The organism is Maribacter halichondriae (assembly GCF_027474825.1).
Classification (GTDB): domain Bacteria; phylum Bacteroidota; class Bacteroidia; order Flavobacteriales; family Flavobacteriaceae; genus Meishania; species Meishania halichondriae.
On record NZ_CP107030.1, the window covers coordinates 1 to 115,343 of the forward strand.

Here is a 115,343-nt window from a genome sequence, read left to right on the forward strand (position 1 = left end):
ATGAGTGTGACTGCTAATTCCGTATGGAACAATTGCTTGGCTTTTATCAAAGATAATATCCAGCCGCAGGCATTCAAAACGTGGTTTGAGCCCATCAAGCCTGTTAAGCTTTCCGAAAACGCCTTAAGCATACAAGTACCGAGCAAATTCTTTTACGAATGGCTCGAAGAACATTATGTGAAAATCTTAAAAGTCGCCCTGACACGCGAACTCGGTGAAACGGCCAAATTGGTCTATATCATTCGTATGGAGAACACCTATGGTAATCGAGAGCCCTTTACCGAAAAAATACCCAGTTCAAATCGAAGTGGTATGACCCCACAAGAAATGGACGTCCCTATTAAATCAAAAAATCCTGAGCTTAGGAACCCTTTTGTAATCCCTGGAATCCGAAATATTAAAATCGAATCGCAGCTCAATCCGAATTATAATTTTGAAAACTTTTTAGAAGGCGATTCGAACCGTTTGGCTCGTTCTGCCGGTATGGCCGTAGCGAACAAACCGGGTGGTACATCGTTCAATCCTTTATTGGTATTCGGGGGCGTAGGATTGGGAAAAACCCATTTGGCCCATGCCATTGGGGTTGAGATAAAGGATAAATATCCTGAAAGAACGGTACTTTATATTTCTGCGGAAAAATTTACGCAACAGTACATCGAATCGGTCAAAAAAAATACCCGAAATGATTTTATACATTTTTATCAATTGATCGATGTGTTGATTATTGATGACGTACAGTTTCTTTCCGGAAAGTCGGGAACGCAAGACGTCTTCTTCCATATTTTCAATCATCTACATCAAAATGGAAAGCAGGTTATATTGACATCAGATAAAGCACCTGTCGATATGCAAGATATCGAGCAAAGACTTCTTTCCCGCTTTAAATGGGGACTTTCGGCAGAATTGCAAAATCCGGATTATGAAACCCGTATTTCCATCCTAAAAAATAAATTGTACCGAGACGGCGTGGAGATGCCCGATGATATTATCGAATATGTCGCCAAACATATAAAAACCAATATTCGAGAACTTGAAGGTGCCATCATATCACTCATCGCACAATCTTCATTCAACAAAAAAGAGGTGACCTTGGAACTCGCCCAGCATGTGGTAGAAAAATTTGTAAAGAATACCAAGCGCGAAGTTTCCATAGATTACATTCAAAAAGTGGTCTCGGACTATTTCGAAATGGATGTTGCCACATTACAGTCAAAAACAAGAAAGAGACATATCGTTCAAGCAAGGCAGCTGGCAATGTTCTTTGCCAAAAAGTTTACGAAAGCTTCTTTGGCAAGTATCGGTTCTCAAATCGGAAAACGCGATCATGCCACCGTACTTCATGCTTGTAAAACGGTTGATAACCTCGCTGAAACCGATAAGCAGTTTCGCAAGTATATTGACGACTTGACCAAAAAATTCTCTTAAATCTTAATGCCTGTCAAAATTTTGATGGTTTGTCTCGGTAACATCTGTAGGTCGCCATTGGCCGAGGGTATTCTTCAAAGCAAGGTAGACACTAGTGCAGTATACGTCGATTCGGCTGGCACAGGAGGATATCATATAGGCAATCCGCCCGATAAAAGAAGTATTGCCGTCGCATCTAAATACGGACTCGATATTTCGCACCAGCGGTGTCGTCAAGTCACTAGGGAAGATTTCGAGAACTTCGATATTATCTACGCCATGGACAGGAATAATTATTTAAGCCTGATCCACATGGCCGAAAACGAAGGCCAAATTTCGAAAGTACGACTGCTTTTGGAGGAAGTCTCGATTGGAACCAGCGAAGTGCCCGATCCCTACTATGGTGGCAAAGATGGTTTTGAAAAGATATTTACGATGATAAATGATGCCTGTGATGCCGTTGCCCTGCGGTTGAAAACCAGGAATATAAACTGACCATGACCAAAAACGACAAAAAAACATTGGGCAAACTCTACCTGATCCCTTCTACTTTAGGTGATAATGAACCCTTGGAGGTATTGCCGATTTCTATCAAAAGAGTAATTGAAAGTGTCGATTATTACATCGTCGAAAATGAAAAAACGGCACGTAGGTTCATCAAAAAAATAAGCCCGAGAAAATCACAACCAAGTCTTCATTTAGAGGTATTGAACAAATATACCGAACCAGAAAGCATTCCATCGTACCTGACGCCTTGTTACGAGGGTTTCAATATTGGGGTGCTATCTGAAGCAGGTTGCCCCGGAATCGCCGACCCCGGAGCTGAAGTCGTCAAGGTTGCCCACGAAAAAGGAATTCAGGTCGTTCCGTTGGTCGGGCCATCTTCTATCTTTATGGCACTTATGGCAAGTGGCCTTAATGGTCAAAGTTTTGCCTTCAATGGATATCTGCCGATTGATATTTCGGAACGTAAAAAAGCAATCAAGAAGCTTGAAAAAATATCCATAGATCAACAGCAATCGCAAATATTCATTGAAACACCCTATAGAAATGATAAGTTGCTTGCCGATTTATTGAAAAACCTCGCTCAAAGCACTAAACTATGTATTGCCTGTGATATTACCTTGTCCACCGAATACATTCTGACTTTACCTATCTCGGCATGGAAAAAAATAACGTTGGATCTGCACAAAAGACCCGCTATTTTTATCATTCAAGGATAAAATAAACCCCGATGTTTCCATCAGGGTCTATCCATTTTCATATGTATATAATTATCTTAGACTTTCGGATTCCGCTTGGGAGAGACATGTGACACGTCATATCCCGAAAACTTTTTGAGGTATTTAGCGATGGTCGTACCATAGGCATCGGCCACATCAATCTGTCCGTAAGACCTCAAGTATTTTTTCACATTACCGGCACCGGCCAAATGAGCAGCAGCCAACATACCAGACTCCGTGATTTTGGTGCCGCCTATATACTTTCCGACGAAGCGGTCAATGTCACGTCGAAGTATCCATTTATTGCGGGCGATATTGGTATGAAATACCTTTTCTTGTAATTCAGGATTATTCAAAAAATAGGTAGAATTATAAACCCCCATTAATTGAAGGGTTCCAATTCCGAATTGATATTTTCCCAAATACCCTAAGGTATTGATGGAAAAATAATCACCTCGAGACTCCTTAAAGGCCAAAGCCTCTTTAAAGCCAATGTACGAACTTCCCAAAAAGGGAGGCGCAACGATTGTAGTAGCAATAGGAGTCTCATATTTGGGGTACGAGAACTCAGTAGGTTCAGTTACCTTAAGAGTCTCGGGCACTTCGACTTTTGAAGTATACCTGAAACTCATTAAGATGAGGAGCATGATAAGAGAACTGAAAAAAATGACACATCTTCTCATATCTCTGTTTTTCATAAGACTCACCAAAAAATAATGGTAAGCTTATATTTCACATGACAAAGATACGTTCGTATTGAAAGGCTGGCCTTCACGCTTGTGTTAAAAATATCTAATATTTGTTAACAAGTCTTAAAATAGCGATAAAAGGACTATCTGTTTATTTTCTGGGCGTTTATCCACTGGATGTACTGCACCTTATTGCGGTTATGCTGCGCAATGGTCTTGGCAAATTTGTGATAGCCGAAGTCTTCTACGTTGGCCACCATATAGTAGTATTCATGTTTTTCAGGTTTCAGAACAGCGTCTATCGCTGACATATCGGGCATCGTTATCGGGCCAGGAGGCACACCTGCGTATTTATAGGTATTATACGGCGAGTCGAGTTCGAGGTCTTTGTAAAGTACTCTTTTAATGACCGTATCGAAATTTCCCGAATATTTTTTTATGGCATATATCACCGTGGGGTCGGCCTGTAACAACATTCCGGATTTTAGACGGTTTAAATAAAGTCCGGCCACACGTGGGCGTTCCTCCACTTTTGCCGTTTCTTTGTGTACAATGGATGCAAGGGCAACAACCCCTTCTGGGGTCATTCCCATTTCCTTTGCCTTGGTAAGGCGCTCTTCGTTCCAAAAGCGCTTGTATTCGGCCAACATGCGATCTCTGAACTTATCGGCCGAAGTATTCCAAAAAAATTCATAGCTGTTCGGCAAGTACATGCTCAATTTATTATCCTCGTTGAAACCATTGCCTTCGAAAAAAGACGGATCTTCGAAGGATGCCAATAAGCTCAAGCTATCTGCTTCTATTTGACCTGCGATTCGCCCGGCAAGATCCTTTAGGGTCTCTTGATTATTGAAAGCCACCTTGACCGGTATATTATTGGCGCGAAGAGAATTAATAATATCATTATTGTTCATTCCCTTTTTGATGGCATATTTTCCACCTTTGATATTCCCTGTATATCCTTTTCTTTCGGCCACTTTTTCGAAAGAAGCCATATCTGCCAATAGCGGTTCAAGTGTTTTTTTTACTTCATCGAAAGTAGCATCCGTAGGAATATAGATAAACGCTTCATCATTATTGAATTTTGTATTCGGCGAGAATATGGCATCATAGACATTATAGGCAAAAAATCCGCCAACTACCAACCCTAGGAGGGCCACAATCAATATAATTTTTTTGATATACATCAGGATTTTATTTTTTGGAACAATAGTTCATTTTTATAGCCTACATTCGAGTAGATCCAGTCTTTCTTGGTACCGACTTCCTCGAATCCGAGCTTTTTAAACAAATGGATACTAGCAGCATTATCTTCCATCACATTGGCATAGATCTGATGTAATTGCAGTGCGGAGAAAGCATAATCTACAAGTAAGGATATAGCCTCGGCTCCTACCCCTTTGTTGCGTTCTTTTTCTTCAAGGACCACAAGGCCGAGACCAGCCCGGTGGTTTTTTGGGTCAAAATCAAAAAGGTCGATAAGACCGATGACACTATTTTTTAGGTTGCAGATACATAAACGTAACTGCTTGACATCAAAAATGTCGCGATGCGCATTATCAAGATAGAGTTTTAGCACGTGCTTTGAAAAAGGGGTCACCGTATTACTGATTTCCCAAATCGCGGTATTGTTCTCCAATTGATACAAAAATTCGAGATCATCAGGCTCAAGAGCCCTCAAATAAATATGTTCGCCTTTTAGTGTCAACAATCGATTTCTCCTTTAAAGACCTGTTTTACAGGTCCTATTAAAAAAATATTCCGATACTTTTCATTTTCAACGTCAAAAGTGACCTGCAGATTTCCGCCAAGTGTATGTACAGTTATAGTTTGGCTATCCGTTTTTCCTGAATTATGCATCGCTAAGGCCACCGCGGTGACTCCGGTACCACATGACAAGGTCTCATCTTCGACACCACGCTCGTAGGTGCGCACCGAAAAAGTGCCATCATCTTCGGGTTTTACGAAATTGATATTGCTTCCGTTTTGCCCATAGAGTCCGTATCGTATTTTTTTCCTTCTTTGTATACCTTAAATCTTTCCAAGTCGTCCACAATCTGAACATGATGCGGTGATCCGGTATTCAAAAATAGGGCCTTGGGTTTGGTCTTGATTTCTTCTACATCTTGCATTTGAAGGCTGACTTCTTCCTGCTCTATTGTGGCCTTGTGCAATCCGTCAACGGCATTAAAAGTGGCATGATTTGAAACTATCCCCAAATAATTCGCAAAGGCCATGGCACATCTCCCCCCGTTACCACACATGCTACCCTCGTTTCCATCTGAATTAAAATACACCATTTTAAAATCTGACATTTGGTCATTTTGCAATAATATAAGGCCATCCGCACCAATGCCAAATTTTCTGTTGCACAAAAAAGAGACCAGTTTAGTATCGTTTTTGGGGAAAAAGTCAGTACGATTATCGACCATTATAAAGTCGTTTCCCGTACCCTGGTATTTATAAAAAGTAAGTCTCATCTTCAAAATAGAACCACAAAGATATGACTTTATTTAAGGATTTTTTAGCAGTTAAAAACTCGTTAAACTACAAAACTGGGATGCAAAAAAAGTTAATTTTACATTGTCAACATTTGAAAATCCAAATTCGTTCAATAAATATGAAAAAAATAACAAGTTCACTATTGATTGCCATTTTTGCAGGTGCAATCACCCTTGGGGCCTACAAGCTTTTCTTCGAAAATACGAATTATGCCATTTTATCGAATGACGATAGTGGCCCTACGTTTACCACAAGTCTTAAGCCGACATCGGCGAAAGGCGCCGGAATCAATGAGATAGATTTTACGGCTGCGGCAGAGAATACGGTTAACGCCGTGGTACACGTAAAAAATGTAACCCTTAGCCAAGGGCCAAGCAATCCGTTGGAATTTATTTTTGGTTCTGGGCAAAATGCTCGGCCACAAGTAGGGACAGGCTCTGGAGTCATTATTACTTCAGATGGTTACATCGTAACGAACAACCACGTGGTGGACAACGCAAGTCAATTGCAGGTTACCTTGAATAATAATAAAACATATGATGCAGAGTTTATTGGTGCCGACCCAAACTCCGATATTGCATTACTTAAAATTGATGCTGAAAGTAAACTACCCTATCTTGCTTTTGGGAATTCGGATAATGCCAAGATCGGTGAATGGGTCTTGGCCGTTGGAAACCCATTTAATCTTACCTCTACCGTAACGGCAGGAATTGTAAGTGCAAAGGCAAGAAATCTTGATCCTAGAAGGGGTCAATCTTTCATACAAACCGATGCGGCCGTAAATCCGGGAAACAGTGGTGGTGCTTTGGTAAATACCAATGGAGATTTGATAGGAATCAATACGGCCATTACCTCGCGAACAGGATCCTATGTGGGGTATTCTTTTGCCGTACCCAGCAACATTGCCAAAAAAGTGGTCGACGACATCATGGAATACGGTAATGTGCAGAAGGCATTTTTAGGGATTTCTTCAATTCCACTAAACACAAAGGATGCCATTGAGAAAGGAGTCAACGACATCGACGGTGTTTTTGTGGCCTACGTCCAAGATGATTCCGGAGCTATGGATGCTGGATTCGTTGAAGGGGATATCATAAAACAAGTGGACAATATTAAGGTTCGAAAGTTTGCCGAACTCAATGGGTATATTTCTTCCAAAAGACCAGGGTGATAAAATCAATGTTGCTTTTGAACGAGATGGATATATCAAAGAAGTTATGGTCACCCTGAAGAAAAAACAAACCTTGGAGGTACCTGTAATGGGCCTTACCGTTAAAGATTTGACCGATGATGACAAGAAAAAGTTTAAGGTTAAGAAGGGTGTAAAAATTGTAGATGTTCCTGAACTATATAATGATTATGGTCTCGAGGGCAAAGTACTATTATCCGTCGACAATGAGGAAATAAATGATATTCAAGAAGCCTATGAACTGTTCGGCCAAATTTCCAGATACGGAAAGACCGTAATAACGATGGTCAACGAAAAAGGAGAAAGGGAAAGACTTATCTTTCAATAAAAAGGTTTTGGCCTAAAAAGAAAAACGCCCCTAAAATGGGGGCGTTTTTCTTTTTGGTTTTACCAACGAAAACCTTTGAAATAGCTACTTTTGTAGCGATAGAAAACTTTTAACCAAAGTAATGGCATCGATAAAATCATACGAAAAAGAACTAGCCTTTCAGGCAGACCGTAGAAAGGCAACAACCGAATTCATTAAGATTACCAGCGATTTGTGGTATGACAAATCCATCGAGATCGTACTCTTTAAGAACCAGGTTATTGATAAAAATGTCAGTGATATTATAAATCTCCACGAATATGCAGGTGAATTTGTTCAAAAACCCATCTCAATTTTTGATTCTGTCGAGTTGCTTCGGGCTATTAATGATATAAAACTACCACCTTCAAAACTCGACATTGGAAAATTGACCTACGAATACCATTCCGATGATAATAATTTCAATGATGTCAAGGCCTTTGTATTGGACAAATTGCAGAATGCCGATGAAACCGCAGGTATCAAACCAAAAGACGTGGTGCTCTATGGATTTGGAAGAATTGGTAGACTCTTGGCGCGAGAATTGATGGCAAAGACGGGTAAAGGCAATCAATTGAGATTGAGGGCCATCGTTACAAGAGGAGGAAATGACGTCGAGACGCTTGAAAAAAGAGCCAATTTACTTAGAATCGATTCGGTTCATGGCCAGTTCATGGGTACTGTTGATATCGATTTGAAAAGAAATGCATTATTGATAAACGGAACCACCGTTCATATGATCAACGCAAATAATCCTGAGGATATCGATTATTCGCAATTCGGAATTTCAGATGCCCTTATCATTGACAATACAGGTGCTTTTAGAACCAAAGAAGAACTTGGTAGGCACCTAAAGGCCAAAGGGGCAAGTCAAGTACTGCTAACGGCTCCCGGAAAAGAAGTACCGAATATTGTTCATGGCGTAAACCATAAGGATTATAACCCTGATAAAACGAAAATCTACTCGGCGGCTTCATGCACTACCAATGCCATTACCCCTATTTTAAAGGTAGTTGAAGATTCACTGGGAATAAAGAAAGGTCATCTTGAAACGATACACGCCTACACCAACGACCAGAACCTGGTCGACAATATGCACGGCAAATACCGACGTGGAAGGGCGGCGGCACTGAATATGGTCATTACAGAGACCGGTGCGGGTGAAGCTGTTTCCAAGGCTTTGCCATCTTTAAAAGGTAAACTTACCTCTAATGCGATACGTGTTCCCGTGCCCAATGGTTCATTAGCGATACTAAATCTCGAAATCAAGAATAAAACCTCGTTGGACGGTGTTAACACCATGCTAAAGAAGTATGCGTTAGAAGGTGATTTGGTGGAGCAAATCAAATATTCTTTAAGCAAAGAAATGGTATCCACGGATATTGTGGGTACTTCGGCTCCATCAATTTACGATAGTAAGGCGACTATTGTGTCCGATAATGGAAAAAATATAGTATTGTATATATGGTATGACAACGAATATGGATATTCGCATCAGGTAATCCGCTTGGCCAAATATATTGCCAAAGTTCGAAGGTTCACTTACTATTAGGGTTTTTAATTTCAGCTTGTGAAAGCTATCTTACAACCCCTAATATCCCTTGAAAAGCAACCTTCTTTTCGATTTTTTTCTTAATTGATAATATTGGATTACTTTAGTCTTCTCTAAATCGTTTTTTAATACATAAGACCTAATAAATGAAAGTTTTAAGACTACTCTTCATTGTGGTTTCCTTGCTGGCATTCAACCTACAATATGCACAGGAAGCGGAACAGACAGAAATCCTCACCTTGGACGGTGGAAGCATAAACAGCCAATTCGAATTTGTTTATAAAAAATCGGGCAATTATAGGGCCGAAGGAAAAAAATATGAAGTTGTAAGGACTATATCGCTTGACAAACTACGTCAGAATGTGCTCGACACACTGAAAGTTTATAGTGGGAAAGAAGCCGAGCTAAAGGGAACAATTGCCGGTCATGAGACCACCATTTCAGGTTTGAACAAAAAACTTGCTGAGACTACAAACAATCTGGCATCGGTTACCGAAGAAAAAGACAGCATGTCGTTCTTAGGGATCCTTGTGTCGAAAATCACCTACAATACTATTCTCTGGTCCATCATAGCGGGCTTATTGGCCTTGACCTTGTTCTTCATGTTCAAGTTCAGAAAAAGCAACGTGCTTACACAAGAGGCCAAATCAAACCTATCCGAACTGGAAAGCGAATATGAGGATCATAGGCGTCGGGCGCTTGAAAGAGAGCAGAAAATCAGCCGGCAGCTGCAAGACGAAATCAACAAATACAAAAAAGCAAAATAAGAAAGAAGCTCCTCACGGGGCTTTTTTTAGCTTCAGTCATGATCGAAATTATCAAAGTCGACAAAACCTATTTAGACGATATTGCCCCTTTATTCGATGCCTATCGCATTTTTTACGGTCAAAACAGCGATGTGCCTGCTGCAAGAATATTTCTTACTGAAAGGATGGACAAAAGGGAAAGTGTACTCTTTTTGGCCCACCATAAAGGAATTCCTGCCGGGTTTACCCAGCTATACACCACATTCTCGTCGGTCACATTGCAGCCTGTATATATTTTAAACGATTTGTATGTGGATGTAAAGTATCGAAAAATGGGTATCGGGGAAGCATTGCTTGAAAAGGGCAAAACTTTTTGTAAATCAAAAGGATACAAGGGTTTGGCATTGGAGACAGCCATTGATAATCCCGCACAAAAACTCTATGAGCGATTAGGTTGGGAGAAAGAATCCCATTGTTTTCACTATTTTTGGTCCGCGGAATAAATAGACTAAGACTGCCCCATGCGTATAGACATAATAACGGTACTTCCCGAGCTTTTGAAAAGTCCTTTTGAGGCCTCTATTCTAAAAAGGGCCATTGAAAAAGGGCTGGTCGAAGTACATTTTCACAATCTTAGGGACTACACGGACAAAAGCTATAATCAAGTCGATGATTATCAATTTGGTGGTGGAGCGGGCATGGTCTTGATGATAGAACCCATAGATAGATGCATCACATCTTTAAAGGCAGAACGTCAGTACGATGAAATCATCTACATGTCTCCCGATGGGGAAACCTTGAACCAAAAAATGGCCAATGGGCTATCTCTCTTGAAAAACATTGTTATCCTTTGTGGTCATTACAAAGGGGTAGATCAGCGGGTACGAGATCGGTTTGTGACCCGCGAAATATCGATTGGGGATTATGTGCTATCCGGTGGCGAACTCGGGGCGGCCGTTCTTTGCGATACGATTATTCGATTGATTCCGGGCGTATTGAATAACGAGACTTCCGCCCTGACAGATACTTTTCAAGATAATTTATTGGCTCCCCCTGTTTATACCAGACCTTCCGAATACAAAGGCATGAAGGTTCCAGAGGTATTATTAAGTGGCAATTTTCCAAAAATTGAAAAATGGCGTGAAGAGCAGGCACAGAAAAGAACGGAAAAAATGCGTCCGGATCTTTTGGAATGATGTAATGCCGTTCTTACCCTAACAAAAATTCGAGGCAAAACGCTTGTGGATTTTAATTTATAGACTATTTTTGCACACTATTAAATCAACCTCTGACGAAAATCGTGAACGTTGCTTTACGTACAATGTTAAAACAAGACCATGGATTCATTGATAAATTTCGTTGAAAACGAATTTGTTCCGAAAAAAGATTTTCCAAAATTCTCATCAGGAGATACCATTACGGTATACTATGAGATTAAGGAAGGTGAAAAAACACGTACCCAGTTTTTCAAAGGAGTCGTGATTCAGCGAAGAGGAACCGGTGCGACCGAAACTTTTACCATCCGTAAGATGTCGGGTACAGTGGGCGTAGAACGTATCTTCCCTGTAAATATGCCGGCCTTGCAGAAAGTTGAAGTAAACAAAAAAGGTAAGGTGCGTCGAGCGCGTATCTTCTATTTCAGAGGCCTTACCGGTAAAAAAGCGAGAATTAAAGAAGTTCGTTCTTAGATTTCGCAACGTATATTCTTACACTGCCTTCTATCTGATTTATCGATAGAAGGCTTTTTTATGAACAATTGTTAAAAAGTGAGGTTCATAGTATGTTGATTATTAATATGTTAAATATTTTGGTCTTCCCGAAATATTATCCTACATTGAGGTATGATTTAAAATAACTATCGGAGGATATAAGTTTTAAGTCATTATAAAGGTTACGTTCTTTATATTATTGTTCAGCTTTTTAAAATTTTGAGTCGTGACGTAAGTTGCTTCCAGTTTTTTAATAGGCGAGTATGGAATCAAAGGGCTGTCGCCTTTTGTGTTGTCCATATGGATGTTCTTCACCAAACATAGGACTTCGGTTCGATATTGGATTGAATAACATTAAGACAATGAGAAGAAATACGGAGAGTTGCTTGGTTTAATAATTAAGAACAATAATGTATTTCAAACGTTGAACAAGCGACGCAAATGCAATCAATGGTTGCCGTTTTGCCGCAAGGTAGAACAACAAGTTTGTAAGCTGTTCTAAAAAGCCATATCAATGTACTTGTACAATGATATGGCTTTTGTTTTGTAACATGTTTTCAAAACCCAAAAAACCTTCTGATATTGGGGAAATTCCTGTCTTTTGAGCGATGATAAAATTGTATATTTGCTCCGCTTAAAACAAAAGACAACCATAGATGCCGAAAATTTTCTACACCAAAACTGATGAGGCTCCTGCTCTGGCCACTGAATCTTTTCTTCCCATTGTAAAGGCCTATACCAAAACATCCGGTATCGCCATTGAGACAAAGGATATTTCCTTGGCAGGTCGCATTATAGCAACTTTCCCAGACTTTTTGAACGATTCACAAAGAATATCAAATGATCTAGAGGAACTCGGAAGCAAGGCAAAAGATCCGGATGCCAATATTATCAAACTCCCGAATATAAGTGCTTCGGTTCCTCAGTTAAAGGAAGCTATTGCCGAACTGCAATCTAAAGGATATGCCTTACGCGATTATCCTGACGAACCTAATAATGATTCCGAAAAAGAGATCAAGGCACGCTATGATAAAATTAAAGGAAGTGCCGTGAACCCTGTACTGCGTGAAGGCAATTCAGATCGTCGCGCACCGAGGGCGGTCAAAAACTATGCAAAGAAAAACCCACATTCCATGGGAGCCTGGAGTCCTGATTCCAAAACCCATGTCGCTACAATGGACCATGGTGATTTCAGGTCAAACGAAAAATCCATTACCCTTAATAAAGCCACCGAAGTAAAAATAGAATTGGTCAGAAACGATGATTCAAAAATCCTACTGAAAGATAGAATAGCGTTGTTAGAAGGTGAGATTATCGATGCTACGGTTATGAATAAAAGAGCATTGGTCTCTTTTCTAAAGGAACAAATAGCCGATGCCAAAGCCAAAGGGGTCTTATTCTCTATTCACATGAAGGCCACCATGATGAAGGTATCTGACCCGATTATTTTTGGTCATGCCGTAAAAGCCTATTTTGCCGCGGTTTTTGAAAAACACGAGGCAACCTTGGATTCCATTGGAATCAATCCCAATAATGGATTAGAAACAATCTTGGGTAAACTTGATGAGCTCCCCGAAAATCAGAAATCCGAAATACTGGCAGATATCGAATCGGCAATACAGAGAGGTCCAGATTTGGCCATGGTGAATTCCGATAGGGGAATTACAAATCTGCATGTTCCCAGTGATGTCATTATCGACGCCTCCATGCCTGCCATGATTCGAAACTCTGGTCAAATGTGGAACGCCGATGGCAAATCACAAGACACCAAAGCGGTTATACCTGATAGTAGTTATGCGGGTATATATACGGCGACCATTGAATTTTGTAAAGAGCATGGGGCTTTTGACCCAAGAACTATGGGTACCGTTCCCAATGTTGGGCTTATGGCACAAAAAGCGGAAGAGTATGGTTCACATGATAAAACTTTTGAAATTTCGGATGACGGAGTCGTAAGGATCGTCGACATCAATTCAGGAAAAACACTGATTGAACATTCCGTTCAACAAGGTGATATTTGGAGAATGTGCCAAGTAAAGGACGCACCGATACGTGACTGGGTAAAACTTGCCGTTTCAAGAGCCAAGGCGAGCCAGGTACCAGCTATATTCTGGCTCGATTCGGAAAGGTCACATGACCGAGAGCTGATCAAGAAAGTTAATACGTATCTCAAGGATTTCGATATCGCAGGTCTTGAAATAGAGATTCTGTCGCCCATCGATGCTACAAAATATACATTGCGTCGACTTAAAGATGGAAAAGATACTATTTCAGTTTCCGGTAATGTGCTACGGGATTACCTCACTGACCTATTTCCGATTCTAGAAGTCGGTACCAGTGCCAAAATGTTGTCTATCGTCCCCTTGATGAACGGAGGTGGACTTTTCGAAACAGGTGCCGGTGGTTCAGCCCCCAAACACGTTGAGCAATTTTTGGAGGAAGGTCATCTTAGATGGGATTCCCTAGGGGAATTTTTGGCCTTAGGTGTTTCCTTGGAATTCTATGGTGAGAAGAACAATAACGAAAAAGCAAGGATATTGGGCGATTCTTTGGATAGTGCCACCGAAAAGTTCTTGGACAATGATAAATCCCCTTCCCGAAAAGTCATGGAATTGGATACACGGGGAAGCCATTTTTACTTAGCGCTTTATTGGGCCCAAGCCTTGGCTGCCCAAGATAAAGATGAAGAATTGAAAACAATTTTTGGAAAAGTCGCCACGGCTATGGAGGAAAACGAAGCGACCATTATTAATGAGTTGAAGGTTGCCCAAGGAAGTAAACAAGACATTGGAGGATACTATAAACCCGACACTAATCTTATGGCCATTGCAATGCGCCCCAGTACCACACTCAATCGCATTTTGGATTCCATCTAAAGGAATACAAAAAATGCAAAAAGACCTTTGCCATGGCAAAGGTCTTTTTGTTTTAAATATATGTTAACGATTTTACCACAGCCTATTTTCTATCTACATTTATAAAAAATTGCTTTTAATGGCTTACCCTAAGAAAATCGCCCTCGTTTTTTTCTTTTTTCTTTCTTTTTTCTTTTGCGCAACAACGATTTACGCTAAGCGGAACGGTTTCGGAAGCCGCAAGCAACGAGACATTGATCGGCGTCACCATTGCCATTCCAGAGCTGCGTACCGGGGTTACTACAAACGAGTATGGGTTTTATTCGATTACTCTACCTGAAGGGGAATATCAAGTTCAAGTGAGCTATTTAGGCTTTCAGGATGTCGTACAGAACATTTCGCTTTCCGAAAATAAAAAAATCAACTTTCAACTTACCGAAGAGGCGGAACAACTTGACGAGGTCATTGTCACCGAAGATGTGGAACAAATGGATATTCGCAAACCGCAGATGAGCGTGAATACGATGTCCGCTGCCACGATAAAAAAGATTCCGGTGATTCTTGGGGAGGCAGATGTAATCAAATCCATTCTATTACTTCCGGGGTTACAAATGCCGGAGAAGGTGCTTCAGGGTTCAACGTACGAGGTGGGGCCGTTGACCAAAACCTAATTTTATTGGACGAAGCCATAATCTTTAATTCTTCCCATTTATTCGGGTTCTTTTCCGTTTTTAATCCCGACGCCATCAAGGATATCAAATTGTATAAAGGTGGCATTCCGGCACGCTACGGAGGTAGAGTCTCTTCCGTACTCGATATCTTCCAGAAAGAAGGGAACAGTAAAGAGTTTCATGCGAATGGTGGTATAGGCGCTGTGGCTAGTAGATTATTGCTCGAAGGACCAATCATAAAGGACAAAGCAGCTTTTTTGATCGGTGGGCGCGGTTCGTATGCGCATCTTTTTCTTCCCTTATTTGATCAAGACAATACCGCATATTTCTATGACCTGAATACCAAGATAAATTATAATATCAACGACCGTAACAGTATCTTTTTGTCAGGGTATTTTGGAAGGGATGTTTTTGGCATCAGCGAGAGTTTTGTCAATACCTACGGGAATGCCCTGGGGAATTTTCGGTGGAACCATTTATTTTCGGACAAACTGTTTTCGAACCTATCCTTGATTTATTCGGATTATTATTATGGGTTAAAACTCGACTTCGTGGGATTCAATTGGAATTCAGGCATTCAAAATTTCAACGTGAAGTATGATCTTAAAAATTACGTGAACGATAAACTCCAGATCAATTATGGCATCAACAATATCTACTATCAGTTCAATCCCGGAAAAATTGAACCCAGTAATCCCACGTCCGGAATTGTCGAAGAACAACTGATTCAGAAATATGCCAATGAATTTGCCGCTTATATAGATGTCGAACATGATATTTCCGAGAATCTAAGCCTTGGCTACGGACTTCGATTCAGCAATTTTATCCGTTTGGGGCAAGATGAACTTAATGTATATGCGAACGACAATCCGGTATTCTATAATAGTGATCTGAAAATCTATCAGGAAGGAACCCCCATTGAAACCATTAACCCCGGTCGTAAAGGAAGCTTGGCGACCTTTAACAATTTCGAGCCTCGTTTTTCTTTGGCCTATACCCTGAATGACAATACCTCCTTTAAAACCAGTTATACCCGATTGGCGCAATATCTGCACCTACTTTCGAATACAAGTTCCCCTACCCCATTGGATGTATGGACACCAAGTGGCCCGTTTACCAAACCACAACTCTTGGATCAATACGCATTCGGATTTTTCAGGAATATCAAGAATGGTGAATATTCACTAGAATCGGAAGTGTTTTACAAAGACATTCAAAACCGAATCGATTATATCGACGGCGCCAACCTTATTGCGAATGATGCCATTGAGCAGGTTATTCTGAACGGTGAGGCCCGTGCATACGGGTTGGAATTGTTACTTCGCAAAAACGAAGGTCAATTTCAAGGGTGGTTGGCCTATACCCTATCAAAATCAGAACAACGAACACCCGGAAGAACAATTGAAGAAGTCGGCATCAATAATGGCGCATGGTACAATACTCCATATGATAAGACCCACGATATTTCATTTTATGGAAGTTATGACCTTAACGAAAAATGGAGCTTCAACACGAACTTCGTTTTTCAAACAGGACAACCCACAAATTATCCGATCGGTCAGTTTGAGTTTCAAGGGCTGACCATTCCCTATTACGGTTTGCGGAATTCAGAACGGCTTCCGGCCTATCATCGTTTAGATCTTTCCGCCACGATGACTCCGAGAAAAAACAAAAATAGAAAATGGAAGGCTGAATGGGTATTCAGCATCTATAATGCTTACAATCGACGAAACGCGGCATCGATTAATTTCAGCCGCAATCAAGATACTGGTGCCAATGAAGCAATACGAACTTCTATTTTCGGTATTGTGCCGGCCGTAACCTATAACTTTAAGTTCTAAGCGATGAGAAAACTAGTTTTATTCTTTTTATTTCTGGGCTTTTTATTTGGATGCCAAGACGTCATCGAAGTTGAAGTACCGACCGATTCTCCGCGTTTGGTAATCGACGCAGTAGTACGTATAGATGATCTGGAACAATCGAATACGATACTAACGGTAAAGGCTAGCGAAACCAGTTCCTTCTTCGGGGAAATAACCCCTGCACAACTGAACACTATTTTAATCGAAAATTCCGCTTCGAATTTCAGTATGGTTTTAGTGGAGGAGGTAGCTGGTTCGGGAATATATTTAGCTGAAGTTCCCACCACCGAATTGACGGCTGGTCCGCTGCGGCTATCCATCGATTATAATGGACAATCATATCAAGCGGAGACTTCATTCGTACCCTCGGTACCTATCGATGAATTACGCCAAGGAACCACAACCTTGTTCGGTGATGAAACTGAAATCATCCTCTCATTTACCGATATACCCGATAGCGTTGATTTTTATCTTTTTGACTTTGATTTTGACCAATACTTGGTTTCCGAAGATACGTTCTACCCTGGGCAGTCCTTTCAGTTTTCATACTTCTATGATGAAGACCTAGAACCTCAGAATATCGTGAACGTTAGTATCCTTGGAATTGACGAACAATTTTATAATTACATGAACCAGGTTATTGTTCAAAGTGGAGGTGACCAAGGACCATTTCAGACCCCATCGGCCACGGTTAAAGGAAACATTGTAAATAACACAGACCCTGAAAATTTTGCCTTAGGTTATTTTGCGGTTTGTCAGACCTTCACCGAATCATTGGAAATAGCGGAAAACTAAAGCCTCACTTTGAGAAAAAGGCTTTGATCGCTTTTTCTACGAGTTCTGGGGCGTGCTCCATATTATACTTCAATGATTTATCGGCCTCCCTTACCTCTACTATTGCTTCTAGGCCTATTTTTTCCAAATTCTTTTCGTCCAAGTCAAGTTTACCACATACGGCGATTACCGGTATCCCCTGGGTTTTCCCAAAATCGGTTACGCCCTTGATTAGTTTTCCGTTGAGTGTTTGTTCATCAAACTTGCCCTCTCCGGTAATGATATAATCAAAATTTTGGGTTTCCATCATTCCATCCACCTTACTGATTTTTAGGATAAAATCTATTCCTGAAATGTAGTCGGCACCTAGAAATGCTTTTAACCCATAGGCTGCACCTCCGGCAGCCCCGGAGCCTGGATATTCCGCACAATCGACTTTCAATTGTTCTTTGACAATTTGGGAAAGATGGCGCAGACCCATATCCAATTGCCCTATCTGTTCTAGTTCTGCCCCTTCTGTGCGCCATAGGTGTATGCGGCACCTCTTTTTCCAAATAGCGGATTATCTACATCGTTTACCGCGAACACGGAGACATCGGCGGGAAAAATTTGATTATTCTTTTTTATCGCATGGATAAGTGACAAATTTTTCCCGATTGGATTCAAAACTACACCGGATTCATCCTGAAAATCGTAGCCGAGGGCATTGGCAATACCAATTCCTCCATCATTGGTAGCACTTCCGCCCAATCCCACATAAATTTTGGTAGCGCCTTTTTGTATGGCATCCTTGATTTCCAAACCTGTTCCGTAGGTAGAAGTAACCATTGCATTGCGTTCTTGCAAAGACAACAATTCAAGTCCTGACGCTTTTGCCAATTCAATGTATGCCGTTTCGTCGTTTTTATTTAGAAGATATGTCGATGTGATTTTTCTTCCCAGAGGATCTACGGTATCAATAAATACATTTTCACATAGTACATTTGCTGCTATGGAGTTTAGAAATCCATCTCCACCATCGGAGGCCAGCACCGAAAAAAATTCCGCTGTGGGTATAGCGGCATGTATACCTTTTTTTAAAGCATCGATTACTCCTTGAGCCGAAAGCGAACCCTTGAATTTATCGGGAATCAGTAGTATTCTCATCGTGTTTTGCAGGAAATAGTCCGATTAAATATAGTTCATAATCGGTACATTTGATACTAGAATTAGAAATTGCATGAGAACGGACAAAGATTTGTTGATAAAGGGACTCAAATATATCGCGTTTACCATCGCACTGATGTTTTTGGCACCAGTGGTTATGTATCAAGCTTTCAAAAATGAAGACCACCCTTGGTTCTGGCCTGTGGCGGTAATCGGCTTCCTTCTTGCCATCGGGGCAATAGGCATGGGTTTTTACAGTATAAAAGTAATTTTAGATGCCCTCTTTAATACGAAAAAGAAATAGATTGATTTTTTAATTGATTAGCAGACTACTTGTTTTGAGGGCCTTTCCACTTATTTGTTAACGCTGAATAATCATATTCCAAAGCCGATTTTTGGCGTTCCAATTGGCCAATGGCAAATGCACGTTGCAAAATATCTTCGATTAAATAATCTTCTTCCACCCGATCCGGACGAAACTCTTCCTTCAAACTGATTTTAAAAAGACTGGCAGTAGTATTGTACCAAAAGGCACGCCAACCGCTTCGCAATTCTTTGACCAGTTCGAATGCCGTAGTGCCCGTCTGTCGATGTACCAGTTTTACTAGAATTTGGCCCTCAGTTCGGGTCAGTTTCTTTAATTCATCCGAGAACTCACCTTCTATGTATTTTTGTATTTCTTTGGTATATTTCTTTCGCTTTCGCTTTTTGGTAATCTTTACCAGACTATCGTTTAATTCCACCAGACGATCCGCCGCTAGTTTCGCATACGGAAATACCTTTATCGTCTTTCTTCTTAGAATGTAATAGCGTAGCTTATCTTCATAGTTATCAAAAGAAAGTTTTCCGAAAACATATACCTCTTCAAGATCGATGTGGGTGTGAAAAATCGAATCCCCTTCCATGATGATCAATTTTTCTTGAACGCTATCAAGAGGTTCCTCAGGAACCTGTGCGAACCCTAAAAATCCTATAAAAAAGATTAGAAATGTAATTTGAAGTTTTTCCATGTACAGTATATGAACAAAAGCCCTGCCAAAATTAACGATAATTAGTCGTGCTTATTATTAATTAAAAGTGAATATTGCTAAGTTTGCAGTAAATAAAATTATAGATGAGCACTAAAAAAATACTGACCAAAAAATCACTTGATTTTTTTGAAAAATACCTCAACAATGCTGCCCCTACAGGCTATGAATGGGAAGGTCAAAAACTATGGATGAACTACCTCAAACCTTATGTCGATACGTTCATTACCGACACTTATGGCACGGCTGTGGGAGTCATCAATCCCGATGCGAAATACAAAGTGGTCATCGAAGGGCATTCGGATGAGATTTCTTGGTATGTGAATTACATTACCGACAATGGGCTTATCTACGTTATACGCAACGGTGGAAGCGACCATCAAATTGCACCTTCGAAATGGGTGAACATCCATACCAAAAACGGAATGGTAAAAGGAGTTTTTGGCTGGCCGGCCATCCATACGAGAAAATCCGGAAAAGAAGAGCCGCCCAAATTAGATAACATTTTTATCGATATCGGGGCAAAAGACAAAGCGGAAGTCGAGAAAATGGGGGTTCATGTAGGTTGTGTAATTACCTATCCCGACGAATTTCACATCCTGAACAAAGATAAGTTTGTATGTCGTGCCATCGACAACCGTGCCGGGGGCTTTATGGTCGCCGAAGTGGCTCGCTTACTTCATGAAAACAAGAAGAAACTGCCCTTCGGATTATATATCACGAATTCGGTGCAAGAAGAAATCGGATTGCGTGGCGCCGAAATGATTACCAATACGATAAAACCAAATGTGGCCATTATCACCGATGTTTGTCATGATACGACAACGCCCATGATCGAAAAGAAGACCCAAGGACATACTGAAATTGGGGCCGGACCTGTAATTTCATACGCACCGGCGGTGCAGAATAAATTACGAGAACGTATCATCGAGACTGCGGACGCCAATAAGATACCGTTTCAAAGAATGGCAGCTTCAAGAGCCACAGGCACTGATACCGATGCCTTTGCCTATAGCAACGGCGGTGTTGCCTCCGCTTTGATTTCATTGCCACTTCGCTACATGCATACCACCGTGGAGACCGTTCATAGGGATGACGTTGAAAATGTGATTCGATTGATCTATGAGACACTATTGAATATAAAGGAAGGTGAAACTTTTAGCTATTTTGACTAAATATATTGACCAGCCCCTCGTAACGGAAGGGCTTTTTTAATGCTATATGGATGAACTTGTTGACATTTTAGATGCCGAAGGAAACTATACCGGCAAAACGGTCATGAAGTCTGAAGCGCACCGAAAAGGACTTTTTCATCCGACAATACATGTTTGGTTTTATACGAAAACTGCTAAAGTACTTATACAGCTGAGAGCTAAAAACAAAGATACCCATCCCCTACTTTGGGATGTATCCGTAGCAGGTCATATCGCTGCTGGGGAAACTATTGAAACTTCAGCCGTTCGAGAGATTCAAGAGGAAATCGGACTAGATATTTCACCCGAGGATTTAAATAAAATAGGAGTTTTCAAATCCGTCCAAGAGCATAGCGATACTTTGGTGGACTGTGAATTTCATCACACCTATTTATGTGAACTTAAGGTTCCCTTGAAAGTCTTAAAAGACAGGAAAGCGAAGTCGCCGACTTACAATTAATTTCTCTCATACAATTTTCAGAGGAGACCTGGGGAATGGCCGATCTTCAAAAATATGTTCCCCACGGAATAGCATATTATAAAAAGATTATCAAAGAAATAAAGGCGCGATTATAGTGCGTTCATAAAATCATCCAGAGTATCTAGCGCGTAGGTTTTTTGGTCTCCTTTGGCCATATTCTTGACCACAAAGGAATTCTTGGCCAATTCTTCAGCCCCTATCAAAATCACGTAGGGAACATTTCGATTGTTGGCATATTTGAATTGTTTCTGGATTTTGGCTTCCGAAGGATATAAATCTGCCTTTATTCCGTTTTCGCGCAAAAAAGTAATCAATTTCAAGCATGCCAATGCTTCCTTTTCTCCAAAGTTAAGGCATAGAACGTCCAAAGATTGGTCTATAGCTTCGGGGAAAAGTCCTAATTCTTCTAAAACTAAATAGATTCTATCGAGCCCGAAAGAAATACCGACTCCGCTCACGTCTTTTAAACCAAATATTCCTGTAAGGTCATCGTAGCGGCCACCTCCACCTATGGAGCTCATATCGACATTTTCGGGAGCGCCAACTTCAAAAATGGCTCCTGTATAATAGTTCAACCCGCGGGCTAAGGTTACATCAATGGAAAGTTTGGCGGATTTCAAACCTAGCCTTTCAATGGTTTCCACAATAAATCTCAATTCTTCAACCCCTTTACCACCTTCTTCAGAACCGTTCAGTATATATTTCAAGGCATCCAATTGCTCTAGATTACTTCCTGAAAGGAAAAATAATGGTGCTACTTTCTCAATGGATTCGAGTGAAAGGCCTTTTTCCTGCATTTCCTTTTTGACTCCTTCCACACCTATTTTATCCAACTTATCAAGAGCGACGGTGAAATCTACCAACAAATGTTTTGCACCTATGAATTCAGCAATTCCGGAAAGTATTTTACGGTTATTCAGTTTAATGGTTACGCCCTCAAGCTTCAAATCGGAAAAAACAGCATCATATAATTGAATAAGTTCTACCTCCTGCAGTAATGAATTGGCCCCGACTACATCGGCATCACACTGATAGAACTCTCGAAAACGGCCTTTTTGTGGCCTATCGGCACGCCAAACCGGTTGAATTTGATACCGCTTAAAAGGAAAATCGATTTCATTTTGGTGCATGACCACATAGCGTGCGAAAGGCACCGTCAAATCGTAGCGTAGCGCTTTTTCCGTAATCTTTGGGCCGAGAGAACTACTGCTTTTCGAACTATAGGTAAAGTCATCTACTTTGCTAATAAAATCCCCAGAATTGAGGATCTTAAAAATAAGACGATCTCCCTCATCCCCGTATTTGCCCAAAAGGGTTTCGGAATTTTCAAAAGAAGGGGTTTCTATGGGCTGAAAACCAAAGGTCCGAAAGTGTTTTTTGACAATGTCGATGATGTAGTTGCGCTTTGCGACCTCCGAAGGTGAAAAATCTCTTGTGCCTTTAGGTATACTTGGTTTCTGAGCCATTTGGTTTACTTATTCTGCAAATATAGTCCTCCCCTCGCTCCCTTCCAAAAGAGTAGAAGTCTCATTATGTTCACAAAGGATTCTCTCTTTAAGGGCTAGATGACATCTATCATACCCTCAAACCATCGATATAAATCACCTTTTGTGATGACCGCCCCTTGTTGAATTAATTTGAACTTATCCAAGTTCGAGTCATCGGAATAGGCCTTTGAAGCCGTGAGATATTCCACAAAATCGGATTGCCAGTTCTTTTTGAACCAATCAAAGCCTATTTTGGTCGTCAAGTCAACATCCGGATTCATGACCTTTACGGAAATCAATTTCATTTCTTTTTCAGCACAGTGAAAAAGATGCATGTGCGATTTCGAAATATTTTCCAGATACGAAACCTTAGTCAGTACACCTTCCCAGATAAGGTCACTAAAAACATCAAGCTCGTCTTCCGCTACGGAAGGCTTTTCTTCTTTTAGTCTAGACCATTCATCAGCGGTAATCGATTGTGTGGCCAAAAAATTGATGAACTCAGGGTGGAGTTCCTCCAGTTGTTGTTTTGTAAGTCTTGTATATTTCAATTTCGAAAAGTTATTAACACTTTAGGACGTAGTTCGAATGTTAAATTAAGGTTACGAAAACACGGCTCACTGGTTATCAATCAGTTGTGTAAGGTTTTTCATTCTAGTATAGCGGAAACAAATAAAAAACCGCCCGCTCAACAACTTGTGAACCGGCGGTTTTCAGAAATACTTTACTATTATTTTGCCTCTGCGATCACTTCGAAAGGAAAGTCGACTACAACATCACGATGTAGACGAATCTGCGCGTTGTAAGGCCCTGTTCTCTTGACGGAACCACCTTGAATGCCGATGAATTTCTTATCGATCTCATGGCCTTCTTTTGCTATGGCAGCTGCTAAATCAATGGTAGTAACAGAGCCGAAAAGTTTATCACCGGCACCGGTCTTGGCGGCAATCTTCAATTCAAGCGCCTTTAAGGCGTCTGCTGTTTTATTTGCGGCATCAATGATTTTCTTCTCTTTGTGAGCGCGTTGCTTCAAATTTTCCGCCAATACTTTTTTGGCCGAAGGAGTTGCCAATGCAGCCAACCCTTGAGGAATAAGGAAATTTCTTCCATATCCGTTTTTCACGCTTACCAAATCGTCTTTAAACCCTAGGTTTTCAACGTCTTCTTTTAATATAAGTTCCATGGTGCGTTTCTTTTATTTTAATAAATCTCCAACATACGGCATTAGCGCCAAATGACGTGCTCTTTTGACTGCTTGTGCTACTTTTCTTTGATATTTCAAAGAAGTACCGGTGAGTCTTCTTGGTAATAATTTACCTTGTTCATTGACCAATTTCATCAAAAAATCAGGGTCTTTATAATCGATATATTTGATACCTGATTTTTTGAAACGACAATACTTCTTTTTCGTGTTGGTCTCTATGTTCAGAGGAGTAAGATATCTGATATCCCCATCCTTTTTACCTTTTGCTTGTTGTTGTAATGTTGCCATAATACTAAGCTTTAGCCGTTTTTAACCTTGATCTTCTTCTTTCTGCCCATTCAATAGCGTGCTTATCCAACCTTACGGTCAAAAATCGCATGATTCGCTCATCTCTTTTGAACTCTTGTTCATAGGGAGTAATCGCTTCACCTGGAGCAGTAAACTCGAACAAATGGTAAAAACCACTTTTTTTGTGTTGGATGGGATAGGCCAATTTCTTTAGCCCCCAATTCTCTTTGGAGACCATCTTGGCCCCATTCTTAATTAAGAAATCTTCGAATTTCTTAACTGTTTCCGCTATCTGATCATCAGAAAGCACGGGATTCAAAATGAAAACAGTTTCGTAATGGTTCATAAATATGTATATTTTAAGGAGCGCAAAAATAAGAATATTTACGACACTTCACAAGAAAACGGAAATTTCTTCGTTATAGCTAGGAACAATCATAAAAATTGAACTTAACCAAATCTTAACCTATGGTCATCTACCATTTACACAGGAAACCGTGCAATGTTTACAACTTTTGTTGTAGTTGAGCGGCTTTTTTCGGTAATTTGTCGATGATTTAACCCCACAAATCAACCCTTTTATGAAATTAAGAAGTATTATTGTTGACGACTCGTCCATGCAACGTATGGCGGTCGCGAAACTGGTCAACAACCACCCAAATCTAGCTATGGTGGCCGAGTACAGCAATGCGATCGAAGCGAAAAACGGCATTAAGAACAATGAGATCGATCTTATCTTTTTAGATGTTGAAATGCCAATTATCAATGGATTTGACCTACTCGAGTCCCTTGAAAACAGCCCTCAGGTAATCTTGATTACCGGTAAGCCCGATTATGCACTCAAAGCTTTTGACTACGACGTTACGGATTATCTTCACAAGCCTATTACCATGGCCCGTTTTGATGCCTCTGTGAAACGTGCGGTAGCCAAATACGAGCAGATGCACAAGGTGAACGAAGATGAAGAGCATATCTTCGTTAAGAGCAACCTTAAAAAGCGTAAGGTTATCCTTAATGATATCAAATGGATAGAAGCATTGGGAGATTATATCAAATTGGTGACCGATGAAGCCAATATCGTTATCTTATCCACAATGAAGTCTTTCGAAAAGCAATTGCCAGAGGAGAAATTCCTACGCATCCACAAATCCTACATCATCAATTTGGAAAAAGTGGAAAAATTCAACAGTAAGAATGTTGAAGTGAGCGGAAGATCCATTCCTTTAAGTAGAAATAAAAAGACAGAACTGGCGGAAGCGTTGAGCAACGTCTAGAACTGTACACTTTTGATATAAAATCGCTGTTTTCGAAATGAAGGCAGCGATTTTTTTGAAGAAAACCTATTCGGTACGAGGTACGAGGTACGAGGTACGAGGTACGAGGTACGAGGTACGAGGTACGAGGTACGAGGTTTAAGAAAGCAAATTACAAACTAGTAAGCCATCAACTTTTTCCGCCGAGATGGTACAGTTTTGAGTTTGAATTTTGTATTTGTATTTGAACTTGCACTTGAATTTGAATTTGAATTTGTCAAATATGATCCACATTAAAAATCACACGAACGCTGCGGTAATATGAAATCGCGTTAAAGGATTTTTCAATCCTTTTTATTTGGTTCTTGGTCTTCACAATGGATTCTTCTAAATGCATTTTAACGATGATGTTCTTAATGTATTGATTTCGGATACGTGCCACGGGCGGGTATTCAGGACCTAACACGCCACTACCCAGTACATTTCGCAAAGACTGTGCGAACCAATCGGTGGCTTCGTTCAACTTGTTGTATTCCTTATGCTTGAAAGTTATTTTAATAATCCGATTGACCGGAGGATATTTGAACTGTTCCCGTTCATAGATTTGATCTTTGTACATGCCATTGAAATCCCCTGTGGTGACTTGTTTTAATATTTGATGATATGGATTATAAGATTGTATGATTACTTTTCCACGCTTTTTGGTTCTTCCTGCCCTGCCCGATACTTGCGTCAATAACTGAAAACTTCGTTCATGCGCACGATAATCAGGAAAATTTAGTAGGGCATCGGCATTCATGATTCCCACAAGTCCCACATTTCGGAAATCTAACCCCTTGGTCAACATTTGAGTACCTACGAGAATATCAAGTTCCTGTTGTTCGAAAGCTGTAATTATCTTTTCATACCCATGTTTTCCGCGGGTGGTATCCAGATCCATTCGGCCAACTTTTGCTGCGGGAAACAATTTGTGTAACTCTTGTTCTACCTGCTCGGTACCAAAACCTTTCGTGTCCAATGTAGGGCGTCCGCAGGCCAGACAGCTTTCTTGCAAAGCCATATGATGGCCACAATAATGGCAGCGTAATTGTTTTTTGTATTGATGGTAGGTCAGGCTTACATCGCAATTCGGACACTGCGGGGAGTGCCCACAGGTAGTGCATTCGACGATTGGAGCATATCCCCTACGATTTTGGAAAAGTATTATTTGTTCCCCTAAACTTAGACTATCCTGAATTTCTTCAAGCAGGCGTTCCGAAAAATGTCCCTTCATTCTTCGTTTTCGAATCTGTTCCTTCAAATCAACCAATTCCATTTCTGGCATTAAAACATTGCCGTACCGTCGGTCAATTCGTGCATATCCATATTTATCGTTCTGTACATTGTGAAAGGTTTCTACACTTGGCGTTGCCGAACCTAAAAGAATATTGCAATCGTGCAGTTTTGAAAGAACAATGGCCGCATCACGCGCGTGATATCTCGGCGCCGGATCGAATTGCTTGAACGAACCCTCGTGTTCTTCGTCTACAATAATCAATCCCAAATCGGAATAAGGTAGAAAAAGTGCCGAGCGTGCACCTATGACGATTTGCGCTTTTGGCCTTTTATGAAGCACATTGTTCCAGACCTCTACCCTTTCGTTGATACTATATTTGGAATGATAGACCGATATTTTCTCTCCAAAATATTCCTGTAGTCTGGTTATCAATTGTGTGGTCAATGCAATCTCGGGCAATAAATACAAAGCCTGTTTGTTGGTCTTTATGCAGTTTTCAATTAGTTCGACATAGACTTCTGTCTTTCCTGAGGAAGTAACGCCATGCAACAATGTAACTTTTCGATTTTCAAAATTTTGTAGAATATCGCCTAAAGCGGTTTCCTGCTGCTCGTTCAATAGTTTAAGTTCTTCGTTATCGTCCGCCCCCTCATAGGATACCCGATCGATACGAATGAAATATTCCTCCAAAATTTCTTTGTCGACCAACGATTTGATTACCGTTTTTGAGCCTCCGCTCGCCCGCTCCAATTCGTTGATCTTTATTGGTTTCTTCGATTCGGCCTGTAATTGGAACAAAGCCAAAACAACTTGGCTCTGTTTCGGTGCCCTAGACAACGTTTCCAATAAAACTTCCAATTTTTCTTCGGATAGGTATTCTTTTCCCAATTTTACATAACGCACCAATTTGGGCCGGTACTGTTCATAAATTTCTTCCTTCAATAAAATCACATTTTTATCAAGCAATCGATTCAGTACCGGTAAGATATTCCTACGCTCAATAATCGCACTGACCTCATGTACTTTTAAAGAGGATTGATGCTGCAGTGCCTCATAGACCAAAAATTCATCATCTTTTAAATCGGTCTCGTCTATATTCGATTGTTCGTTCTTAAGGATAAGCGTTTCACTTTCCAATAAAAAAGCACCCGGTACTGCAGAGCGAAAAACTTCGCCTATGGTACACATATAATAATCAGCTATCCACTGCCAATGCTTTAGCTGTATTGAGTTGACCAAAGCAGCCTCATCCAAAATTCGATCGATTTCCTTTGCTTCATAGACTTCAGGAGCCGTAGTATGAATCTTGGAAACCAAACCCGTGTATATCTTCGATTTCCCGAAGGGAACAGCGACTCGCATACCCGGACTCAAAAAAGTAGCCTCATCGCGGGTAACGGTATAGGTAAAGTGTTTTTCTAATGGTATTGGTAAAATAACATTGACAAAGTGCTGCATAGTTCCATAACCTTCTAACTTTCCACCCTGATCCAAGTTTGTGTGCGATAAATAAAGGCCAAATAACCACGTACTTTAAGTTCGTCCGAATTATCCGGATTCAGCCATATTTTACAACGGAAAGTCATTGCCTGTTGGGGGTCGAACAACGTATCGCCTTTGTAAACTCCATCGCCTTTATGTTCGGCACCTTCGATGATGGTCATGCCGATTACCGGTTTGTCCTTTTTATCGCCATCACATTTTGAACATAGGGCGTTCTCTTTACCTTCCTCCAATATTTCGACTACATGGCCATACATAAGTCCGTCTTTTTCATAGATATCGATGACGGCCTTTGGGTTTCCGGTGCGGTCGTCAATGGTCTTCCATTTTCCAAAAATACTTTGGGAGGATACCCAACTCGTACCCAACAATACAACTATCAATATGACTTTATTCATTCTCTTGGCCTTGATTATACGTTTTACGAAGTGAATTCAAGGAGGCGTTCAACTCGAATCCAAGAAGCAATATATTGGAATTTAACCAAATGAACACCATCAAAATTAATAATCCGCCTAAGGCCCCGTACAACTCATTGTAGCGAGCGAATTTTTCCACATAAATCCCGAAAAGGTATGACGTCAGCATGAACAAAATGGTCGTCATCAGCGCTCCAACGGAAAAGAATTTGGCTTCTTTGCCCTCGCGCGTTCCAAAATAATAAAGAATAGCGGTAGTAAAATAGGATAACACCGAAAAGAATACAAACTGAACGATTTTGAGCAAAAAGATATCCTCATTATCCAAGACGACACCATAGACCTTTTCCATAAATTCCCTGTAAAACTGGGCCGTGTAAAATTCAAAATAAAGGAAAGCGGCCGCCCCAATAATCAATAAAATGGATAATATCAGCCCAATGCCCAACGAATAGAGGTATTGTCTGAAAAAATTACGGGTCAGGTTCACGTGGTATGAATTCTCGAACCCACCAAAAATAGCATTGACTCCGTTCGCCATTAAAAATATGGATATCAGAAAAGAAGATGACAACAGCCCTCCGCTCTTTTGATTTTCAATTTGCTCGTAAATACCTGTAAAGTACTCACTTGTGGAGTCAGGTAAAAAAGATTCCAAAAACTCTGGGAAACGCGTATCAAAATTTTCGAGGCTGATGTAGGGTACCAAATAAGGCACCAACGTAATCAAAAAGATTAACAGCGGAAACAAAGCCATAAAAAGACTGAAGGCAATAGCACTAGCTCTTGTGGACAGGGCTCCCTGCACAATCCCCAAGAAATACATTTCTATTAGATCGTAAAGTGAAAGACCCTCAAAAGCTCGCAGTTTTATTTTTTTTAAAATGTTGGCAATCCATCCAATGATAGGGATTTTCTCAAGCTTCTCCTCTATTTCTACCGACATTTATACCGCTTTTAAGCTTAAGTCCAAATTATATACCGAATGTGTCAAAGCTCCCGAGGAAATATAATCCACACCACATTCCGCATACTTGCGAATCGTCTTCTCATTGATTCCACCAGAAGATTCGGTCAAACATCTATCCCTGATGAGTTCAACGGCCTTACGCGTATCTTCATAGTTAAAGTTATCGATGAGGATGCGATAAATACCCTCAGATTGCAAAATCTCACGGATTTCTTCTAGGTTACGGGCCTCAACAATAATCTTCAAGTCTCGGTCGGTTTCTTTTAAATATTGCTTGGTCTTCTCAATTGCTTTGGTAATCCCCCCGGCGAAATCGATATGATTGTCCTTGAGCATTATCATATCGTACAAGGCAAACCTATGATTTTCACCCCTCCTATCTTGACGGCCCATTTTTCAAGGGCCCTGATTCCTGGCGTTGTTTTTCGGGTATCCAAAATCTTGGTGCCAGTTCCTTCTAACAGTTCCACAAAATGATGGGTCTTGGTTGCAATTGCACTCATGCGCTGCATGGCGTTCAACACCAAACGTTCAGCTTTTAAGATACTTTGAGAACTTCCTTCCACGTAAAAGGCGATATCTCCATATTTTATTCGTGAACCATCCTTAATATGGACGTCTAAAACTAAATTAGCATCCACATACTCAAAAACCTGTCTTGCGAAATCGACACCCGCAAGAATTCCATTGTCTTTGACCAACAATTTAGCCTTCCCTGTCGCACTGGCCGGAATACAAGCTAAAGAACTGTGGTCTCCATCGCCGACATCTTCTCGTATAGCGTTTCGAATGATGCCACTTATTTCTTCTTGAAACTGGACTTTTGAAATCATAGATGCGGTATTGATTTACGCTAAATTACTAAAAACAAAGGCCAAAATTCATATGTGATACGCTGAAAGTTCTATTTTTGGAATATGACGATACGCCTTCTTGCCATCGGTAAAACTGATAGTCAATCTTTACAAGAATTGATTTCGGAATACGAAAATCGATTAAAGCATTATGTCAAGTTTGAATTGGAAATCGTTCCGGACCTAAAGAACACCAAAAATTTATCCGAGACCGAACAAAAGGTATTGGAAGGCCAATTAATTCTAAAGAAATTGAATACCTCCGACGTACTGATTTTGTTGGATGAAAACGGCAAACAACATAGCTCTATCGATTTTGCGAATTATTTGCAGAAAAAGATGAACTCCGGCATCAAGCAACTGGTATTTGTAATCGGTGGGCCGTATGGGTTTTCCGATGAAGTTTATCAAAGAGCTCAAGGAAAAATCAGTCTTTCAAAAATGACCTTTTCGCATCAAATGGTTCGGCTGTTCGTTGTGGAGCAAGTTTATCGAGCGTTTACCATTTTAAGAAATGAGCCGTATCATCATCGTTGAAAAACCGAATTATGAAAAAGACGAGAGACGTTTTTTCGAACTAAGCAAAAGCCTATAAAAAGTATCGACCACATTACCCCACTGAGTTTTATGATGAAATTCTTAAACTAGTCAAAGGTCATCAACTTTGTTGGGATTGTGGTACTGGCAACGGACAAGTAGCTGGTTACTTGTCAGATTACTTTGACAAGGTATATGCTACGGACATCAGTAGAAACCAGTTGAAAGAAGCTGAAAAACGAAATAACATAATTTATGTGAAGGAGAGAGCGGAAGTAACATCGTTTCAAAATGATATGTTCGACCTCATCACCTGCGCTCAGGCAGTGCACTGGTTAGATTTCGTCCCTTTCTATGAGGAAGTTAGAAGGACCGTTAAAAATAAAGGACTTCTTGCCATTTGGGGCTATGGTCTTCTAAAAATTGGAAATTCTTTTGATGATATTATCCACCACTTTTATCAGGAACTAATTGGACCCTATTGGAATGAAGAACGTAAGCATATAGACTCAAAATACGAAACAATTGCTTTTGATTTTAAAGAAATTAAGCTCTCTAAGCAATTCTATATCGAAAATGATATGAATCTATTTGAGCTGGAAGGATATTTCAATTCGTGGTCGAGTGTTCAAAATTATATACAATCAAACCATGAAAATCCAGTCAACGACTTAATCACTAAATTGAAAGAAAGTTGGGGCAATACAAACTCAACGAAAAAAGTGATATTTCCGATATTCACCAAAATCGGACGAATAAAAAAATAGGGCAGCTTAATATTTAATACAACACCCTAAACTTAATCGTATTCTCAACGTTTTTAAGTGCCTTAATCACCTCTTGGTTATACTCCTTATCCAAGTCGGAAATCACATAACCCACTTCATTATCGGTAGAAAGATATTGCCCGATAATGTTCATCTCATATTTCGCCAATACCTCATTTATCTTGGCCATAATACCAGGCACATTTTTGTGGATGTGCAAGAAACGATGTGAATTCTGCTGCTTGGGAAGTCTGATATTCGGGAAATTAACGGCATCGACCGTATTTCCTGAATTGATATAATCCATAATTTTATTAGGGACAAAATCAGCGATATTTCGTTGCGCCTCTTCGGTACTACCACCGACATGAGGTGTCAAGATTACATTTTCAAGTCCTTGAAGGTCCGTCATGAACTCCCCATTGGCCCTAGGTTCTTCCGGATATACATCAACAGCCGCTCCGCCTAACTTTCCATTTTTCAAAGCATTGGCCAACGCCTCGATATCGACCACAAATCCACGGGAAAGGTTGATCAACATGGCACCGCTCTTCATCTGGTTGATTTCGCGTTCTCCAATAAAATTCTTGTTGGCCCTGTTGTCGTCTATATGTAAGGTCACTACATCGGAAATATTCAATAAATCTTCCAAAGTATTGCACTTTATCGCATTTCCGAGCGCCAATTTATCATCGATATCATAGTAATAGACTCGCATACCAATGGCCTCGGCAAGCACTGATAATTGCTTGCCAATATTGCCGTAGCCAACGATTCCCAAGTTTTTACCTCGTACCTCTCTAGAGTTGCTCGCGGTTTTGTTCCACTGTCCGTTATGTATTTCCGTACTTCTCGGAAAAACATTGCGCATCAGCATGATAATCTGGCCAATGGCCAATTCTACGACAGATCGTGTGTTGCTATATGGTGCGTTGAAAACGACTACTCCTTTTTTTCGGCTATAGTCCAAATCAATTTGAGTCGTTCCGATACAGAATGCCCCGACGACCAACAATTTATTAGCGGCATCCAAGACTTTTTGAGTTACTTGAGTCTTGGATCGAATACCCAAAACATGGACACCTTTGATTTTCTTTATCAATTCTTCTTCGGAAAGGCTTTCTTTTATCAGTTCAACTGAAAATCCGTCTTCTGATAGGTTATCAAAGGCCGCAGGATGCACATTTTCCAACAATAATATCTTGATTCGATTCTTGGGATAAGAGATATTTCTCGGCAGGTCATTCACAAAAAGAAACTCGTCCATATTAGGAGTCACGTGATCAGCATTGTTTGCGGCCTTTTCACGATGTACATTTTCGGTATATGCGAAAAATTTGTCGGCGATACCGGCCTCTCGCATAACATAATCACTGTAACCATCACCTATCACCTGTACCTCTCCATCAAGATCCATTTGCTTCAGGCATTCGATTTTTCCATTATGTTGTGACAAGGGATTGTTCTCATCGAAACCCACAATATTACCTTCATCGTCAAACTTGAAGGTATTTGCATAAACCCGTGCCGAAGGGATGTTATAGTCTTGCACGATGGGATCGATGAACTCCTTGAATCCACATGAGATTACATAAATATCGTCGGCAAATTTTTCGAAAAACTCTTTGTTAGATTCAATAGATTTTGAGATTTTTTGGCGTAGTTCCTTTACCAGTCCATCCAAGTCCGATTTGTTGGCATTCAACAATTTTATACGACGCTCCAAAGATTCGGTAAACGATATGTCTCCGTCAATACCTAAATTGGTAATCTTCTGAATTTCGTCAATGACCTCATCTTTGTTCGATTTGCCCTGTAGGGTCATTTCAGCAAGCACATCCAAAGCTTCTACCCTAGTCAATGTACTGTCGAAATCGAATACGTATTTTCGTCCCACGTCTACCATAATTTGAGATTCCCGCCCCTGCCTGCCGGCAGGCAGGTTCACGGCAATGACCTTTTAATTAATGAAAATTTCAGGGGTAAAAGTAAAAATTAATTCTGACCGTGTTAGTGAAATGTTATCAAAAGTTATCCCTACCACCAAAATCCATGATTTTGATAGAAATCTCATATTTTAGGGCAATCAAACCTATACATCGAACTTATCTGTTTCCCTTAAAACCATCTTCTTACCTTGACAAGGTATTGTTGGTATTCCTTTCCAAAAATTTGCAGTAACGCCTGCTCTTCGGGCACAATCTGAAAACGGTTCATATACCCAACAAAACCCGCGGCCAGTAGTACGTTAAATGCATTGCCTAAATTTAGCCCCCATGCCAAAAGCAGCAGTAACATGGCCAAGTACATCGGGTTTCTGGTAAACGCATAAATTCCACCAGTTACCAAGCTTGATGCCTTATCAGGTTTGGTAGGATCTGCTGTGGTTTTCGATTTGAAAAACTGTAGCAATGGAATAACACTAACCACAACGGCGCTGATCAACAGAAAACCTTTCAAATAGATTCTTCCGAAAAAATCGAAATCACCGAAAGGTAAAAAGCGATCTAGCACATACATGCCGCCCGCAAATGCAAAAAGTATAACGATAGGTGGTAATTTTAACTCCATGGGATAAAATTACTACTTTTGAAACAGTACCGCACATAACTTTCACTATTCGATGCAACTGGTATTCGCTACTCACAACAATAACAAACTTCAAGAGGTACGATCATTACTACCTGATTCTATCGAACTTTTGTCGTTAGACGATATCGGATGTCAAGCGGAAATACCGGAAACCGGAAAAACCTTGGTCGAAAATGCCAAGATCAAAGCTGATTTTGTTACTAAAACTTATGGTTATAACTGTTTCTCAGATGATACGGGACTTCTAGTAGAAACCTTGAACGGAGCACCTGGGGTGTACTCCGCTCGTTATGCTGGCATTGATAAAAACGCCGAAGCCAACATGGCCAAGTTGCTTTTGGCATTGGAAAACGAAAACAATCGTAACGCCCAATTTAAAACTGTAATAGCATTGAACCTCAACGGAAGCTATGTAACGTTCGAAGGCGTTGTCGATGGTCTCATTGAACATGAACAAATGGGAGAAAAAGGTTTCGGTTACGATCCCATTTTCAAACCTAATGGGTATGACAGAACATTTGCCCAATTGCCCTTATCCGTTAAGAATGAAATCGGGCATCGAGGCAAGGCTATGGAAAAACTGATTTATTATTTAAAAACTATAGGTTAATGTCCAAAGAAGAACTACAAAACACAAACCAAGGTAACAATGATATGGTCGAGGTATCGGTAGCCTCTGAACGTGCTGAGGCCGTCGGCGGGGTACTTATTGCCTTCTTTGCGGCCCTTATGGCCATATCGCAAATGGTAAATGGCGAGTTGGAAGAAGAGATGTTGATCGCCCATAACAAAGTAGTCAACTATTCTAGTTGGTATCAATCCAAAAGCATAAAAGAAAGCCTTAAGGAAGGTGAACTCGATTACTTACAGACGTTACTGAATACCGGAATGATTGCCGACGAAAAACAGTTTGTAGTCAACGAACAAATACAGGAAACAAAACGACTAATCGAAAAATATGGCGCCGAGAAGACCGAAATATTAGTGGGTTCCGCAAACATTGCAAAAGCCGAATGGGCGCAAGATTTGGATGGGGAAATGGGCAAAATCGTCGGCGTCAAAGAATGGGAACAACTTGCGGATGAATATGACACCTCTACAAAAAAATTCGATCTGGGCATGTTGTTCTTCCAAATCAGTATTGTACTTGGTGCAGTCTGCATCATTATCTATGACAACCCAAAACTGCAAAAGGCATTTATTACTTTAATGATATTGTTTGGAATTATTGGCATATTAATGTCAGTCTATGGGTATATGCTCGCACCATAAGGGTTGACTTCTCAATTTCACTTCCGAAATACGAAGTAACCGATTTCTAGATCTTTGAATTTGACTTTTCCGTCTGTACCCAAACCATCTGAATTAGGGTTCTAAGATGATTAAGTTTGAAAATTGTAAGAGAAATAAACTTTTCAATTAATGATTTATCAACTTCTTCCAACTGTTTATTGTTTACCGCCATCTGTTCACTGCTTACAGCCCACTGCCAAATGATTACTGATTACTGCCAACTGCCCACTAAACAACCCTTTATCCACATGTCAATAATTAACAGTATCTTTGCCGCTTCAATAACGCCGCCAGTATGGCAGGTGTTGCGCTGAGTCCACTGGGTTATATTTCGATAATCGCTCTATGCAACACACCTATTAGCGATTAATTATAACACAAATGACAAAGTTTGAAGCACTAGGGCTACAAAAGTCCCTACTAGATGCTGTTTCCGACATGGGTTTTGAAACCCCTTCGGAAGTACAGGAAAAAGCAATCCCTATTTTATTAGAAGGCGAGACCGATCTGGTCGCACTCGCCCAAACAGGTACCGGAAAGACCGCTGCCTTCGGTTTTCCGTTGATTCAAAAAATCGATAGCAATAGCCGAACGACACAAGGGTTGATACTCTCCCCTACCCGTGAACTATGTTTACAGATTACAAACGAATTGCAGCTCTACAGCAAATATGAAAAGAATATAAATGTAGTTGCAATCTACGGTGGAGCAAGTATTACCGATCAAGCACGCCAGATCAAGCGAGGGGCACAGATCATCGTTGCCACGCCCGGTCGGATGAAAGATATGATCGGTCGCCGATTGGTCGATATTTCAAAAATCGATTATTGTATTCTGGACGAGGCCGATGAAATGCTCAATATGGGCTTTTTTGAGGATATAAAGGACATACTTTCGAATACCCCAGAGGAAAAATCAACTTGGTTGTTCTCTGCCACCATGCCCAAGGAAGTATCGGTCATCGCCAAAAAATTCATGCATTCCCCTCAGGAAATAACCGTTGGGGCAAAAAACTCAGGTGTCGATACCGTGCAACACGAATATTATGTGGTCGGCGGAAGAGATCGTTATCCTGCTTTAAAAAGGTTGGCAGATACCAATCCGGATATATTCTCGGTGATTTTTTGCAGAACAAAACGGGATACCCAAAAGGTAGCGGAAAAATTGATCGAAGATGGGTACAACGCGGGAGCACTTCATGGAGATCTAAGCCAAAACCAAAGGGACATGGTCATGAACGCCTTTCGCAAAAAGCAGATTCAAATGCTGGTGGCTACCGATGTGGCGGCTAGGGGCATCGATGTTGATGATATCACACATGTAATCAATTACCAGCTTCCCGACGAAATCGAGACTTATACACATCGCAGTGGACGTACGGGCAGGGCCGGAAAATCAGGAATTTCAATGGTTATCGTTACACGAAGCGAACTGCGTAAAATTAAATCCATTGAAAATAAGATAAAGCAACAGTTCGTGGCCAAAAAGATTCCTACGGGAATGGAAATCTGTGAAATACAGCTATACCATTTGGCAAATAAAATAAAGGACACCAAGATAAACGAGGATGTCGAGAATTATCTTCCTGCAATTAATGACGTACTTCAGGGCATCGACCGTGAAGAACTGATTAAAAAAATTGTTTCGGTCGAATTCACCCGTTTCTTTAACTATTACAATAAAGCACAGGACTTAAATTCTGTGGACATTGGTCGCGGAGAACGTGGTGGTGAAAGATCAAGAGGTGAAAATAGTTCAGACGGCTCGGTACGCTATTTCATCAATGTTGGTGAAAAAGATGGTTATGATTGGATGTCGTTAAAAGATTTTTTAAAGGACACCTTGGATCTGGGCCGAGACGCTATTTATAAAGTAGACGTAAAGGAGAGTTTTTCCTTTTTCAATACTGAGGCTTCCGATACTGAGAAGGTACTATCTACATTTACCGAGTTCAAAGTTGACGGACGGTTTGTCAATGTCGAGGTTTCCAAGACGCCCGGCGGTTCAGGCGGCGGTGGAGCAAATCGTGGCAGAAGATTTAAAGATAAAGGTCGCGGCGGAAAAGATAGAGGTCGCAGTAAAGGACGGGATCGAAGCACATCAAAAGACAATGCCAGCCATTCCGGAAAACGAAGAAGCAAAAAAAGAAGCGACTTCTTTTAACGTAGAAGGGTTTCTTGACAAGTTTTTGGTTAATTCTATATTAAAAATACGCTCCGGCGTATTTTTTTTGCTTTGTTTAGTACCTTTAACGTCGATTAGAATTTAATGAAGAATTATTTTACGCTCCTTTTCGCGCTATTGGCCTTTATCGGTTTTTCACAAGATGATGAGGCACCAGATGAAAAAATCAGTGCTACCGTAATCAATGCCCAGACCAATGAACCCATGGAGAGTGTTCACGTGTTGAACCTCAACCAGGTTATCGGTACCATCACCAACGCAAAAGGGGAATTCGCTATCACCGCTGCCGTAAACGATACCCTGTATATGACCTTCTTGGGTTTTAAACCCCAAAAAATTAAGGTAACCAACGACATGTTCAAGTTCAAGGACACTAAAATAGCCCTGACCGAATTGGCCTATGCCCTCGAAGAAGTTGTCGTTCGACCTTATCAACTGACCGGATATCTCGAAATCGATGTAAAAAACCTGGTCGTCAATGATTCGTACCAGTACAGTATTTCTGGTTTGAATGTAGGGTATGAGGCAGGTAACAAAAGCCCTAGTGCGGTAACAAAAGTCTTGGGGGCCATTCTAAATCCAGCAGATTTGTTGCGTAACCTATTTGGCAGAAAGCCAAATCAAATGAACAAGTTACGCAAAATGAAGGAGGATGATGAGATTCGAAACCTGCTTGCCTCAAAATTCGACCGAGAGACCTTGATCGAACTGCTCCAAATCGAAAAGGTCGACATCGAGGATATTCTCAATAACTGCAATTATTCGAAGTCGTTCATTACCACCGCAAACGACCTTCAGATTCTCGATGCCATTAGTAGCTGTTACGAAGAGTTTAAAGTGTTGAACCGAAAGTAGTAAGTCTCTACAAGTAAACTACCTAAGGGCATGCCAGCGAGGCATTGAAAGAAAATTTATTGTTTGATTTCGACGCCTTCGTCCGCCAAAATGGCTAGGTGAAGGCGGGCAGGAGTTAGAGCAAATAAATCTCGATTACCGAGTCAAAATCTTAAGGTATTAAACCGGGTGGCACTCGCCCCTAGGTAATCAAGCCTATGTTTAGTATGCTTAATAGTAGGAAATAAAATTTTCTATTTCCATCTGCATTTTATAGCTTTAGCCAAAATAGTCGAAGATGAAAAAACTGCTTGTTGCCGTTACAATTTTCCTATGTTTTTTTGGATGTAGGGAAGAAAAAAAGAACCTGTGAAAGAGAACGCGCAAAGACAGGAAATCGATTCTGAAGCTACAAAAAAGCAGATACCCTTCGTTTGGGAAGGAGCCAATATCTATTTCTTGCTAACCGATCGTTTTAACAACGGAAACCCCGATAACGACGTAAACTTCGAAAGAACGGATACTACAGGAATTCTGAGAGGGTTCATGGGCGGTGATATTGAGGGAATAACCCAGAAAATCGAAGATGGATACTTTTCTGATCTAGGCATAAATGCAATTTGGTTCACGCCGGTAGTAGAGCAAATTCATGGAGTCGACAAAGAGTCTGAAGACACCTATGGGTACCACGGTTATTGGACCAAGGACTGGACGGCTCTTGACCCAAACTTCGGTACAAAGAAAGACTTGGAGAACTTGGTGAAAACCGCCCACAAAAATGGAATACGCATTTTGATGGATGTGGTCGTAAACCATACAGGGCCAGAAACCGACATAGATCCTCTTTGGCCTGACGAATGGGTGCGTTCGACCGCGCGCTGTGATTTTACGAATTATGAAAACAATACCAGTTGCACATTGGTCAATTTGCCGGATATTTTGACCGAATCGAACGAACCTGTTGAATTGCCCGACCCCCTATTGGCAAAATGGAAGGAAGAAGGAAGGCTGAGCAATGAATTGGATGAACTGCAATTGTTCTTTGAACGAACCGGGTATCCTAGGGCGCCCCGTTTCTATATTATCAAATGGCTAACGGATTATGTAAACGATTTTGGTATCGATGGTTTTCGGGTAGATACGGTAAAACATGCCGATGAACATACCTGGGCCGAGCTTTACAAAGAGGCAGCTTACGCCTTTGAAACGTGGAAAAAGAAACATCCGAACGAAGTTTTGGACGACAATCCATTCTATATGGTCGGCGAGGTTTATGGATATGGTATTTCAGGCGGAAGGGAATATGATTTCGGGGATAAAAAAGTAGACTATTTCGACCACGGATTCAAGAGCCTTATCAACTTCGAACTAAAGAACGATGCCAAAAATGACTATGAAACGATCTTTAGAAAGTATAGTGACCTGCTGAATACAAAATTAAATGGTAAAAGTGTTCTGAATTATTTGACTTCCCACGATGATATGCAGCCTTACGACATGGAGCGGACAGATTCAATAAAATCAGCGAATATATTATTGCTTACCCCAGGGGCTTCCCAAATATACTATGGGGATGAGTCTGCCAGACCTTTGATTATCGAGGGAACCACAGGTGACGCTACACTTCGCTCGTTCATGAATTGGGAAGACATTGCCCAAAACGATAAAACGAAGAAGGTATTATCGCACTGGCAAAAACTGGGGAAATTTAGACAAGAACATCTCGCTATCGGTGCTGGAAAACACAAAAGACTGGGCAAAAAACCCTATGTTTTTAGTAGAACCTACGCAGATGGAGATTATAAGGATAAGGTCGTGGTAGGCCTCGATTTGCCCAAAGGAAAAAAATCACTTTGGGTCAAAGGTTTTTTTGGGGATGGTACAAAATTGTATGACACCTACTCTGAAACCGAAGTCGAGGTGAAAAATGGAAAAGTAATTCTTGAGAACGATTACGATATCGCTCTTTTAGAACTAGCGCAGTAAGGCGCTACACTACCAACCCAACCTCTTACTTATTTGAGTGTAGTGCAATACGGTTTCCTTCGGTATCTTTCATCAAGGCCATATAACCATGTCCTCCACCAATTTCGGTCTTAGCCTGCATAATGGTGCCTCCTGAAGGTTCAACCCTACTTAACTCGTTGGCGACATCTTTACAGGAAAAATAAATCAATGGGCCATCGGTCAAGCTTGGTTTGTACATTTCATGTTGTACCAAAGAACCTGTGGCACCTGATTTTTCAGAATCCATAGGAAACCACCCCATTATAAATCCTCCTAAATTATGAATGCCGATTTTAATATCGAAAACGGATTCATAGAACTTCTTTGCACGATCCATATTCGAGACGGGAATTTCAAACCATCCTACCATACTATTCCAATTATTATTTTTCTAATACCGTTTTTAGGGTCGCCAAGCCCTCTTCAAAATCTTTGCCTACCATTTTATCCATACTCATGAATAATGTCATAATACTCATCGGGAATTTATTGTTTCCCGAAAAACCCCAAGTCACCTTGGTTTTTCCACTACCCACATCTGCCACTTTGGTATAACAATCCGACGTAGATTTCCAAGGTTTTAAAAATCGAAGCTCAGATTCGATTCGCTCACCGTCCACTACTTTCTTGATTTCCTGTTCTCCTTCGCCAACATCTTTGTTTCCGTTCCAGTAGCTAACGGCACCAGATTCACCATCGGTACCTGTGAACTTCTTTTCCATATCGGGATCTTTCTTCGCCCACGGAGACCATTCGTCCATATTCTTGAGATATTTTAAATAGTTAAAGACTTCGCCCTTCGATCGGTCGATTTCAATGGAGCGTGAGACATCGTACGTTTTTGGGGCGATTATTGCTAAAAAAAGAATCAAAACAATAATACCCAACAGAATGTAAAGTAGTGTAGCCATTTGTTTATCAATTAGTTAGTTGTATCTAAATATAATAAAAAAAGCTAATGTTCCTTAAAATATCTTGCCAAAACGTCATCGATACTCCGGATTGACTTTTTAGTCCACTCAAGTCTTTTATCCAGTTTTTCACAATCAGCCAATTGCCACGGTAAATCGGTCTTTCTGAGTTCTGTTGATATATGGTGCAGGAGAATTGCAGCAGAGACCGAAATATTCAAACTTTCGGTAAAACCGACCATTGGTATTCTTAAGGAGGCATCCGCTTGTTCTAGAACTTCTTGGCTAAGTCCTTCTTTTTCGGTGCCAAAAAAAGTGCTGTTTTTTCGCTGAGATTGAAATCTTCCACCGCACAGGCATTTTCCTTAGGGGTGGTCGCGACGATTTTATAGCCATTTTGTCTAAGATTTTGAATACAATCGGTAGTGTTTTTATAACCATGCATATCTACCCATTGTTGAGCTCCCATGGCTATGTTCTTATCCAATCTTTTGCCAAACCGATTTTCAATGACATGGGCTTCCTGTATGCCAAATACTTCACAACTTCGTATGACCGCGCTGGTATTGTGCAATTGAAAAACATCTTCTATAGCGACCGTGATGAATTTTGTTCGCTGCTCCAACACCTCAATAAAACGAGCTTTGCGTTCAGGTGTGATAAAATCTTCAAGATATGACAAGAGTCGTTCGTCATCCATAAATCGAATATAATAAAAAGTCTATTTTTATGACATCAATGAAGAAAATCGTCGTACTTACTGGAGCGGGCATCAGCGCAGAAAGTGGTCTTAAAACCTTTAGGGACGCAGATGGCCTTTGGGAAGGCCATGATGTTATGCAAGTGGCTTCTCCACAGAGTTTTTTTGAAAATCCTGAATTGGTGCTTGAGTTCTATAATCAACGTAGGAGACAGCTTGCAAGTGTCTCTCCCAATAAAGCACATCTAGCACTTGTTGAACTTGAAAGGTATTTCGATGTTTCAATTATTACCCAAAACGTAGACAATCTTCATGAACAGGCGGGAAGTAATCATGTAACCCATTTGCATGGCGAACTTCTAAAGGCCCGCTGTACAAGAAGTGAAGACTTTGTTATCGATTGGAAGTCAGATTTGAACTTGGGCGATTTGAGCGAAAATGGTCATCAACTTCGACCACATATTGTCTGGTTCGGCGAACAAGTCCCCTTCTTACAAAGTGCCATAGAAATTACGGCAACGGCCAATATTTTGATTATTGTCGGCACCTCCATGCAGGTTTACCCAGCGGCTGGTTTAATTAATTTTGTAGGACTAGGGACTCCAATTTATTTCGTCGACCCAAGGCCTAATGTTGCGGCCGGTGACTACAACGACCTTAAGATAATCACCGAAACTGCAGTAAACGGGCTTCCTATTCTGGTTGCTGATCTAATTGGTACAGCGCCCTAGAACGCTTTGCCCATTCGATTATCGCATCACGTTGCTCAGTGGTAAGTTGAGCTTTTTCATGTGTCCAAGTATACTCTTTTAGCGGCATCTCACCAGATTCTACCATTTCTATCACTTCCTCTAATTTGTGGTCTTTCTTTTTGGTATCATACGCTTCCCATTCAGAAAAATTCAAATGGCCTTTTCCGTGCTTGATATGATCGGACAACCAATACGATACGGGGGCAATATTATCGTACCAAGGGTATACCGTATTATTGCTATGGCAATCGTAACAAGTTTGTACTAAAATGGCCTTTACATTGGGAGGCGGATTTGTTTCCGCAAGGAAAGTCGCGGTATGTTCGCCTTGGGCAATATTCTTTTCAGGGCGATAGAACTGCATAAGTACAAAGATGACCAATAAGGCCAACCATACTTTTTTTAGTATTTTCATTATTTTAAATTTGAGGCACCGCTAAATTACAATTTTTGACCAGAACGGAATTATACGAGGATCTAAATTACGTTGATGCCACTCGAAAAAAGCGAACCGAAATGGCGGCATTGGTCTTGGACAACCCCAAGGTAATGAAACACCTGGTTGACATTGCAATGACCAATGACGATCCAATATCAAGTCGGGCCTGTTGGGTTCTTGAATTTGTCGTTAAGCAAAAACCATCTTATATTTTCTCTCATTTGGAAGATTTTACAACGAGATTGGGAGATGTGAAACTTCACTCATCCGTTAGGCCAATAGCGAAAATCTGCGAAATTTTGGTCAAAGCATATTTTTCGAAAAAACCGAATCCGGTGCAGGGCAAACTGAACGGGGGACATTTAGAACGAATCGCCACCGCATGCTTTGACTGGCTGATAGGCGATCATAAAGTTGCGGCACAGGCCTATTCAATGACCTCGCTTTTGCTTTTGGGAAGAAAGTTCGACTGGATATTGCCCGAACTCAAAATGGTCTTGGAGCTGAATTATGCCAATGGAAGCGCAGCATATAAAGCTAGGGCTAGAATGACCCTGGCTAAAATTAAGTGAACAGTTTGCAATTGCAGTAATCAGTAATCAGTAATCAGTAATCAGTAATCAGTAATCAGTAATCAGTAATCAGTAATGGAAGAAAGCTCTTTTCAAACCATATAAACTCATAACCCAATAAACTTATAAACTTTTGAACTTAAGTTTGTACTTGAACTTGAACTTCCCAACTATATACTTTTAAACTCCCATTCGAATAAGTATCTTTGCCGCTTCCAATAAAAACCAATTCCTGTCGCAGATGTCTCTAAATCCGTTGAATGCTATTTCCCCTGTTGATGGGCGTTATCGAAGTAAAACCGCTAGTTTGGCATCTTTTTTTTCGGAAGAGGCGTTGATCAAATATCGGGTTCGGATCGAAGTTGAATATTTTATCGCGCTTTGTCAGATTCCGTTACCACAATTGCAAGAATTTGATAGCTCAAAGTTCGAGACCCTGCGCGATATCTACAAAAATTTTGACGCCAAAGATGCCGAAGAAATAAAGGAAATTGAAAAAACCACCAATCATGATGTAAAGGCCGTAGAATATTTTATCAAATCGGCTTTTGATAAAATGGGGATTTCACAGTTCAAAGAGTTCATTCATTTTGGTCTGACCTCACAGGATATTAATAATACGGCGGTTCCCCTTTCCATCAAGGAGGCGATGAACGAAGTATATGTGCCGCAATACCAAGAAGTCCTCAAAAAGTTGCAGACCATGGCCGATGAATGGGCAGATATTCCAATGCTGGCCCGTACGCATGGGCAACCGGCCTCCCCTACCCGGTTGGGCAAGGAAGTCGAGGTTTTTGTACAGCGATTGAAGGAACAGTTCAACCTGTTGAACGACATACCTAGTGCTGCAAAATTTGGTGGCGCTACGGGCAATTATAATGCGCATCAGGTGGCCTATCCAGAGATCGATTGGAAAGAATTCGGTCAGAATTTCGTTCATGACCTAGGATTGTATCACTCGTTTCCAACCACGCAAATCGAACATTACGACCATATGGCCGCTCTCTTCGATACGTTAAAAAGAATCAACACCATAATCCTTGATTTAGATAGGGATTTCTGGACTTATGTTTCTATGGATTATTTTAAACAACGTATCAAAGAAGGAGAGGTCGGTTCTTCGGCCATGCCGCACAAGGTCAATCCGATAGATTTTGAAAATTCGGAAGGAAACCTAGGCATCGCCAATGCCCTTTTCGAACATCTTTCCGCAAAGCTTCCGGTATCTAGGTTGCAACGTGACCTTACCGATAGCACAGTGCTTAGAAATGTTGGTGTTCCCTTTGCGCATACAATTCTCGCCTTTCAATCTACTCTTAAAGGATTGAACAAATTATTGCTCAACAAAGAAAAATTCGAACAAGATCTTGAAAATAATTGGGCCGTTGTCGCCGAGGCCATTCAGACGATTTTGCGAAGGGAAGGTTATCCGAATCCGTATGAGGCCTTAAAAGGATTGACCCGGACCAATGATAAGATCAATCAACAGTCGATCGCTAATTTTATCGATACTTTAGAAGTTTCGGATGCTATCAAAAATGAGTTGAAGGCTATCACGCCGAGCAACTATACAGGGATATAAAAAAGAACTCCAACAGTTTTGAAAGCTGTTGGAGTTCTTTTTATTCTTCGGAAAAATGCCTTTAATATTAATCCTCCCCTTTGTGAATTTCCACGGAATGTGGGTACGGGATCTCGATTCCCGCCTTATCAAGGGCCAATTTACAACCTTCCAAGGTTCCGAAATAAACATCCCAATAATCCTCAGGTTTACAAAATGGCCGTACTGCAAAATTGACCGAGCTGTCCGCCAGTTCAGATACATTTACAGAGGGCGCTGGGTCTTGAAGTACTTTTGGGTTCGATGTCAAAACTTCCAACAAAACTTCCTTGGCCTTTTTGATATCCTCGTCATAACCGATTCCGATGGTGGTGTCGACACGCATTTTTCCTTCTTCGGTGTAGTTTATGATGTTTCCGTTGGCCATGGCACCATTTGGAATAATCGCCAATTTATTTTCAGGCGTAATCAATTTCGTGGTAAAAATCTCGATTTCCTTGACTGAACCTAAGACACCTTGAGCTTCGATTAAATCATCGATTTTATAAGGTTTGAATATGATAATAAGTACGCCACCCGCAAAATTGGACAATGACCCCTGAAGTGCCAGACCAATTGCTAAACCCGCAGCGGCAATAAGAGCGGCAAAGCTTGTAGTCTCAACACCTAATGTTGAAATTACGGTAATTATCAAAAAGATGGTCAATGCCCATTTTACAAGACTTAACAAGAACCTTTGCAACGATTTGTCATACTCTTGGGCGGTCATTCCCTTTCGAACGAGTTTCACCAATTTTTTGATTACCCATGAGCCTATGATGTAAATCAGAATGGCTCCGATGACTTTAGGGCCATATTCTACGACAAAGTCAATTCCTTTGTTCATCCATACTTGTGCGTCTTCCATAATACTAATGTTTAATGTGAGTAGTTTGTTTATAGTCCGCTCAATATAAGGATTAGGAATTAAAAAAGTAAGAGGATTCAAAAGTCAATGGTAAATTTAATGTCGTGATAACAAAAAAATCCTGTTTCGAAGATTTTCGAAACAGGATTTAGTATACTAGGTTATTAAAATTTATCCTTGAAAAAGCTTGCCCAAATCTTTTAATCCCTCCCCGTCATAATCCGATTTTTCAATAGCTTGAAGCAATTGCATCATATGCGCGGGATTCATATTGTCGCCCAAAACACGAATCAAAGCAAAACCTTTTTCATCACTATCGCCGTAAATGATGACTTCATCAATGGCATCCTCGGTGCCTAAATATTTGATGGTCGCCCTTCCGTAGCTCGTATTCATTTTCATAAGTTGTATGAACTTATTGTCCGAAAGTATCGCTTTTACATTGGCCTTTTCGATTTTGAAATCCGCAGCATTGTCATTGGTCTTTTTAAAGGCCAGAATATTCAACTTTTTCAATGACCCCAAGGCATCTCTTTGCGTATCGGTCAAATCAGCCTTTTCAAGATTGAGGACACTCGTCGGAACGTCCAACTTAAGAAAGTTCGGATTCTCTGAGTTATCGACGTAGTATTCTTGTAAACTCTGCGTTGAAGAACAGGCAGTGAATGCCAAGACTACGAATACATATATAATGGATTTTAGTGTTTTCATTTTCTTATTTTATGTTATAATATTCCGCTTTTAGCGATCTCCTTTTTTTCCTGCCTTGTTAAGATCATGGGGGAGGTCCATTTTTTTGGTCAAAGATCCTATTTTGTTCAAATCGATATCACCGGTCATCGACACCAGAACACTTTCGAATTTTCTCCCGTTGATATCGATGTCACTGTCACTGATTCCTGAAACGAACATCAATAGCTCGCTGACATGGTCCTCATCGCTCCCTTGTTTGATATAGAATTTAACATTGGTGTCTTTATCCTTTATGCGCATCAATTCTTCTAAAGAAGAAGATTTAAGATACTTCTTTACCGTGGCACCCATATCTTCCGCAACATCGGCGTTTTGGGTAATGAATACTTTGAGTCCGTCTAGACTATGTGCTATATCCTTAAAATCTTGTGCATCTTGATCGTCATCATCAAGAGCCGCAAGATTTCCCGCAAGACGAATCATACTGCTATTTATCGTTACCGAGGCAACGTCATTCATGTCTTCGAACTTATCGAAGATCGATTGTGAAAATCCAAAGAATGGAATAAGGGCGAGAACTACTAATACTTTTTTCATGATTGTTCGTTTTTTGACCTGCTGGCAGCAGACAGGTTGTTGATTTTGATGAATATTTAGAACGGGCAGTACTTTACATGAACTACCCGTTCATCACTTTTTGTTAATTCTTTTTTCCGGCTTTATTCAAATCGTCAGGAAGGTTCATTTTTTTTGTTAAAGAACCTATCTTGTTCAAATCGATATTTCCTGTCAGAGAAAGTAGTACGGTTTCGAACTTTCTACCATTGACATCGACATCGACACCCGAATCTTTTAATCCGGTCACGAACATGAGCAATTCGCTTACATGATCGGAGTCTTTACCTTCCCGAATGTAAAACTTCACATTGGCATCTTTATCCTTGACGCGCATCAGCTCTTCAAGTTTCGCTGATTTGAGGTAGCTATCTACCGAAGCCTTCATATCGGCCGAAATCTTTTTATCCTCCGTTATAAAAACTTTAAGATTGTTTAGGCTTTGTGCGATATCCATAAAATCCTTTGCTTCAGGATCATCGACTTCTACATCTATTTTGCTCAAAAGGTTGAACATGCTTTTGTTTACCACTACGGCACTCACATTATCTAAATCTTCATATTTGTCGAATAAGGATTGTCCAAACCCGGTAAAGGGCAAAATTGCGAGTAATATTACTATGAGGGGTTTTTTCATGATTTCTAATATTAATTATTGTTATAAATTTTTTGTTTTGTTTCTTCAAACTCTTTTAAATAAGCTACTTTTTCAGTGCCTTTGCTAAAATTCTCGGCGAGAAGATCTAATGCCATCTTTGTTTGTTGATAAGCATATGCCGCCTTCTCTTTTTCGGCTAGCTGCTGTTCTCGGTAATCATTACCAAAATAGATGCCAAACAATAGAACTGCTACTGCCGCAACGGATAACCACTTCGTATAGTTTCTTCTAGGTTTTAGTGCTACCTGCTTCGTATACCGTTCTTCTTTGGCCTTTGAAAAATATTGAAACATCGGTGCATACTGCTCTAGATGTGTCGCTACACTTTCTTGTGAGAAATACGTTCGCAAGGTTTCTTCTTCGGCGACCGTAGTGGTGGCCTCAAAATACTTTTCCAATAATTTTTCTATGTTATCCAATTCCATAACTATGTTTTTGCATTAATTTTTCCCGTACTGTTTTTCGTGCCCGGGAAAGTGCGACACGTATTGCTGTGGGTTTCATATCTAAAAGAGCCCCGATTTCGTCAAAATCATATTCTTCGACATCACGTAATTGAAGCACCATTTTTTGTTGTTCGGGCAGCTCTTCCATGATTCTCTCTACCCAATTTATACTATCTTTTGCCTCTACCTGGCTTTGTAGTGAACTATTTCCATCACTATAATTACTATGCACCAGTGTTAAATTGCTTGCCTGTTTCGACTTTAACCTATCAAGACAAAAGTTTTTTGTCATCGTCATGGCAAAGGCCTCCACATTATTATAGCTCTCCATTACTTTGTTCTTCGACCACAATTTGAGCAATATCTCTTGAGTGGCGTCCTCCGCTTCTTCGGTCGATACCAGTAATCTTTTGGCCAATCGGTACAATTTGTCCTTAAAAGGCATCACTATGTTCAGAAAATCCGCCTGATTCATTTTTTGATTGTTGTTTGTAAACCGTCTTTATTCGGTTACATAAGGAAGACGATATACAACGAATTTTGTTACAAATAATTTTTTTTTCATCGCTTATTAACTAAATTGTTCCGCCTTGGTTGCAATGATAGCTATTTGAATAGGAAGATTAAACCCCTAAATATCCCAATATTTGGCATACCGTTACCTTAGGTCAAGTGAAACCACAAAAAAATAAAAATTATGAAAAAGTATTTGTTATTGTTCCTTGCCGTCGGGCTTGTATTCAATTCGTGTAAAAAAAGCGATGATGAGCCGTTTATAAAACCTGTAACGCAAGTACCAGAGCCAGAACCGGAGGCGGAACCGGAACCAGAACCGGAACCAGAATCAATCGATCCGGCAACGGTCATTGTTCAGAATTTTATGTGGCAGACCATGAACGCCTATTATCTTTGGCAGGGTGAGATGCCCGATTTGGCGGATACCCGATTTCCAGAGACCGATGAAGGTGAGGCCGCGTATTTGGAGTTTCTTGCCGCCGAACCAGATCCCGGGAAGTTCTTTGAAAACAAACTCCTTTTTTCGGCAGATAGATTTAGTGGTTACAGTGAAAACTATAAAGACCTTGTAAATCTTTTTGCTGGTATTACAAAAAGCAACGGTCTAGAATTTGGACTGTCATTGTACGGCTCGGGTGATGACGTTCTTGGGTTCGTGAACTACATTGTTAAAGACTCCGATGCTTCTACCAAAGACATTCAGCGAGGTGATATTTTCGTAGGGGTGAACGGCACGAGTCTGAACCTTGACAATTATATCGATCTATTATTCGGCGATGAGGACACCTATACGCTGAATATGGCCGATGTTGAAGACAATACTTTAGTGCCCAATGGCAAAGAAATCGTTCTGACCAAAATGGAAGGATTGGAGGAAGACCCGATTCTTGTTACGAATATAGTTGATCAAGGTGGGGCTAAAATAGGTTATCTGATGTACAACCAATTCGTGGGTGGTTCTGGGGAAGCACTTAATCAAGCTTTTGGAGAATTCGTCTCAGCCGGAGTTACCGATTTGGTGCTCGACTTGCGATATAACCTAGGTGGTTCGTCACATACCTCGGCAGTATTGGCTAGTCTCATATCCGGAAGGAGTGCAAGTGAAATTTTTTACAAGGATAAATACAATGCCAAGATCGAGGCACAATTGGAACCTGATGACTTCTTGAATTATTTTCTGACCACGACGGGTACCATTCATGGTAATTCTGATACTCCCTTAAACACGCTCAACCTTAACAAGGTCTATGTTTTGGCCACCAATAGGTCGGCTTCGGCCAGTGAACTGGTTATGGTCGGCTTGGAACCCTACATTGATGTCGTCCATATTGGTACTACAACGGTCGGAAAAAACCAAGGATCCAATACCTTCGTTGACGACCCTGAAAACGGAAATTTCTATAACCCAGATCGAGAAGGTGAAATCAATCCTAACAATCAATGGGCCATTCAACCCATTATCGTGACGGCGGAAAATTCAGATGGTTTTTCGGACTATTCAAGTGGATTGGTTCCAGATATTGAACTCGCCGAGGATATCATCAATCTAGGCATACTCGGAGATCCCGAAGAACCTCTATTTGCAAGGGCAATCGCTGAGATTACAGGGTCTACCACCAAACGTGGCTTCATCCCGGAAATGCCCGTAGACCTCGTTACAAGTTCAAAATTACAAAAGCCCTTTGCTGATAGATTGATCGTAGACAAAAGTGCAATCGGTTTAAAAATAAAGGGAAATGCCGCATCGGAACAGTAAAATTTTTAAAACGAATTCGGATTCCATATAGCAAATTCGTAAAATTTTATTATTCTTCATGTAATAAGGTTTCATTTAGCCTTGGCGATAAATCGCCAAGGCTAAATTATTCCCAAAAATCCGTTCTTTATGATTTGACTTGGCCATACTATCAGATTTTTTGAAGTCCAAAATTCCAAAATCCTCTCTCAGCAAAACATAATAATAGGTTAAAGCTTACCTTTTCTACGCCTTTTTTAATTTATTTTAGCAACCAAAGACTAAAACTTTACGTACATACGTTTAGAGTTTAGGTATTGCCCCCTATCTTTTATATCTAACAATTCGGAACGATAATTGATTGGGTGTGCTATTGTAATATTCAATTAAAAAAAACGACTACGATATGGGCGTTCCAAAGCTTCACCAGTTGTCGAATACATTTTATGCATTAAAAACTCATTAAAAATTGCTCCAATGAAAAAAAATTTCTTGTTGTTCCTCACTATGGGACTACTTTTTGCCGCTTGCAAAAAGGATGACAACACTATTCCACCCGGACCCTCTGCCGATTTGACCGTTCAAGATTTTATGTGGAGGGCCATGAATTTATGGTATTTTTGGCAAGATGATGTCGCAAATTTAGCAGATAATAAATTTGCCGATACAACCGAGGGTAATCAAGCCTATGAAGAGTTTTTGGCTTCTGAAGATGATCCGGCGGCCTTTTTTGACAACCGCCTTCTCTTTAACGAAGATCGTTTCAGTTTTTACTCCGAAGATTATAAAGAACTTACACAAGCACTTTCGGGAATTTCAAAAAGTAACGGCCTTGAATTCGGATTGGTTCGTTTTCAGGGGAACGATGAGCTTTTCGGTTATGTGAGATACATTGTACCCGATTCGGATGCTTCCATAAAAGACATCAGCCGAGGCGAACTTTTCACCGGTGTTAATGGTACAACTTTGGACATTAACAACTACCAAGATCTTTTGTTCGGTGACGAAGATACCTACACTTTGAACATGGCCGATATTACTAATAATACGGTTACGCCTAATGAGAAGGAAGTTACCTTGACCAAACAACCGAATTTGGCAGAGAACCCAGTCTTTCTTTCTAAGTCTTTTGATGTCAACGGTGAAATAATCGGCTATCTGGTCTACAACGGTTTTACCAACGAATATGATGAAGACCTTAACAATGCCATTGGTGATTTAAAGGCTGCCGGAGTTACAAACCTTGTATTAGACCTAAGATACAATCCAGGTGGTTCGGTAAACTCGGCTAGATTGTTATCGAGTATGATTTACGGTACAAATACCAGTAATCTCTTTTTGAGACAACGTTGGAATTCCAAAGTTCAATCTCAATTCAGTGATGAGCAATTGGAAGATTATTTTGCAGACAAGACTAATGATGGCACTCCTTTAAATGCTTTAAACTTGAACCAGGTTTATGTCATTGCTACGGGCAGTTCGGCCTCGGCAAGTGAATTGGTGATGAACGGTCTTGCCCCGTATATGAATGTAATCCATATTGGTGAAACCACACGGGGGAAAAATGAATTTTCGATTACGATGGTAGACGATGCGCAGGGAAGTTATATTTTCAATCCCGATAGGGAGTCTAATATCAATTCAAATAACCAATGGGCCATACAGCCACTTGTAGGGCGAAATGAAAATGCAGACGGGTTCTCGGACTATACAAATGGATTGGAGCCCAATATCGAACTTCAAGAAGATTTAGAAAACCTTGGTGTCTTGGGTGACCAGAACGAACCTTTATTGGCCCGTGCCATTCAAGAGATTACCGGCGTTTCGAGTAAAAGAGATTTTACCGTTAGCATGCCCGCCAATGTGATGACCAGTTCAAAAATGTTTACCCCGATGAAAGACAATATGGTCTTGGACAAGCCTTTGAATATTAACTTTCAGTAAGAGTTATGAATTTTAAAAGCCCGAACGAATCGTATTCGTTCGGGCTTTTTATTGTTATAAGGTCAGGTTCAACCCCGCCCTTACATTTCTCCCTCTTGTGGTAAAACCAATGATTTCGGTATAATCTTCATTGAACACATTAGACATGGCAAAAAAGAGCTTCAATCTCTTGGAAAGCAACTGATGTTCCACATAAAAGTCGACCAAAGAATAATTTGGTAAGGCTATATTTTCAAAGGTTGTAAAATCGGTGTCAAAACGCGTTCCGGTAAGCGCATAGTTCAAAGACGCATTGGTTTTTTCCGAAAGTTCATATACCAAACCTGCGTTTATTTTGTGCTTAGGTATTCGAATGGCGGCATCCCCCTTGCGCTCGGTAAATGTATAATTACCTGAAATATTTATCTTATCCAATGGATTCCAAACGAACTCTAACTCGACCCCTTGGGCATCAATATTCGAAACGGCATTCGAATATTGTCCGGTTTGATTATTGTAGATTACTGCGTTTTCCTCCTTCCTATTAAAATAAATACCACTGAACCTTAGTTTTTGTTGTATCGCAAATTCAAATCCGCCTTCGAGCGTTCTATTTTTCTCAGGTTCCAAATCAGGATTCGCCCCAAATCTACCGAACAATTGGGTCAACGAAGGTGTGATATAGGAGGTGGCATACGAGCCTAGAAATTTAAGATAACCGTTTTGCGTTTCGAAGCAATATGAAGGATTCACATTATACACAAAGTGATTCCCATATTCCGAATGGTTGTTCAAACGACCGCCGATATTGAGGTTGAACCCAAAATCGGACACATAGACCATATTAACATACGAATCGAGAATGGCAAACTCTTTTTCTGTGTCAAATTCCGTTCTGTCCTTAATATAGTTCAGGCCGATTATAGTATGAAATTGACTGTTGATACTTAGCTTATTGTAAAGATCTGCGGTAAAATTATCTCCTTTGAAAGAACTCGGAAAGGCACTGATATTTTCAGAGTCATAGTCCGCATATCCAGTATTGAGGTGCAACGCCCCGTTCGTATACTTGAATTCTGAGGATAATCCGGCCCGCTTCTGTTCACTTTTAAACACATAAGGCGCATCCGTTGGACCGAACGATTCGTCATAATCGGTTCTTAGCTTCGTTTGATTTCCATAAACATTGATGGTAAAGGAGTCTGAAAATCGATATCCTAATTTAATGTCGGTACTAAAGGTCGAAAATACATCTTCAAGATTTTCAGGGGTTATCAAGGCGGATAATCCTTCTGAATATCGATTTGCAAAAGCAATCTGATAATTCAATTTATTCAAGGTTCCGCTAAGATTGACTCCGTTGTAAGCTCTCGCAAGATCATAGTTCTGGTCTTCACTGGTTTGGTTCGTACCCCGACTGGTCTGAAAATTCAATTTGACCTTTTCGGGCGACGCATTTTTCGTCTTGATATTGATGACCGCAGTTGCAGCGTTCGTGCCATAAAGCGTACTCGCAGCCCCTTTTATGATTTCGATGGATTCGATATTAGTCGCCGAAAGTAACCGAAGATCGTATTCCTGAGAAGAGGATGATGGGTCGCTTACACGAACGCCATCGATAAGCACCAAAACCTGGCGACCCCGTCCACCCCGGGCAAAAACTCCCAAAATGGTTCCTTCCCTACCCCGGCTTCCGGCAATTTCGATGCCGCTTTTGGTGTTGATGATCTCGGCTATGGACCTACCTTGATTTCTTTCAAGCTCTTCCGAAGAAATCTTGATGACGGTCTTGCCCGAATTTTCACGCTTCAGTTCAAAACGCGAATCACTTACTACGACTTCATCCAATAATTGAATTTTCGTGGTGTCGTTTTGCTGCTGAGCAGCAGCATTAGTGCATAACAGTACACTGGCGCAAAGGCCTAAAAACTTTTTGCTCATTTCGTTTAATTTAATAAACGGGAGAATAGTATGTCTGTACACATACGTAAACTTTTATCCCGAAAGTTTAACATGATTTGTTTGAATTGGCAGGTCTCCTGACTTGCGTACTACCATCGACCTTCCCGCCTGTCCTGAACTTGTTTCAGAATCTGCCGAATTAGGCCTAAACCCTAAATCGACAGATGCCAAAATAAATTTGGCACAAGCAGTGGTATTCGAAGAAAATGGTAACCATCCGCCAGCTGGCGGACTTAGCTTACAGTTGCGGGAACAGTTCCAGAATTTTTGACCTACCTGGTACGATTTTAGAATTCTTCTTCGTTAATCGTACCTCGTACTTCAAATCACTGGATTCCCTTTTAATCCCATCACCAATAAAATGATGCGAACCAAATACGCGACCAAAGTAAACATTTTGTTTAATCTTTCGAGCCAAAGTTTAAATAATACTACTTTTGGAATCTTAAACGAACAGTCTTGAATAGAATTCCACTACTTATATCGCTCTTTTTATTTTTCGGCTGTAAGCAAGAAAAAAAGAGGTACTGCCTTTGGAAAATCTAAGTCCGGCAACCACTATTTTTCATGCAAAAGGGTTTACCGTAGAAAATTCGAATACGGGATTGACCATCATCAAGATTAACTCTCCGTGGCCCAATGCTGAATCCGGATTCACCTATGCCTTGATTCCAAAGGGTAAAATGGCCGCCATGACCTTGAACAAAAACGAATATGATGCCATTGTTACCGTACCTGTCGAGCGACTCGTGGTTACCTCGACTACACATATTGCGGCACTTGAAGCATTGGGAATGTTGGATAGATTGGTAGGGTTCCCTGACACGGAATATATTTCCTCCAAAGAAGCTAGAGAGCGAATCGATCAGGGAAACATAAAGGAACTCGGCAATAACGAGGCCATCAATACCGAAATGGTCATCGAGCTGAACCCGGATGTAGTTGTCGGATTCGGAATCGATAATCAGAACAGTGCTTACGAAACCATACAACGCTCCAATATTCCGGTGGTCTATAATGGCGATTGGACCGAAGAAACACCTCTGGGAAAAGCGGAATGGATCAAGTTTTTCGCTCCCTTCTTTCAAATGGAAAAAAAGCCGATTCCATTTTTAGTGAAATTGAAAAAAACTATAAAGAAATCAAATCCTTGGCAAAAAAAGCTTCCCATCGACCCACAGTTTTGAGCGGGGCGCTATACAAAGATGTTTGGTACCTTCCTGGAGGAAAGAGCTGGGCCGCTACTTTTTTAGAAGACTCAAACGCCCAATATCTCTGGGAGGATACCGAAGTGACGGGAAGTCTCTCCTTAAGTATTGAAAATATACTTGAAAAAGGCAAAACTGCCGAATATTGGGTTTCTCCATCACAATATACATCATATAAAGAGTTGGAAGAGGCCAACCAACACTACCTTCAATTCGATGCATTTCAGAAAAAAAAGATGTACACTTTTGCAAAAACTATGGGAGACACGGGTGGGTTACTTTACTATGAACTTGCTCCACAGCGACCCGACCTGGTCCTAGAAGATCTTGTCTATATTTTTCATCCCGAACTGCTACCTGACCACGAACCTTTCTTTTTCAAACCCCTCGATTGATTGGAAAGATCCAGCACATATCGCATTCCGTTTTTCATCTTGCTGATGGTGCTAGTATTGTGTTTTGGCCTCAATATCAGTTTGGGCTCGGTTTCGATTCCTTTTTCAGATACTTGGAACAGCATTTTAGGCGGAAATATCGAAAAGGAATCATGGCACTATATTATTTGGGACTATAGAATTCCAAAGGCCTTCACGGCCATTTTGGTAGGTAGTGGATTGGCACTAAGCGGACTCTTGATGCAAACCTTGTTTCGTAATCCCTTGGCAGGTCCATTTGTTCTCGGAATCAGTTCGGGGGCAAGTCTTGGTGCCGCCTTGATTATTATGGGTTCTTCTTTGTTTTCCGGAGTTTTGGCTTTTGGGTTTGCGAACGATGTTGTCTTGGCCATCGCAGCGAGCTTTGGCAGTTTTTTGGTACTCCTCGTAGTGATGGTCGTCGCGTCCAAAGTGAAGGATACCATGGCGTTGTTGATTATCGGCTTGATGTTCGGTAGTATTACGGCCGCTATCGTAAGCGTACTTTCGTATTTTACGAATGCTGAAAAATTGCAACAATACGTGTATTGGTCCTTTGGGAGTGTGGGCAATTTATCTTGGCCTCAACTTGCACTTTTAACCAGTATTATCCTAATAGGAATCGTCTTAAGCGTCCTTTCAATCAAATCGTTAAATGCATTATTGTTGGGGGAAAACTATGCACGTAGTCTGGGGGTCGATATGAAAAAATCGCGCTATCTTATCATTATTGCGACAGGAATACTGGCCGGGGGCATTACCGCCTTTGCTGGACCAATAGCTTTTGTGGGGCTCGCTGTTCCACATTTAACGAGACAGATTTTCAAAACCACAGACCATACAATTCTTGTTCCGGCAGTTTTGATGTATGGTGCCGTTTTAATGCTACTCTGTGATACCATTGCCCAATTGCCGACATCAGCAAATGTATTGCCGATTAATGCCATTACAAGCATCGTAGGTGCGCCGATCGTCATTTGGTTATTGGTGCGAAAACGTAAAATGATATTTTGATGACTGAAATCAAAAAGAAAAATATCGCCCTTCAAACTAAAAATCTGTCCATTGGTTACCAAACCAAAAAGGAAGTTACGACTGTTGCCAAAGAAATCAATCTGGAATTACACTCAGGTATTTTGACTGCCATCGTAGGTGTCAACGGCATTGGAAAATCTACGCTACTGAGAACCCTTGGAAAAGTGCAGCCGCAACTTGAAGGCGAAATCGAAATCAACGGTAAACGACTGCAAGATTATAATTCCTTGGAACTGGCATCCGTAGTCAGCCTCGTACTCACGGAACCTCTGGCCTCAAAAAACATGACGGTCTTGGAATTGGTCACTTTGGGAAGACAGCCCTATACCAATTGGATCGGGGCGTTGTCCGAAAATGATAAAACAAAAATCAGGGAAGCTCTAGAACGGTTGGAGCTAAAGCCTTTACGGCACAAAAAATGCTACGAGCTCAGTGACGGACAATTACAGCGGGTTATGATCGCTAGGGCACTGGCGCAGGACACCGCGATAATACTGTTAGACGAACCCACAACGCATCTCGACCTCTATCACAAGGTCCGGATATTAAAACTACTAAAATCAATAGCGCACGAAACGAATAAGACCATTGTATTTACGACCCATGAAATTGAAATGGCCATTCAACTCTGCGATACCATGTTGTTGTTAGATGGCAAAACAAACCCTTTTGGGCAACCATGTGAGTTAATCGAACGAAAAGCCTTTGAAAACCTCTTTCCGGCCAATGCCGTTTCCTTCGACTCTCAAACGGGCTCTTTTCGAATTGAAAAATAATATTATTATTGTCCCCTTCCCCTTGAGGGGACTTTAGGGGTGTAATACGGAGGTCAAATGAATTCTACTTCCCCTCTCGATTGAACTTCAAGAGCAATCTTGTATCTTTACTTCAAACACTTTTGAGTACGAATGAACGAATATGTAGTATATCTGATAATTGGTCTGATTTGCCTTGCCATCGGTTATTTTCTCGGGAATTACATCCGTGGATTAAAAACTAAATCGGAGCAAAGTGCCCTAGAGGAACGCGAGCAGCAGTTGAACAATAATCTGAGTCAATTGGAAACCAAACTGATGGATGTGGAGGAACACAAAACCCATCTACAGCGTGAAAAAGAGCAAATGGGCAATCAAATAGTTCGTTATCAAGCAGATCTTGAGAACCTTGAAGTCAAAAACCGCGAACAGAAACAGGAAGTCGAAAAACTTCAGGAAAAATTTACAAAAGAATTCGAAAACCTTGCAAATAAGATTCTGGAAGAAAAAAGTCTAAAATTCACGGAACGCAACGAAAAGAACATCAAAGACATTCTGACTCCGTTAAATGAAAAAATACAACTGTTCGAGAAAAAGGTCGAGGAAAGTCAAAAGGAGAATATAAGTATCCATTCCGCTCTAAAAGAGCAATTATTGAACCTACAGACCCAAAACCTAAAGATTACCCAAGAAGCGGAAAACCTGACCAAGGCCTTGAAGGGCGATAGCAAAATGCAAGGTAATTGGGGCGAGCTGGTACTTGAAAGAGTCCTTGAAAAATCAGGACTCGAAAAAGATAGGGAATATACCGTACAGCAGAGCTTTACCTTGGAGGATGGTACACGGGTCCTTCCCGATGTCATCATTCACCTTCCCGACGGCAAGAAGATGATCGTTGATTCAAAGGTTTCCTTGACTGATTATGAACGATTTATCAATGCCGAAGATGAGTTCAAGGATAAATTTTTAAAAGACCATGTCAATTCCATTCGCAAGCATGTGGATCAACTTTCCGCTAAAAAATATGAAGATTTGTATGAAATGGAGAGTCCTGATTTTGTGTTGATGTTCGTTCCGATAGAACCTGCCTTTGCCATTGCAATAAACAATGATAACTCATTGTACAACAAGGCCTTTGAGCAAAATATCGTTATTGTTACTCCATCTACATTGCTCGCCACCTTGCGCACTATCGACAGTATGTGGAACAATGAAAAACAACAACGCAATGCAATCGAAATTGCTAGGCAGGCCGGAGCTCTCTATGATAAATTTGAAGGTTTTGTAGGTGATTTAACCAAAGTGGGCAAAAAGATGGACGATGCCAAAGATGAGTACAAAGGGGCCATGAACAAGTTGGTCGAAGGCCGCGGCAACATTATCACCAGTATTGAAAAATTAAAAAAGATGGGGGCGAAAGCCAAAAAGTCGATTCCAGAAGCTATCTTGAAAAGAGCGGAAGAAGACGATTTTGAGGAAGAGCCGAGGTTGCAGTAGGCAGTAGGCAGTGGTTAGTGGTTAGTGGTTAGTGGTTAGTGGTTAGTGGTTAGTGGTTAGTGGTTAAAACTAGTTTTCCTCTTGAAATTGAACGTGATATGAAAAAAATACTTTTCCTTTTTATTGGCGGACTGCTCGCGCTATTGGCCCTTTATTACGCCTTTATTTATTTTGTGCCCTACAGTGAAGGTGTACGCTCGGGAGAATTAATAAAAATCAGCCGCAAGGGGGTCATCGCAAAAACTTGGGAAGGCGAGATCAGCCAAGGCATTTCCGGGGCACAGATTTTTGCCTTCTCCATTCTGGATAAGGACGAAGACGTCATCGAAAAACTAAAAGAATATCAAGGTGAGTACGTCAAAGTGAGCTATACCGAACGCTACGCCACTTTTTTCTGGTTGGGCGATACGAAGTATTTTATAACGGAAGTAGAAAAAGAACGATCTCCGCATTTTAGAAATTGATGGAAAACTTCAAAACGGCACGTGAATCGAGAATGAGCATTACGCAACTGATGCTCCCCTCCCACTCCAATTTTGGGGGAAAGGTGCATGGAGGTCATATTCTTAACCTGATGGACCAGATTGCCTTTGCCTGCGCGTCGAAGCATAGTCGCAGCTATTGTGTAACGGCCTCCGTAAATCGGGTAGACTTTCTAAACCCCATCGAGGTGGGTGAACTCGTGACCTTGAAGGCTTCCGTAAACTATACCGGAAAAACCTCAATGGTAGTAGGTGTTCGTGTAGAAGCCGAAAATATTACTACAGGTAAAAAACGGCATTGTAATTCATCCTATTTTACCATGGTCGCGAAGGATGAAGATGACAATAGCGTCGAAGTTCCGGGGCTTTTAGTGCAAGATGCACTCGGTGTTCGCCGTTTCGCTCGCAGTAAATTCAGAAAAGAAGCCGCCTTTAAACGTGATACCAAATTCGATGAGAGTAATTTTAAATATGAAGAACATCTCAAACAACTCAAAAAAGAGAATATCAAGATTGAGTTGAAGTAATTCCCGCTGCCGCGGCTTTATCCAAAAACCAAAGCAATTTCCCTGATGCCGGGGCTACCAAATTGGCCGGGTAGTTTTTGAAATCTCCTTCTTGATTAATTATTTCCGATACTTTCTCCGCTTTACTTCCTCCAGTAACCAAAAAAGTGACCTCGGTAGCATGGTTGATTATTCTTCCGGTCATCGTTATCCGTTTTTGTCCGGATTCTGGATGCTCTGCCACCTCGCAAAGTTTATCAGAATGCCACAAATCGATTTCATGGGGGAAAATGGAAGCGGTATGCCCATCATCGCCCATCCCCAAGATGACCAAATCGAATTTTGGAAGCTTGTTCGTCTTTGGAAGCTCTTTTTTCAAAACATCTGTATAGCGTTCCGCCTCATACTCCGGTTTATTCTCACCTTTTATCCGATGAATATTCTTTTCAGGAATTTCAACCTTCGAAATCAAATGTTCCACGGTCATTTTGTAGTTACTTTCATCATCTGTCGGAGGCACACAACGTTCATCGCCCCAATATAAGTGAACTTTCTTCCAAACGTCTTTCGGAATTTCACGCGAAGCCAATTCGTCAAAAACGATTTTTGGGGTGCTGCCCCCTGATAAAGCGATATGTAAGCTTTCGCTGGAACTCATTAAATCGCCGAGGTAGTCCGCAAAGTTGTTGGCTACGTCTTGTTTTGTTTTTGAGATATTTAATTGCATATGTTTCATTCTAGATGTCATTGCGAGGAGCTATGAAAAATATAATCGTATTTTAAAGTTGAAAGCGACGCGGCAATCTGCTGAACTCGTGTTCCAAAGTAACAGATTGCCGCGCTCCGCCTGCCTGTCGGCTAGGCAGGCTCGCAATAACGTATTAACAAATCACACAAAACCCAGGATCATCCGCCAAATTCTCACTGGGGTTTCGCCACATGCCAAGTCCTTCGATGAGTTCATCGGCATTCGTTGGCCCCCAAACGCCTGCGGAATACCCATACGTTTTGACACCTTTTCCATTCTTCCAATAATCCAAGATGGGATCTACGAATTCCCACGCGGCTTCTACCTCATCCGCTCTGGCGTATAACGTGGCATCACCTTGCATGGCATCCAATAACAATCGTTCATAGGCTTCCATAACATTATTTTCGACCAAACTTGAATAATAGAAATCCAAATTGGCACGCTCGACTTTAAAGCCCTGTCCCGGAACTTTCACTCCGAATTTTATTAAAATACCTTCATCGGGCTGGATTCTGATAATCAGTTTATTATCCTTATTGTTCAGGCCCGAATCTTTAAAAATTTGGTGATGGGGCGTTTTAAAATGAATAACTACCTCAGTTACCTTGGTTGGCATCCGCTTCGCCGTACGAACATAGAAGGGAACGTCGGCCCAGCGCCAATTATCGACATAGAACTTAATGGCAGCGTAGGTTTCGGTACTCGAATCGGGGTCTACCCCTTCTTCCTCGCGATACCCTTTTACCTTCTCTCCATTGATTATTGAACTAATATACTGCGCCTTGATCGTATTATCGTGTAAGGTCTTTTCATCTTTCATGATCCGTAACGACTTCAAGGCCTTCACTTTTTCGTTTCGTATCTCATCGGCATTCGAACCGATAGGAGGCTCCATAACCACTAATGATACTATCTGTAACAAATGATTTTGAAACATATCGCGCAACGCCCCAGACTTGTCATAATACCCGCCCCGCAGTTCCACACCGCCGCTTTCGGCATTGGTGATTTCAACATGGTGAATATAATTGCGGTTCCACAGCGGTTCGAAAATGCTATTGGCAAAACGGGTTACCAAAAGATTCTGAACCGTTTCCTTGCCCAAATAGTGGTCGATACGATAAATCTGTGATTCTTTGAAATATTGGTGTAGGCCATCATTGAGTTGGCGGGCACTCTCTAGGCTGTACCCAAAAGGTTTCTCTACAATGATACGCTTCCATCCCGTGTTTTGATCGTTCAGCCCGACCTCGGCAAGGTTCTTTGCTATGGCTTCGTATAAACTTGGCGGAGTCGATAGATAGAAAATACAATTCTGATCGGTACCATGTTCCACGTTCAGATCGGTTATTCTTTTTTGAAGTCCCTTGTAACTAGTATCATAGTCCTTTCCCAGATCTTCATAAAAAAGTTTTTCGCAAAACCGATCGATTATTTTTGAATCTAAATCCTTGGTTTTTTTTTTCAAATATTCACTCTCTTGAACAACCTTTTTTCTAAAATCGGAATCGCTCAAATTGCTCCGGCTCACACCCAATACAACAAAATTTTCTGGCAGATGGTTGTCTTTGAACAGACTAAAAAGGGCCGGAACCAGCTTACGTGCCGTTAAGTCTCCCGATGCCCCAAAAATGATGAGCATTTGATTTTCTGTTTTCTTCATTGCGTACCGTAATATGTTAGCCTTAAATGTATCGAAAAGAAAAAGCAATACCAACGACTTTATATTAACTTGAACTAGGGTCTCGATATTTTCATTTATTTTTGATTGCCTCACCCGGAATTGCCCAAAAGTAATTCCGACCTCTCCCAAGGAGAGGTGAAAAATTAAAAAAAAGGTAGATAATTATGGCAGATAGATACGATTTCGGACTGGTAGGCTTGGGTGTAATGGGCCGTAATTTTATACTCAATGTGGCCGATAACGGTTTTACGGCTTTCGGCAATGACCTCGATGCCGAAAAAGTGGCCGCCCTGATCGAAGAGGGAGGCGACACCCAAAAAGTCAATGCGACCACGGATGCCAAAACGTTCGTGGCCGCGCTCTCTACCCCACGAAAAATCATGTTGTTGGTACCTGCGGGAAAAATTGTAGATGCGGTTATTGAGAGTTTGCTTCCGCTATTAGATAAGGAGGATATCATTATTGATGGAGGAAATTCATTCTTTACCGATACCGACCGTCGGGAAGCATATCTGGCCGAAAAGGGCATTCACTTTTTCGGAGCAGGTGTCTCCGGAGGTGCCAAAGGGGCACGTCTCGGCCCCAGTATCATGCCCGGAGGCAATCAGGAAGCCTACCAACATGTAAAACCTATTTTCGAAGCAGTGGCCGCAAAATACAATGGAGAACCTTGTGTGGCCTATTTGGGTCCTAAATCGGCCGGAAACTATGTTAAGATGGTCCACAACGGTATAGAATACGGATTGATGCAATTGACCTCGGAAATCTACGACCTGCTGAAAAAAGCGGGCGAGTATTCGAATGAAGAGTTGCACACCACTTTTTCAAATTGGAATGCCGGGCGACTACAATCCTTCTTGGTGGAGATCACTTCGGAAATTTTTGAACAAAAAGACAATCTGGGGGATGGCTATTTGGTCGATAAAATTTTGGATAAGGCCAAACAAAAAGGTACCGGAAAATGGACGAGCCAAAATGCCATGGATCTTGGAATACCCGTACCTTCGATTGATATTGCCGTCAGTATGCGCGAAATATCCGCCTTAAAGGAAGAACGCAGGCAGGCTGATAAATTATACGATCGACCCATAGTGGAGGCCATCAATAAAACCGAATTGGAAAAAATGGCTGAAGAAGCCTTATATTTTTCATTTATCGTCACCTATGCGCAAGGCCTACACCAATTGGCCGATGCTTCAAAAGAATATGGCTATGATGTCGATATCGCCACGATTGCCAAAATCTGGCGGGCGGGCTGCATCATTCGCGCCGCACTTTTGGCAGATATTACCGAGGCTTTTAAAACCGATAGTAAACTACCCAATCTGTTGCTCTCCCCTACTTTTGTTGAAAAAGTGCAAAGTACGGTCGGTTCGGCAAGAGCATTGGTCTCCTATGCCGCAAAAAGTGGCATACCCCTACCCGGACTCTCCAATTCATTGACCTATTTTGATGCCTATACCTCTACCCGATTGCCCTTAAACTTGATCCAGGCGCAACGCGATTATTTTGGGTCGCATACCTATGAGCGCTTAGATCGTGAAGGGGTTTTTCATACGGAGTGGGACGATTGAATAAAGATATGAAAAACGACAAAAAAGTTTACGAGAAAATACTTGTTCAAATTGAAAAAAATGTTGATTCCAAGAATTTGGAGTGTGTTATAGAAGGTTGTTCCAATATTGCAATCAACTCTCATATACTGCAGAAAAATGGAATTTTAAATAGTATATCCACTGCGAATCATTTTCATGAATACAAAAACGCGGATATATTTGATTTTGCTAAATCTAACTCAGGCAAAGAACTTCGCTTTAGAAAAACTGGCGTTAATAAAGCTCATTCGTATAGAACATTATGTTCTGAACACGACACCAACCTTTTCAAATCCATTGAGAAACACCCAATTGACTTTGATGACTACAATGTACATTTACTTTTCGCATATCGAACCGTGCTTTCACTGACACGAAAGGAACAAATTGTTCAAGAAAAGATTTTAAGAAAGATTGCATCAAAAAGATTGAATGAACCTCATCCCGCCTTGCAATCAATGAGAAAAGATAACGACCAGATACTTAAAGAAATCAACAAAGCTCTTGAAGAGAGAGGTTCAGAAATCAAAAGACTTGAAAGTAATCTTAGCTTGGAACGAAAGGATTATGCTTTCATCAAATTAAATTATCCACTAAAAAAAGTGTACTCTAGTTCTAGACAAAAAACTCCAAAAACTGGAGAGACATTTTATGTCAACATTTTCCCATACAATAATGCAAGTAACGTTTTGATTTTTTATCCTAAAGAATATAAGGACTCTTGGTTTGATGACTATTTGGAAAGCTGGACCGGCTTGACAGAGAAAGAGTTTGAGCGCAGACTCACAACTCATTTATTTCTCAATTGTGAAAACTGGGGAATAGCTAAGGAACATTTAGAAAATGTCTCCCAAAAAGAATTAGACAAAACAATCCTGATTTCTCAAAAATTAAGATATAATTTTAATGTTAGGGCGGACTTGTCTTATTCAATAGGATTTAATTTGTTTTCTAAAGACCGATGAGTATGGATTGTTTCAACTCCCAGCTCCCGCCAGTCTGTGACTGGTGGCCCCCGCTGGCGCGAGTTTGCAACTCGTGTCCCACGCAAGTCTTTACTGATGATCAACAAAAAAAATATACATCAAGCGCGATAAAACCAAATAATAATGCAAAAAGCACTCCTACCCTTATTACTTTCGATCTTCTTTACAAATTGCAAAACAACGAACGATGAATGGACCGACCAATTGGCAGAAAACTCCCTAGAAGGCTGGCACTTCTTTCAAGATAACGGTTCCAAAAAAGGGTGGGTCGTCGAAGATGGTATTTTGACTTTTAATGGCGTTTCCGATATGGAAACGGGGGAAGGCGATGCCAGTTTATTGTCCGATAAAATCTATGGAAACTTCGAGATTGAATTCGATTGGAAAATCATGCCAGGGGGCAACAGCGGTTTTATGTGGGGGGTGCAAGACGACCCAAAATATAAATATCCATACCAAACAGGTCCTGAAATACAGATTTTAGATGCCGCCATGTATACGGATACCACCATCATACTGGGCGGAGAAATCGAAGTACAGAATGTATTGGAAGACCTTGAAGAACGTAAACACTTCATAGGGTCTTTGTACGACCTATCGGCACCCACCGTATTAGATGCCTCGAAACCTGCCAACGAATGGAACTCCTATCACATTAAAATCGATTATAAAGCGAATCGCGGCGAAGTTTCGCTTAATGGAGTAAAGATTAATTCGTTCCCACTTCAAGGTCCAGAATGGGATGCCATGGTTGCCAAAAGCAAATTCGGCAAATCTGAAACGGCCGATTATATCGGTGGGGTCAGATGGAAAGATTTCGGAAAATTCTCAAAGGGACATATCTGTTTTCAAGACCATCCCGGAGAAGTTTCTTTTCGAAATATTAGGATTAAAGAACTCGAATGAACTACCCCGATGCAAGCATACAAGGTGTCAAATTCCAAAAAAACAAATTCCAAATTCCAAAAAGAAAAAGGACTATGCAAGCATCGGAGAATGAAACTCTAACAGATTAAACTTTTTTAAACAAGCTCCTGGCTTAAAATTTAACGATATGGCGTACGGCAACAAATTAATTATCCTTGTTATTTTTGTGTGTTTTTTCACTGCAAACGCCATCGGGCAGAGTTCAAAAACCGATACACGTCCCAACATACTATGGATCTATTTAGAGGACACTTCACCCTTATTGGGTTGTTATGGCAGTACGTTAGTCCCTACCCCGAATATCGATGATCTTGCAAAAAAAGGTATGCGATTTACCAATGCCTTTATGCCGGCACCGGTATGTTCGGCCAGTCGTTCGAGCATAATTACCGGGGTGATGTCTACCACCTGGGGGCTGCAAAACCATCATAGTTCACGTACCCCGGCATCGGCAATTCAGTTGCCAAAAGGTGTAAAAACCATTCCCGAATTGTTCGTTGAGGCCGGCTATAATACCTTTAACAATGGGAAAGACGATTACAACTTCAATTATAATCGAAAAGATCTGTACGACCAAGAATATCTACAGCATCCACTTTATGGAAAAAGGGGTCAACATCGAACTAGCGGAATTAAAGAACAGACAACCCTTTTTCGGCCAAATTCAGTTGGCCGGGGAAAAGAAATATTTTCTCAAAAATTTACCGAAAACGTACTTTCCCCTGTGGACAGGGCAAAAATTGAGCTTCCACCCTACTTACCAAATCATCCTGCTGTTATTGAAGAATACGCGAACCACCTCGACGCCATAGCGATAACGGATAGAAAAGTGGGCGAAATTATCAAAACACTAAAAGCCAATGGTCTATTAAAGAATACCATCGTTTTCTTCTTTTCAGATCATGGCATGCGAATGACCCGACATAAACAGTTTCTATACGATGGCGGCCTGCATGTTCCCCTCATCATTGCAGATTATACCAAAAAAAAATTGAAGCAGGTACGGTACAAGACAATCTCACTAGTGGATTAGATCTTGGTACAAGTTCATTGGCCCTAGCGGGCATTGCGATACCCGATTATATGGAAGGCAAGAACATATTCGCGGAAAATTATAAGGGCAGGGACTATGTCATTTCAACACGGGATCGCTGTGATTTTACTATCGACCGAATACGTTCCGTTCGGTCAAAGCAATTTAAATACATTCGTAACTTTCTTACCGACCGCCCCTACACACAACCTACATATATGGATGCTGACGGGGTTGAATTCGTAACCGTAATGCACCGACTGCACGCAGAAAACAAACTTGATACGGTACAGGCAAGGTTCTTTTCAGAGGAAAGGCCAAAAGAGGAGTTGTACGATATAAACGTAGATCCGTTCGAATTGGCTAATCTCGCTAATAATCCTAAATATGCCAAAACGCTTGCCCAATATGCTGACATACTTGAAAATTGGATTATCGAAACCGATGATAAAGGTCAATATCCGGAAAACGAGGAAAATTTGAAACTGATGTTAGGCATCTGGGGAGCGCATGCTGTAAATCCCGAATACGCACCACTAAGAGTAAAGTATAAAAATTTGGAGGGTTCTTTACGCGAACTTAAGAATCAAAGCTATCAAAAGCCGGTGGATTAAATCATAAGAACTCTTTGTTTGTATTCCCTTGCTGAAACGAGTTTCTAGCTCGTGCGCACCGTTCCCCGCCAATCTAAGACAGACGGCTTCTACTTGTTTGTTAACGAGCCTACCAATATTGAAATATGCTTTATCTTGGAGAAAAATTATATCCCAGTTAAAATGTGTACAAGAACATTGCTATTTGCCATAATCATTGTTTTTCTCGGTGCTTCCTGTAAAGAAGTTTCCAAGGAAAAACCGTTGAGCCAACACATTCGGGAGAGCACGGACAAAGGCATTAAAGATTGGGGCAATTTTCCTATTGGTGGCGCCATAAACGTTCGGAAAGCGCTAAAAGACCGAAAGCTCGATTCAATAACCGTACAAAACTTCAACAGTATTACCTCAACCAACGACATGAAAATGTATGCGATAGTAAAAGAGGATAGCATCCCTGATTTTACACGGGTCGACAGTCTCGTTTCGTATACCAAGAAAAACGGTATGCGACTCTTCGGTCGTGCCTTGGTTTGGCACTATGGGCTTCCAAAATGGATTTCAAAGACCACTGAAGAAAAGGGAGCTGCCTGGGCCGATACTTTCCTAAGAAAGTATATTGATACAGTAGTCCCCCGATATAAAGACGACGTTGTCGCTTGGGATGTGGTCAACGAAGCCTTTGATACCAAAACCGGAGCATACCGAAAGACCTTTTGGTACGAGACCTTTGGCAAAGAGTACATCGAGAAAGCCTTTCGATATGCCCATGCCGCCGATCCGGACGCCAAATTATTCTACAATGATTTTGGACAGGAAAAATATCCTGAAAAATTGGATAGCATCATTGCCATGGTGTATGATTTCAAGAATCGCGGGGTTCCCATTCGCGGAATCGGCCTGCAGATGCACTTGGAAATGGATACACCAGAACAAGCCATTGCCGATGCCTTGAAAAAATCCGCGGCCACGGGACTGCTGGTTCATATTTCAGAACTTGATATTATCTTCAACAAGCATAACGATGAAAATGATGGTGGAGAACAAGCAATCACTGAACTGACCGAAGAAATGAAACTGGCGCAAGCGGAAAAATTCAAACAAGTAGCACTCCTTTATCGCAAGCACGTACCGAAAGCGCAGCGATTCGGAATCACATTTTGGGATTTTAACGATCGTGATACGTGGATCAAGCCTTTCTTTGATTTGAAAGAGTGGCCAACAAACTATGATGAAAATCTAGACCCAAAACCAGCGTATTACGGTTTTATCGAAGGGCTGGTGACCAAAATTGAAAACTAAAGTATAGGGGCTAACTATTTTAATCTGCGTCGTCGTCGCTTCACGTTCTTTTGTTGGACTTGTTATTTTGAGTGTTCCCCAACTAACATACGTTTCGAAACGTAACTTTACTCGAATCAAGAATTTAAGTGTAGAAATCACTCAAAAGTGACCGTGGCTGTTTCGGCTGAGGTTTTAGACAAATTCTGTTTATCGTCATAAATACTGGCAACAATTTCCCTTAAATCTGGAATCACTGTTTTTGCCAATGGGGAGTTACTGTTCATCAACACGCAAATACCCAAATCATCATCCGGAAAGACCGCAATTTCATTCCTGAAATGATTTACGCTTCCTCCGTGGTGCCAGACGGTTTCTTCCGCTTTTGTAGTTAAATCTTCAAATCGATGAATCCGCCATCCAAAACCATAGTGCGATGAAAGGTGACCCGGCCACTTTTTGTAATATTTACGGCCGATATTAATATCCACTCTTGGTTCAAAAGCTTCCGCTAAGGCTGTTTTATCCATCACTTCGGGGTTGTGTCCCAACAAAAAACGCATCCATTTGGCCATGTCCAAGGCACTGGCATTGATACCTCCGGCAGCAATGGCATTGTGATAGCTATCGGTCAATTTGGTGCTTTTCCACCCTCTTCGGCTTCGTACATGAGGCATGGAAATATTGTCGGACTGCAGTAAAGTTTCGTAGTCCGTGGTGGCGGTATGCATTCCTAAAGGTTTGAAAAAGCGGTTTTGAAATAGTTCGGCGATTCCGTCACCCGTCGCCTTTTTCATGATCGTTGCACTAAGCGCGAACATGGCATTTTGATAGCTATACATTGTACCGGGTTCACTGATGGGTTTAACTTCAGTAAACTTTTTGGCAATCTTATCCAAGGAAACTCCCGCGTCGACCAGATTGGTAAAACTGTGGTAGGGTGTACCCGAGGTATGTGATAAAATAATGGCCAGCGTAATTTTATCCGTGTTGTTTTGGTCTCCCAAATGAAATTCTGGGATATAATCACTGACCTTATCGTCCCAATTTAATTTGCCTTCATTTTTTAAATCGGCGGCCAACACTCCGGTAAACCCTTTTGATAGGGATCCCAATCGAAAAATGGTTTCCCCATCGACCTTTTTCTTGGCATCGATGCTTCTTTTTCCGAATCCTTCAAAAAGTATAATGGAATCTCCTTGCACGATGCTAACCCCGGCACCAACGATATCTCCCGCAGCAATAGCTTTTTTAAAATAGGCCTGTACCGCCGTTCGTAGTTTTTGCTTTTTTAAATGGAACTCCCGTTCCCATGCGATATCGATAGCCGATTTCTTGGAATCGACATTCGAACTATAATCTTCGGAGTGAGCCGCGATTTGAGGTTCGGAATTGCTCAAAGCGGTTAGCATAAAGAACGAAAAAATCAGAAGTGCGACAACTGCCAAGATTTTAAATCGCTGCATAGGTTAAGTTTTGTTTGGTTTTGGCGAGTGGTTCATTATGGGACGAAAATAACCACCTAAAGATATAAACGCCTAATTTTATCTAATATTTCACAATTTTTTATGATGTTACACTCTCATTCTTAAACAGTATTTCAAACTAATGCCCAAAACCCAGTACCAAATTTATGTGGTAGAGCTCCACAAAAAGGTATTTACCGAAAACAGGAAGTTCCGGGAAGCGAATCCACAGTTCAACGGGGTGCTAGAATGCCTCTATGTCGGTATGACCAGTAAAACGCCCAAAGAACGTTTCGAGCAACATAAAAAGGGTGCGTTGAGCAAAAAGGGACACAATTTATCTTCGAGTATCGTCAAGAAATACGGTGGTTATCTGCGTCCTAGCCTTTACAACCATATCCCCCCGATGAGTTCGCGCGCGGAAGCCCTAAAAATGGAAGAAAAATTGGCTTTGGAACTTCGGCGGAAGCGCTATGCGGTTTGGTTTAACTGAACCTGCTGCGCAGGTAAATTCCAAGCACCAAATTCCAAATCCCATTTAATTTATTCTTGGGGTTTGGAATTTGTTTATTGGAATTTTTATTTCGATAGGTACATCTTACGACGATGGTACAGTTCGTAAAATTGATCATCCTTTAGATCATCGATAAAGAGAATGCTCTCGCCTGTACTTTTCATTTCAGGGCCCAAATTCTTGTTTACATTCGGGAACTTGTTGAACGAGAACACAGGTTGTTTGATTGCAAAACCTTCCAATTGCGGATTGAATTTAAAATCTTTTACCTTTTTCGCTCCCAACATTACTTTAGTCGCGTAATTGACATACGGCTCTTTATAGGCTTTCGATATAAAAGGAACGGTACGCGATGCCCTAGGGTTGGCCTCGATGATATAGACTATATCGTCTTTAATGGCGAACTGTATATTAATGAGTCCTACTGTTCTAAGCGCCAACGCAATCGTCTTTGTGTGATCTTTTATCTGCTGCATTACAAATTCACCAAGATTGAATGGAGGCAGCGTCGCATTGGAATCACCGGAATGAATACCGCAAGGTTCAATGTGCTCCATAATACCGATAATATAGATGTCCTCACCGTCGCATATGGCATCTGCTTCAGCCTCTATGGCACCGTCCAAATAATGGTCTAAAAGTAGTTTGTTGTTCGGTATGCTTCGAAGAAGTCCGACTACGGTAGCTTCCAACTCTTCTTTGTTGATCACAATTTTCATCCCTTGACCTCCCAATACATAAGAAGGTCGCACCAACAACGGAAATCCGAGTTCATCGGAGAGTTGCAAAGCTTCTTCCGCAGTTTCCGCTGTACCAAATTCAGGATACGGAATATCGTTTTCCTTTAACAATTCGGAAAAACTTCCACGATCTTCGGCCAAATCGAGTGCTTGATAACTGGTGCCAATAATCTTGATACCATATTTATCTAACTTTTCAGCCAGTTTTAAAGCAGTCTGTCCACCCAACTGCACAATAACGCCTTCGGGTTTTTCGTGACGGATGATGTCGTAGATATGTTCCCAAAAAACGGGTTCAAAATACAGCTTATCCGCTGTGTCAAAATCAGTGGAAACGGTTTCGGGGTTGCAATTAATCATAATGGTCTCGTACCCACATTCGGCTGCGGCCAATACGCCGTGTACACAACAATAGTCAAACTCGATGCCCTGCCCGATTCGGTTCGGCCCAGAACCTAGTACGACGATTTTCTTGCGGTCGGTCACTATGCTGTCGTTCTCTACATACCGCTCTCCTTCCGCAGTCTCTATCTCCGCCTCAAAGGTAGAATAATAATATGGCGTCATCGCCTTGAACTCCGCAGCGCAGGTATCGACAAGTTTATAGACCCTATTTACGCCCATTTCAACACGCTTGTCGTAGACCTCACTTTCGTAGCAGTCCAACATAAAAGCGATCTGGCGGTCGGCAAAACCTTTTGCTTGGCCTCTAACATCAATTCTTTTGATAGGGAGCCAATCGCATATTTCGATATTTCTTTTTCAAGATTGTGAAGCTCTTCATATTGGCGCAAGAACCACATATCGATTTTGGTTATATCATGTATGCGACTCAAGGGAATTCCCATCTGAATCGCATCATAGATAACGAAAACCCGATCCCAACCAGGTATTTTCAACTTTTGAAGAACTTGGTTGTAATCTTTGAGTCCTTTTCCATCGGCACCTAGTCCGTTTCTATTGATTTCCAACGATTGTGTGGCCTTGTGAAGTGCTTCCTGAAAAGAACGTCCGATACCCATAACCTCGCCGACCGATTTCATTTGAAGCCCAAGGGTCGTATCGGAACCTACGAATTTATCAAAATTCCATCGCGGTATCTTTACTATTACATAATCTAAAGTAGGTTCGAACAATGCGGATGTTGATTTGGTAATCTGGTTGTCCAATTCATCCAAATGATAGCCAATGGCCAATTTGGAAGCTATTTTCGCAATCGGATATCCCGTAGCCTTTGATGCCAAAGCCGAAGAGCGGGAAACCCGTGGATTGATCTCTATGGCGATAATATCTTCTTTCTCATCAGGACTGACCGCAAATTGCACATTACATCCCCCCGCAAAGTCACCGATACTGCGCATCATATGAATGGCCATGTCACGCATTCTTTGATAGGTTCTATCGGAAAGCGTCATCGCAGGGGCAACAGTTATGGAGTCACCTGTATGAATGCCCATGGGGTCCATATTTTCGATAGCACAGATAATTACTACGTTATCGTTTTTATCCCGTAGTAATTCCAGCTCATATTCTTTCCAGCCCATCATCGCCTTATCAATCATCACTTCGTGAATTGGTGATATTTCGAGTCCGCGACTTAAGAGTTCGTCAAAATCCTCTTTTCTGTAAACGATGGAAGCACCTGCACCACCAAGTGTGTACGAAGCACGAACGCATAGGGGAAACCGAATTCTTGAGCAATTTCTTTCCCTTTTAAAAAGGAAGTTGCTGTGGCCTGCGGTGCCATACCGACTCCGATTTTCATCATCAGCTCCCTGAACTTCTCGCGATCTTCAGTTATGTTGATCGCATCGATATCCACACCGATAATTTCAACACCAAAATCTTCCCAAATACCTTTTTCATCGGCTTCGATACAAAGGTTTAAAGCCGTTTGCCCACCCATCGTTGGTAATACAGCATCAATTTGAGGATGTTCTTTTAAGATTTGTATCAGGGATTTAGTGTTTAACGGTTTCAAGTAAATATGGTCGGCCATAACCGGGTCGGTCATGATCGTTGCCGGATTACTATTGATCAGAATGGTTTCTATACCATCTTCTTTTAAGCTTCGCAAGGCCTGTGAACCCGCATAATCAAATTCGCATGCTTGACCAATGACAATGGGGCCAGAACCAATTATCAAAATCGACTTTAAATCCTTTCTTTTCGGCATTTTAATGTATTTGTGTAAGTGTTAATGAGTAACGAAGTATTACCATTTGGACAAAAAAAGGTGCTACTTTCAGAAAAGTAACACCTTGAATATTTATAAAATTTTCAATCATTATTTTTTGTGTCTCGGCTCAGAGGATACGGATAGTTTTTTTCTTCCTTTCGCTCTTCTTCGAGCAAGAACTTTTCGGCCGCTTACGGTTGCCATACGTTCTCTAAAACCATGCTTGTTTCTTCTCTTGCGTTTTGACGGCTGATATGTTCTTTTCTGTCCGGGCATTTTTTAATCCTTTTCGTTGTTTTAGCCTGATGCGGTTTCATCCGCAAAATCTGGGCGCAAATATACGAAGAGTTTTTGCTCTGGCAAATGGATTTAAAAAAATATTTTTCAACACCGTATTTAGTGGGGCTTAATGGTTTTTACTACTTTTGCCACAGCAATTTTCAAGGCCTAAAAAACCACACATTATGAGATATTTTGTAGCATTGACCTTTTTATTTTTGACATCGGCCCTGGTCTTTTCTCAAACAAAATTGCAATACGATCTTGAGAAGAATTCTGTTTTTGAGATTCAACAACGAGCAGAGCAAATCATTACCCAAGAATTGGACGGTGCCACCCACGAACTCAATAACGTCATAGATGGCATATTGGAATTCAAGGTGCTTGGGGAAGTCGATGGCACTTACGAGATTGCGCTTACCTTTAAAGACCTAAATCTAAAAATGACCTCTAGTATTCAGGGAGAATTGATGAATGTCAAGGCCAAGGATACCACCAAAGGAGATATGCAGTCCAAAATCTTCAACAGTTTATTGGACAATCCTGTTTCACTGATCTTAGCGAAGACAGGAGATATTCTTGAGGTGAAGGGTGGCGACAGTCTCGTTGCCAAAATGGCCCAAGCATCGGGCCTGGAAGATGATTTTTCGCTGAACATGATGAAAGCCAATCTTGAAAAGGAGTTCGGCTCCGAGGCATTATCGAACAATTACAAACAAATGACTTTTATTTATTCTCCCGAAGCGGTTCAAGTGGGTGACAGTTGGCAAAATGAATATATGGGGAAACTTAATGCAAAAAATACGTGGATGTTGACCGAACTGAATAAGGAAAAAGTAGACATTAGCGGCACGGCCGATGTTGTTATGCTTGTGGAAGAACCTGCCACTACGATGAAACTTAACGGCACTCAAGACACTAAAATTATGGCCGATCTGACTACGGGATTTATTCAAAAAATGACCGTGACCGGAACTTCAACTGGCACCTCAACAATGGCTCAAATGGGAGATGCCGAAATTCCTACGACCATAAAATCAACGATTACCTACGAATTAATCAAAGAATAAAATAACCATCATGTTCAACAAGAATATCAAATTAATACTAGCAGGACTTATTATTTTCTATGCAGGATATCAATTTGTTGAAGGAAATATCGGCAATGGCATCGCCCTTATATTTCTTTCATTGATCTTTATCTTTTTATACTTCAGGAACGAAATGATATTGTTGGCATTTCTGCGCATGCGGAAACAAGACATGGAAGGCACCCAAAAATGGTTGGACAAGATCAAAAACCCAGAAGCGGCATTGGTCACAAAACAGCAAGGATATTATAATTATCTACATGGAATTCTGCACTCCCAAAAAAACCTGACACAGGCTGAAAAATACTTCAAAAAAGCCCTGAAACTAGGGTTAACGATGGACTATGATGTCGCCATGGCCAAGTTGAGCCTTGCCGGTATTGCCATGCAGAAACGTCGTAAACGTGAAGCGACCACTTTACTTAACGAAGCCAAAAAGTTGGATAAGAACAATATGCTGACAGAGCAGATCAAGATGATGCAGCAGCAGATGAAAAAAATCTGAGCGAAGTAAAAGACCTCGCCCAGATTTTTAAATGCTCAAATTCCAAAACGCACTTGTTGGAATTTGGAATTTATTTTTATTGGAATTTTATTACTTATAGTATCCCTTATTCGGAATCTCGATTACATAGGTCTTTCCTGAACTATTGTTCAAGTGTGGTTCGCGCAACCAAGGATTGTGTCGTTTTAGTATTTTGTAGTTGATCTCGTATTTCTGGGCATAATCGGCGAAACTTAGTACGGGTTCGTTCAGCTCCACTTTAAAAGTAGGAACAGAACTATAGAGGTCTTCTTTCTCGACATCGAATCCATACTTTTCGGGATGGCTCAATATTTCCTTAATGGCCATAATACGAAAAAGATATCTTCCGGTCTCTTCTCCCAATAATAAATCATAATAATTTTCAACCTGCTGTACGCCGATATATTTGTCAATGTTACCGGTTCCGGTATTGTAGGCCGCAGCGGTCAAAGTCCAATTTCCATACTTTTCTTTGTACTTGTTCAAATATCGGCAAGCCACTTCGGTCGATTTTTCAAGATGGTACCGTTCGTCAACATTGTTGTTGATCTCCAAACCGTATTCCTTCCCGGTTGCTTTCATAATCTGCCAAAAACCGGTAGCCCCTGCATGGGAAACCACATTCTGGAGTCCGCTTTCGGCGACCGCCAGATATTTAAAATCATCCGGCACCCCATTTTTGGCCAAAATAGGTTCGATAATAGGAAAGTACTTATGTGCACGCTTCATCAAAAGCAATGCGTTTGACTGCCAATAGGTGTTTACCAAAAACTCCCGATCCACACGTTCCATGATTTCGGGATCGTCTTGTGGCACCTTTTCTCCAGCGAAGTTCAGATCTTCAGGAATGTCGATTGCCGATATACGATATCCTTCCGCCACATTTTTTTCTACATCGTTCTCCATCTTATCCGAATTTTCCTGTGGTTCAAGGTTGTTCTGAACGGCAAACACCAAGGTGCTTATCACAAAAAAGACGCCTAAGAGCATCAAAATATTCTTTAAAATCTTCATAACTTAAAATTTATTCCTATCTAAATATAAAGGTAGTATTACAACTCACTTATTCCAAAATAATTGTGGGCAGGTGTTCATTAAACCATTTTGAACGATGAATGATCATCGTATGGGTTCCATTTTTTACTTTGATACAGTCTTCTATGTAACTTATTGGAAAAACGGCATCTTTATCCCCATGAATATGTACAAGACAATCCTGGCATTCAGATTGGTTCCAATTCACGATTTGATCGATGGACCAATCAATATAGTATTTATCGCGAATGGACAAGTATTCTTCATACAGCTCCAACCGTTTGGTTACCGTTTCGCCAAAAGCATATTTGGCCAAAAGCTCGACATTGTTGACTAAGCCCGTTGGCAGTAGTTTATGTGCTTTGGTGTACTTCGCAAACTGCATTTTTTTCGGAAGTTCGGCGGTCTTCTTAACGCTCGATACCACTATTATTTTTTTTACGGGCCTGAGTTTGGCCATTTCCTGCACCAACATTCCGCCAAATGAAACGCCGAGCAACACGGGGTTTTCATGTTTAATATTTTTGTTCATGACCGACGCGTACTCCGCAAGGGACATGTTTTTATCAGGAACGAACCATTCGAGCAAATGCTGTTCAAAAGTTTCGGTTGGAAGTTTTATGTTTTTAAATATAGATGGGTTCGCCGCCATTCCCGGCATTAGGTAAACATGTGTCTTTTTATGGGTCATACGACGAAACGCTGTGATATTCTTAGGAAAAACGTAATTTTTTTTTACTTTTGTACCAGTTGCAGGAATTACCCACAAATTTCGGCATATGCTGTAAAAGTAGCCAATTACGATCAGGGAACGTCGTAATTTTTTTGTCTAAGACCAATTTTAAAATCACACTATATGAATGAAGTAGAAATTAAGGACAACAGTTTCTTGCGCCAATTTGAAACTAGGGTCGATGGACATTTAGCGAAGATTGAGTATTCATCGCAAGAGCGTAAAGTATTTTTGACCAAATTGGTCATTCCTGAAGAAATTACCAGGGAAGGGTTTAGAGAAGATTTCATCAAATCCGTTCTTCACGTCATTCAAGAGAACAACCAACGTGTAGTTCCAACAAGTCCGCAAATTGCGGGATTTTTAAGGAAAAACCGACAGTACAAAGAAATGTTACCCGTGGGTATACGTATCTGACCGACCTAAAGAAAAAGACAATCCCGCCTCAGAGCGGGATTTTTTTGCCCCTACCCTACTTTCTACAAAATCGAACCGCATCAGCCCATCCACGTCTATTTCGGTAAGTTCGACTTCATGCAACGTATTCACCAATTCTGGATTCCATGGCGCTTTTACCTTGATGTAATTTTCGGTAAACCCGTGAATATAACCTTCTTTGTTCTCGCCTTCGAAAAGTACGGTTCTCAAGGTACCCAACTGACCTTCATAAAAGGCCCTTCTTTTTTTAACGGAAAGTCCGCGTAGCATCTTACTTCTTTTGTTTCTAATGTTTTTGGCACGACACCGTCCATCTTGGCCGCAAGGGTATTATCTCTTTCGGAATAGGTAAACACATGCAAATAAGAAATATCCAGTTCATTTAAGAAATAATACGTTTGAAGGAAGTGTTCATCGGTTTCCCCGGGAAATCCTACGATGACATCGACACCGATACAGGCATTGGGCATGGTTTCCTTGATTCTTTTCACCCTATCAACGTACAAACCACTCATATATCTCCGTTTCATACGTTTCAACAAATCATCACAACCGCTCTGTAACGGAATATGAAAGTGAGGCACGAACGAATCACTCTGTGCAACAAAATCAATGGTCTCGTTTTTCAAAAGATTGGGTTCGATGGATGATATCCGCAATCTATGGATGCCTTCCACCTTGTCCAAAGCCTTTACCAAATCCAAAAAAGTATGTTCATGTTTTTTGTTGCCAAATTCTCCTTTGCCATAATCGCCGATGTTTACACCTGTCAGCACAATTTCCTTAATTCCCTGAGTGGAAATTTCCGAAGCATTTTTCAGTACATTTTGTAAAGTATCACTACGGCTAATCCCCCGTGCCAAGGGAATGGTACAATAGGTACATTTGTAATCACAACCATCTTGTACCTTTAGAAAAGCTCGTGTTCGATCTCCAATGGCATAACTGCCCACATAAAAATCGGCATCCTCGATTTCACAAGAATGTATCGCCCCTTGGTCATTTTTTGTCAGGTCATTAATATAATCGGTAATCTTAAATTTTTCTGTAGCACCCAAAACCAAATCGACCCCATCAACAGCGGCTAATTGTTCGGGTTTTAATTGGGCGTAACATCCTATAGAAGCAACAAATGCCTCAGGGTTCACTTTCTGTGCCTGCTTCACGATAGTCTTAAAACGTTTGTCGGCGTTCTCGGTTACCGAACAGGTGTTGATGACATACATATCGGCATGTTCTGAAAAGTCGACGCGTTCGAAACCTTCGCCCTCAAAACCTCTGGCTATAGTAGAGGTCTCTGAGAAGTTAAGTTTACAGCCCAATGTGTAGAATGCGACTTTTTTCTTCATTGTTTATAAAAAATCGGGGGGAGCGCAAAGATACTATAAACTTAGCTTTTGTTACGGTGGCCCCTTTTCATTTGCTCGATATAATAACCCTAGTTAAAATCCCCTATTCCATTTGGCTCATCAAATTTGAATATTTATTGGTAAAATCTACGATTTTGGCAGCTACTTCCTTAAAATCAACCATTTAAAACAATTGATTTGAAAAAAAATCGAATAACTACTGGTTTTCAGGTATTTAAAAAACCTGAGAAATTCAATACATTTATACTAAACAAAAAATGACCACTACCATGTTTCAAAGAATCGTCGATATGAATAGAATCATACCTATTTTAAAAAGTATTTCAGTTTTTGTTCTGCTTTTTCATTTTTCAGCTTCTAGAGGCCAAGGCCCCGAGCTTCAAGAATACCAAAGGGATTTAAAATCCCTTTTAAGTACCGTTGATGCCAATGGCCGAACCTATCGTCAGACCATCGTGTTTGGTGCGCTTGGCAATGCAGAGATTACGGTAAACGAAGTCAATAGCAAAGGTGAAGAATTAGAGAGCAATTACGAATTTGCACTATCGGACATTAACCCTAGAGCGGTACGGAAGCTTATGAACAAAGATATTATTAGGGTCGAATTGTTCGCCAAAGGAAATCAAAAACTAATAAAAAAGACTTGGGACGGCGGGAATAAAATTGCCTATGTACCCGACATTATTTTATATGCAGCCGATAACGACAACGGTATGGACCTAAAGCAAGCTTTTCAAGAATCGGTTCCGTTTGCGATACAGGTAGAAAAAAACGTACTATCATTGAACACTTACGACGAACATCTGAATTGGTTAGTAAATAATATTGACGATGTAAAACTTGCAAACGAGCGGGTAACACAAGGGCTGCAATTGGAATCGGGCACCGCCGAGTCGGTCGTTCTAAAACAGGTAAAAGGAGGTCACAGTACCGAGTCGGTCCTAAATCTTTCGCATCTCAACCCGAATTCTGCCGAATACCATATTTCGGGGGACGAGATTTTCATCGAAGTCCATACCAAGGGCGGAAAAAATGGTGTCAAGTATTCGGTAGACGGTACCCATAAAGATTATCGGGATTTTATAAGAGTCTTTGCCAACTCCATTACCGACGCAAAAAAAATCTATAATGTTTTGCAGGATATAATTCCTTTGGCCGAAGCCGAGTTCAAGAATGCACGACCCGATTTTGATTCAAATTCAGAAACCGTTCGCTATATTAACGATCAGATCAAAAGAGTAGTCAACGCCGAGGGCACCTTTTCACAGCAATTCAGCATTCAGGACGATGCCGCTACCGTTACTACCCAAGAAGTTCGTGGCAACAAGAATTTCAACCACGAATATACCTTCAGCTTGACGGATATCAATCCGTTCAGCATACAACTAGAAACAAAAAAGACGATTATTTTTCTTGAACTTATCGTTAAAAATAGCCAACCTTTTATCCGGCACATCGAAAACGATACACCGCAAAATTATCGCCATTACATACGGCTTTATTTTGATTCAAGGGAGGATGCACTTCTTGTTCAAGATGCACTTAAAACCCTAATCAAAGACCTAGAAGCGAAAAAAGAACAAGAGGCGAACAGCTCTAGGATGACCATTCGAAAAGCGTGGGAAAATATAGCGTCGCAGGTATCAAAAGTAGAAAACGGCGAGGAACATTTTGATCAGCGTATAGAAATGCTCGATAACGAAACCAGCGCACTTAAATACACAAAACACATCAGCAACCCCAAGAAAGATAGGGAAATAGTCTATGAATTCGGTGCCAAGGAAGTAAACCCATTTACTACCGAAATCCATGTCTCGGGTAGCCGAGTATGGGTCGAATTGATTACCCGAAACAAAAGAAAGCGATCAAAGTGACCGAAAACGGCGAAGCGCGCGACTACAATTACATTGTGGAGATCGAAGCAAATTCAATCGCCAATGCAAAAGAGATCATGGGTACCTTCAAAAAATTATCGGAACTATACGACGAACGGATCGGAGGTTGATCTGGAATCTTAATTATGACATTTTACGGCTTCCATCGTAATTCTAGGAGGAAGTCGTTAAGGATATACCGGAAACCGAAACAAGAAACTTCCTAATAATTCCGCCACTTTTTAGTAAGCTCAAAAACATGCTCTAGAATCCGGGCTTCTTTGTCGTCGAACTCTACTCCTCTTCTTGCCATCATGACTTTGGCCGCTTCAAAGGCCTTTGAGGTGTGGTAGGTCGAAAAACCTGACGCACCGCCCCAACTAAAACTGGGGACAAAATTTCTTGGAAAACCGGGAACATAGATATTGCAATTCACACCAATCACGGTACCGGTGTTGAACATGGTATTAATGGCACTCTTACTATGATCGCCCATCATAAGGCCACAAAATTGCAGTCCAGTTTGTTCAAAGCTTTCTGTGGCGTAGTTCCATATTCGGACTTTGGCATAGTTGTTCTTCAGGTTCGAATTATTGCTATCTGCCCCGATATTGCACCACTCGCCCAATACTGCATTTCCCAGGTACCCCTCATGGCCCTTGCTCGAATAGCCAAAAATTACCGAATTACTGATTTCCCCACATACTTTTCCATGGGGCCCAATGGTCGTCGGACCGTAAATTTTAGCACCCATTTTGACCACGGCTTTTTCACAAAGGGCAAAAGCGCCGCGAATTAGGTTTCCTTCCCATACTTCGGAATTCTTTCCTAAATAAATGGGGCCTTCCGTAGCATTAAGAATGCTGTGTTCTACAATGGCACCTTCTTCCGCAAAGATATTTTCAGGATGTATCAGGGTGTTCGTTTTCGAAATTGGGGCGCTCTTTCTTCCCGCCGTAAGTAAATCAAAATCGGCCTGAAGGGCTTCCCCGTTTTTTGAGAAAATATCCCAAGTATACTCGATACGAAGTACTTCCTCCTCAAATTCAATTTGTTCATATGTTGAAAAATCGACTTCTTCTTGAGTTTCCCTAGTAAAAAATGCAATGACCTCTTCCCCTTGAAAAATGGCCTCATTTTCCTTGAGACCTTCAATCAAATCGACTAATTTCTTATTCGGCAGGAAAGATGCATTAATCAATACATTCTCGTCCATTTCTACCATGGGGTATTTCTCGGAAAGATATTCTTCGGTTATAGTGCTGGTGGTATTTCCCAAATATTGTTCCCATTTCTCGCGAATAGTCAGTATTCCGATGCGGATATCAGCCACCGGACGGGTAAAAGTAAAAGGCAAAAGCGCGTTACGTACCGAACCGTCAAAAAGAATGTAATTCATGGATTTTGTCTGTTTGAATGCAAAAATAGCAATATCCGAGGACGGAAGCGGAAGGAAAATGTTCAAGGGTTGTTTTTTGTCCTTAATTGAATCCGCTCACTCGGACGTGACCTCCCTAAATCCCTCCCAAGCAGGGACTTTAACCTCTCATAATCCGGAAAGATAGTAGCTATTTTAAATTACCGAATTCGTATCCCTCCCCTTGGGGGAGGTTAGGTGGGGTCCGTCCGAGTAAGCAATAAAAGTCCAAACCATAAAAGACCTCCGATACCAATACCGGAGGTCTTTTATATATTGTTCGAAGAAACGTCTATTCCTCTTCCTTGCTCGCCTCGGCTTCCACTTTGGGAGCTTCTTCCGCTTTTGGAGCTTCCTTTTCTACTACTTTTTCAGCGGCAGGAGCAACTTTTTTGAACTTATCGTACTTGCTTTTGAACTTGTCGATACGTCCGGCAGTATCCAAGAATTTCGCCTTACCAGTATAAAACGGATGGGATGTTCTTGAAATTTCCAATTTTACCAAAGGGTACTCAACACCATCGACTTCTAAAGTCTCTTTGGTATCGGCCGTAGATTTGGTCAAAAACACATCGTCATTCGACATGTCTTTAAAGGCGACCAAACGATAATTCTCTGGGTGTATATCTTTTTTCATTTCTAATTTTAATTAACGCACCCATTTCCGACAGGCACTGAAATTCAGGCTGCAAATTTAATCAAATTAAATCATCCTGCAATTTAAAATTATAAAAAGAACCATAAAAAATCGTATTTTTAGATGTAACAAATAGTACATGAATGCAACTAACTTAAGAAACAACTAAAAATCACAATAAAATGGAAGAAAACCAACCTAAAATATCAAAATATGCCTTGACTTACGGAGGTATTTTCGGGGGCATCGGTATCGTATTTGCCCTTATGCTTTATTCTATGGATATGCATTATCAAGGTGGAATGATGGTCATCGTGATCAGTATCGTTCTAACCCTAGCCGCCATTGTTCTAGGGCTATTGCAGTTTAGAAAGGCCAATGGAGGTTTTATGTCATTTGGTCAAGGCATGAAATTGGGCGTAGGAATTTGTTTGATCGCTGGAATTATAGGCATTTTGTTCAACCAAATTATTGCCAACGTTATCGATCCCGATATGATGGAGAAAGCCATGACGTATCAAAAGGAGCAATTGATGGAGACCACGAAAATGACCCCCGATCAAATTGATGCTCAAATGGAAATGGCCAAAAAATTTCAGACCCCGACGATGCAGCTTTTATTCGGACTTCTTTACGTGGTCGTTAGCGGATTCATATTCTCCCTTATTCCGGCGTTGGCGCTAAAAAAGACCGAAAATCTCAACTAATTCGTACTTTTGAAAAGTTATTCAGAAGTACTGCATGAATTTATCCATAGTTATTCCTCTTTTAAATGAAGAGGAATCTTTAAAAGAACTTTATGATTGGATTGCATCCGTAATGCAATCCAATCGGTTTTCTTATGAAGTTCTTTTCGTGGATGATGGCAGCACCGATAATTCTTGGAAAATCATCTCAGACCTATCCCAAACCTACCCTGAGGTCAAGGGAATTCGTTTTCTTCGGAATTTTGGAAAGTCACAAGCGTTACATGCCGGTTTTAAAGCTGCACAGGGCGATGTCGTGATTACCATGGATGCTGATTTGCAGGACAATCCTGAAGAAATCTCCGATTTATACCACTTGATAAAAAATGAGGGGTTTGATTTGGTCTCAGGTTGGAAAAAAAGCGATACGATTCAGTACTCTTTAAGAACATGCCCTCGAAACTGTTTAATTGGGCGGCTCGAAGAACTTCTGGTGTAAAACTCAATGATTTCAACTGCGGTCTGAAAGCATATCGCAAAGAGGTGATAAAGAACATTGAGGTTTCAGGCGAAATGCACCGTTATATACCCGTTTTGGCCAAAAGTGCGGGTTTTTCGAACATTGGAGAAAAAATAGTACAACATCAGGCCCGTAAATATGGCAAAACTAAATTCGGTATGGAACGATTTATAAACGGCTTTCTCGATTTGATCACCATCTGGTTCGTCTCTAAGTTCGGCAAACAGCCCATGCACTTATTTGGCGCCCTGGGCGTACTGATGTTCATCATCGGTTTTGGGTTTGCGATATATTTGGGTATCGATAAACTTTTTATCAACCCTATGGGGAGACTGATTACGGATCGACCGCAATTCTATTTATCATTGACGGCCATGATTATCGGAACCCAATTATTCTTAGCTGGATTTTTAGGAGAAATTTTGATTCGCTCTAGAAAAAATGAAGCGCGCTATATCATTGAGGAAACCCTAAACGTCTAACGTTTTAGTGTAAAATGTCCTGTAATTTCCCGTTTACCTTCCAACTTAAGTTTGTACCAATAATCGGCTGAAGGCATTTGTCTTTCAAGGTAAGTTCCATCCCACCCTTCTTGGGCTTCCTGAAATGTTTTGATCAGTTTGCCGTACCTATCGTAGATCGAGATACTGAAGTTGGGAAAATATTCAGCATTTTCAAAGGTCCAAATATCATTTATACCATCGTTATTCGGGGTAAAAAAGGAATCGACAGCTCCGACCACAACCGTTTCCTTTAGTTCGGTACAATCGTTTGTTATAAGTATTTCATAAACTCCCGGCGTCAAATTCTGAAATGTATTCGACTCTTGAAAAGAAAGGCCATCATCGATTGAATATAAAACTTGTTGCTGTCCATCTTCAGAAACTTGAATTACTATCTCATTGGAAACCCTAAAATCATTCACCTTGATTTCATCGATTTCAATTTTCGGGCTTTCCTCGACCATAAAAATCTGGACATAACTACAAGTCCCTTTAGTAAAAGTTACCTCATAGATTCCGGCAGAATCTACTCGGATACTCTCCGAGTTTTCACCGTTTGACCATTCATATCGGTCATAATCTGGGAGTGCGTGAAGATTTGCTTCATTATTGCATAGAAGGACCACTTTCTGTTTTTCATAGTCAGGAGCCCAAATGAAACTCAAACCAACACTACCTATAAAATCGCAAGCATCGTCATTTTCAATTCTGAAGTACAGTATTGGTAATGCCAAGGGCTCCAAGGTATAATTATCGGTAATTATAGGATCTAACTCGTAAAGGGCATCCTCTTCCGAAGCATAGACTGTAATCGATTGTGCCTGAAAAAAATCATCTTGTAAGGGGATTAATATATCGTTCATGTTAAGTGTAGGGTTTCTTGCAATATCTAATTCACATACCTCTATGGTATCATAAAGTCCTAAATTTGAAGCGGGTCTTACAGAAAGAGAAATTTCGATGATCACAAAACATTCAGCGTTTTCAAAAGCCCTGGCGTAAATAGTTTGGCCATTGGTCAAATTCATATATCCTATCGGATTCAGTTGGCCCGTGTTGGAAATGGCATCGGCCAAATTGTCAAAAAAAAGTGCTTTAATATTTCGATTCCCGTTGTTGAATATCTTAACGGATTCGTTTAGATTAAAACTGGTAATTCCGTCATCTACACCATCGATATCGCATTGTACCAGCTCGATATCCGGGGCGACCTGAGGCACACCTACGATTTCTACAAACTCAATGAAATTTCGCTCAGATCCATTATTATACAAAACATCTACGTTTACTGTATATACCCCAGGAGCGGAAAAAACGTGCCCAGCATTAAAATCCTCAGAAAAATTGTCAGCACCCGATTCTATATCTCCAAATTCCCAATGTACTTCTTGAATCGTACTGGAATCCTCAATATCAAAAGTCGTGAGGTCCCCTTCACAAAAATTATCAATTGTTACGATAGTTTCAAAGAAAGACTGTATAAAAGGGGTAGCCCATAAGAAGAAGTGCGGGTGCCCAGCGCGAGTTGAAAAGGCCTAAAATCACAATTGATTCCTGATAGATTCGGAGTTCTAATCACTGAAAGAGTTTCATTTGGGATGGAGTGATATATTTTCTTATCTATCCCGATTTGCAGTGCACCGGATATTTTTCCGTCCAACCTTCTTTCGTACCTGTGAACAACATATTCAGAGGAAGCAATATTGTCTTCCTCCAAATCGAACTGCACCAACTCTACTTCTCCTAAATCAGTATTGAGCGAATCATTAGCAAATTGCAAACCGCTAGCGTATAACTTGGAAGAATTACTGGAAAACTCCACGCCATAGTATACCCTACTGGCGTTCAATGTGGTAGGGTTCAAAACTCTACCAGTAGCACTATCGAAATCGTAGAGGTACAAAATTCCCTGCTGTTTAGGCTCAATCACCGTATGAGCAGCCGCCAATTTACTGCCGTCCGGAGAAATTTTAATACTCCCTCGAAAATTTTCAAAGTTATCAATATCAGGACCTACCCTAGAAATTACAGGAGTATCGTCTACTCCATTTGCATCTACTTTATAAGAGAAAAAGCTATCCAGATAATGTGTGACAACCCAATAATTATCTTCTTCAAAATTTCGAACCGCGGTTACATTTTCAGAAGCATTTGTCAATAAATCTATATTTTTTATAATCACTGATCCTCTGCCCCCATCGCCAAGCATATCGATTACGCTATAGTTAAAACCATTTGATTCTTCTGAGGTTCCATCTTCATATGCCAGTACATCATCGGGGGTAAAAACGTAATAAATATTTGTTTGAACAGGATTAGGGACCACCAACGCAGATTGTGAAGTTGAGAAGCTACCATTTAAAAGCAACCCATTTTCCATGACCTCATGAAGCCGGTTCCAGACCGTGTTACCATCAGTATAGAACAATAAATTGCCCTCAGGGTCAGAAAAACTCTCACATCCTTCCAGTGTCTTAAGCTGTCCATCCAGCAACGGGACCGGAGTTCCCGAATTAAAGTCCAGTCCCGCATTGTTCCCAAAGTACCAATTAGCAGCCTCACGTTGCCCAAGTGCGGGCAAAGCGTACAACCAAAGTAAGAACAACAATAGGAATCGCATCCGCACAATATATGGTAAATGGTCGATTTGTAAAAATAAGAGTAAAACATACCACATTAAATGGAAAAAGCTACCGTTCATCGATGTTTTGCGATAGATGAAAACTTCGCTAATTCGCCAAAGTTTCAATTTTCTAATGTAATTTTGAAAATCTTAGAAATAGAGCATGGATAGCATTTTAAACACCGCCAAAAGCTGGCTGACCGATTTTTTCGATACCGATGTAAAATCGGAAGTCCAGAAACTGATAGACACCGATCCCGAAGAACTCAAAGACCGCTTTTATAAGAATATGGAATTCGGCACAGGCGGAATGCGAGGCGTCATGGGCGTCGGCACCAATCGCATCAATAAATACACTTTGGGGAAGAGCACCCAAGGCCTGAGCAATTATTTGAAAAAAGTATATGCCGGCGAAGACCTTCAAGTGGTCATTGCCTATGACTGTCGCCACAACAGCGACACCCTTGCAAGAACGGTTGCGGAAGTTTTTTCCGCTAACGGAATCAAGGTGTTCTTATTCTCGGAGTTGCGTACCACCCCAGAACTTTCGTTCGCGGTGCGGCATTTGAAGTGTCATGCCGGAATCGTCTTGACTGCATCGCACAATCCGCCTGAATATAATGGTTATAAAGTGTACTGGACGGATGGCGGACAAATTGTACCTCCTGAGGACAAGGAGATTATCGCGGAAATCAATTCCCTTTCTTTTGAGGACATTAAATTTAAGGCAAATGATAATTTGATAGAGTTGATCGATAGCGAAGTCGACGAGGCCTTTCTTTCGGAATCTGTCAAAAATGGAAACTTCCAAGCTGCTGGCAAAGATGATTTTAAAATCGTTTTTACCTCGTTACATGGCACATCGATTACCGCCATTCCTGAAGTTTTGAAACGTGCAGGTTATAGAAATGTTACGGTCATCGAAGAGCAGGCCAAACCTGACGGGAACTTTCCGACGGTAAAATCGCCAAATCCCGAAGAACCGGAAGCCTTGTCCATGGCCGTAAAAAAAGCCAAGGAAATTGGTGCAGATATGGTAGTAGGTACGGATCCCGACAGTGATAGACTAGGTATTGCTGTGCAGAATTTAGAGGGCCAAATGGAAATTGTCAACGGTAATCAAGCGATGATATTGATGACAAAATTCCTTTTGGAAAAACAAAAGAAAAAAGGATTCAAGGGCAATGAGTTTGTCGCCACCACGATTGTGTCCACCCCAATGATGGAAGTAATGGCAAAAGCCTACGGCGTAGAATTTAAGACAGCCCTGACAGGCTTCAAATGGATCGGCAAAATGATAAAAGACTTCCCGCAATCGAAATTCATCGGTGGTGGTGAAGAAAGTTTCGGTTACATGGTGGGCGACTTCGTTCGAGACAAAGATGCTGTCATCTCTACCCTACTCGCCTGTGAAATAGCATCCCAAGCAAAAGCTAACGGAAGTTCTTTTTACAAAGACCTAATCGATTGTTATGTCGAATACGGATTTTATAAAGAACATTTGGTTTCCCTAACCAAAAAAGGAATTTCGGGTGCCGAGGAAATCAAGCAGATGCTGAAAGATTTTAAGGATAATCCTGTGGAAACGGTCGCAGGTTCCAAAGTAAAATGGATCGAGGATTACAATACCTCCACGGCCAAGAATGTGATGACGGGCGAAGAAAAAAACATCGACCTTCCCAAAGCAAATGTTTTGATCTACGAGACCGAAGACGGCACACGGGTTGCGGCAAGACCTAGTGGAACGGAGCCAAAGGTTAAGTTTTATATCAGCACCAACGCTGAATTGGATTCCGCCGAAAACTTCAAAAAAATTTCAGCAGAACTTGACGCCAAAATCCAACGGATCTTGGGAGAACTCAATTTGAGTTAATGGACTATTTCAAAAAAATCCTTCGTTTTGCGGGGCCCTATGAAAAGTACGGCTATCTAAATATTTTCTTCAACATGCTGTATGCGCTTTTCAGTGCGCTTTCGTTTGCAGCGTTGATACCAATGTTGAGGGTGCTATTCGAACAGTCAAAACCCGTGACTACCCCCCCGTGTACAATGGAATACGAAATGTTCAAGACTTTGTCATGGACTCTCTCGGATATCAGGTAACGTTGTATGCTGGCAGCGACAAGATGAAGGGACTGGTTTTGGTCATCGGCCTTGTACTCATTCTCTTTTTGCTCAAAAATCTATTCAATTATTTGGCGATGTACTTTATCACCTTCCTTCGAAACGGTGTTTTGAAGGATATCCGCAATGCCATGTACCAAAAAATAACCGATCTGCCGATTTCCTATTATTCCGAAAAAAGAAAGGGCGATGTGATCGCACGTATTACTTCGGATGTTTTGGAAATTCAACATTCCTTTCTGTCCATTCTTGAGCTTATCGTTCGCGAACCCTTGACCATTCTTTTTACGATTCTGGTCATGTTCAGTATCAGTGGCAAGTTGACCCTCTTCGTTTTTATTTTCATTCCCATTGCGGGAGCCATCATTTCTTGGATTGGCAAATCCCTAAAAAAACAATCCGACAACGTACAGCGCGAGCAGGGTGAATTTTTATCCATCGTCGAGGAAACCTTGGGTGGACTTCGGGTAATTAAAGCCTTTAATTCTGAATCTCGATTTTATAAAACCTTTAGTGCATCGACCAATCGGTTTTTCGATTTTAGCAACAAATTGTTGAACCGCCAAAACCTGGCGTCACCCACTGGTGAATTTTTAGGCATTCTGGTTATAGGCGTATTGTTATGGTTCGGAGGAAAAATGGTCTTGGTCGAAGAGACCTTGGATGCCGCCTCTTTTATCGCATATATGGGTCTAGCCTATAATATATTGACTCCTGCAAAATCAATCAGTAAAGCATCATACGGCGTTAAAAAAGGTAATGCCGCCGCCGAACGGGTTTTGGAGATTCTGGAAACTGAAAACCCCATTATCGATAAAGGGAATGCGATTGAAAAAACAAGTTTCGATTCAGGAATAGAATTAAAAAACATTTCCTTCAAGTATGAAGATGAATATGTACTGAAAAACTTTGACCTAACAGTTCCCAAAGGCGATACTGTTGCATTGGTAGGCCAGTCGGGAAGCGGTAAAAGTACTATTGCCAACCTCGTAACGCGTTTTTACGACGTCAACGAAGGCGAAATCAATATCGATGGCACCGATATCAAAGACCTGACCAAAAAATCTCTTCGGAATTTAATGGGGCTAGTCACGCAAGATTCCATACTTTTCAATGATACCGTGGCCAAGAATATTTCCCTCGGAAAAGAAAATGCATCCGAAGCAGAAATCATCGAAGCTGCAAAAATCGCCAATGCCCATGAATTCATTGTTGACCTTCCCGAAAGCTACGATACCAACATTGGCGACAGCGGAAACAAATTGAGTGGCGGACAAAAACAGCGTTTATCGATTGCGCGGGCCGTTTTAAAGAATCCCCCGATCATGATTTTGGACGAGGCGACATCCGCTCTAGATACCGAAAGCGAGCGCTTGGTACAAGATGCGTTGGAAAAAATGATGCGAAACAGAACTTCTATCGTTATTGCACATCGTTTATCGACCATTCAAAAAGCAAACAACATCGTCGTACTCCAAAAAGGCGAAATCGTTGAGCAAGGAACGCATGATGAGCTTTTGGCCAAAAACGGTACGTACAAGAAGTTGGTAGAGATGCAGTCGTTGGGTTAACGCAACAGTCTTTGCCAGGAGCGTTCCGAATTTTTTAAGTTTCCTTAAAATTTTAATGTGACAAAGCAAACTTTTGGACCTTGGCATCAGATTCAAAAGATTGCTTCATCGCCACGACCATTCTCCTTTCTTGGAATTTTTATTTGGCTTCTCGCAAAGACGAAGACTAAACCTTTCCTTAACTTTACTGTCAAACCCAAGAACTTAAGTCCGAGGATCATTGTTAGGAGAGGAAACTTTAGTGAATCAGTTACAATCAAAGGATACCCAGTCTCAAGCCTTTGAGGTGTTGGTCGATACCTATAAACAACGATTGTATTGGCATATCCGTAGGATTGTATTGGACCATGACGATACCGATGATGTGCTACAAAATACCTTCATCAAAGTCTACAAAAATATCGACGGATTCAAAGGCGATAGCAAACTCTATTCTTGGATGTACCGTATCGCGACCAATGAGGCCCTGAGTTTTTTAAAGGTTAAATCAAAAAAATCGGGAATAGAAAATAGTGAACTTCAAGACAGCATGATAAATAATCTGCAATCGGATGTATACTTTGAGGGAGACGAAATACAATTGAAACTTCAAAAAGCAATCGCAACCTTACCGGAAAAACAAAAACTGGTGTTCAACATGAAATATTTTCAAGAATTGAAATATGAGGAAATTTCGAAAATTCTCGAAACCTCGGTAGGTGGATTGAAAGCATCGTACCATTTGGCCGTAAAAAAGATAGAATCATTTTTAAAGGAGGATTAAACCTTTTAACCATTTGATAGTCAAATCAAAGTGATGAACGAATTGAACAAAAAAATCCTTTTAAAACCCCTGAAGAATACTTCGAAGGTTTTAATGATAGGTTGATGGATAGGCTTTCCGAAGGAAAATCCGTTATTCCTAAGGAGGAAGGTTTTGTCGTTCCCGAAAACTATTTTGAATCGTTGCACGAGAACATCCTGAAAAAGATGGATGCGGAGGAAACTAAAGTTATCCGACTAAATCCGTATAAAAAATATTATTATGCGGCGGCATCGATTGCAGCCATTGTTTTGGTCGTTCTCGGGTTAAATTGGAATACTGCGGAAGCTCTCACTTTTGACGATTTGGCCGCTTCCGATATTGAAACCTATTTCGAGAATAATGAATTCGATTTGAGCACCTATGAAATTGCGGAAGTCATACCCGTTGATGAACTTGAAATAAACGATGTTTTGGAAAATCGCTTCGCGGAAGAAAACATGTTGGAGTATCTTGACGAAAACATAGATGACTTTGAAGCGTTAAATCTTGAAGACGATGAATAATCTAAAAAAAATAATGCTGATGGTACCGCTGTTGGCTGTTACCCTGTCCTTCGGGCAAAATCGCCCTGACAAGGATAAGATAAAATCTTTGAAAATTGCCTTTATTACGGAACGTTTGGACCTAAGTACTAAAGAGGCACAAACTTTTTGGCCGATCTACAACGAGTACGAAGAAAAAGGGAGGCGTTGCGCCAAAAAGAACGTAGGCAAATACGTAATAAAATAAAGGAATCTGAAAATCTCTCCGAAAAAGAAGCCGCCCAATTATTGAAACAATACCTCAGTTTCGAAGAAGAAGAAGAAGAGTTGGACAAAGCGTTTATCGAGAATATTACCGAAGTCATATCGGCCAAAAAAACGCTTTTATTATTGCGTTCGGAGGAAGAATTCAAACGGCAATTGATAAAACAATACCGTCAAAAACGAGGTGGTGGTGGATTTCGATAAATCATTTTCGATGAAAGACTAAAAAAGAGGCCAAATGGCCTCTTTTTTTATTAAACCATCTCTTTGTTTAAAAGTCAAAAAGATATAACCCATAAAATTAAAAGCTATGAAAAATTTTAAAGTTATGTTTATCGCATTGGCTCTTTTCGGAACATTAGGTTCCGCCAACGCCAATAGCTCTGTTGAAAAAGTTTCCCTTGAAAACGTAATGGTGGTCAAAAGCCATCCTTCGAAGGTATTTATCCACAAAGGCAAAAAGTACCATTTCAGAAACGGAAATTGGTATATCAAAAGAGGAAGAAAATATATTGCTGTCCGACCACCCGTCGGTATTAAAGTGCGGCATTTGCCACGCGGCAATAAAGTCGTTTACATCAATGGCCGAAAATTGTATAAATACAAGGGTATTTGGTACAAAAAGAATGGTCGAGGGTTTGTGGTCGTGAACATTTAAAGTAGTACTGTCACATCGAGCCTGCCGGCAAGATAGGCCCGATGTGACAGTTCAAATTACCTAAAAGTCAATTTCGAAATCCGGTTCTTTCCAGCTGCATAGGCGATAGAATCATTGAAAAATCGAAGCGTGTAAAACCCTTCTTCGGATAACTTCTTCCAAGTTTCGCCCGTATCGTTCGAATACGAAATTCCTGTAAAACCCATGGCTACAATTTCTTTGCCGTCAGAATTCGGCACGAACTGTACGCAACTTTTATAATCGGGTTCTTGACCGTCGGCAACTAGCTTCCAAGTTTTTCCACCATCCGTAGTAATTGCCTTGTTGGCCGAGTTGTTTTCCGGATTCGTATAATCACCTCCCATGGCGATTCCCAGCTTCTCATCCCAGAAGTCCATGGAATAGATACCCTGAGTAGGTTCCGCATTTACAATCGGCGTTTGATAGACTTCCCAAGTCTTTCCCTTATCTGGAGAAAAATAAATGCGTCCGCTGGTAGTAGCGACCCAAGTTTTATCGCCTACTATTTCAATATTCGTGTTACTTGCGGCAAAGGCACCTTCACCTTCAAATGCTTCCGGTAGGTCGTCGCACGAAAGTTTGGTCCAGTGGTGCCCCCCATCTCGCGTAATAACGATTGAAATACACCCGTTCATTGCATCGCCGACGGCAATTCCCTCCCTATTGTTCCAAAAGATCATGGCATCATAAAAAACGCTATCATCCTCTTCCTTATAAACCAAATCCATTTTACCATCTTCCCCGGTTTTATAAAGTAAAGCGGGATTGGCGACGGAAAGCATGAAGAAATCTGTCGCATTATGCGCCACTGCCCGAAACTCGGGCATAATAGTATCGTACCTCTGAATATTGGTACGCACTTTACCTGAACTTAGATCGATGGACCCAAATGTGCCATTATTGGCTGCAAAGGCCACACTGTTCCACATGATTTCAATCGCCCGAATACTTAATGAATCCTCATAAATAGTTTCTACGTCAACAGATGTAAAGGGGTTTGTTTCTCGGTCTCCGAACAAGAAAAAAATAGCATGGAAACCAATAAGAAATATAAATACCGCATTGAGATAAAGTTTCTCAAAAATAAAGGGAATCCCTTCTAAAACAATACCTTTGCAGCCATAATTTTCAGAAATGAAGCTTCATAGAAACTTGGTATTCGCCGTAATCGACGCCCTGAATTTAATATTCAATGAAGGCGAATATGCCGACAAGGTGGTACAAAAAGTTTTGAAATACGATAAACGCTGGGGATCTCGAGATCGAGGGTTTATTGCTGAAACTACCTATGAAATGGTACGTTACAAAAGATTGTATACGGAGATTGCGGACGTACGCGCGCCCTATCGCCGTGAAGATTTGTTCCGTATTTGGGCCGTATGGGCCGTTTTAAAGGGAATTCCGTTACCGGATTGGAAACAAATCGAACCCACCCCCGAACGCCGGATCAAAGGAAAATTCGACGAACTTTCGAAAATCAGGAAGTACCGCGAGTCCTTTCCCGATTGGATCGACGAAATTTGTGAAAAAGCGTTGGGCGAAAAATTATGGAACGCCGAAAGTGCCGCGCTCAATCAACAAGCAGAAGTCATCTTAAGAACGAATACTTTAAAAACGACCAAAGAAAAACTGCGCAAGGCACTTTTGGACGAAGGTATTGTTACGGAACCGATTAAAGGATATCCGTTGTCATTGCGACTTCCCGAACGTGCGAATGTATTCGTAACCGAAGCTTTTAAAAACGGATTTTTTGAGGTACAGGATGCTTCCTCGCAATTGGTCGCCGAACTATTGGATGTAAAACCGGGACAACGGGTTGTGGACACTTGTGCAGGTGCCGGGGAAAATCATTGCATTTGGCCGCCCTTATGGAAAACAAAGGACAATTGATCGCCATGGACATCTACGGCAGCAAATTGAAAGAACTGAAACGCCGTGCGAGAAGAAATGGCGCGCATAACATAGAACCTCGGGAAATCGATTCCACTAAAGTCTTTAAAAAATTGTATGGAAGCGCCGACAGGGTTTTGATCGATGCCCCGTGCACAGGACTCGGAGTCATCCGAAGGAACCCGGATACGAAATGGAAACTTCAACCGGATTTTTTAGAAAAGATTACCAAAACCCAGCAAGAAATTCTTCGCAACTATAGCAAAATTGTAAAGGCGGGCGGTAAAATGGTCTATGCGACCTGCTCTATCCTTCCTCAAGAAAACAATGACCAAGTAAAATCGTTTTTGGCTTCGGAAGAGGGTAAGGAATTTACCTTGGCCAAGGAAAAAAAGATTTATGCTTCTAAAAGTGGGTTCGATGGGTTTTATATGGCGTTGTTGGAAAGAGCATAAAACTATACATAACAGTGTCCATCCTATCAAGGAGGGAAACCGTTACTCTAAAAAAGTAGAATTATTTTTCCTTCAAAGTCGGGTACTCTACCCCCAACTGCTCCAAATAAGAATCGAATTTCGTCTCATCGTAATAGAATTTTTCCAGTCCATCACGAAACTCGCCTTGCTTGTCCGCATTTAAGTAAATCGGTGGTTTATCCGCTTCGGAAATCATGGGAATGAACTTCGTTTCCTTGGTCTGTTCGTTTTTAAAATAATCCCACGCCCCTTTTAAAAGTTCGGGTTTTAAAAGAAAGTCCAAAATGGTCATCGCCTCAGCCTTTGCCCCTGCTACCACACCTTTATGGGCAATTGGGGTTGCCATGGCAATCGCATTGCTCCAATGGTGACCTTGTAGTCCGGGAATATTGGATGGGAAACGCATCGTAACCGTTGGGGTTTTCCAAGAAATATCGCCGATATCATCGGAACCGCCACTGATGGGTTCTATGACAGGCAGGCCTAAAGGAGAAAGTTCGGTATCCAACCCTTTGATTTCTTTGGCTTTCACTTCCGTCTGAACGGCTTTCGCCAAGGCTTGATCTTCTTCCGACCATTTGGGCAATCCTACTTTTTTGATATTTTCATACATGGTTTCGGCGATGACCTTATTGTAGTGTCTCGGCCATGCGGCACCCAGAATTTTGGATTTCATCGTGGTGCCCGTCATCAACGCAGCACCCTTGGCGACATCATTGGCCTCATGGTACATTTCCATAATGCCGTCATATTTGATGTCACGGAAATAAAACCAAATAGAAGCTTTTGAGGGAACAACGTTCGGTTGGTCCCCGGCATCGGTAAAAATGGAGTGCGAACGACGCAACGGATGTAAATGTTCGCGCTTGTAGTTCCATGCGATATTCATCAACTCGGCAGCATCCAAGGCGCTTTTGCCACGCCATGGGGCACCTGCGGAATGGGCCGATTCTCCCTCAAAGGAATATTCCACAGATATCAATCCTGTTCCACGGGTTGGGCCATAGGAAACACTCAAATTACTGCTGACATGCGTGAAAATACACATATCGATGTTGTCGAAGAGTCCGTCACGCACGTACCACGCTTTTGCCCCAAGCAGTTCTTCCGCAATACCCGGCCAAACCAATAGTGTACCGGAAATGTTCTCACGCTCCATAATCTTTTTGACGGCGAGCGCCGCCGAAATATTCATCGGTATGCCGGCATTGTGGCCTTCTCCATGGCCCGGAGCACCTTCGACAATAGGTTTGTGATAAGCTACTCCTGGATGTTGTGATGCCTTGGGAATACAGTCCACATCACTTCCCAAAGCGATAACGGGGCCTTCGCCATTGCTCCATTTCGCGAACCAAGCCGTGGGAATTCCGGAAATGGAATTTTCGATAGCAAATCCGTTTTCTTCAAGGATTCCTGTCAAATACTTTGAGGATTCGATTTCCTGAAATCCCAATTCCGCAAAACTAAAAACCTTATCGACCATGACCTGAAGGTTTTTGGTATCGGCTTCGATTAACGAATTAGCTTCGGTCTTTAATTTTTCAATTTGTCTTTTGGAATATTTTTTTTGGGCGTTCACCGATGTAATACAAAAGAACATACAAGTGGCCATAACTAGAATTCTAACGGTTTTCATAAGGTTGGATTTTAAGGTAGAAAAGATACTAAAATGAACGCGATTAATTAACAATCGTCGTTCAAAACTGTTAACTATTCTCGGAAAATCTTCATGGAAAAAGCTGTAAATTTGCACTTTCTCAAACCTAACAATTCATTGTATAAATGATTCACTTTTTCGGGGATGCAGTTCACAAAGTTTTTGCGGTTCAGACAACGGCAGCACTTTCTCAAGAAGACATAAATAAATTAACTTGGTTGTTCGGCAACCGATCCAAAATAAATGTGGCGTCATTGGACGCCTTTTTTTATTGGGCCGCGTGCAGCGATGATTACGCCATGGAGCACAAATGCAACTGAAATTACCCAAAACATGGGTGTTTCGGGGATAATCAGAATAGAGGAATTTCAGGCTGTCGATAAATATTTTACGGATTTCGACCCGATGCTCTCCCAAAAATTCAGCGGATTGGGACAGGATATTTTTAAGGTGGACGTGGTACCCGAACCCATTTTGGAAATCGAGAACATCGCCGCCTACAACCAAAAGGAAGGCTTGGCATTGAGCGACGATGAAGTTGAATACTTACAAGATTTGTCCAAAAAAATAGGAAGAAAACTGACCGATTCTGAAGTCTTCGGTTTTAGTCAGGTGAATTCGGAACACTGTCGTCATAAAATTTTCAATGGCACCTTTATTATTGACGGGGAAGAAAAATCCACTTCACTGTTTAAACTTATAAAGAAAACATCGCAAGAAAATCCGAACGATATTGTTTCGGCCTATAAAGATAATGTCGCTTTTGTAAAAGGTCCTAAGGTGGTGCAATTTTCCCCAAAGACGGCGGACAAACCTGATTTTTATCAAGAGGAAGAATTTGATTCCGTGATTTCCCTAAAAGCGGAAACCCATAACTTCCCCACCACGGTAGAACCCTTCAATGGTGCTGCCACAGGTTCAGGGGGAGAAATACGAGATAGATTAGCAGGTGGAAAAGGTTCATTACCCTTGGCTGGAACAGCGGTATACATGACGGCCTATTCAAGGTTGGAAGCTGAAAGACCTTGGGAGAACGGAATGCCGGCACGCGAATGGCTTTACCAAACCCCTATGGATATTTTGATCAAAGCATCCAACGGAGCATCGGACTTTGGTAACAAATTTGGGCAGCCATTGATTGCTGGATCGGTATTGACTTTGAACATCAAGAAACTGTCACATCTAGCGAAGTCGAGATGCCTAGGCGACTCGCCTACGACAAAGTAATCATGCAGGCCGGAGGCATTGGCTATGCCAAAGCGGACCAAGCCTTAAAGGATAGGCCGGAAACAGGAGATAAAATCATCATCTTAGGTGGTGACAACTACCGCATCGGAATGGGCGGCGCAGCCGTTTCCAGTGCCGACACGGGCGAATTCAGTTCTGCCATCGAATTAAACGCGGTACAACGTTCGAATCCCGAGATGCAGAAAAGGGCCGCCAATGCGATTCGTGGTATGGTAGAGAGTGATAAAAATTCCATTGTTTCTATTCATGACCACGGTGCTGGCGGACATCTCAACTGCCTTTCGGAACTGGTGGAAGAAATCGGGGGAAAATCGATTTGGATAAACTTCCCATTGGAGACCCTACGCTATCCGCCAAGGAAATCATCGGCAATGAATCGCAAGAACGTATGGGCTTGGTCATCGGAAAAGACGATGCCGCGCTGTTGGGTAGAATCGCAGAACGGGAACGCTCACCCATGTATGAGGTCGGAGTTGTAACCGGCGATGACCGTTTTACCTTCGAATCGAAAACCACTGGTGAAAAACCTATGGATGTTAACCTTTCCGATATTTTCGGAAGTTCTCCAAAAACCATATTGACCGACAAAACCGTCAAAAGAACTTATGAAGATGCTAACTATTCGTTGGAATTCTTCCATGATTATTTAGAACAAGTTTTGCAATTGGAAGCCGTTGCCTGCAAGGATTGGCTGACCAACAAAGTGGATCGCTGTGTGGGCGGGCGTGTCGCGAAACAACAATGTGTGGGTCCGTTACAATTGCCGTTGAACAACGTAGGCGTAATGGCGCTGGATTTTAAAGGAAAAGAGGGTATCGCCACTTCTATTGGCCACTCCCCCATTTCTGGACTCATTGACCCATCCGCTGGTAGTAAAAATAGTATCGCCGAGGCCTTGACCAATATCATTTGGGCACCACTGAAGGACGGACTGAAATCCGTTTCCCTTTCCGCCAACTGGATGTGGCCTTGCAAGAATGAAGGTGAAGATGCAAGATTGTATGAAGCGGTACGGGCCGTTTCCGATTTTGCTATCGAATTGGGCATCAACGTACCTACTGGAAAGGATTCCCTTTCCATGAAACAAAAATACAAAGACGGGGACGTAATCAGTCCCGGTACGGTCATCATTTCCGCTGCCGGAAACTGTAATGACATTACCAACGTAGTTGAGCCCGTCCTGCAAAAAGGTGGCGGAAATATTTACTACATCAACCTGTCAAAAGATGCGTACAAGTTAGGTGGTTCTTCTTTCGGACAGGTCTTAAATGCCGTCGGAAGTGAAGCACCAACGATAAATGACGGTGCTTATTTCAAAAAAGTATTCAATTCAATTCAAACTTTAATTAATGAAAATCAAATTATTGTTGGTCACGATGTTGCATCCGGAGGATTGATTACCACCTTGTTGGAATTGTGCTTCGCGGATATGAATTTAGGCGCCGATTTAGACCTTTCCGATTTGGGAGAGTCCGACACGATTAAATTGTTGTTTTCCGAGAATGCAGGCATCGTTTTTCAAGTGCATGCTGACTCAGGTCAACACTTAGAAAAAACATTATTAGACCAAAAAATCCAATTCAAAAGAATTGGAAAAGTGGTTTCCAAATCCGAACTGATCATTAAGAATGGCGGTATGGAAATGGGACTGAATATTTCCTCGCTACGAGATACTTGGTTTAAGACTTCTTATTTGCTGGATAACAAGCAAACCGCAAATAGTTTGGCGAAAGTGCGGTTTGAGAATTATAAGGAGCAACCTTTGCGGTATGTATTTCCTGACGAAATTGCGAGCGCAGCGCGGCAATCTGTTGAATCGGAGTTGAGAACTTCCAACGGGCAATCTGCCATGAATCAACAGATTGCCGCGTCGCAAAGCCGTGCAGGCTTCGCTTCTCGCAATGACAGACCCAAAGCAGCCATCCTCCGTGAAAAAGGAAGTAATTCCGAACGCGAAATGGCGAACGCCATGTACTTGGCGGGATTTGATGTGAAAGATGTGCACATGACCGATTTGATTTCCGGCCGTGAAACCTTGGAAGAAATTCAATTCTTAGGTGCCGTGGGCGGATTCTCCAATTCGGATGTGCTGGGAAGTGCCAAGGGCTGGGCGGGGGCCATCAAGTACAATGAAAGGGCGAACAAGGTAATTAAAGATTTCTTTGCGCGACCCGATACTTTATCCGTCGGCATCTGTAACGGTTGTCAATTGTTCATGGAACTGGATCGATAAATCCAGAGCACGGCGAACAGCACGGAAAAATGACCTATAACGATTCGCACAAGCACGAGAGCAACTTTACTTCCGTGAAAATCCAAAAAAACAATTCCGTGATGCTTTCCAGTTTGGCAGGCAGTACCTTGGGCGTCTGGATCTCCCATGGCGAGGGCAAGTTCAGCCTTCCACTAACCGAAGAAAATTATGATATCGTTGCGAAATATGGCTATGAAGGATATCCCGCGAATCCGAATGGAAGTGATTTCAATACCGCCATGCTTTGTGATTCCACCGGAAGGCATCTAGTCACCATGCCACATATCGAACGTTCAACTTTTCCTTGGAACTGGGCGCACTACCCTTCCGATAGAAACGATGAAGTTTCTCCGTGGTTGGAAGCTTTTGTGAATGCTAGAAAGTGGGTGGAGAAAGTTAATGGTTGAAACCATATTACACTACACAAAGACATATTTAATTTATCTAAGGCAAATACATAGATATCTTTTCATACGTCATATTGACTATTTCACAACAATTAACAAAGTATTTTAACATTCTGACTTTAAAATACCGTGTTCTTTCCCTATTTTGCAGTTACCAATTCGAAACTAACTATGCAAAATATCACCCGCCTTTTCGATTTTCCATATTACCAGTTGGATAACTTTCCGCTAGAAAAATCCCTCGTAACTAAATACAACGGAAAATGGGTCGCCACATCGACACAAGAATATGTCGATAAGGCCAATACTATCAGTAGGGCATTGCTACGTTTGGGGGTCAAACCCAATGACAAGATAGCCTTGATTTCAATGAGCAATCGCACAGAATGGAATATCATGGACATTGGTATTTTACAGTTGGGTGCACAAAACGTACCTATATATCCAACGATTTCCGAAGAGGATTATGCCTATGTGCTAAACCATTCTGAAGCTACTTATTGCTTTGTTTCCTGTCAAGAAGTATTTGACAAGGTAAAGGCTATTGAAAATCAAGCCCCAAACCTGAAAGAAGTATATTCTTTTGATACCCTTACGGATTGTAAAAATTGGTCCGAGGTTTTGGAACTGGGAGCCGATGACTCAAATCAAAATGAAGTCGAGAAATTAAAGGATGCAGTAAAGTCGGAAGATTTGGCAACTTTAATATATACTTCAGGTACTACCGGAAGACCTAAAGGGGTCATGTTATCCCATGATAACGTGGTGAGCAACGCCTTGGAAAGCTCCAAAAGGTTGCCCATCGAATATGGCAAAGTAAAGTGCTTAAGCTTTTTGCCCATTTGTCATATCTATGAGCGCATGATGATTTATTTGTATCAATATGCAGGGGTTACCGTTTATTTTGCACCCATTGATCAAATAAGCGAATATATCAAAGAAGTAGAACCGCATGTTATGACAGCGGTACCGCGGCTGCTTGAAAAAGTATATGATAAGATTCTGGCCAAAGGGGCGGACTTGACAGGTATCAAGAAAAAATTATTTTTCTGGGCTGTTGATATCGGTCTAAAATATGAACCATATGAACAAAACGGTTGGTGGTATGAAAGAAAATTGGCACTGGCCAGAAAATTGATTTTCAGTAAATGGAAAGAAGGTTTGGGTGGAAATCTATCGGTAATATCTTCGGGAAGCGCCGCCCTACAGCCTAGATTGGCACGTATTTTCAACGCCGCTGAGTTTGGGGTTATGGAAGGATACGGACTTACGGAAACCTCTCCCGTGGTTTCGGTCAACGATATGCGCAACGGTGGATTCAGAATCGGCACTGTGGGCAAATTACTTGATCGTACGGAAGTAAAGATTGCTGATGACGGTGAGATTTGTGTAAAGGGGCCGCAAGTCATGATCGGGTATTATAAAGATCCTGAAAAAACGGTTGAAGTGTTAAAAGACGGTTATTTTCACACAGGGGATATTGGCGAAATCGACACGGACGGATTCCTTAAAATAACCGACCGAAAAAAGGAAATGTTCAAGACCTCGGGCGGTAAATATGTCGCACCCCAATTATTGGAAAACCGTTTAAAGCAATCCAGATTCATCGAACAGGTGATGGTTGTCGGTGAGGGTGAAAAAATGCCCGCCGCCCTGATCCAACCCGATTTCGAATTTTTGCATGAATGGGCGCAACGCCACAAGATTACAATTCCGGCAAACTCCGATATCGTTCTAAATGAAAAAGTGCTCGCCCGTTATCAGGAGGAGGTAGATATGGCCAATGAAAAATTCGCTAAATGGGAAAAGGTAAAAGCTTTTCGATTGACCCCTGACATCTGGAGTATCAATGACGGCCACCTTACTCCTACAATGAAGCTTCGGCGCAAGATTATTAAGGAAAAATATATAAAACTTTACGATGAAATTTACGAACATTGAGGACTTACTAGCCTAACCCCCAAATTCAATATCGTTATACTATGGCTTTTGAAAAATACTCGACAAAACGATTAAAGAAATACAATAGAATTTTATTGGGTATTGGAATTTTGGGGTTAGTTGCAATGTGTTTAATGTTGGGCGTAGTCCTGTATCAAATTTCTCATGACAAAGATTCAATATTAGTCTATTTAATTCCTACCGTAATAGGGCCTCTTTCGATGATTCCACTTTATTTTTCCTCGATGTTCAGTGTAGAGATTAAAAAACGTAGGGAAATCAATCCTTAATTTCATGTATTCCTCTTATTCCTAAAAAGCATTCACATTTTTATTACATTTATTATGCATGCATAATAAATTTTTATATATTTGGTAACCCACAACCAACCCTATGAAAGAGGTAACAATTGATTACGCGCTACGTGCCACTTGGCAGGCCGTAGCCCGAATGTACAACGAAGAGGCGAAGAAGTTCGATTCAACCATGGCGGTTGGTTTTACGCTGTTAAGCATCGATCCAAAAACAGGAACACCTTCAACGATGTTGGGTCCGAAAATGGGCATGGAGGCCACAAGCCTCTCTCGAATTTTAAAAAGGATGGAAGAGTTGGGCTTGATAGAACGCAGACCCAATCCGAAGGATGGTAGAGGTGTTTTGATCCACTTGACCGATTTCGGACTTGAAAAGCGCAAGGACTCAAAGGACGCCGTACTTCAATTTAACGAAACGGTGCGGGCCAATGTTTCACAGGAGAAACTGGATTGCTATTTTGAGGTCATGGAGACCATCAATCAATTGATAGCTGAAAAAAGCATTTTTACCAAGGATACAACAACGAATTAAACCTAGATTATCACATGAACAAGCATATTAAAAAGGTAGCGGTCATCGGTTCGGGAATCATGGGTAGCGGTATTGCCTGCCATTTTGCCAATATCGGGGTCGAAGTGCTGCTACTTGACATTGTTCCCCGAGAACTTAATGATAAAGAAAAAGCAAAGGGCCTGACTCTTGAAGATAAAATCGTAAGAAATCGATTGGTCAATGATGCTTTGGCAGTGGCCTTGAAATCAAAGCCCTCCCCTATTTACCATCAAAAATTCGCCTCACGGATTACGACAGGAAACCTAGAAGATGATATCGCAAAAGTTTCAAAGGTAGATTGGATCATCGAGGTGGTCGTTGAACGTTTGGATATCAAGAAAATGGTTTTCGAAAATCTCGAAAAGCACAGAACTCCAGGTACTTTGATTACTTCCAACACTTCTGGTATTCCTATCAAATTCATGAGCGAAGGGCGAAGTGAAGATTTCCAAAAACATTTCTGTGGGACACATTTTTTTAACCCCGCACGTTACTTAAAATTGTTCGAGATAATTCCAGGTCCGAAAACTTCCCCCGAAGTACTTGAATTTTTGAATGGATACGGTGAGCAGTTCTTAGGAAAGACTTCAGTGATTGCCAAAGACACTCCTGCCTTCATCGGAAATCGTATCGGAATTTTCAGCATCCAGAGTCTTTTCCATATGGTCAAGGAAATGGGCATGACCGTTGAGGAAGTTGATAAATTGACAGGTCCAGTGATAGGACGACCTAAATCAGCGACCTTCAGAACAGTTGATGTCGTTGGATTGGATACTTTGGTTCATGTGGCCAATGGAATTTCAGAGAACTGTAAAGAAGATGAGCGCCATGCAATTTTTGCGCTACCGGATTTTATTTCCACCATGATGGAAAACAAATGGTTGGGCAGTAAAACAGGACAAGGGTTCTATAAAAAATCAAAAGATGCGGCCGGCAAAACGGAAATCTTGACCTTGGATTTGGATTCGATGGTTTATCGGTCTAAAAAAAGTGCCAAGTTCGCCACTTTGGAATTAACCAAAACAATTGACAAAGTCATTGATCGGTTCCCGGTGTTGGTCGATGGAAAAGATAAAGCGGGCGAATTCTACCGAAAAAGTTTTGGACAATTATTTGCCTACGTATCCCATAGAATTCCCGAAATCACGGATGAACTCTATAAAATAGACGATGCCATGAAGGCCGGTTTTGGCTGGGAGCATGGCCCCTTTCAAATATGGGATGCCATCGGTCTTGATAAAGGTCTCGAATTCATAAAGGCAGAAGGTCAAGAGGCTGCAGCCTGGGTAAACGAAATGCAGGCTTCCGGAAGTAATTCTTTTTATTCCGTGAAAGAAGGAGCGACTTACTCATATGACATTCCAAAGAAATCCATGGAAAAAATTCCTGGTCAGGATGTCTTTATCATTTTGGATAATATTCGAAAATCAAAGGAAGTCTTTAAAAATAGTGGTGTCGTAATCGAAGATTTGGGCGATGGTATTCTGAATGTGGAATTCCAGTCCAAAATGAATACCATTGGCGGCGATGTTTTGGCTGGATTAAACAAAGCCATTGACCTAGCCGAAAAAGATTATCAGGGATTGGTCGTTGGTAACCAAGCTGCAAACTTTTCTGTTGGTGCCAATATCGGCATGATATTCATGATGGCCGTCGAACAAGAATACGATGAGCTGAACCAAGCCGTTAAAATGTTCCAAGACACAATGATGCGCATGCGTTATTCTTCAATTCCCACAATCTCAGCCCCCCACGGAATGTGTTTAGGAGGAGGGTGTGAACTTTCATTGCATGCAGATAAAGTTGTTGCCACGGCCGAAACCTATATCGGTTTGGTAGAATTTGGTGTCGGTGTAATTCCAGGCGGTGGAGGTTCAAAAGAATTTGCCGTTCGAGCGCAAGACACCTTTAAGAAAAACGACGTGGAGCTGAACGTTTTGCAAGAATATTTCTTGACCATAGGGATGGCCAAAGTTTCGACCTCCGCATATGAAGCCTACGATTTGGGCATTCTGCAACATGGTAAAGATATTGTTGTCGTAAACAAGGATAGGCAAATAGCTATAGCCAAAGCACATGCCAAACTAATGGCCGAAGCGGGTTATACCCAACCTCCCAAGAGAAAGGACATTAAAGTTCTTGGAAAGCAAGCTCTGGGTATGTTCTTGGTTGGAACCGATGCCATGGAAGCAAGTCATTATATCAGTGAACATGATAAGAAAATTGCCAATAAATTAGCCTATGTAATGGCAGGTGGTGATTTATCGGAACCAACTTTGGTCGATGAGCAATACTTGCTCGATATCGAGCGTGAAGCATTCCTTTCGTTGTGTACCGAGAAGAAAACTTTGGAACGAATCCAACACATGCTCAAAACAGGTAAACCTTTAAGAAATTAATAAATGAGAACTGCATATATAGTAAAGGGATATAGAACGGCCGTTGGAAAAGCCCCGAAAGGTGTTTTCCGTTTTAAGCGGACAGATGAATTGGCTGCCGAAACCATCGAATACATGATGAAGGAGCTACCCGATTTCGACAAAAAACGCATCGATGATGTCATCGTAGGAAACGCAATGCCGGAGGGCTCTCAAGGGTTAAACATGGCACGTCTGATTTCCTTGATGGGATTGGACATTGTTGATGTTCCCGGCGTTACCGTTAACCGATTTTGTTCCTCGGGAATTGAAACCATAGGTATTGCAACGGCAAAAATCCAGTCTGGCATGGCCGATTGCATTATTGCTGGAGGGGCTGAAAGTATGAGTTCCGTGCCTATGACAGGATACAAAACAGAATTGAATTACGATTTGGTCGCCGAGGGTCACGAAGACTACTACTGGGGAATGGGAAATACTGCCGAAGCGGTAGCCAATGAGTACAAAGTATCTCGTGAAGATCAAGATGAATTTGCCTATAATTCCCATATGAAGGCGCTACGAGCTCAAGCCGAAGACCGCTTTCAAGACCAGATTGTTCCCATCGAAGTTGAACAGACCTATATCGATGAAAGTGGGAAAAAGGCAACCAAAAGATATACGGTAACTAAAGATGAAGGTCCTAGAAAAGGAACTTCCATCGAGGTTTTGAACAAATTAAGGCCTGTATTTGCCGCTGGCGGCAGTGTAACCGCAGGTAATTCCTCTCAAATGAGTGACGGTGCCGCATTTGTGTTGGTCATGAGCGAAGAAATGGTAAAGGAGCTAAATCTAGAACCAATTGCCAGATTAGTCAACTACGCCGCTGCTGGTGTACCGCCAAGAATAATGGGTATCGGTCCGGTTGCTGCCGTGCCAAAAGCATTAAAACAAGCGGGATTAAAACAAGACGATGTCGAATTAATCGAATTGAACGAGGCTTTTGCCTCTCAATCTTTAGCGGTTATCCGCGAATTGGGATTGAACAACGATATTGTTAACGTCAATGGCGGAGCAATTGCCTTAGGGCATCCTTTAGGTTGTACAGGTGCGAAATTGTCGGTGCAGATTTTCGATGAAATGCGCAAAAGAAATATGCATGGCAAATATGGTATGGTTACCATGTGTGTCGGTACCGGACAAGGGGCAGCGGGTATCTACGAATTTTTGAATTAGAAAAAGAAAAACAATGAGTACAGAAGTAACAAATAAGGATATTTTACGAGGAGGACAATTCCTCGTCAAGGAAACCAAATGCGAAGATGTTTTCACTTTGGAAGATTTATCCGAAGAGCAAAAAATGATGCGCGATAGCACCAAGGAATTCGTCGATCGCGAACTTTGGGCACATTGGGAGCGTTTTGAGAAAAAAGATTATGCCTATACTGAAGAGTGTATGCGCAAGGCGGGCGAACTTGGACTTTTGAGCGTGGCAGTCCCTGAAGCTTACGGTGGAATGGGAATGGGTTTTGTTTCCACCATGTTGGTTTGTGATTACATTTCAGGTGCAACCGGTTCTTTCAGTACGGCATTCGGAGCACATACGGGAATAGGAACGATGCCAATCACGCTATACGGAACCGAAGAACAAAAGCAAAAGTATGTTCCAAAATTGGCTTCCGGCGATTGGTTTGGTGCTTATTGCCTAACAGAACCTGGCGCTGGTTCTGATGCAAATTCCGGTAAGACCAAGGCAGTTTTATCCGAAGATGGAAAGCACTACAATATATCCGGCCAAAAAATGTGGATTTCAAACGCAGGATTCTGTCAGATGTTCATTGTTTTCGCGCGAATTGAAGATGATAAGAACATAACGGGCTTCATTGTTGAGAACAACCCGGAAAACGGAATTACACTCGGAGACGAAGAGAAGAAATTAGGTATTCACTCCTCCTCTACCCGTCAAGTCTTTTTCAGCGATACCAAGGTTCCTGTTGAGAATATGCTTTCAGAGCGTGGCAACGGATTCAAAATAGCCATGAACGCTTTGAATATAGGTCGAATCAAATTGGCTGCTGCATGTTTGGAAGCACAACGTCGTGTTATCAACGAGGCCGTGAAATATGCGAACGAGCGTATTCAGTTTAAGACCCCGATTATAAACTTCGGTGCCATTAAGGCCAAAATAGCAAATATGTCTACGAACGCCTATGCAGGAGATTCTGCCTGCTACAGAGCAGCTAAAAATATTGAGGACCGCATTGCTATCCGCGAAGCGGAAGGTAATTCACATCATGAGGCTGAACTCAAAGGTGTGGAAGAATACGCTATCGAATGCTCAATTTTGAAAGTAGCGGTTTCAGAAGATGTCCAAGACACCACCGATGAAGGTATTCAAATCTTTGGTGGTATGGGCTTTAGTGCCGAAGCGCCTATGGAAAAAGCTTGGAGAGATGCCAGAATTGCAAGGATCTATGAAGGCACCAATGAAATCAATAGAATGTTGTCCGTAGGAATGCTTTTCAAAAAAGCGATGAAAGGTCATGTGGATTTATTAGGTCCTGCGACGGCCGTTGGAGAAGAATTGATGGGAATTCCATCTTTCGATGCTCCTGATTTTTCGGAATTATTCGCCGAGGAAAAGGATTTGGTCGCGCGTTTGAAAAAAGTATTCCTAATGGTAGCAGGAAGTGCGGTACAAAAATTCGGTCCAGAATTGGAAAAACACCAACAATTGATGTTGGCAGCTTCCGATATTCTTATCGAGGTTTATATGGCAGAAAGTACCATCCTCAGAACCGAGAAAAACGCAAAACGTTTTGGCGAAGATGCCCAAGCGACCCAAATCGCAATGTCAAGACTATATTTGTATAATGCAACTGAGACTGTAATTCAAAAAGGAAAAGAAGCGATTATTTCATTCGCGGAAGGCGACGAACAGCGCATGATGTTGATGGGATTGAAACGTTTTACAAAATATACCAATAACCCGAACGTAGCAGCTTTGCGCACCCAAATTGCGGACAAAGTAGCTGCGGACAACGGTTACACCTTTGACTAATTCAGATGATTCCTTCGGAGACAGAAGGGAAAGCCGTCCACAATTTGTGGACGGTTTTTTTATTTGGTAAATGCGAAAGAAGCGTATAATTTTATCTGCAATGAGCAAATTACTTCAAAGGGCCTATTCTCCAGAAAATTTTAAAAATACGGGGCATCACTTAATCGATATGCTTTCAAAACATATTGGTCAAGTTTTCGACGAAGATCTGAATAAAGTCATAAATTGGTCGGAACCAGAACCTTCCTTATCCTTTTGGAAAGAATTTCTTGAAAAAGGAAAGTCGGAAGCGCTTTTTGAGGAAGTGCTAAAACGTTCGACACATCTACACCACCCTAAATACATAGGTCATCAAGTGGGGCCTGCTGCTCCTATTACACTCTTGACGTCAATGATCAGTGCGGTACTTAATAATGGTACGGCCGTTTATGAAATGGGAATGGTAACCAATCCCATGGAGCGCATCATTACCCGACTACTTTGCGATAAAATTGGCTACAACGAAAACTCTAGCGGATTTTTAACTTCTGGGGGGACTTTAGCCAACCTCACCGCACTTCTTTCAGCGAGAAAAGCAAAGGTAGCCACAGATGTTTGGAATGACGGACATACCAAGCCTTTAGGGATTATGGTTAGTGAAGAAGCGCATTATTGCATAGAAAGAGCAGCAAAAATCATGGGGCTAGGCGAAAAAGGACTTATCAAAATTCCCGCAAAAGCTGATTTTTCGATGGATGTTTCGGCGCTAGAGACCGAATATAGCAAAGCATCGGAAGCGGGAATTAAAATATTCGCCATTGTCGGGAGTGCGCCCGTTACAGCTACGGGAATTTTGGATGATTTGGAAGCTATCGGTTCTTTTGCCAGAAAACACAAATTATGGCATCACGTTGACGCGGCCCATGGTGGTGGTGCACTTTTTTCTTCCAAATACAAGCAAGCCCTACATGGAATCGATAAGTCGGATTCTGTTGTAATCGATGGGCACAAAATGATGATGATGCCCGGCATAACAACAGCTTTGGTATATAGAGACAGCAAGACCTCTAACGCAACCTTCAGTCAAAAAGCGGATTACCTTTTGGAAGATTCCAGCGAGGCGGACTGGTATAATTCAGGAAAAAGAACTTTTGAATGTACCAAAAACATGATGGCATTGCATTGGTTTTCATTATTAAAGACCTACGGAGAAGAACTATTCGATGAATATGTCACCAACCTCTATGATTTAGGTGGTGTCTTCGGGGAGATGATAAGAAACGAGGAAGGCTTTGAACTAGCGGTGACCCCTATGACCAATATTGTTTGTTTTCGCTATATCCCAAACAATGAAGGCCTCAATGATGAACAATTGAATTCGTTAAATAAATTGATTCGTCAGTATTTATTGGAAGATGGGGAATTTTACATTGTACAAACAACTTTACGCGGAATTCACTATTTAAGAACTACTATAATGAACCCCTTTACCACCAAAGATCATTTGAAAAAGCTATTGACGAAAATTAGAGAAATAGCTTTGGCAATTCCCCCTTTGAAAGGAGAATCACTCCCGCATTGATTCCAAAATAGTCTCTTCTGTATCCTTGTTTGAAAAATTGATAGCACACTCGATAAGTGCCAAATGCGAATAGGCTTGAGGAAAATTTCCCAAAAGTCTTTTGGTCTTAAAATCAATGTCTTCACTGAATAGACCTAAATGGTTACTGTAACTTAATAATCTATCGAAATGTTTCATTGCCTTTTCCTCCTCCCCGATTTTAAACAGACTATTGATGAACCAAAAAGTACAAATGGTGAACGACGAAGAAGGCAATCCGAAGTCGTCTTCATTTTTGTAACGATACAACAATCCGTCATTGCTTAGCTCTTTTTCTATGGCCTTAACGGTACTAACAAATTTTGGATCCTTGGCAGGAATAAATCCATACGATTCCATCAACAAAACGGAAGCATCTAAATGCGTAGAACCATACGATTGTACGAAGGCACTGATTTTTGGGTTCCACGCATTGTCAAGAATGTCATTCTTGATTTCCTGTTCAAGCGCCATCCATTTCTCAAGTTTTCGGGTCTTTTTCAAAATCCGAGCGACCTTTACCGCCCTATCTATGGCGACCCAACAAAGCACTTTGGAAAACGTAAAGTGCCTATCCTCAGTACGGAACTCCCAAATTCCTTTATCTGGTTCTTGCCAGTGCCTACTGACGATCCAAACGATTCCCTTGGTTATCCCCCAAAGTTCCTCGCCATTTTCCAAATCCGTATCGAATTTGGCCAACTGGGAATGTATTACATCCATTAAGATGCCATAAATATCGTTTTGCTTTTGCGCATAGGCGGCATTACCCACACGTACAGGTTTAGAACCCTTATAACCGGCCAAATGACCCAAAGTCTCTTCGGTCAACTTCTTTTCTTTGTTGATACCGTACATTATCTGCAGCTTTTCATCCTTATCGGGAATCAAATCAATGATAAACTGCAAATATCTTTTGGCTACGTTTTTATGGCCGAGATCGGCCATAACTTTAATGACCATAGAGGCATCGCGAATCCAGCAGAAACGGTAGTCCCAATTTCGCACCTCGCCTATTGTTTCGGGTAGCGAAGTGGTGGCCGCGGCCAAAACAGCCCCGGTCTTATCGTAACTAAGCAATTTCAGGGTAATTGCGCTTCGCGTGATCTGTTTGTTATATTTTCTATAGGTCGGCGTTCGATTGGCCCAGTTCAACCAATATACCTTGGTACGTTCTAGATCAAGATAAATTTTTCTAGAGGTTGGTTGTAAAATCTTTTCATTGTACCCCAGCAAAAAATATCCGTTTTGCTGTAATTCCAACTCCCTACCTTCGACAACCGCATTTTTGTTAAAAGAGGTGTATAGAAAAACGGTGTCGAACTTTTCCGTTTCCGTCAGACTAACTATGAAGTTTCTTTTGACGTAAGTATTCGTGCTGCCTAAGGCATATTCAAGCTTGGGGTTGTAATGCACACGAAACTTGGGCTTTCCCTTGATATGTCTTATGTGCCTTGCCAATTCCGGTGGCGCATGATAATCACCGTTCTCATTATAATACCGTGGCATAAAGTCATGTATCTCAAAAACATTATCTCCATCCGAAAAACGGGTTATCAATACCGCAGTGTTCTTCTTATAGCGCTGTTTGATATTGTAGTCATCATCGACCAAGATTTCAAAACTTCCGCCAATTTTTTCGTCAAGCAATTTTGCGAAAACCGACGAAGAATCAAATTCTGGCAAGCAACACCAATCGATACTTCCTGTTTTCGATATCAATGCCGCGCTCCTACAATTTCCTATAATTCCATAGTCCAAATTATCCATTCCGTAAAAATCTTGATTCAATAGGGTTCACAATTGGTTTTGCCTTTCTTTTTGCCGAAATTGAGAGAAATTAAATTCAAATCAAAGTAAAACCCTTGATTTATGGGCAAAACTATCATAATCTCAAATAGACTACCTGTTCAATTGCAAATTAGCAATGGCGGCATAACTGCTGTACCCAGTGTCGGCGGTTTGGCCACGGGCATGAAATCGGTGCATTCGGGCGGAGATAGTTTATGGATCGGATGGAGTGGATTGACCGATGAGGAGATTCCAGAAGAACTCGCCGATGATATCGATAGTGCACTTGCCGAACATGGTTCTTCAAAGGTCAAATTAACCGCTGATGAAGTAGATGGATTTTATTATGGATTTAGCAATCGCACGATTTGGCCCCTATTCCACTATTTTTTGGAATATTCAGAATTTGAGCTTGCGAGCTGGGAAACCTATAAAAAAGTAAATCAAAAATTCGCCGATGCCATTTTGCAAAAATCGGAAGACGACGACATTATCTGGGTACACGACTATCAATTGATGTTGGTACCCCAAATGGTACGCGAAAAACGTCCTAATATCGCGATCGGTTTCTTTTTGCACATTCCTTTTCCTTCGTATGAGATTTTTCGAACGATGCCGTGGCGCGAAGAAGTACTACAAGGTCTCTTAGGTGCCGACCTCATCGGTTTCCACACCTATGACTACGAGCGGCATTTTCTAAGTTCTGTGCGCAGGCTACTTGGACTAGAGGTAAGTTTTAATGAAATTTACCTTGAGAATAGGGTCATCAAGGCAGATTCCTTCCCAATGGGTATCGATTATAAAAAATTCAGGGATGCAGCGCTGGAACACAAAAAACGGGACCCCGAAAAGCTTTCCGAGCTACAAAAAAGACTCAACAAGCATAAAGCGGCGGATCCAGAGGCCAAATTCTTTTTGTCCATCGATCGGTTGGATTATTCCAAAGGAATCGCCAAACGGCTCAATGCCTTTGAGTATTTTCTGAATAAATATCCTCAATATAAAGAAAAGGTCCGCTTGATTATTTTGGCGGTACCATCTCGCTCCAATGTGCCACAATACCAGTTACTAAAGCGTGAAATTGATGAATTGGTCGGACGTATCAATGGCGAGTTCTCGACCGTAAGCTGGACGCCCATTTGGTATTTCTACCGCTCCATGCCATTTGAAAACTTAATTGACTTATATACTTCGAGTGATATTGCATGGTTGACCCCGTTACGCGATGGCATGAACCTGGTCGCCAAAGAATACATTGCCACCCGTACCGACCAGACCGGAGTAC

General features: G+C 41.3%; 98 protein-coding genes, 11 pseudogenes and 1 riboswitch (1 of these 110 running past the window's edge). Of the genes and pseudogenes, 66 read left to right on the forward strand and 43 right to left on the reverse strand.

Features of this window, described 5'->3' with window-relative positions:
• From dnaA to N8A86_RS00015, 3 genes are read left to right on the forward strand one after another with little or no spacing between them, the layout of a single operon-like run.
• Complete coding sequence (gene dnaA, locus N8A86_RS00005; RefSeq protein ID WP_273567198.1) at positions 1-1,425, forward strand: chromosomal replication initiator protein DnaA; 1,425 nt, start codon at positions 1-3, stop codon at positions 1,423-1,425.
• A gap of 6 nt (positions 1,426-1,431) precedes the next feature.
• On the forward strand, positions 1,432-1,899 hold the full coding sequence (locus N8A86_RS00010; RefSeq protein ID WP_273567199.1) for a low molecular weight protein-tyrosine-phosphatase: 468 nt from the start codon (positions 1,432-1,434) through the stop codon (positions 1,897-1,899).
• A 2-nt stretch (positions 1,900-1,901) separates the two neighbouring features.
• The gene (locus N8A86_RS00015) at positions 1,902-2,627 is read left to right on the forward strand and encodes an SAM-dependent methyltransferase (protein WP_273567200.1); all 726 of its coding nucleotides are present in this window, start codon (positions 1,902-1,904) and stop codon (positions 2,625-2,627) included.
• A gap of 56 nt (positions 2,628-2,683) precedes the next feature.
• Here N8A86_RS00015 and N8A86_RS00020 read toward each other — a convergent pair whose 3' ends face one another.
• The 4 genes and pseudogenes from N8A86_RS00020 to dapF form a co-directional block, all read right to left on the reverse strand.
• Positions 2,684-3,310: a hypothetical protein gene (locus N8A86_RS00020; protein ID WP_273567201.1), complete on the reverse strand. Its 627-nt coding sequence runs from the start codon at positions 3,308-3,310 to the stop codon at positions 2,684-2,686.
• Positions 3,311-3,459: 149 nt separating this feature from the next.
• The gene (gene mltG, locus N8A86_RS00025; protein WP_273567202.1) at positions 3,460-4,503 is read right to left on the reverse strand and encodes an endolytic transglycosylase MltG; all 1,044 of its coding nucleotides are present in this window, start codon (positions 4,501-4,503) and stop codon (positions 3,460-3,462) included.
• A complete protein-coding gene (locus N8A86_RS00030; protein WP_273567203.1) occupies positions 4,503-5,027 on the reverse strand; it encodes a GNAT family N-acetyltransferase in 525 nt (174 codons plus the stop codon). The genes mltG and N8A86_RS00030 overlap by 1 nt, the downstream gene beginning before the upstream one ends.
• Positions 5,021-5,796 (reverse strand): annotated as a pseudogene (dapF, locus tag N8A86_RS00035) (diaminopimelate epimerase). The gene N8A86_RS00030 and the pseudogene dapF overlap by 7 nt, the downstream one beginning before the upstream one ends.
• 140 nt (positions 5,797-5,936) lie before the next feature.
• Here dapF and N8A86_RS00040 point away from each other — a divergent pair.
• The 10 genes and pseudogenes from N8A86_RS00040 (at position 5,937) to N8A86_RS00080 (ending at position 17,543) form a co-directional block, all read left to right on the forward strand.
• Positions 5,937-6,989 carry a S1C family serine protease gene (locus N8A86_RS00040; RefSeq protein ID WP_337251705.1) on the forward strand — a complete coding sequence of 351 codons (1,053 nt, stop codon included), beginning with the start codon at positions 5,937-5,939 and terminating at the stop codon, positions 6,987-6,989.
• Entirely contained in the window at positions 6,958-7,335 is a 378-nt protein-coding gene (locus tag N8A86_RS21285; RefSeq protein WP_337251706.1) for a hypothetical protein, read from the forward strand. Before N8A86_RS00040 ends, N8A86_RS21285 begins: the two co-directional genes overlap by 32 nt.
• A gap of 121 nt (positions 7,336-7,456) precedes the next feature.
• Entirely contained in the window at positions 7,457-8,905 is a 1,449-nt protein-coding gene (locus N8A86_RS00045) for a glyceraldehyde-3-phosphate dehydrogenase (RefSeq protein WP_273567204.1), read from the forward strand.
• Between the two features lie 146 nt (positions 8,906-9,051).
• Positions 9,052-9,672, forward strand: coding sequence for a tRNA (guanine-N1)-methyltransferase (locus tag N8A86_RS00050; protein ID WP_273567205.1), 621 nt, complete (start codon positions 9,052-9,054; stop codon positions 9,670-9,672).
• Positions 9,673-9,710: 38 nt separating this feature from the next.
• Entirely contained in the window at positions 9,711-10,154 is a 444-nt protein-coding gene (locus N8A86_RS00055; RefSeq protein ID WP_273567206.1) for a GNAT family N-acetyltransferase, read from the forward strand.
• Between the two features lie 18 nt (positions 10,155-10,172).
• Positions 10,173-10,847 (forward strand): tRNA (guanosine(37)-N1)-methyltransferase TrmD, encoded by a 675-nt coding sequence (trmD, locus tag N8A86_RS00060; RefSeq protein ID WP_273567207.1) that lies wholly within the window; start codon positions 10,173-10,175, stop codon positions 10,845-10,847.
• A gap of 141 nt (positions 10,848-10,988) precedes the next feature.
• On the forward strand, positions 10,989-11,339 hold the full coding sequence (gene rplS, locus N8A86_RS00065) for a 50S ribosomal protein L19 (RefSeq protein ID WP_273567208.1): 351 nt from the start codon (positions 10,989-10,991) through the stop codon (positions 11,337-11,339).
• A gap of 677 nt (positions 11,340-12,016) precedes the next feature.
• Complete coding sequence (locus tag N8A86_RS00070; RefSeq protein ID WP_273567209.1) at positions 12,017-14,236, forward strand: NADP-dependent isocitrate dehydrogenase; 2,220 nt, start codon at positions 12,017-12,019, stop codon at positions 14,234-14,236.
• A 233-nt stretch (positions 14,237-14,469) separates the two neighbouring features.
• Positions 14,470-16,727, forward strand: a pseudogene (locus N8A86_RS00075) (TonB-dependent receptor).
• 3 nt (positions 16,728-16,730) lie between these two features.
• Positions 16,731-17,543: a DUF4249 family protein gene (locus N8A86_RS00080; RefSeq protein WP_273567210.1), complete on the forward strand. Its 813-nt coding sequence runs from the start codon at positions 16,731-16,733 to the stop codon at positions 17,541-17,543.
• Positions 17,544-17,547: 4 nt separating this feature from the next.
• On the opposite strand, the pseudogene N8A86_RS21915 reads toward N8A86_RS00080, so the two are convergent.
• Positions 17,548-18,668 (reverse strand): annotated as a pseudogene (locus N8A86_RS21915) (glycerate kinase).
• A 73-nt stretch (positions 18,669-18,741) separates the two neighbouring features.
• On the opposite strand from N8A86_RS21915, the gene N8A86_RS00095 reads away from it, so the two are divergent.
• Positions 18,742-18,972 (forward strand): DUF6095 family protein, encoded by a 231-nt coding sequence (locus N8A86_RS00095; RefSeq protein WP_273567213.1) that lies wholly within the window; start codon positions 18,742-18,744, stop codon positions 18,970-18,972.
• Between the two features lie 25 nt (positions 18,973-18,997).
• Here the strand turns inward: N8A86_RS00095 and N8A86_RS00100 are convergent, their stop codons facing one another.
• On the reverse strand, positions 18,998-19,678 hold the full coding sequence (locus N8A86_RS00100) for a DUF4294 domain-containing protein (protein WP_273567214.1): 681 nt from the start codon (positions 19,676-19,678) through the stop codon (positions 18,998-19,000).
• A 104-nt stretch (positions 19,679-19,782) separates the two neighbouring features.
• Between N8A86_RS00100 and N8A86_RS00105 the strand changes: the two genes are divergently transcribed.
• Both N8A86_RS00105 and N8A86_RS00110 read left to right on the forward strand, forming a co-directional pair.
• On the forward strand, positions 19,783-20,871 hold the full coding sequence (locus tag N8A86_RS00105; RefSeq protein ID WP_273567215.1) for a M42 family metallopeptidase: 1,089 nt from the start codon (positions 19,783-19,785) through the stop codon (positions 20,869-20,871).
• A 46-nt stretch (positions 20,872-20,917) separates the two neighbouring features.
• A complete protein-coding gene (locus N8A86_RS00110; RefSeq protein ID WP_337251707.1) occupies positions 20,918-21,349 on the forward strand; it encodes an NUDIX hydrolase in 432 nt (143 codons plus the stop codon).
• Between the two features lie 110 nt (positions 21,350-21,459).
• Here the strand turns inward: N8A86_RS00110 and hisS are convergent, their stop codons facing one another.
• From hisS to rpsF, 5 genes are all read right to left on the reverse strand, one after another.
• Entirely contained in the window at positions 21,460-22,836 is a 1,377-nt protein-coding gene (gene hisS, locus N8A86_RS00115; RefSeq protein ID WP_273567216.1) for a histidine--tRNA ligase, read from the reverse strand.
• A gap of 95 nt (positions 22,837-22,931) precedes the next feature.
• Positions 22,932-23,408 carry a DUF6495 family protein gene (locus N8A86_RS00120; RefSeq protein WP_273567217.1) on the reverse strand — a complete coding sequence of 159 codons (477 nt, stop codon included), beginning with the start codon at positions 23,406-23,408 and terminating at the stop codon, positions 22,932-22,934.
• Between the two features lie 179 nt (positions 23,409-23,587).
• Complete coding sequence (gene rplI, locus N8A86_RS00125) at positions 23,588-24,040, reverse strand: 50S ribosomal protein L9 (RefSeq protein WP_273567218.1); 453 nt, start codon at positions 24,038-24,040, stop codon at positions 23,588-23,590.
• A gap of 12 nt (positions 24,041-24,052) precedes the next feature.
• Positions 24,053-24,349 carry a 30S ribosomal protein S18 gene (gene rpsR / locus N8A86_RS00130; protein ID WP_273567219.1) on the reverse strand — a complete coding sequence of 99 codons (297 nt, stop codon included), beginning with the start codon at positions 24,347-24,349 and terminating at the stop codon, positions 24,053-24,055.
• 4 nt (positions 24,350-24,353) lie between these two features.
• Positions 24,354-24,695 (reverse strand): 30S ribosomal protein S6, encoded by a 342-nt coding sequence (rpsF, locus tag N8A86_RS00135; RefSeq protein ID WP_273567220.1) that lies wholly within the window; start codon positions 24,693-24,695, stop codon positions 24,354-24,356.
• Positions 24,696-24,930: 235 nt separating this feature from the next.
• Here rpsF and N8A86_RS00140 point away from each other — a divergent pair, with 235 nt between their 5' ends.
• Positions 24,931-25,623, forward strand: a complete 693-nt coding sequence (locus N8A86_RS00140) for a LytR/AlgR family response regulator transcription factor (RefSeq protein ID WP_273567221.1) — start codon at positions 24,931-24,933, stop codon at positions 25,621-25,623.
• A gap of 256 nt (positions 25,624-25,879) precedes the next feature.
• Here N8A86_RS00140 and priA read toward each other — a convergent pair whose 3' ends face one another.
• The 4 genes and pseudogenes from priA to nadC form a co-directional block, all read right to left on the reverse strand.
• Positions 25,880-28,336, reverse strand: coding sequence for a replication restart helicase PriA (priA, locus tag N8A86_RS00145; RefSeq protein WP_273567222.1), 2,457 nt, complete (start codon positions 28,334-28,336; stop codon positions 25,880-25,882).
• A gap of 14 nt (positions 28,337-28,350) precedes the next feature.
• Positions 28,351-28,779 (reverse strand): DUF2147 domain-containing protein, encoded by a 429-nt coding sequence (locus N8A86_RS00150; protein ID WP_273567223.1) that lies wholly within the window; start codon positions 28,777-28,779, stop codon positions 28,351-28,353.
• Positions 28,772-29,746, reverse strand: coding sequence for a YihY/virulence factor BrkB family protein (locus N8A86_RS00155; RefSeq protein ID WP_273567224.1), 975 nt, complete (start codon positions 29,744-29,746; stop codon positions 28,772-28,774). The genes N8A86_RS00150 and N8A86_RS00155 overlap by 8 nt, the downstream gene beginning before the upstream one ends.
• Positions 29,747-30,603: pseudogene (gene nadC, locus N8A86_RS00160) on the reverse strand (carboxylating nicotinate-nucleotide diphosphorylase). It abuts the gene before it with no gap.
• 84 nt (positions 30,604-30,687) lie between these two features.
• Here nadC and rlmH point away from each other — a divergent pair.
• Together rlmH and N8A86_RS00170 are read left to right on the forward strand one after the other, a co-directional pair.
• Complete coding sequence (gene rlmH, locus N8A86_RS00165) at positions 30,688-31,161, forward strand: 23S rRNA (pseudouridine(1915)-N(3))-methyltransferase RlmH (protein WP_273567225.1); 474 nt, start codon at positions 30,688-30,690, stop codon at positions 31,159-31,161.
• A 98-nt stretch (positions 31,162-31,259) separates the two neighbouring features.
• A complete protein-coding gene (locus N8A86_RS00170) occupies positions 31,260-31,928 on the forward strand; it encodes a class I SAM-dependent methyltransferase (protein ID WP_337251823.1) in 669 nt (222 codons plus the stop codon).
• A 13-nt stretch (positions 31,929-31,941) separates the two neighbouring features.
• Here the strand turns inward: N8A86_RS00170 and serA are convergent, their stop codons facing one another.
• Entirely contained in the window at positions 31,942-33,834 is a 1,893-nt protein-coding gene (gene serA, locus N8A86_RS00175; protein WP_273567226.1) for a phosphoglycerate dehydrogenase, read from the reverse strand.
• 212 nt (positions 33,835-34,046) lie between these two features.
• Positions 34,047-34,499, reverse strand: coding sequence for a methyltransferase family protein (locus tag N8A86_RS00180; protein WP_273567227.1), 453 nt, complete (start codon positions 34,497-34,499; stop codon positions 34,047-34,049).
• Positions 34,500-34,551: 52 nt separating this feature from the next.
• Here N8A86_RS00180 and N8A86_RS00185 point away from each other — a divergent pair, with 52 nt between their 5' ends.
• From N8A86_RS00185 to N8A86_RS00205, 5 genes are all read left to right on the forward strand, one after another.
• Positions 34,552-35,130 (forward strand): non-canonical purine NTP diphosphatase, encoded by a 579-nt coding sequence (locus N8A86_RS00185; RefSeq protein WP_273567228.1) that lies wholly within the window; start codon positions 34,552-34,554, stop codon positions 35,128-35,130.
• Positions 35,130-35,792, forward strand: coding sequence for a DUF4337 domain-containing protein (locus N8A86_RS00190; protein ID WP_273567229.1), 663 nt, complete (start codon positions 35,130-35,132; stop codon positions 35,790-35,792). Before N8A86_RS00185 ends, N8A86_RS00190 begins: the two co-directional genes overlap by 1 nt.
• Positions 35,793-36,194: 402 nt before the next feature.
• Positions 36,195-37,976 carry a DEAD/DEAH box helicase gene (locus tag N8A86_RS00195; protein ID WP_273567230.1) on the forward strand — a complete coding sequence of 594 codons (1,782 nt, stop codon included), beginning with the start codon at positions 36,195-36,197 and terminating at the stop codon, positions 37,974-37,976.
• Between the two features lie 105 nt (positions 37,977-38,081).
• Complete coding sequence (locus tag N8A86_RS00200) at positions 38,082-38,852, forward strand: carboxypeptidase-like regulatory domain-containing protein (RefSeq protein WP_273567231.1); 771 nt, start codon at positions 38,082-38,084, stop codon at positions 38,850-38,852.
• Between the two features lie 348 nt (positions 38,853-39,200).
• Positions 39,201-40,817, forward strand: a complete 1,617-nt coding sequence (locus N8A86_RS00205) for an alpha-amylase family glycosyl hydrolase (RefSeq protein ID WP_430682173.1) — start codon at positions 39,201-39,203, stop codon at positions 40,815-40,817.
• Between the two features lie 25 nt (positions 40,818-40,842).
• Here the strand turns inward: N8A86_RS00205 and N8A86_RS00210 are convergent, their stop codons facing one another.
• The 3 genes and pseudogenes from N8A86_RS00210 to N8A86_RS00220 all read right to left on the reverse strand — a co-directional run bounded on the left by N8A86_RS00210 (position 40,843) and on the right by N8A86_RS00220 (position 42,449).
• Positions 40,843-41,208, reverse strand: coding sequence for a VOC family protein (locus N8A86_RS00210; protein ID WP_273567232.1), 366 nt, complete (start codon positions 41,206-41,208; stop codon positions 40,843-40,845).
• A gap of 13 nt (positions 41,209-41,221) precedes the next feature.
• Positions 41,222-41,749 (reverse strand): SRPBCC family protein, encoded by a 528-nt coding sequence (locus N8A86_RS00215; RefSeq protein ID WP_273567233.1) that lies wholly within the window; start codon positions 41,747-41,749, stop codon positions 41,222-41,224.
• A 44-nt stretch (positions 41,750-41,793) separates the two neighbouring features.
• Positions 41,794-42,449, reverse strand: a pseudogene (locus N8A86_RS00220) (TrmH family RNA methyltransferase).
• A gap of 38 nt (positions 42,450-42,487) precedes the next feature.
• Here N8A86_RS00220 and N8A86_RS00225 point away from each other — a divergent pair.
• Positions 42,488-43,180 (forward strand): SIR2 family NAD-dependent protein deacylase, encoded by a 693-nt coding sequence (locus N8A86_RS00225; protein WP_273569117.1) that lies wholly within the window; start codon positions 42,488-42,490, stop codon positions 43,178-43,180.
• On the opposite strand, the gene N8A86_RS00230 is transcribed toward N8A86_RS00225, so the two are convergent.
• A complete protein-coding gene (locus N8A86_RS00230; RefSeq protein ID WP_273567234.1) occupies positions 43,143-43,616 on the reverse strand; it encodes a heme-binding domain-containing protein in 474 nt (157 codons plus the stop codon). The two genes, N8A86_RS00225 and N8A86_RS00230, sit on opposite strands and share 38 nt — an antisense overlap.
• 35 nt (positions 43,617-43,651) lie before the next feature.
• Between N8A86_RS00230 and N8A86_RS00235 the strand changes: the two genes are divergently transcribed.
• Both N8A86_RS00235 and purB read left to right on the forward strand, forming a co-directional pair.
• Positions 43,652-44,212, forward strand: a complete 561-nt coding sequence (locus tag N8A86_RS00235; RefSeq protein ID WP_273567235.1) for an adenylosuccinate lyase — start codon at positions 43,652-43,654, stop codon at positions 44,210-44,212.
• Positions 44,213-44,453: 241 nt separating this feature from the next.
• Complete coding sequence (gene purB, locus N8A86_RS00240; RefSeq protein WP_273567236.1) at positions 44,454-45,794, forward strand: adenylosuccinate lyase; 1,341 nt, start codon at positions 44,454-44,456, stop codon at positions 45,792-45,794.
• A gap of 67 nt (positions 45,795-45,861) precedes the next feature.
• Here the strand turns inward: purB and N8A86_RS00245 are convergent, their stop codons facing one another.
• From N8A86_RS00245 to N8A86_RS00270, 6 genes are all read right to left on the reverse strand, one after another.
• Positions 45,862-46,680, reverse strand: coding sequence for a mechanosensitive ion channel family protein (locus tag N8A86_RS00245; RefSeq protein WP_273567237.1), 819 nt, complete (start codon positions 46,678-46,680; stop codon positions 45,862-45,864).
• 171 nt (positions 46,681-46,851) lie between these two features.
• Complete coding sequence (locus N8A86_RS00250; RefSeq protein ID WP_273567238.1) at positions 46,852-47,391, reverse strand: DUF4252 domain-containing protein; 540 nt, start codon at positions 47,389-47,391, stop codon at positions 46,852-46,854.
• A 30-nt stretch (positions 47,392-47,421) separates the two neighbouring features.
• On the reverse strand, positions 47,422-47,970 hold the full coding sequence (locus tag N8A86_RS00255; protein ID WP_273567239.1) for a DUF4252 domain-containing protein: 549 nt from the start codon (positions 47,968-47,970) through the stop codon (positions 47,422-47,424).
• Positions 47,971-48,073: 103 nt separating this feature from the next.
• Entirely contained in the window at positions 48,074-48,625 is a 552-nt protein-coding gene (locus N8A86_RS00260; protein ID WP_273567240.1) for a DUF4252 domain-containing protein, read from the reverse strand.
• Between the two features lie 11 nt (positions 48,626-48,636).
• Positions 48,637-49,071 carry a hypothetical protein gene (locus N8A86_RS00265; RefSeq protein ID WP_273567241.1) on the reverse strand — a complete coding sequence of 145 codons (435 nt, stop codon included), beginning with the start codon at positions 49,069-49,071 and terminating at the stop codon, positions 48,637-48,639.
• A complete protein-coding gene (locus tag N8A86_RS00270) occupies positions 49,058-49,567 on the reverse strand; it encodes an RNA polymerase sigma factor (RefSeq protein ID WP_273567242.1) in 510 nt (169 codons plus the stop codon). The genes N8A86_RS00265 and N8A86_RS00270 overlap by 14 nt, the downstream gene beginning before the upstream one ends.
• A gap of 222 nt (positions 49,568-49,789) precedes the next feature.
• Between N8A86_RS00270 and N8A86_RS00275 the strand changes: the two genes are divergently transcribed.
• Both N8A86_RS00275 and N8A86_RS00280 read left to right on the forward strand, forming a co-directional pair.
• The gene (locus N8A86_RS00275; protein WP_273567243.1) at positions 49,790-51,364 is read left to right on the forward strand and encodes a S41 family peptidase; all 1,575 of its coding nucleotides are present in this window, start codon (positions 49,790-49,792) and stop codon (positions 51,362-51,364) included.
• 456 nt (positions 51,365-51,820) lie between these two features.
• Positions 51,821-53,287, forward strand: a complete 1,467-nt coding sequence (locus N8A86_RS00280) for a S41 family peptidase (protein WP_273567244.1) — start codon at positions 51,821-51,823, stop codon at positions 53,285-53,287.
• Between the two features lie 54 nt (positions 53,288-53,341).
• Here N8A86_RS00280 and N8A86_RS00285 read toward each other — a convergent pair whose 3' ends face one another.
• Positions 53,342-55,207 carry a TonB-dependent receptor plug domain-containing protein gene (locus N8A86_RS00285; protein ID WP_273567245.1) on the reverse strand — a complete coding sequence of 622 codons (1,866 nt, stop codon included), beginning with the start codon at positions 55,205-55,207 and terminating at the stop codon, positions 53,342-53,344.
• 71 nt (positions 55,208-55,278) lie between these two features.
• Positions 55,279-55,619: riboswitch (cobalamin riboswitch) on the reverse strand.
• Positions 55,620-55,761: 142 nt separating this feature from the next.
• Between N8A86_RS00285 and N8A86_RS21290 the strand changes: the two genes are divergently transcribed.
• The 7 genes from N8A86_RS21290 to N8A86_RS00315 all read left to right on the forward strand — a co-directional run bounded on the left by N8A86_RS21290 (position 55,762) and on the right by N8A86_RS00315 (position 61,145).
• The gene (locus tag N8A86_RS21290) at positions 55,762-56,415 is read left to right on the forward strand and encodes an ABC transporter substrate-binding protein (RefSeq protein WP_337251708.1); all 654 of its coding nucleotides are present in this window, start codon (positions 55,762-55,764) and stop codon (positions 56,413-56,415) included.
• A complete protein-coding gene (locus N8A86_RS21295) occupies positions 56,349-56,831 on the forward strand; it encodes an ABC transporter substrate-binding protein (protein ID WP_337251791.1) in 483 nt (160 codons plus the stop codon). The genes N8A86_RS21290 and N8A86_RS21295 overlap by 67 nt, the downstream gene beginning before the upstream one ends.
• A complete protein-coding gene (locus N8A86_RS00295) occupies positions 56,832-57,863 on the forward strand; it encodes a FecCD family ABC transporter permease (protein ID WP_273567246.1) in 1,032 nt (343 codons plus the stop codon).
• Positions 57,863-58,660: an ABC transporter ATP-binding protein gene (locus N8A86_RS00300; protein ID WP_273567247.1), complete on the forward strand. Its 798-nt coding sequence runs from the start codon at positions 57,863-57,865 to the stop codon at positions 58,658-58,660. The genes N8A86_RS00295 and N8A86_RS00300 overlap by 1 nt, the downstream gene beginning before the upstream one ends.
• 132 nt (positions 58,661-58,792) lie before the next feature.
• Complete coding sequence (locus N8A86_RS00305; protein ID WP_273567248.1) at positions 58,793-60,136, forward strand: DNA recombination protein RmuC; 1,344 nt, start codon at positions 58,793-58,795, stop codon at positions 60,134-60,136.
• Between the two features lie 98 nt (positions 60,137-60,234).
• Complete coding sequence (locus tag N8A86_RS00310) at positions 60,235-60,600, forward strand: 6-phosphogluconate dehydrogenase (protein ID WP_273567249.1); 366 nt, start codon at positions 60,235-60,237, stop codon at positions 60,598-60,600.
• A complete protein-coding gene (locus N8A86_RS00315) occupies positions 60,600-61,145 on the forward strand; it encodes an acyl-CoA thioesterase (protein WP_273567250.1) in 546 nt (181 codons plus the stop codon). The genes N8A86_RS00310 and N8A86_RS00315 overlap by 1 nt, the downstream gene beginning before the upstream one ends.
• Here the strand turns inward: N8A86_RS00315 and pgl are convergent.
• Complete coding sequence (gene pgl / locus N8A86_RS00320; RefSeq protein ID WP_273567251.1) at positions 61,126-61,851, reverse strand: 6-phosphogluconolactonase; 726 nt, start codon at positions 61,849-61,851, stop codon at positions 61,126-61,128. The genes N8A86_RS00315 and pgl overlap by 20 nt on opposite strands.
• Positions 61,852-62,005: 154 nt before the next feature.
• Complete coding sequence (gene zwf, locus N8A86_RS00325; RefSeq protein ID WP_273567252.1) at positions 62,006-63,538, reverse strand: glucose-6-phosphate dehydrogenase; 1,533 nt, start codon at positions 63,536-63,538, stop codon at positions 62,006-62,008.
• A gap of 185 nt (positions 63,539-63,723) precedes the next feature.
• On the opposite strand from zwf, the gene gndA reads away from it, so the two are divergent.
• The 6 genes from gndA (at position 63,724) to N8A86_RS00355 (ending at position 69,995) form a co-directional block, all read left to right on the forward strand.
• Positions 63,724-65,133 carry an NADP-dependent phosphogluconate dehydrogenase gene (gene gndA, locus N8A86_RS00330; RefSeq protein WP_273567253.1) on the forward strand — a complete coding sequence of 470 codons (1,410 nt, stop codon included), beginning with the start codon at positions 63,724-63,726 and terminating at the stop codon, positions 65,131-65,133.
• A gap of 8 nt (positions 65,134-65,141) precedes the next feature.
• Positions 65,142-66,119 carry a hypothetical protein gene (locus tag N8A86_RS00335; RefSeq protein ID WP_273567254.1) on the forward strand — a complete coding sequence of 326 codons (978 nt, stop codon included), beginning with the start codon at positions 65,142-65,144 and terminating at the stop codon, positions 66,117-66,119.
• A 144-nt stretch (positions 66,120-66,263) separates the two neighbouring features.
• Positions 66,264-67,046: a 3-keto-disaccharide hydrolase gene (locus tag N8A86_RS00340; protein WP_273567255.1), complete on the forward strand. Its 783-nt coding sequence runs from the start codon at positions 66,264-66,266 to the stop codon at positions 67,044-67,046.
• 148 nt (positions 67,047-67,194) lie between these two features.
• Positions 67,195-68,100, forward strand: a complete 906-nt coding sequence (locus tag N8A86_RS00345; protein ID WP_273567256.1) for a sulfatase-like hydrolase/transferase — start codon at positions 67,195-67,197, stop codon at positions 68,098-68,100.
• 17 nt (positions 68,101-68,117) lie between these two features.
• Positions 68,118-68,714 (forward strand): alkaline phosphatase family protein, encoded by a 597-nt coding sequence (locus N8A86_RS00350; protein WP_273567257.1) that lies wholly within the window; start codon positions 68,118-68,120, stop codon positions 68,712-68,714.
• Between the two features lie 162 nt (positions 68,715-68,876).
• Positions 68,877-69,995: an endo-1,4-beta-xylanase gene (locus N8A86_RS00355; protein ID WP_273567258.1), complete on the forward strand. Its 1,119-nt coding sequence runs from the start codon at positions 68,877-68,879 to the stop codon at positions 69,993-69,995.
• Between the two features lie 137 nt (positions 69,996-70,132).
• Here the strand turns inward: N8A86_RS00355 and N8A86_RS00360 are convergent, their stop codons facing one another.
• Positions 70,133-71,440: a serine hydrolase domain-containing protein gene (locus tag N8A86_RS00360; RefSeq protein ID WP_273567259.1), complete on the reverse strand. Its 1,308-nt coding sequence runs from the start codon at positions 71,438-71,440 to the stop codon at positions 70,133-70,135.
• A gap of 142 nt (positions 71,441-71,582) precedes the next feature.
• Between N8A86_RS00360 and N8A86_RS00365 the strand changes: the two genes are divergently transcribed.
• Positions 71,583-71,933: a GIY-YIG nuclease family protein gene (locus tag N8A86_RS00365; RefSeq protein ID WP_273567260.1), complete on the forward strand. Its 351-nt coding sequence runs from the start codon at positions 71,583-71,585 to the stop codon at positions 71,931-71,933.
• An 86-nt stretch (positions 71,934-72,019) separates the two neighbouring features.
• Here N8A86_RS00365 and carB read toward each other — a convergent pair.
• Positions 72,020-74,870 (reverse strand): annotated as a pseudogene (carB, locus tag N8A86_RS00370) (carbamoyl-phosphate synthase large subunit).
• A 111-nt stretch (positions 74,871-74,981) separates the two neighbouring features.
• Entirely contained in the window at positions 74,982-75,149 is a 168-nt protein-coding gene (gene rpmH / locus N8A86_RS00375) for a 50S ribosomal protein L34 (protein WP_273567261.1), read from the reverse strand.
• Between the two features lie 188 nt (positions 75,150-75,337).
• On the opposite strand from rpmH, the gene N8A86_RS00380 reads away from it, so the two are divergent.
• Both N8A86_RS00380 and N8A86_RS00385 read left to right on the forward strand, forming a co-directional pair.
• On the forward strand, positions 75,338-76,222 hold the full coding sequence (locus N8A86_RS00380; RefSeq protein ID WP_273567262.1) for a DUF6263 family protein: 885 nt from the start codon (positions 75,338-75,340) through the stop codon (positions 76,220-76,222).
• 10 nt (positions 76,223-76,232) lie between these two features.
• Positions 76,233-76,748, forward strand: coding sequence for a DUF2892 domain-containing protein (locus N8A86_RS00385; protein ID WP_273567263.1), 516 nt, complete (start codon positions 76,233-76,235; stop codon positions 76,746-76,748).
• 90 nt (positions 76,749-76,838) lie between these two features.
• Here N8A86_RS00385 and N8A86_RS00390 read toward each other — a convergent pair whose 3' ends face one another.
• Entirely contained in the window at positions 76,839-77,783 is a 945-nt protein-coding gene (locus N8A86_RS00390; protein ID WP_273567264.1) for a lytic transglycosylase domain-containing protein, read from the reverse strand.
• A gap of 49 nt (positions 77,784-77,832) precedes the next feature.
• Entirely contained in the window at positions 77,833-78,495 is a 663-nt protein-coding gene (locus N8A86_RS00395; RefSeq protein WP_273567265.1) for an alpha/beta hydrolase, read from the reverse strand.
• A gap of 165 nt (positions 78,496-78,660) precedes the next feature.
• On the opposite strand from N8A86_RS00395, the gene N8A86_RS00400 reads away from it, so the two are divergent.
• Positions 78,661-78,954, forward strand: a complete 294-nt coding sequence (locus N8A86_RS00400; protein ID WP_273567266.1) for a GNAT family N-acetyltransferase — start codon at positions 78,661-78,663, stop codon at positions 78,952-78,954.
• 54 nt (positions 78,955-79,008) lie between these two features.
• Here N8A86_RS00400 and mtaB read toward each other — a convergent pair.
• Positions 79,009-80,324 (reverse strand): annotated as a pseudogene (gene mtaB, locus N8A86_RS00405) (tRNA (N(6)-L-threonylcarbamoyladenosine(37)-C(2))-methylthiotransferase MtaB); the annotation flags it as partial.
• A gap of 278 nt (positions 80,325-80,602) precedes the next feature.
• Between mtaB and N8A86_RS00410 the strand changes: the two are divergent.
• Together N8A86_RS00410 and N8A86_RS00415 are read left to right on the forward strand one after the other, a co-directional pair.
• Positions 80,603-82,219, forward strand: a complete 1,617-nt coding sequence (locus N8A86_RS00410) for a hypothetical protein (protein WP_273567267.1) — start codon at positions 80,603-80,605, stop codon at positions 82,217-82,219.
• Positions 82,216-82,350, forward strand: coding sequence for a hypothetical protein (locus N8A86_RS00415; protein WP_273567268.1), 135 nt, complete (start codon positions 82,216-82,218; stop codon positions 82,348-82,350). Before N8A86_RS00410 ends, N8A86_RS00415 begins: the two co-directional genes overlap by 4 nt.
• A gap of 92 nt (positions 82,351-82,442) precedes the next feature.
• On the opposite strand, the gene N8A86_RS00420 is transcribed toward N8A86_RS00415, so the two are convergent.
• Together N8A86_RS00420 and N8A86_RS00425 are read right to left on the reverse strand one after the other, a co-directional pair.
• Complete coding sequence (locus N8A86_RS00420; protein WP_273568991.1) at positions 82,443-83,618, reverse strand: GlmU family protein; 1,176 nt, start codon at positions 83,616-83,618, stop codon at positions 82,443-82,445.
• A 406-nt stretch (positions 83,619-84,024) separates the two neighbouring features.
• Positions 84,025-84,273, reverse strand: a pseudogene (locus N8A86_RS00425) (type B 50S ribosomal protein L31); the annotation flags it as partial.
• A gap of 182 nt (positions 84,274-84,455) precedes the next feature.
• Here N8A86_RS00425 and N8A86_RS00430 point away from each other — a divergent pair.
• Both N8A86_RS00430 and N8A86_RS00435 read left to right on the forward strand, forming a co-directional pair.
• Positions 84,456-84,980, forward strand: coding sequence for a DUF4199 domain-containing protein (locus N8A86_RS00430; protein WP_273567269.1), 525 nt, complete (start codon positions 84,456-84,458; stop codon positions 84,978-84,980).
• 34 nt (positions 84,981-85,014) lie between these two features.
• Positions 85,015-85,961, forward strand: a pseudogene (locus N8A86_RS00435) (glycosyltransferase family 2 protein).
• Here N8A86_RS00435 and N8A86_RS00440 read toward each other — a convergent pair.
• Positions 85,958-87,463 (reverse strand): T9SS type B sorting domain-containing protein, encoded by a 1,506-nt coding sequence (locus tag N8A86_RS00440; RefSeq protein ID WP_337251792.1) that lies wholly within the window; start codon positions 87,461-87,463, stop codon positions 85,958-85,960. The pseudogene N8A86_RS00435 and the gene N8A86_RS00440 overlap by 4 nt on opposite strands.
• Complete coding sequence (locus N8A86_RS00445; RefSeq protein WP_273567270.1) at positions 87,436-88,602, reverse strand: hypothetical protein; 1,167 nt, start codon at positions 88,600-88,602, stop codon at positions 87,436-87,438. The genes N8A86_RS00440 and N8A86_RS00445 overlap by 28 nt, the downstream gene beginning before the upstream one ends.
• Before the next feature lie 166 nt (positions 88,603-88,768).
• On the opposite strand from N8A86_RS00445, the gene N8A86_RS00450 reads away from it, so the two are divergent.
• From N8A86_RS00450 to N8A86_RS00480, 7 genes are all read left to right on the forward strand, one after another.
• On the forward strand, positions 88,769-90,478 hold the full coding sequence (locus N8A86_RS00450; RefSeq protein WP_273567271.1) for a phospho-sugar mutase: 1,710 nt from the start codon (positions 88,769-88,771) through the stop codon (positions 90,476-90,478).
• A 253-nt stretch (positions 90,479-90,731) separates the two neighbouring features.
• Positions 90,732-92,300: an ABC transporter ATP-binding protein gene (locus tag N8A86_RS00455; protein WP_430682190.1), complete on the forward strand. Its 1,569-nt coding sequence runs from the start codon at positions 90,732-90,734 to the stop codon at positions 92,298-92,300.
• Between the two features lie 220 nt (positions 92,301-92,520).
• Positions 92,521-93,063, forward strand: a complete 543-nt coding sequence (locus N8A86_RS00460; RefSeq protein ID WP_273567272.1) for an RNA polymerase sigma factor — start codon at positions 92,521-92,523, stop codon at positions 93,061-93,063.
• Positions 93,064-93,167: 104 nt separating this feature from the next.
• Positions 93,168-93,608 carry a hypothetical protein gene (locus N8A86_RS00465; RefSeq protein ID WP_273567273.1) on the forward strand — a complete coding sequence of 147 codons (441 nt, stop codon included), beginning with the start codon at positions 93,168-93,170 and terminating at the stop codon, positions 93,606-93,608.
• The gene (locus N8A86_RS00470; RefSeq protein WP_273567274.1) at positions 93,601-93,834 is read left to right on the forward strand and encodes a hypothetical protein; all 234 of its coding nucleotides are present in this window, start codon (positions 93,601-93,603) and stop codon (positions 93,832-93,834) included. Before N8A86_RS00465 ends, N8A86_RS00470 begins: the two co-directional genes overlap by 8 nt.
• Positions 93,795-94,055: a hypothetical protein gene (locus tag N8A86_RS00475; protein WP_273567275.1), complete on the forward strand. Its 261-nt coding sequence runs from the start codon at positions 93,795-93,797 to the stop codon at positions 94,053-94,055. The genes N8A86_RS00470 and N8A86_RS00475 overlap by 40 nt, the downstream gene beginning before the upstream one ends.
• A 106-nt stretch (positions 94,056-94,161) precedes the next feature.
• Positions 94,162-94,509: a DUF6515 family protein gene (locus tag N8A86_RS00480; protein WP_273567276.1), complete on the forward strand. Its 348-nt coding sequence runs from the start codon at positions 94,162-94,164 to the stop codon at positions 94,507-94,509.
• A 56-nt stretch (positions 94,510-94,565) separates the two neighbouring features.
• Here the strand turns inward: N8A86_RS00480 and N8A86_RS00485 are convergent, their stop codons facing one another.
• On the reverse strand, positions 94,566-95,549 hold the full coding sequence (locus N8A86_RS00485) for a WD40/YVTN/BNR-like repeat-containing protein (protein ID WP_273567277.1): 984 nt from the start codon (positions 95,547-95,549) through the stop codon (positions 94,566-94,568).
• Positions 95,550-95,664: 115 nt separating this feature from the next.
• Between N8A86_RS00485 and N8A86_RS00490 the strand changes: the two are divergent.
• Positions 95,665-96,875, forward strand: a pseudogene (locus N8A86_RS00490) (RsmB/NOP family class I SAM-dependent RNA methyltransferase).
• A gap of 61 nt (positions 96,876-96,936) precedes the next feature.
• Here the strand turns inward: N8A86_RS00490 and N8A86_RS00495 are convergent.
• Entirely contained in the window at positions 96,937-98,532 is a 1,596-nt protein-coding gene (locus tag N8A86_RS00495; protein ID WP_273567278.1) for an amidohydrolase, read from the reverse strand.
• A gap of 146 nt (positions 98,533-98,678) precedes the next feature.
• On the opposite strand from N8A86_RS00495, the pseudogene purL reads away from it, so the two are divergent.
• From purL to N8A86_RS00530, 7 genes and pseudogenes are all read left to right on the forward strand, one after another.
• Positions 98,679-102,462 (forward strand): annotated as a pseudogene (gene purL, locus N8A86_RS00500) (phosphoribosylformylglycinamidine synthase).
• Between the two features lie 171 nt (positions 102,463-102,633).
• Positions 102,634-104,403: an AMP-dependent synthetase/ligase gene (locus N8A86_RS00505; protein ID WP_273567279.1), complete on the forward strand. Its 1,770-nt coding sequence runs from the start codon at positions 102,634-102,636 to the stop codon at positions 104,401-104,403.
• 393 nt (positions 104,404-104,796) lie between these two features.
• On the forward strand, positions 104,797-105,249 hold the full coding sequence (locus N8A86_RS00510; protein WP_273567280.1) for a MarR family winged helix-turn-helix transcriptional regulator: 453 nt from the start codon (positions 104,797-104,799) through the stop codon (positions 105,247-105,249).
• Positions 105,250-105,263: 14 nt separating this feature from the next.
• Positions 105,264-107,669: a 3-hydroxyacyl-CoA dehydrogenase/enoyl-CoA hydratase family protein gene (locus N8A86_RS00515; protein ID WP_273567281.1), complete on the forward strand. Its 2,406-nt coding sequence runs from the start codon at positions 105,264-105,266 to the stop codon at positions 107,667-107,669.
• 3 nt (positions 107,670-107,672) lie between these two features.
• On the forward strand, positions 107,673-108,863 hold the full coding sequence (locus tag N8A86_RS00520) for an acetyl-CoA C-acyltransferase (protein ID WP_273567282.1): 1,191 nt from the start codon (positions 107,673-107,675) through the stop codon (positions 108,861-108,863).
• Positions 108,864-108,876: 13 nt separating this feature from the next.
• Complete coding sequence (locus N8A86_RS00525) at positions 108,877-110,688, forward strand: acyl-CoA dehydrogenase family protein (RefSeq protein ID WP_273567283.1); 1,812 nt, start codon at positions 108,877-108,879, stop codon at positions 110,686-110,688.
• 100 nt (positions 110,689-110,788) lie between these two features.
• Positions 110,789-112,249, forward strand: a complete 1,461-nt coding sequence (locus tag N8A86_RS00530) for a pyridoxal phosphate-dependent decarboxylase family protein (protein ID WP_273567284.1) — start codon at positions 110,789-110,791, stop codon at positions 112,247-112,249.
• On the opposite strand, the gene N8A86_RS00535 is transcribed toward N8A86_RS00530, so the two are convergent.
• Positions 112,235-114,037, reverse strand: a complete 1,803-nt coding sequence (locus N8A86_RS00535) for a glycoside hydrolase family 15 protein (protein WP_273568993.1) — start codon at positions 114,035-114,037, stop codon at positions 112,235-112,237. The two genes, N8A86_RS00530 and N8A86_RS00535, sit on opposite strands and share 15 nt — an antisense overlap.
• Positions 114,038-114,139: 102 nt before the next feature.
• Between N8A86_RS00535 and N8A86_RS00540 the strand changes: the two genes are divergently transcribed.
• Positions 114,140-115,343: the 5' portion of a bifunctional alpha,alpha-trehalose-phosphate synthase (UDP-forming)/trehalose-phosphatase gene (locus N8A86_RS00540; RefSeq protein ID WP_273567285.1), read on the forward strand. 1,097 nt of this gene lie beyond the right edge of the window; 1,204 of the gene's 2,301 nt are visible here — the first part of the coding sequence; its start codon is at positions 114,140-114,142; its stop codon lies off the right edge, out of view.

Excerpts from the sequence above, each read along its gene's own strand:
- dnaA (WP_273567198.1), top strand. The coding sequence starts at position 1 with ATGAGTGTGACTGCTAATTCCGTATGGAACAATTGCTTGGCTTTTATC.
- N8A86_RS00010 (WP_273567199.1), top strand. The coding sequence starts at position 1,432 with ATGCCTGTCAAAATTTTGATGGTTTGTCTCGGTAACATCTGTAGGTCG.
- N8A86_RS00015 (WP_273567200.1), top strand. The coding sequence starts at position 1,902 with ATGACCAAAAACGACAAAAAAACATTGGGCAAACTCTACCTGATCCCT.
- N8A86_RS00020 (WP_273567201.1), bottom strand. The coding sequence starts at position 3,310 with ATGAGAAGATGTGTCATTTTTTTCAGTTCTCTTATCATGCTCCTCATC.
- mltG (WP_273567202.1), bottom strand. The coding sequence starts at position 4,503 with ATGTATATCAAAAAAATTATATTGATTGTGGCCCTCCTAGGGTTGGTA.
- N8A86_RS00040 (WP_337251705.1), top strand. The coding sequence starts at position 5,937 with ATGAAAAAAATAACAAGTTCACTATTGATTGCCATTTTTGCAGGTGCA.
- N8A86_RS21285 (WP_337251706.1), top strand. The coding sequence starts at position 6,958 with ATGGGTATATTTCTTCCAAAAGACCAGGGTGATAAAATCAATGTTGCT.
- N8A86_RS00045 (WP_273567204.1), top strand. The coding sequence starts at position 7,457 with ATGGCATCGATAAAATCATACGAAAAAGAACTAGCCTTTCAGGCAGAC.
- N8A86_RS00050 (WP_273567205.1), top strand. The coding sequence starts at position 9,052 with ATGAAAGTTTTAAGACTACTCTTCATTGTGGTTTCCTTGCTGGCATTC.
- N8A86_RS00055 (WP_273567206.1), top strand. The coding sequence starts at position 9,711 with ATGATCGAAATTATCAAAGTCGACAAAACCTATTTAGACGATATTGCC.
- trmD (WP_273567207.1), top strand. The coding sequence starts at position 10,173 with ATGCGTATAGACATAATAACGGTACTTCCCGAGCTTTTGAAAAGTCCT.
- rplS (WP_273567208.1), top strand. The coding sequence starts at position 10,989 with ATGGATTCATTGATAAATTTCGTTGAAAACGAATTTGTTCCGAAAAAA.
- N8A86_RS00070 (WP_273567209.1), top strand. The coding sequence starts at position 12,017 with ATGCCGAAAATTTTCTACACCAAAACTGATGAGGCTCCTGCTCTGGCC.
- N8A86_RS00080 (WP_273567210.1), top strand. The coding sequence starts at position 16,731 with ATGAGAAAACTAGTTTTATTCTTTTTATTTCTGGGCTTTTTATTTGGA.
- N8A86_RS00095 (WP_273567213.1), top strand. The coding sequence starts at position 18,742 with ATGAGAACGGACAAAGATTTGTTGATAAAGGGACTCAAATATATCGCG.
- N8A86_RS00100 (WP_273567214.1), bottom strand. The coding sequence starts at position 19,678 with ATGGAAAAACTTCAAATTACATTTCTAATCTTTTTTATAGGATTTTTA.
- N8A86_RS00105 (WP_273567215.1), top strand. The coding sequence starts at position 19,783 with ATGAGCACTAAAAAAATACTGACCAAAAAATCACTTGATTTTTTTGAA.
- N8A86_RS00110 (WP_337251707.1), top strand. The coding sequence starts at position 20,918 with ATGGATGAACTTGTTGACATTTTAGATGCCGAAGGAAACTATACCGGC.
- hisS (WP_273567216.1), bottom strand. The coding sequence starts at position 22,836 with ATGGCTCAGAAACCAAGTATACCTAAAGGCACAAGAGATTTTTCACCT.
- rplI (WP_273567218.1), bottom strand. The coding sequence starts at position 24,040 with ATGGAACTTATATTAAAAGAAGACGTTGAAAACCTAGGGTTTAAAGAC.
- rpsR (WP_273567219.1), bottom strand. The coding sequence starts at position 24,349 with ATGGCAACATTACAACAACAAGCAAAAGGTAAAAAGGATGGGGATATC.
- rpsF (WP_273567220.1), bottom strand. The coding sequence starts at position 24,695 with ATGAACCATTACGAAACTGTTTTCATTTTGAATCCCGTGCTTTCTGAT.
- N8A86_RS00140 (WP_273567221.1), top strand. The coding sequence starts at position 24,931 with ATGAAATTAAGAAGTATTATTGTTGACGACTCGTCCATGCAACGTATG.
- priA (WP_273567222.1), bottom strand. The coding sequence starts at position 28,336 with ATGCAGCACTTTGTCAATGTTATTTTACCAATACCATTAGAAAAACAC.
- N8A86_RS00150 (WP_273567223.1), bottom strand. The coding sequence starts at position 28,779 with ATGAATAAAGTCATATTGATAGTTGTATTGTTGGGTACGAGTTGGGTA.
- N8A86_RS00155 (WP_273567224.1), bottom strand. The coding sequence starts at position 29,746 with ATGTCGGTAGAAATAGAGGAGAAGCTTGAGAAAATCCCTATCATTGGA.
- rlmH (WP_273567225.1), top strand. The coding sequence starts at position 30,688 with ATGACGATACGCCTTCTTGCCATCGGTAAAACTGATAGTCAATCTTTA.
- serA (WP_273567226.1), bottom strand. The coding sequence starts at position 33,834 with ATGGTAGACGTGGGACGAAAATACGTATTCGATTTCGACAGTACATTG.
- N8A86_RS00180 (WP_273567227.1), bottom strand. The coding sequence starts at position 34,499 with ATGGAGTTAAAATTACCACCTATCGTTATACTTTTTGCATTTGCGGGC.
- N8A86_RS00185 (WP_273567228.1), top strand. The coding sequence starts at position 34,552 with ATGCAACTGGTATTCGCTACTCACAACAATAACAAACTTCAAGAGGTA.
- N8A86_RS00190 (WP_273567229.1), top strand. The coding sequence starts at position 35,130 with ATGTCCAAAGAAGAACTACAAAACACAAACCAAGGTAACAATGATATG.
- N8A86_RS00195 (WP_273567230.1), top strand. The coding sequence starts at position 36,195 with ATGACAAAGTTTGAAGCACTAGGGCTACAAAAGTCCCTACTAGATGCT.
- N8A86_RS00200 (WP_273567231.1), top strand. The coding sequence starts at position 38,082 with ATGAAGAATTATTTTACGCTCCTTTTCGCGCTATTGGCCTTTATCGGT.
- N8A86_RS00210 (WP_273567232.1), bottom strand. The coding sequence starts at position 41,208 with ATGGTAGGATGGTTTGAAATTCCCGTCTCGAATATGGATCGTGCAAAG.
- N8A86_RS00215 (WP_273567233.1), bottom strand. The coding sequence starts at position 41,749 with ATGGCTACACTACTTTACATTCTGTTGGGTATTATTGTTTTGATTCTT.
- N8A86_RS00225 (WP_273569117.1), top strand. The coding sequence starts at position 42,488 with ATGAAGAAAATCGTCGTACTTACTGGAGCGGGCATCAGCGCAGAAAGT.
- N8A86_RS00230 (WP_273567234.1), bottom strand. The coding sequence starts at position 43,616 with ATGAAAATACTAAAAAAAGTATGGTTGGCCTTATTGGTCATCTTTGTA.
- purB (WP_273567236.1), top strand. The coding sequence starts at position 44,454 with ATGTCTCTAAATCCGTTGAATGCTATTTCCCCTGTTGATGGGCGTTAT.
- N8A86_RS00245 (WP_273567237.1), bottom strand. The coding sequence starts at position 46,680 with ATGGAAGACGCACAAGTATGGATGAACAAAGGAATTGACTTTGTCGTA.
- N8A86_RS00250 (WP_273567238.1), bottom strand. The coding sequence starts at position 47,391 with ATGAAAACACTAAAATCCATTATATATGTATTCGTAGTCTTGGCATTC.
- N8A86_RS00255 (WP_273567239.1), bottom strand. The coding sequence starts at position 47,970 with ATGAAAAAAGTATTAGTAGTTCTCGCCCTTATTCCATTCTTTGGATTT.
- N8A86_RS00260 (WP_273567240.1), bottom strand. The coding sequence starts at position 48,625 with ATGAAAAAACCCCTCATAGTAATATTACTCGCAATTTTGCCCTTTACC.
- N8A86_RS00265 (WP_273567241.1), bottom strand. The coding sequence starts at position 49,071 with ATGGAATTGGATAACATAGAAAAATTATTGGAAAAGTATTTTGAGGCC.
- N8A86_RS00270 (WP_273567242.1), bottom strand. The coding sequence starts at position 49,567 with ATGAATCAGGCGGATTTTCTGAACATAGTGATGCCTTTTAAGGACAAA.
- N8A86_RS00275 (WP_273567243.1), top strand. The coding sequence starts at position 49,790 with ATGAAAAAGTATTTGTTATTGTTCCTTGCCGTCGGGCTTGTATTCAAT.
- N8A86_RS00280 (WP_273567244.1), top strand. The coding sequence starts at position 51,821 with ATGAAAAAAAATTTCTTGTTGTTCCTCACTATGGGACTACTTTTTGCC.
- N8A86_RS00285 (WP_273567245.1), bottom strand. The coding sequence starts at position 55,207 with ATGAGCAAAAAGTTTTTAGGCCTTTGCGCCAGTGTACTGTTATGCACT.
- N8A86_RS00300 (WP_273567247.1), top strand. The coding sequence starts at position 57,863 with ATGACTGAAATCAAAAAGAAAAATATCGCCCTTCAAACTAAAAATCTG.
- N8A86_RS00305 (WP_273567248.1), top strand. The coding sequence starts at position 58,793 with ATGAACGAATATGTAGTATATCTGATAATTGGTCTGATTTGCCTTGCC.
- N8A86_RS00310 (WP_273567249.1), top strand. The coding sequence starts at position 60,235 with ATGAAAAAAATACTTTTCCTTTTTATTGGCGGACTGCTCGCGCTATTG.
- N8A86_RS00315 (WP_273567250.1), top strand. The coding sequence starts at position 60,600 with ATGGAAAACTTCAAAACGGCACGTGAATCGAGAATGAGCATTACGCAA.
- pgl (WP_273567251.1), bottom strand. The coding sequence starts at position 61,851 with ATGCAATTAAATATCTCAAAAACAAAACAAGACGTAGCCAACAACTTT.
- zwf (WP_273567252.1), bottom strand. The coding sequence starts at position 63,538 with ATGAAGAAAACAGAAAATCAAATGCTCATCATTTTTGGGGCATCGGGA.
- gndA (WP_273567253.1), top strand. The coding sequence starts at position 63,724 with ATGGCAGATAGATACGATTTCGGACTGGTAGGCTTGGGTGTAATGGGC.
- N8A86_RS00335 (WP_273567254.1), top strand. The coding sequence starts at position 65,142 with ATGAAAAACGACAAAAAAGTTTACGAGAAAATACTTGTTCAAATTGAA.
- N8A86_RS00340 (WP_273567255.1), top strand. The coding sequence starts at position 66,264 with ATGCAAAAAGCACTCCTACCCTTATTACTTTCGATCTTCTTTACAAAT.
- N8A86_RS00345 (WP_273567256.1), top strand. The coding sequence starts at position 67,195 with ATGGCGTACGGCAACAAATTAATTATCCTTGTTATTTTTGTGTGTTTT.
- N8A86_RS00355 (WP_273567258.1), top strand. The coding sequence starts at position 68,877 with ATGTGTACAAGAACATTGCTATTTGCCATAATCATTGTTTTTCTCGGT.
- N8A86_RS00360 (WP_273567259.1), bottom strand. The coding sequence starts at position 71,440 with ATGCAGCGATTTAAAATCTTGGCAGTTGTCGCACTTCTGATTTTTTCG.
- N8A86_RS00365 (WP_273567260.1), top strand. The coding sequence starts at position 71,583 with ATGCCCAAAACCCAGTACCAAATTTATGTGGTAGAGCTCCACAAAAAG.
- rpmH (WP_273567261.1), bottom strand. The coding sequence starts at position 75,149 with ATGCCCGGACAGAAAAGAACATATCAGCCGTCAAAACGCAAGAGAAGA.
- N8A86_RS00380 (WP_273567262.1), top strand. The coding sequence starts at position 75,338 with ATGAGATATTTTGTAGCATTGACCTTTTTATTTTTGACATCGGCCCTG.
- N8A86_RS00385 (WP_273567263.1), top strand. The coding sequence starts at position 76,233 with ATGTTCAACAAGAATATCAAATTAATACTAGCAGGACTTATTATTTTC.
- N8A86_RS00390 (WP_273567264.1), bottom strand. The coding sequence starts at position 77,783 with ATGAAGATTTTAAAGAATATTTTGATGCTCTTAGGCGTCTTTTTTGTG.
- N8A86_RS00395 (WP_273567265.1), bottom strand. The coding sequence starts at position 78,495 with ATGACCCATAAAAAGACACATGTTTACCTAATGCCGGGAATGGCGGCG.
- N8A86_RS00400 (WP_273567266.1), top strand. The coding sequence starts at position 78,661 with ATGAATGAAGTAGAAATTAAGGACAACAGTTTCTTGCGCCAATTTGAA.
- N8A86_RS00410 (WP_273567267.1), top strand. The coding sequence starts at position 80,603 with ATGACCACTACCATGTTTCAAAGAATCGTCGATATGAATAGAATCATA.
- N8A86_RS00420 (WP_273568991.1), bottom strand. The coding sequence starts at position 83,618 with ATGAATTACATTCTTTTTGACGGTTCGGTACGTAACGCGCTTTTGCCT.
- N8A86_RS00430 (WP_273567269.1), top strand. The coding sequence starts at position 84,456 with ATGGAAGAAAACCAACCTAAAATATCAAAATATGCCTTGACTTACGGA.
- N8A86_RS00445 (WP_273567270.1), bottom strand. The coding sequence starts at position 88,602 with ATGCGATTCCTATTGTTGTTCTTACTTTGGTTGTACGCTTTGCCCGCA.
- N8A86_RS00450 (WP_273567271.1), top strand. The coding sequence starts at position 88,769 with ATGGATAGCATTTTAAACACCGCCAAAAGCTGGCTGACCGATTTTTTC.
- N8A86_RS00455 (WP_430682190.1), top strand. The coding sequence starts at position 90,732 with ATGAAGGGACTGGTTTTGGTCATCGGCCTTGTACTCATTCTCTTTTTG.
- N8A86_RS00465 (WP_273567273.1), top strand. The coding sequence starts at position 93,168 with ATGGATAGGCTTTCCGAAGGAAAATCCGTTATTCCTAAGGAGGAAGGT.
- N8A86_RS00470 (WP_273567274.1), top strand. The coding sequence starts at position 93,601 with ATGAATAATCTAAAAAAAATAATGCTGATGGTACCGCTGTTGGCTGTT.
- N8A86_RS00480 (WP_273567276.1), top strand. The coding sequence starts at position 94,162 with ATGAAAAATTTTAAAGTTATGTTTATCGCATTGGCTCTTTTCGGAACA.
- N8A86_RS00495 (WP_273567278.1), bottom strand. The coding sequence starts at position 98,532 with ATGAAAACCGTTAGAATTCTAGTTATGGCCACTTGTATGTTCTTTTGT.
- N8A86_RS00505 (WP_273567279.1), top strand. The coding sequence starts at position 102,634 with ATGCAAAATATCACCCGCCTTTTCGATTTTCCATATTACCAGTTGGAT.
- N8A86_RS00510 (WP_273567280.1), top strand. The coding sequence starts at position 104,797 with ATGAAAGAGGTAACAATTGATTACGCGCTACGTGCCACTTGGCAGGCC.
- N8A86_RS00515 (WP_273567281.1), top strand. The coding sequence starts at position 105,264 with ATGAACAAGCATATTAAAAAGGTAGCGGTCATCGGTTCGGGAATCATG.
- N8A86_RS00520 (WP_273567282.1), top strand. The coding sequence starts at position 107,673 with ATGAGAACTGCATATATAGTAAAGGGATATAGAACGGCCGTTGGAAAA.
- N8A86_RS00525 (WP_273567283.1), top strand. The coding sequence starts at position 108,877 with ATGAGTACAGAAGTAACAAATAAGGATATTTTACGAGGAGGACAATTC.
- N8A86_RS00530 (WP_273567284.1), top strand. The coding sequence starts at position 110,789 with ATGAGCAAATTACTTCAAAGGGCCTATTCTCCAGAAAATTTTAAAAAT.
- N8A86_RS00535 (WP_273568993.1), bottom strand. The coding sequence starts at position 114,037 with ATGGATAATTTGGACTATGGAATTATAGGAAATTGTAGGAGCGCGGCA.